Raw genomic sequence first — 112,105 nt, forward strand, 5'->3', positions numbered from 1 at the left:
AAGGCGACCGAGAACGAGTTCTACGCCGCGGGCCGCTCCTTCTCGGGCAGGCAGAACGGCGTCGCCATCGCGGGCGACTACCTCTCGGCCGCGAGCTTCCTCGGCATCTGTGGCGCGATCGCAGTCGCCGGCTACGACGGCTTCCTCTACTCGATCGGCTTCCTCGTCGCATGGCTCGTCGCGCTGCTGCTCGTCGCCGAGCTGCTGCGCAACACCGGCCGCTTCACGATGGCCGACGTGCTGAGCTTCCGGCTCAAGCAGCGCCCCGTGCGCATGGCGGCGGCACTCGCGACCCTCGCGGTGTGCTTCTTCTACCTCGTCGCGCAGATGGCGGGCGCCGGTGGGCTCGTCGCGCTGCTCATGGGCTTCGAGGGCACGCTCGCGACGTCCATCACGATCGCGGTCGTCGGCATCCTCATGATCGTCTACGTGATCGTCGGCGGTATGAAGGGCACGACCTGGGTGCAGATCATCAAGGCCGTGCTGCTCATCGCGGGCGCCGGCATCATGACGCTCATCGTGCTGTTCATGGTGCAGTTCGACTTCAACGAGCTGCTCGCTCGCGCGGTCGAGGCGTCGCCCGACGGCGAGGCGATCCTCGCGCCGGGCCTCAAGTACACGAATCCCGTCGACTTCCTCTCGCTCGGCCTCGCGCTCGTGCTCGGCACCGCGGGGCTCCCGCACGCGCTCATGCGCTTCTACACGGTGCCGTCGGCGAAGGAGGCGCGCCGGAGCGTGGTCTGGGCGATCTGGCTCATCGGCATCTTCTACCTCTTCACGCTCGTGCTGGGCTTCGGCGCCGGCGCGCTCGTGGGGCCGGAGACGATCCGAGACGCGCCCGGCGGCGAGAACGCCGCGGCTCCGCTGCTCGCGCTCGCGCTCGGCGGACCGGTGCTCATGGCGGTCATCTCCGCCATCGCGTTCGCGACGATCCTCGCGGTCGTCGCGGGCCTCGCGATCACGGCAGCGACGTCGTTCGCGCACGACATCTACGCATCCATCATCAAGCGCGGCGACGTGCAGCCGGGCGCGGAGGTCAAGGTCGCGCGCATCACCGTGGTCGTGATCGGCGTCATCGCGATCCTCGGCGGCATCCTGGCGCAGAACCAGAACGTCGCGTTCCTCGTCGCCCTCGCGTTCGCGGTCGCGGCGAGCGCGAACCTGCCGACCATCATCTACTCGCTGTTCTGGCGCCGGTTCAACACCGGCGGGGCGCTGTGGTCGATGTACGGCGGGCTCATCGCGTGCGTGCTGCTCATCGTGCTCTCGCCCGTCGTGTCGGGTCGCGAGACGTCGATCTTCCCCGACGCCGACTTCGCGGTCTTCCCGCTCGCGAACCCCGGCATCGTGTCGATCCCGCTCGCGTTCGTGCTCGGGATCGTCGGCACGCTCGTCTCGAAGCCGTCGGCCGACCACGCGGTGAAGCAGGCCGAGATGGAGGTGCGCTCGTTCACGGGCGCCGGCGCCGAGAAGGCCAGCGAGCACTGACCGACTCCGGTCGAGGGGCCGTCCGGCCGCCGCGCGCGGCACCGGGCGGCCCCGGAGCGTGGCCGGGGACGACCTGACGGTGGCTGCTCGACCAGCAGAGGCCCGCTTCAGCGAGTGGATGCGATGCGCGTACGCCGCCGAGATCGCCGCCGCGACGCGCCGGTGAGGTCGAACCGGTCCCTGGCGCGGTGCTATGATCGTCCGGTTGCCGTCGCACGGCAGCGCCCCGGTAGCTCAGTGGTAGAGCACTTCCATGGTAAGGAAGGGGTCGCGAGTTCAATCCTCGCCCGGGGCTCGCGTTCGCTCGACGCTTCGAGCTCGGGTGGGCGTCCTGGCGGGGTAGCTCAGTTGGTGAGAGCGCACGACTCATAATCGTGAGGTCGCGGGTTCGAACCCCGCCCTCGCTACCGCTGGAGACGCAGGGGATCGGGCTGACGCCCGATCCCCTCCTCCGTTCCCGCACCCCCCCGAATCGGGGCATGGACGCGCGTCCCGGTCGGGAGTAGCGTGCATGCCACGACAGGCCGCGCAGCCTGCCTCGACACCGAGGAGGACGCTTTGTCCACGATCGCGCGACGGACGATGTCGTCCTCGCTCACGGCCAAGCCGTCGAAGCACCGCCACGAGGTGCCGGTCCGCACCCAGGTCTCGTGGCCGACCGCCGCGCGGCCCTTCGTGACCGACGGCGGGCTCGAGACCGACCTCATCCACAACCGCGGCGAGGAGCTGCCCGGGTTCGCCGCCTACCCGCTCGTGCGCACCGAGCGCGGTCGCGCGCTGCTCGAGGAGTACTTCGACGGCTACGCGGCCATCGCGCGCGAGCACGGCACCGGCCTCGTGCTCGAGACGCCCACGTGGCGCCCGAGCGCCGATTGGGGCGCGCGGCTCGGCGACTCGCGCCGAGAGCTCTACGACGTGAACGTGCAGGCCGTGCACCACCTCCTGCGGCTCCGCGAGGAGCGCTACGACGACATCGCCGACGTGCTCATCAGCGGCGCGATGGGGCCGCGCGCAGACGCCTACGCCGACATCCCGCCGATCGATCCCGACGACGCGCAGATGTACCACGAGCGGCAGATCGACGCCTTCGCCGAGGGCGGCGTCGACCTCGTCACCGCCTTCACGCTCTCCGACCCGGGGGAGGCGGTCGGCCTCGCCCGCGCCGCGTTCTACCACGGGCTCCCCGTCGTGATCGGCTTCACCCTCGAGGCCGACGGGCGGCTGCGCGGCGGCATGCCGCTGCGGGAGGCGATCGAGGTCGTCGACGCCGAGACCGACACCGTCCACTACATGCTCAACTGCGCGCATCCGCAGCACATCCTCCGCGGCCTCGACGAGGGCGCGTGGCGGCGGCGCATCGTGAGCGTGCGCTACAACGCCTCGACCCGCACGCACGCCGAGCTCGACCGCGCGACGACGATCGACGCCGGCGACATCGGCGAGCTGCGGCGCGGGCACGACGAGCTGCGCGCGCAGCTGCCGAACCTCGCGATCATCGGCGGCTGCTGCGGCACCGACGCCCGCCACATCGCCGCCCTCTGGGAGGATCGCGCCACTGCCTAGACTGGCTCCGTGCCAGTCAACCCCGAGATCCAGGGCAGGCAGTACCCGCCCACGCCGCCCTACCTCGTCGGCCGCGAGAAGGTGCGCGAGTTCGCGCGCGCCGTGCAGGCCGAGCACCCGCTGCACCACGACGTCGACGCCGCTCGCGCCGCGGGCCACGCCGATGTCATCGCACCGCCGACGTTCCCCATCGTCATCCAGCAGCTCACCTGGAACCAGCTGCTCGACGACCCGGCCGCCGGCATCGTGCTCGAGCGCATCGTGCACGGCGACCAGCGATTCACGGCCACGCGCGCGATCGTCGCCGGCGACGAGCTCACGGGGCAGCTGACCGTCACGCGCGTGCGCTCGCTCGGCGGGAACGACATGGTCACGTGCGAGACGCGCGTGACGGATGCGGCGGGCGAGCACGTGGTCACGGCCACGTCGTCGCTCGTCGTGGCTGGGGAGGCCGCGTGAGCGCGCTCGTCGGCCTCGAGGTGGGCCAGGTCGTCGCCGAGCGCGACGTCGTCCTCTCGCGCGAGTCGCTCGTGCGCTACGCCGGGGCGTCCGGCGACTTCAACCCCATCCACTACCGCGACGACGTCGCCGCGGCGGTCGGCCTGCCGGGAGTGCTCGCGCACGGCATGCTCACGATGGGCGTCTCGGTGCAGCCGGTCGTCGACTGGGCGGGGCCCGACCGCATCCTCGACTACCAGGTGAGGTTCACGCGCCCGGTCGTCGTCGACCCCGAGGCGGGCGCTGCGCTGCACGTGGTCGCGAAGGTCGGCCAGCTCGGCGAGGGCACGGCGCGCATCGACCTCACCGTGACGTCGGCCGAGCAGACCGTGCTTGGCAAGGCGCAGGTCGTCGTGAAGACCGACGGATGAGCGGCCCGCACCGGCTCGCCGACGCGACGACCATGCGGGTCGGCGGGGAAGCCGCGCGCTGGATCGAGGCCACGACGCGCGAGGAGGTCGCGGCCGCCTACGCCGAGGCCATCGCCGACGACCACGAGCCGCTGCTGCTGCTCGGCGGCGGCTCGAACACGGTCGCGTCGTCCGAGCCCTTCGAGGGCACCGTGCTCCGGATCGCGACCCGAGGCATCCGCACCCTGCCCGCCGCACCGCCGCCGCACCGCCCCGCTGGGGAGGAGCCGCCGCCGGACGACTCGGTCGTGCTGCGCGTCGAGGCGGGCGAGCCGTGGGACGCGCTCGTCGAGCGCACCGTCGAGGAGGGGCTCGCGGGCATCGAGGCGCTGAGCGGCGTGCCTGGCTCGACCGGCGCCGCGCCCATCCAGAACATCGGCGCCTACGGCCAGGAGCTCTCGTCGACGCTCGTCGGTCTCGAGCTGCTCTGTGTGAGTGAAGACAGCGCCGAGTCGCTCGAGACCCGGTTCGTGCCCGCGGCCGAGCTGCGGCTCGGCTACCGCGACTCTGCGATCAAGCAAGGCGTGCTGCAGGGCGTCGTGCTCTCGGTCGACCTGCGCCTGCGGCGCTCGGCCGACGGTCGCAGCCAGCCGATCGCCTACCAGCAGCTCGCGTCGGCGCTCGGTGTCGAGCTCGGCACGCGGGTGCCGCTCGTCGACGTGCGCGCCTCGGTGCTCGCGCTCCGCTCCTCGAAGGGCATGGTGCTCTCGGACGACCCCGATTCGACGAGCGCCGGGTCGTTCTTCACGAACCCGATCGTGTCGGCGCGCTTCGCCGCGGGGCTGCCCGACGACGCGCCGCGCTGGTCGGTCGCCCCCGAGCCGCAGCCGGTCGTGCTGCCGCTCGGCGCCGACGACGCGGTGCCGCCGCTCGAGCGGCCCGTGCCGCGCGTGAAGCTCTCGGCCGCGTGGCTCATCGAGCACTCGGGCATCGGCCGCGGCTTCTCGCTCCCTGGCTCGCGCGCCGCCATCTCGACGAAGCACACCCTCGCGCTGACGAACCGCGGCGGCGCGACGGGCGAGGAGATCGCCGAGCTCGCGCGCTTCGTGCAGGCGCGCGTCGAGAACCAGTGGGGCGTGCACCTCGTGCCGGAGCCCGTGCTCGTCGGCCTGCAGCTCTAGCGCGGGAATGGCCGCGCCGCGAGCGCGGTTGCCGCTCGCATGACCGCACCCGTGCAGCTGCGCCTCGTCGTCGAGGCGGAGGACTTCGAGGCCGCGCTCGCGTTCTACCGCGATGCGCTCGGCCTGCCCGAGATCGCGGCGTTCGAGGGCGACGGCGAGGCGCGCGTCGCGATCCTCGACGCCGGCCGCGCGACGCTCGAGCTCGCGAACCCCGCGCAGAAGCGCATGATCGATGGCATCGAGGCAGGCGGGCGACAGAGCCCGCGCATCCGCGTCGCCTTCGAGGTCGACGACGCCGAAGGCGCGACGCGCCGGCTCGAGACGGCCGGCGCGACGGTGATCGCCGAGCCCGTCGAGACGCCGTGGCGCTCGCGGAACTCGCGGCTCGAGGGCCCCGCCGATCTCACGCTCACGCTCTTCGAGGAGCAGGGCGGCGAGGAGCACTTCGTCCCGCTGGGCTGACGCCGGCCGCAGCGTCAGAGCAAGCCGCGCTCGAGCGCGACCGCGACCGCCGAGGTGCGATCGCGCACGCCGAGCTTCGCGAAGATCGACTGCACGTGCGTCTTCACGGTCGCCTCGCCGATGAACAGGGCCCGGCCGATCGCCGCGTTCGTCGCGCCCGCCTTCATGCGCTCGAGCACCTCCCGCTCGCGCGCCGAGAGGGCGATCGCCAGGCCGCGCTGGCGATCGGCGATCGCTCGAGCGACGGTCGGCGCCATCGCCCGCTCGCCGCGCGCGACGGCGCGCACGGCGGCGAAGATCTCGAGCGGCGGCGCCGCCTTGAGCAGGTAGCCGGTCGCGCCCGCCTCCGTCGCGGCGAGGATGTCGGCGTCGGAGTCGTAGGTCGTGAGCACGAGCACCCGCGTCTCCGGGAACTCGGCAAGGATCCGCCGGGTCGCCTCGGCGCCGCCGACCCCCGGCATGCGGAGGTCCGTGAGCACGACGTCCGGGCGCTCCTGCCGCGCGAGCGCGATGAGCGCCTCGCCGTCGGCCGCTTGCCCGACGACCTCGATGTCGGGCGCCTCGGCGAGCAGCGCCGCGAGCCCGCCACGCACGACGGGGTGGTCGTCGGCGACCGCGACGCGGATCACGGCGCCCCCGCCCCGAGCCGGGCGACCACGCGCGTGCCCGCGGGGGAGGTGTCGATCTCGAGGCTGCCGCCCGCGAGCGACATCCGCTCGTCGAGTCCCTGCAGCCCGAGCCCCCGCCGCACCGCCGCGCGGTCGAACCCGCGCCCGTCGTCGGCGACCTCGAGCCGCACGCCCGACGCATCCGCCGTGAGGGTCACGCCGACGCTCGCCGCGCGGGCGTGCTTGCGCACGTTCGCAAGCGACTCCTGCGCGGTGCGCAGCAGCGCCGCCTGCGCGTCGACCGGCAGCTCGACCGCGACGGCCTCGACCCGCACCGCGATGCCGGTCTCGGCCGCGAAGCGCTCGCCGAGCCGCTCGAGTGCGACCGGCAGCCCGTCGTCGAGCCCGACGGGCGCGTTCGCCGCGACGAGTCCGCGCACCTCGGCGAGCGCCCCCTGCGCGAGCTCCTCGACCGCGGCGAGCGTCGCCGCGTCGGCACCGCGGCGCTGCGCGAGCATCGCGATGGCGGCGAGGTCCTGCGCGATCGTGTCGTGCAGGTCGCGGGCGATGCGCGCGCGCTCGGCGGCCGTCGCGTGCTCCCCGCTCAAGCGAGCGATCGAGGCCTGTGCGGCCTCGAGCTCGGCGATGAGCCGGTCGCGCTCCTCGGTCGCGCGAGCGAGCCCCGAGATCCATAGGCCGATGACCATGCTGAACGCGAAGCTGAGCGACTGCGTCGTCGCGAGCAGCAGCGTGTCGCCCCCGCGGAGCCAGAACGCGGCGAGCACGGCGCCGAAGAGCCCGACGTTCGCGATCACGGCGCGGCGGATGCTGTCGCACGACGAGACCCACAGCAGCGGCGCGGCAAGCGCTTGCGCGCCGCCGAGCGGCGGATACGCGAAGGCCGCGACCGCGGTGCCGACGATCGCGGCGACCTGGAAGGCCGTGCTCGGCCGCTCCGCGAGCAGCGCCCTCCGCGCGACGGGATAGGCAGCACCGATCGTCAGCACGCCCGCGGCGCCGAGCGCGATCGACGGCAGGTCGCCCGCGAAGCCCGCGACCACGAGCAGCACGGCGACCCCGATGCCGGCGAACGCATCCCACATCCGTGGGTCCTCGATCGCCGTCGCGCGCACGCGAGCGGCGCCGGGAGCGCTCTCGCCCCCGGCGCGCACCGGCTCGCTCGCCGTCATGTCATCCTCCGGTCAGCCCCGCTTGATCCAGCGGAACGTCAGCGCCGCCACCACGGTACCGACCACGGCCCAGATCCCGAGCGCCATCGCGACGCCCTGCAGGTTCCACGCCTCGCCGACCTCGAGGTGGTGGGCGATCTCGGGCAGCAGCGCGAAGCGCATCCCCTGCCCGACCCACGCGAGCGGGAAGAGGTTCGCGATCGTCTGCAGCCACTCCGGCAGCATCGGGAAGGCGAGGTAGATGCCCGAGATGAACTGCAGGATGAGCGCGAGCGGGATGACGACGGCGGATGCGCTGCTCACGGTGCGGGGGATCTGCGCGACCGCGACGCCCAGCACCGCGAAGCACACGAGCGCGCCGAAGAAGACACACGCGAGCGTCGACCATCGCTCGGGCTCGGTCGGGAGCTCGATGCCGAACGCGCCGACCGCGACGGCGAGCAGGAGCGCCGCTTGCGCGAGCGAGGTGACGAGCAGCTGGCCGAGCTTGCCGAGGAAGTACGAGAGCACCGGCAGTGGCGTCGCGGCGAGCCGCTGCAGCGTGCCGTCGTTGCGCTCGACCGCGATCTCGATGCCGAGGTTCTGCACGCCCGAGAGGAACACGCCCGCGGCGAGCATCGCGGGCAGGTAGTAGTGCGCCTGCGTCACCTGCTGCCCGTCGAGCTCGAGCAGCGGGGGCAGCGAGCCGAACGCGCTCGCGAAGATCACGAACAGCAGCACGGGGAACAGGAACGTGAAGACGAGCGCGTCGCTGCGCCGGACGTACTGGAGCAGCTCGATGCGCACGCGGTCGGCGGCGCACCGCAGCGTGTGGCCGGGGCGGAGGCCGGTGCGCGCGGGCGCGACGCCGGCGGCGAGCGGGGTGATGGCGGTCATGCTGCAGCCTCCTCGGGCTGGTCGTCGGCGTCGTCGCCGATGAGGGAGAGGTAGACGTCCTCGAGCGAGGGGCGCACGACTTCGAGGTCGCTCGGCTCCCCTCGCAGCTGCCGCACGACGGACGCGGGCTCGTGGGTGCGCACCTCGTGGTGACCCGACGCATCCGACCACCGCACGATCGGCGTGCGCGCCTCGGCGCCGCCGATGCGATCGGTGCGATCGATCGCGAGCAGCCGCCCGCGCGCGATGATGCCCGCGCGGTCGGCGAGCTGCTCCGCCTCGTCGAGGTAGTGGGTCGTGAGCAGGATGGTCGTGCCGTCGGCCGCGACGTCGCGGATGAGCTCCCAGAAGGCGCGCCGCGCCTGCGGGTCGAACCCGGTGGTCGGCTCGTCGAGGAAGAGCACCTCCGGGCGGCCGATGATGCCGAGGGCGACGTCGACGCGGCGCTGCTGGCCGCCCGAGAGCTTGCCGACCCGACGCTTCGCGTGCTCGGCGAGCCCGACGGCGGCGATCGTCTCGTCGACGTCGCGGGCGGAGGGGAAGAGGCGCGCGAAGTGCGTGAGGATCTCGCGCACCGTGAGCGCGTCGGCCTGGCCGGTCGACTGCAGCACGACGCCGATGCGGCTGCGCCACGCGCGGTCGGCGTGCCTCGGGTCGACCCCGAGCACGCTCGCGGAGCCGCTCGTCGGCGTGCGGAAGCCCTCGAGCATCTCGACCGTCGTCGACTTGCCAGCGCCGTTGGGGCCGAGGAGCGCGAAGGTCTCGCCCGGCTCGATGCGGAAGGAGACGTCGTCGACGACGGTGCGCGCGCCGTAGCGCTTCGTGAGGCCGTCGGCGAGGACGGCGGGTGCGGTGGTCATGGCACCAGGTTCGCGCGGGCCGCGGCCGGTTGCATCCACCGATCGGTGGGGCGGGGCGCCTCAGCCCAGCGTGCGAGCCAGCCAGTCGATCGCGGAGCGCCGGTGCTCGGCCGCGAGCCGCGAGCCGCCCGCGATCGCGTCGAGCCCGTGCGGCGCGCCCGGCACGACATCGAGCTGCACGTCGACGCCAGCGGCGCGCAGCCGCTCGGCATAGTCGACGTCCTCCTCGTGGAAGAGGTCGAGGTCGCCGACACCGATCCACGCGTGCGGCAGCCCCCGCAGGTCGTCCCGGCGTGCGGGCACGGCGTGCTGGGGCACCGCCTCGGCGCCGGGCTCCCGCGCGAGGAGCGCGCGCCAGCCCAGCCGGTTCGAGCGGTTGTCCCACACGAAGTGCCGCTCGACGTCGAGCTCGGTGCGCGCGGCGGTGCGGTCGTCGAGCATCGGGCAGAAGAGCAGCTGCGCGACGGGCTGCGCGCCGCCGTCGTCGAGCAGGCGCTGCGCGAGCGAGGCGGCGATGCCCGCACCCGCGCTCTGCCCGCCGACGGCGAGGCGCTCGCGGCCCTGCGCCGCGAGCGCCGCGAAGACGCGCGCGCAGTCGTCGAGCGGCGCGGGGAAGGGATGCTCGGGCGCGAGCCGGTAGTCGACGCTCACGACCGCGATCCCGACGCGCGCGGCGATCTCAGAGCACACGCGATCGTCCATGTGCGGCGCGCCGATGATCATGCCGCCGCCGTGCACCCACAGCAGCACCGCGTCCGAGCGGATGCCCGGCGGCGCGTAGGTGCGCACGCGCACGCCCCCGAGGCGATCGCGACGGATGCGCACGCCCGGCTCGCGCGGCCAGCGCATGAGCCGCGGCGCGACGCGGCCGAGCCGGCGGCCGATGGGGCGGCGCAGGTCGATGCCGGGGAGCGCCGTGACGGCCTCGCGCAGCTCGGGGTCGACGCGCTCGAGGTCCACGGGGCTACACCACTGCGCTACGCGGCGAAGAGGCGCTGCAGCCGCTGGACGCCCTCGAGCAGGGCGTCGTCGCCGAGCGCGTAGGAGAAGCGCAGGTAGCCGGAGGGGCCGAACGCCTCGCCCGGCACCGCGGCGACCTCGGCCTGCTCGAGCATGAGGTCGGCGAGCTCGAGCGAGGTCTCGGCGCGCACGCCGCCCCATTCCCTGCCCAGGAGCGCCGACACATCCGCGTAGACGTAGAACGCGCCCTTCGGCGTCGGCACCGAGAACCCCGGGATGCGCGAGAGCTCCTCGACGATCGTGCGGCGGCGCCGGTCGAAGGCGGTGAGCATGTCGGCGACCGCGTCCTGCGGGCCGGTGAGCGCCTCGAGGGCGCCGCGCTGCGCGACGTTGTTGACGTTGCTCGTCAGGTGCGACTGCAGGTTGCCGGCCGCCTTGATGACGTCGGCGGGCCCGACCATCCAGCCCACGCGCCAGCCGGTCATGGCGTAGGTCTTCGCGACGCCGTTGACGAGGATCGTGCGGTCGGCGAGCGCCGGCACCGCCTCGACGACCGACACGGCGCGCTCGCCGTCGTAGACGAGGTTCTGGTAGATCTCGTCGCTCACGACCCACAGGCCGTTGCGCTCGGACCACTCGGCGATCTCGCGGATGCGCTCGGCCGGGTAGACGGCGCCGGTCGGGTTCGAGGGGCTCACCATGAGCAGCGCCTTCGTGCGCTCGGTGCGCGCGGCCTCGAGCTGGTCGACCGTGACGAGGTAGCCCTGCTCCGCGCCCGCGAAGACGTCGACCTGGCGGGCGCCGGTGAGCGCGATCGCCTCGGGGTAGGTGGTCCAGTAGGGCGTCGGTACGAGCACCTCGTCGCCCGGGTCGAGGATCGTCTGGAACGCCTGGTAGACCGACTGCTTGCCGCCGTTCGTGACGAGCGTCTGGCTCGGCTCGACCTCGAGGCCCGAGTCGCGCTTCGTCTTCGCCGCGATCGCCTCCCGCAGCTCCGGCAGGCCCGGCGCCGGGGTGTAGCGGTAGTTCTTCGGATCGGCGAGCGCGCGCTGGGCCGCCTCGACGATGTTGGGCGGCGTGGCGAAGTCGGGCTCGCCCGCGGCGTAGCTGATGACGTCGCGGCCGGCGGCCTTGAGCGCCTTGGCCTTCGCGTCGACCTTGAGGGTCGCGGACTCGTTGATGGCGGCGATGCGCGCGGCGATGCGGTTCACGGCTCCAGCCTACGAGGACGGGCATCCGCGAGGGGTGCCATCGTGGGCCGTCGCCGCGCGACACTCGGTGAAGTGGACAGCGGGTGCCAGGCCCACGTATGCTGTTCCCTCGGTGGTTGACAACCGCCATGATGTCGCACGCCCAGGCCGGTGCTGACAGCGTGGCTCTCCACCCGCCCAGGGCGGTGGCGCAATTGGTAGCGCAGCGGTCTCCAAAACCGCAGGTTGCAGGTTCGAGTCCTGTCCGCCCTGCAGAAGGCGCCCGAACGGCGCTTGACTGGCCTCGGCAGCAGCCGGGCCGAACGAATCGAAGGGTCACCGTGGCTGAGAACGCGATCGAGGAGGCACCCCGCACGCGCGAGGGCGGCTCTCGCAACCCGTTCCTGCGCCTGTGGACCTTCCTCAAGGAAGTCCTGGTCGAGCTCCGCAAGGTCGTCACGCCGACGCGCAAGGAGCTGATCCGCTACACGCTCGTCGTGCTGGTGTTCGTGGTGTTCATGATGCTCCTGGTGTCGGGTCTCGACCTGCTGTTCGGCTCGCTCGTGGGCTGGGTCTTCGGCGACATCCCGCTGTTCGGCCTCGCTTGAGCCCGACGCGGAACGTGAAGGAGAAGGTGGACTGTGTCTGACGTCAACGACCTCGACATCGAGCTGAACAAGGCGCTCGACGACCTCGTCCCGGACGAGGGCAAGCCCGAGGAGCCCGCGACCGATCCCTACGAGGACTTCAAGCGCGAGATGCGCCTCAAGCCCGGCAAGTGGTACGTCATCCACTCGTACGCCGGCTACGAGAGGAAGGTCAAGGCCAACATCGCCTCGCGCGCCGAGAACATGCAGGTCGACGGCATCTACGAGATCCAGGTGCCGACCGAGGACGTGCTCGAGACGAAGAACGGCCAGGCCAAGCGCGTCAACCGCGTGCGCGTGCCCGGCTACGTGCTCGTCCGCATGGACCTGAACGAGGACACCTGGTCGGTCGTGCGCCACACGCCCGGCGTCACGGGCTTCGTGGGCAACGCCCACAACCCGGCCCCGCTGCGCTTCGACGAGGCGTTCACGATGCTCAAGCCGATCGCCGACGAGCAGCTCGCCGAGCAGCAGAAGACGGCGCCCTCGCAGCAGCCCAACCAGGTCACGGTCGAGGTCGACTTCGAGGTCGGCGAGACCATCACGATCACCGAGGGCTCGTTCGCGGGCTTCCCCGGCACCATCAGCGAGATCCAGCCGGCGAGCCGCAAGCTCACCGTGCTCGTCAGCCTGTTCGAGCGCGAGACTCCGGTCGAGCTCGGCTTCGGCCAGGTCAGCAAGCTCTAGTCCCTCTCAAGAGGGCTGGATGCGGTCCCGGGCTCCGAGCGTGCCCGCACGACCGCGACACACCAAGAAGGAAGAGACATGGCACCCAAGAAGAAGGTCACGGGTCTGATCAAGCTGCAGATCCAGGCCGGCGCCGCCAACCCCGCACCGCCGGTCGGTCCGGCGCTCGGTCAGCACGGCGTCAACATCATGGAGTTCTGCAAGGCGTACAACGCCGCGACGGAGAACCAGCGCGGCAACGTCATCCCGGTCGAGATCACCGTCTACGAGGACCGCTCGTTCGACTTCGTGCTCAAGACCCCGCCGGCCGCAGAGCTCATCAAGAAGGCCGCTGGCGTCAAGAAGGGCTCCGGCGTCCCGCACACCACGAAGGTGGGCAAGCTGACGATGGCGCAGGTCGAGGAGATCGCGCAGCAGAAGCTCGCCGACCTCAACGCGAACGACATCGAGGGCGCGAAGAAGATCGTCGCCGGCACCGCCCGCTCCATGGGCATCACCGTCGAGGGCTGACCTCGACGCTGCGATCACGCAGACCAGAGCCGCTCCGGCTCACCAGTGGGAGCGCCGGCCAGGCGCGCACCGCGAACCCTGATCTAGGAGATCCACATGGCACAGAAGTCCAAGGCCTACAGGGCCGCAGCCGCGAAGATCGAGGCTGACAAGCACTACACGCCGGCCGAGGCTGTCGCGCTCGCTCGCGAGACCGGCTCGACCAAGACCGACTCGACCGTCGAGGTCGCGCTCAAGCTCGGCGTCGACCCCCGCAAGGCTGACCAGATGGTCCGCGGTACCGTTTCTCTTCCTCACGGCACCGGCAAGACCGCTCGCGTCATCGTCTTCGCGCAGGGCCCGGCCGCCGAGGCCGCCATCGCCGCAGGCGCCGACGAGGTGGGCTCGGACGAGCTCATCGAGAAGGTCGCCGCCGGCTGGACGAACTTCGACGCCGCCGTCGCGAGCCCCGAGCTCATGGGCAAGGTCGGCCGACTCGGCAAGGTGCTCGGCCCCCGCGGCCTCATGCCGAACCCGAAGACCGGCACGGTCACCCCGAACGTCGCGCAGGCCGTGACCGACATCAAGGGCGGCCGCATCGAGTTCCGCGTCGACAAGCACGCCAACGTGCACTTCATCGTCGGCAAGGCCTCGTTCTCGGAGGAGCAGCTGAACGACAACATCAGCGCCGCGCTCGAGGAGGTCGTCCGCCTCAAGCCGTCGTCCTCCAAGGGCCGCTACATCCAGAAGGCCACGGTCTCGACGACCTTCGGCCCCGGCATCCCGGTGGACGTCACGTCCATCTGAGATCCGTCTCGCTCGAGAGCCCTGCTTCGGCGGGGCTCTCGTCGTCTCCCGGCACTTCCTCCCGCTCACGGCCAGGCGTAGGGTGCGGGCGGATGCGGGAGGCGGCATGGCAGCGCACGGATCGATCGCGATCCACGAGAGCCGCGGCGCGAGCGACCTGCAGGGCCTCGCGCTCGGCGCAGCCGCGGGCTTCGCCTGGATCGGTGCGCTCCGCGCCTGGATGGCGCTGCTCGCTGGCTCCGAATCGAAGGTGACCTGGCGCACCGGCCCCTTCGTGCTGCTGCCCGGCACGGTCGTCGGCGCGGCGCACGGCCTCGCGGCGAGCCGGCGCTCGCGCGGCGAGCCCGTGCCGCTCGCCGCTCGCTGGAGCCCGCTCGCGTTCGCCGCGCCGCTGCTGCTTCCGGGCGCGGTGCGCGAGCTCGTCACGACCGGCATCGGCAGCGGCGCGCTCGTCCCGCCGATCGTCATGGCGGTGTCGGGCTCGGCGCTGCGGCCCTCGCTCGTCGCGGGCCGACCGCGGGCTCGGCGGGCGGCGGCCGCGGTCGGAGCGCTCGCAGTGGTCGGCGGCGCGGTCGGCGGGGCGATGACGCGAACGCTCGGCCGCGCTCGCCGCGGCGCTCTGATCGGCTTCCTCGGCACCGGCCTCATCGTGCTCGCGGGTGCGGCAGCGCCGCTCGCCTACGACGGGGATGCGAGCGGCGGCCTCACACCTCGACGAGGTGGTGCTCGTAGGCGAGAGCGATGAGCTGCACCCGGCTCGGGACGCCGAGCTTGGCGAGGATCGCGCGCATGTGCGTCTTCACCGTCGTCTCGGCGACCCAGAGCCGCTGCGCGATCTCGGCGTTCGACAGCCCTCGCGCTGCGAGCGCGAACAGCTCGCGCTCGCGCTCGGTGAGCCCGTCGAGCACGCTCGTGTCGGGTGCGGGCCGCACGGGTGCGAACGCGCGCAGCAGGTCGAAGGTCTCGGCCGGCGCGATGACCTGCTGCCCGTCGACGACCGCGCGGACCGACTGGACGAGGAACTCGGGGCGGGCATCCTTGAGCAGGAACCCGCTCGCCCCCGCGCGCAGCGCATCCACCACTGCCCGATCGTGCCGGACAGTCGTGAGCACGATGACGTGCGGCGGCGGCTCCGGCGACTCGCGCCTGATCGCGGCGGTCGCCGCGACGCCGTCGAGCACGGGCATCCGGATGTCCATGAGCGCGACGTCCGGCCGCAGCTCGCGCGTGAGCTCGATCGCCTGCCGGCCGTCGCGAGCGGCGCCCACGACCTCGATGCCGTCCTGGCTCTCGAGGATCATCGAGAGCCCTTCCAGGAACAGCTCCTGGTCGTCGACGAGCAGCAGTCGGATCACCGGGGCGCCATGGGGTTGCGGATGCTTCCGTCAGCCTCACGCGCCGGCGTCAGGTCTACCGTGGTCGCCTGCGACCAGCCGGTCGGCGGACTCGCTCTGTCTGCCGCGGAGCTCCACCGTGCGATCCAGGGTGCGACGGCATCCTCGGGCCCGGCGGGCGGGGGCTGCTGCGGCACCGGGAGCGTCGCGAGCTGATCCTCCGTGAGCGGCAGCGTCGGCGCGTCGCTGACCGGCTCGTACGGCAGGTGCGCGCTCACCACGAAGCGCTCGCCCTCGGCGTCGATCTCGAGCGTGCCGCCGGCGAGCCGGACGCGCTCGCGCATGCCGGCGATGCCGCGGCCGGTGGGGCGCAGCGACTCGCGGTCGCGGATCGGGGACGAGACGGCGAGCGTCAGCCCGGGACCGGTCCAGGTGAGCGCCACGACGATGTCGACGTCTGCGCCACCGTGTCGCAGCGCGTTCGTCAGGCTCTCCTGGACGACGCGGTAGGCCGCGATGTCGGCGACGCGGCTCAAGTGCCCGCGCGTGCCGACGTCGAGCAGCTGCACGTCGGGCCCAGCCGAGCGGGTCTGCGCCACGAGGCCCGGGATGTCGGCGCTCGTCGGCTGGGGCCGACGCGCGTCGTCGTCGACGCGCTCGAGCAGCTGCCGCACCTCCACGAGCGCGAGCCGCGCGGTGTCGCTGATCGTCGTCAGGACCGGCTCGATGCGCTCCGGATGCGCCTGGTGCGTCAAGCGGAGTCCCTCCGCCTGCGCGGCGAGCACGGCGAGCGAGTGCGCCATCACGTCGTGGAAGTCGTGGGTGAGGTCGGCTCGGAGCCGCTCGTCCCGCAGCTCGCTCTCGACGACGGTCGTGCGGGCGACGGCCTGCTCCTTCGTCTGCTCGGCCCGCACATGGTCCCTCAGCGCGCGAGCGCCGACAGCGGCGCCCCAGACCAGCATCGCCGTGAACCAGTTGCCGAAGCCGTTCGCCGTCCACGACCCGTTCGAGGAGACCGAGACCGCGGTCTCGTGCATCGACAGGCTGACGCCGCCGATGACGGCGACCGGCAAGCCGCTCAGCAGTCGCGCGCGGAGCGGGTCGATGCTGAACGTCGCGACCGCGACGGTCAGGAGGGCAACGACCAGCATGGACCCGGAGTAGTTCGGATCGGTCGGAGAGATGAGCAGCCCTCCGACGAGCGCGGTTCCGAGCGCGACCCGAGGGAACTTCACGGAGCTCGCGAGCGCCGCGAGCACGAACAGCGTCGCGACGACTCCCTGCACGCCGTCCATCTGACGGCTGATCGTCACGGACAGCAGCACACTCACGGCGATGACGACCGGCAGCAGCCGGATGCCTTGCGCGAGCGCTTGTCGGATGGTCATGCGCTCACGCTACGTCTCCTCGCGGCGCGTGCGCGCCGCATCCGTGCCGATCTCGTCCCGGAGGACGAGACGCGCGCAGGCGAGGTCGTCGCGCAATCGTGACCGCGCCGTGACATCGTTCGCGCTGTCCAGCGGCTAGGTTGGCCCTACGCATGCTCGTGGCCGAGCCGCGCGCGATGCGATCAGTCCCTCCCACGAAAGGTCCAAGATCGTGAATCGATCCGCTAAGCGGCGCCTCCTCGCAGGCCTCGCGGGTGGCGCGGCGATGACGCTCGCGCTCACCGGCTGCGTGCAGTCGCAGCGCGACGCCGGCACCGACGACAGCGCTGCCCCCGAGAGCGACGTCAACTCGACGTTCATCTTCGGCGCCTCGTCCGACCCGTCAGGCCTCGACCCGGCCTTCGCCTCCGACGGCGAGACGTTCCGCATCTCCCGCAACATCTTCGAGGGCCTCGTCGGGGTCGAGCCCGGCACCGCCGACCCGGCGCCGCTGCTCGCGACCGAGTGGGAGTCCGACGAGTCGGGCACCTCCTACACGTTCCAGCTGCAGGAGGGCGTGACCTTCCACGACGGCACCGAGTTCAACGCCGAGGCCGTCTGCGCCAACTTCGACCGCTGGTACAACTGGACCGGCCTCACGGCGACCGAGAGCCTCTCGTACTACTACGGCTCGCTCTACGGCGGGTTCGCCGGCGACGAGAACGCGCTCTACGAGTCGTGCTCGGCCGACGACGACATGACGGCCACCGTCAACCTCACGCGCCCGTTCTCGGGCTTCATCGCCTCGCTCTCGCTGCCCGCGTTCGCGATGCAGAGCCCGACGGCCCTCGAGGAGTACGGCGCCGACGAGGTCGGCGGCTCCGAGGAGGCGCCCGAGTACAGCGAGTACGGCGAGGCCCACCCGACCGGCACCGGCCCGTTCGTCTTCGACTCCTGGTCGCCCGGCAGCGAGGTCGTCCTGCAGGCGAACCCCGACTACTGGGGTGAGCAGGGACAGGTGCAGGAGATCGTCTTCCGCGTGATCGACGACCCGACCGCTCGCCGCCAGGCGCTCGAGTCGGGCGACATCGACGGCTACGACCTCGTCGCGCCCGCCGACACGGCGGCGCTCGAGGAGGCGGGCTTCAACGTCATGCAGCGCGACCCGTTCACGGTCCTCTACCTCGGCTTCAACCAGCAGATCCCCGAGCTGCAGGACGTCCGGGTGCGCCAGGCGATCGCCCACGCGATCGACCGCGAGGCGCTCGTGACGCAGGTGCTCCCCGAGGGCACCGAGGTCGCGTCGCAGTTCATCCCGCCGGTCGTCAACGGCTACAACGAGGACGTCACCGACTACGAGTACGACCCGGCGCGTGCGCAGGAGCTGCTCGCGGAGGCCGGCTTCGCCGATGGCATGACGCTCCAGTTCAACTACCCGGTCAACGTCTCGCGCCCGTACATGCCCAACCCCGAGCAGATCTTCACGGCGCTGTCGTCGCAGCTCGAGGCGGTCGGCATCACGGTCGAGCCCGTCGCCGACGAGTGGACGGACTACCTCGACCGCATGCGCGGCACGGCCGACCACGGCATCCACCTGCTCGGCTGGACCGGTGACTACAACGACACCGACAACTTCGTCGGCGTCTTCTTCAACGGCTACTCCAACGAGTGGGGCTTCGAGAACGCCGAGCTGTTCGGCGCGCTGACCGAGGCGCGGCAGATCCCGCAGCCGGAGGACGCGACCGAGGCGTACCAGGAGATCAACGAGCAGATCGCGCAGTTCGTGCCGGGCGTCCCGCTCGCGCACCCGGCGCCGTCGCTCGCGTTCGCAGAGCGCGTGACCTCCTACCCGGCCAGCCCCGTCAACGACGAGGTGTTCAACATGATCGAGCTGAGCGAGTAGCCTCGATCGGTCCACCCCGGATGCCGCGGGCCCTCACCGGCCCGCGGCATCCGGCACGAACGGCCCACCCGCGCCGCCCCGCCACGACGGACGACCAGGAGACCTCCACGTGCTGAGAACCATCGGCAAGCGACTGCTGCTGCTGATCCCGACCCTGTTCGGCCTGACCGTGCTGCTGTTCTTCTGGGTGCGAGCGCTGCCCGGCGGCCCCGCGGCCGCGCTGCTCGGCGAGCGCGCGACGCCCGAGGCGATCGAGCGCATCAACGAGGCCTACGGCTTCAACCGGCCGCTGCCCGAGCAGTACATCACCTGGCTCGGGCGACTGCTGCAGGGCGACTTCGGCAACTCGATCGAGACGCGCCGGCCGGTGCTCGAGGAGTTCGCGAACCGGTTCCCCGCCACGGTCGAGCTCGCCATCATGGCGCTCATCATCGCGGTCGGCATCGGCATCCCGCTCGGCTACTGGGCCGCTCGCCACCACGGCCGCCTCATCGACCACGTCTCGGTCGCCGGCAGCCTCGTCGGCATCACGATCCCGGTGTTCTTCCTCGCGTTCATCCTCAAGTGGATCTTCGCCGTCCAGCTCGGCTGGCTGCCCTCGACCGGCCGCCAGGACAGGGGAGTGGATGCGACGCACGTGACGGGCTTCTACGTGCTCGACGGGCTCCTCACGGGTGAGCTCGACGCATCCCTCAACGCGATCGTGCACCTGCTGCTGCCCGCCGTCGCGCTCGCGACGATCCCGCTCGCGATCATCGTGCGCATCACGCGCGCCTCCGTGCTCGAGGTCGTCAACGCCGACTACGTGCGCACGGGCCGCGCGAAGGGCATCGCGCAGTCGACGATCCGCAACCGCTTCGTGCTGCGGAACGCCATGCTCCCCGTCGTCACGACGATCGGCCTGCAGGCGGGCCTGCTCATCTCGGGGGCGGTGCTCACCGAGACGGTGTTCGCCTTCCCGGGCATCGGCGCGTTCCTCGCCGGCGCGATCTTCGCGCGCGACTTCCCGGTGCTGCAGGGCTTCGTGCTCTTCATCGCCTTCTCCTACGCGATCATCAACCTGCTCGTCGACATCTCCTACTCGTTCATCGACCCGAGGGTGAGGATCCAGTGAGCGCCGCAGAAGCCATCCCGACCCTCCCCACGCCGGAGGGCGGCGACCAGACGCACGCACGCCGCAGCGGCAGCTTCTGGGGCGACGTCCTCCGCCGCGTCCGCAAGAACCCCGCCGCGTGGGTCGGCGCGGTCGTCGTTGCGGCGTTCATCCTCGTCGCGGTGCTCGCACCGCTGCTCGCGCCCTACCCGGAACTCGCGACCCCCGGCCGCGAGTACCTGCGGCCGACGTCGCTGCCCGGCATCGGCGAGATCCCGGAGTTCCCGCTCGGCATCGACCGCTTCGGCGGCGATGTCGTCTCGAAGCTCATCTGGGGCGCACAGGCGTCGCTCATCATCGGCGTCGTCTCGACGTTCTTCGGGCTGCTGGGCGGCATGGTGCTCGGCGCGATCGCGGGCGCGTTCGGCGGATGGGTCGACACCATCATCATGCGGTTCGTCGACATCCTGCTCTCGGTGCCGCACCTCCTGCTCGCGGTCTCGATCGCGGCCATCCTCGGCCGCACGCCGCTCGCGGTCATGATCGCCATCGGCGTCGCGCAGATCCCGATCTTCGCGCGCCTGCTGCGCTCGTCGATGCTGCAGCAGCGCGAGTCGGACTACGTGCTCGCGGCGCGCACGCTCGGTCTCGGCACGGGCCGCATCACGATGTCGCACCTGCTGCCGAACTCGGTCGGGCCGGTCATCGTGCAGGCGACGCTCACGCTCGCGACGGCCGTCATCGACGCGGCCGCGCTGTCGTTCCTCGGCCTCGGCGGCGGGCGCCCGGAGACGGCGGAGTGGGGCCGCATGCTCACGTATGCGCAAGCGGAGCTCGCGATCGCCCCGCAGCTCGCGTTCCTCCCGGGCATCTGCATCATGATCACGGCGCTCGGCTTCACGCTGCTCGGCGAGGCGCTGCGCGAGGCGATGGACCCCCGCACGCGCAAGCGCTGAGCGCGCCGCCCGCTCCTCGAACGTCGAACTTCCCCGAACGCTCGGTTCCACGCCCGGATCCCCGCGGTTCGGGGAAGTTCGACGGAGCGGGGGCGGAGCGTCAGCTCGCGATCTTCAGCTCGTTGCCCGGGATCGAGGCGAGCAGCTTCCGCGTGTACGGGTCGCGCGGGTTCGTGAAGATCTCCTCGCTCGTCGCGGCCTCGACGAGCCTGCCGTTCTGCATGACGGCGACGTAGTCGCTGATGAGCCGCACGACGGCGAGGTCGTGCGAGATGAAGAGGTAGCTGAGGCCGAGCTCCCGCTGCAGGTCGCCGAGCAGCCGCAGGATCTGGTCCTGCACGAGCACGTCGAGCGCCGAGACCGGCTCGTCGCAGACGATCACGTCGGGGGAGAGGGCGAGGGCTCGCGCGATCGCGACGCGCTGCCGCTGGCCGCCCGAGAGCTCCGAGGGGTAGCGGCGCGCCATGTCGGTCGGCAGCGACACCTGGTCGAGCAGCTCGCGCACGCGCTGCTCCCGCTCGCGCTTCGAGCCCTTGCCGTAGAACGACAGCGGCTCCTCGATGATCCGCTCGATCGTGAACATCGGGTTGAGCGACGAGTACGGGTCCTGGAAGACCGGCTGCACGCGCTGCCGGAACTGCTTCTGCTCCTCGCGCGAGAGCGCGAAGACGTCCTTGCCCTCGAAGCGGATCGTGCCGCTCGTCGGCTCGAAGGCCTTCAGCAGCATCCGCGCGGTCGTCGTCTTGCCCGAGCCGGACTCGCCGACGATCGAGACGGTCTTGCCGCGCGGCACCGAGAGCGACACGTCGTCGACGGCCTTGAACGGCTCGCGCCGGCCGCGCACGTGGAACTCCTTCGTCACGTTCTCGAACTCGACGATGACGTCGGGCGTGCCCGACGCATCCGCCGCGCCGTGCGCGATGAGGTCCTCGGGGCGCAGGCGCGCCATCGCGACCGACGGCGCCGCCTTGACGAGCGACTGCGTGTAGGGGTGCTGGGGCGACTCGAGGATCTGCCGCGCGGGGCCCTGCTCGACGACGCGTCCGCGGTGCATGACGACGACGCGCTGCGCGCGCTCCGCCGCGAGGCCGAGGTCGTGCGTGATGAGCAGCACGGCGGTGCCGAGCTCCTGCGTCATCTGGCCGATCTGGTCGAGGATCGTGCGCTGCACCGTGACGTCGAGGGCGCTCGTGGGCTCGTCGGCGATGAGCAACGCCGGCCGGCACGCGAGGCCGATCGCGATGAGCGCGCGCTGGCGCATGCCGCCCGAGAATTCGTGCGGGTAGGACTTCGCGCGCTCGGCGGCATCGGGGAGCCCCGCGGCCTCGAGCGTCTCGACGACCTTCCGGTCGACGTCCTTGCGATCGGCGAGGCCGTGCGCGAGCAGCGTCTCGGCGACCTGCGAGCCGATGCGGGCGACCGGGTTGAGGTTCGACATCGGATCCTGCGGCACGAGGCCGATGCGACGGCCGCGGATGCTGCGCATCGTCGACTCGCTCGCGCCCACGAGCTCCTCGCCGTCGAGCTTGATGCTGCCGGCGCTCACGCGGCCGTTGCCCTGCAGCAGGCCGATGATCGCCATCGCGGTCGTCGACTTGCCGGAGCCCGACTCGCCGACGATCGCGAGCGTCTCGCCCGCCGCGAGCGACAGGCTCGCCTCGTGCACGGCCGTGACCGTGCCGTCCTGGGTCGTGAACTCTACCTTGAGGCCCGAGACCTCCAGCAGCGGCTTCTTCGCGTCGCTCATCCGACCATCTTGCACCGTCGAGGGCCGGTTCGGCGGATCAGCGCACCGTGAGCACGAGCTTGCCGCGCACGTGGCCGCCCTGCAGCTCGGCGAACGCCTCGCGCACGCGCTCGAGGGGGTAGGCGTGCTGCACCTCGACGCGCACGTCGCCCGCGTCGATGAGGCGTCCGATGATGCCGAGGTTGGAGCCGTCGGACTCGACCTTGACCGCCGAGGCGCGCAGGCCCCGCTCGGCGGCCGCGGAGGCGTACTCGGGCCACGAGCCGGTGGGCACGTTGAGGTAGAGGCCGCCGTGCTTGAGCACGTCGAGCGAGCGCGTGCCGGTGTCGTCGGCGACGTTGCCGATGAGGTCGACGACGACGTCGACCTTCTGCAGCGCGTCCTCGAACCTGGCCTGCGTGTAGTCGACGACCTCGTCGGCGCCGAGCGAGCGCGCGAAGTCGACGTTGCGCGTCGAGACGGTCGTCGCGACGGTCGCGCCGAAGTACTTCGCGAACTGCACGGCGAAGTGGCCGACGCCGCCCGCGCCGGCGTGGATGAGGATGCGCTGCCCGGCGCGCGCCTTCGCGATGCGCACGACCGCGTCCCACGCGGTGAGCGCCGCGCACGGCACCGCCGCGGCCTCCTCGAAGCTGAGCGACTCGGGCTTCGGCGCGAGCGCGAGGCTCGGCACGACGACCTGCTCGGCGTAGGTGCCGCGCGTGCGCCAGTGGTTCGCGATGCCGTAGACGGCGTCGCCCGGCTGTAGGTCGTGCGCCTCGTAGGGCGCCTCGGCGACGGTGCCGGCGACGTCGCCGCCCGGCACCCACGGCAGCAGCGGCTCGACCGCCTTCGCCGCGCCCTTGCCGAGCACGGTCTTGAAGTCGATCGGGTTCATGCCCGCGGCGTGCACGTCGACGATCACCTCGGTGCCCAGCCCCCGCGGCGCATCCACCTCGCCGATCTCCACGCCGTCGGTCGGGCCGAACTCCCGCACCAGCACTGCTCGCATGACTGCCCCCTCCAGGTCGCCTCGACGGTACTCCACCCGTGTGACGAGCGGATGTCCGGATGACGTCGGGTGACGGCGCTACAGTCGGGACCGTGCCGCCGCACCGCCGCCTGGACGCCGTCGTCGCGATGCTCGCCGTCGCGAGCCTCGTCGCGGGCGCGGTCGTGATCGGCGACGCCCGCGCGATGTACGAGCGGTTCCTCTACATCTCCGAGCTCGGCGCCCAGTACATGCACTCCGCCGGGCAGTTCCAGATCGGCTTCGGGCTCGTCGTGGCCGGCATCCTGCTCGTCGCGGTCGTCGTGCGCGACGTGCGCACGCGGCTCCCGGTGCTGCGCCGCTGGGCGCCCGCCGCCTCCCTCGTCGTGGCGGGGGCGCTGTTCGGCTTCGCGGCCGCCGTGCCGTGCTCGCCGGGCTGCCCGACGCTCCTCGGGCCCGAGGCCGAGCTGCGCGACTGGGCGCACATCGTCGCCGCCGTGCTCGCCTTCGCGGCGGGCTGCACCGCGATGCTGCAGTTCGCGACCGCCGACGATCGCTGGGTCGCGCGGCTCTCGATCGTCGGCGGCCTCGCCGTCGGCATCATCGCCGCGACCGGCGGCCTGCTCTCGCTCACGGGCGGCAACACCGACGTCGGCTCGACGCTCGAGTTCGTCGCCGCGGGCATCGGCGTGCTCTGGCTCATCGCGGTGGCGGTCGTGCACTCCGTGCCCGTGAACAGGGCGGATGCGTCGGCGCCGCCCGTGCGGAGGGCCGGCGGTGCCGTGCCGGCCGGTGCCGCGGCGCTGCGGCTCGGCGGCGAGCTCGCGCGCGACTGAGCCGTCAGCGGATGCCGACGAGGAAGCTCCCGAGCTGCTCGCGGAACCACGCGTGCATCGCGGCCTCGCCGTCGTCGCGCGCGGGAGAGACGAGCATCCGGGTGCCGAGCTCGTCGCGCCACGCCTCGGCGACGTGCAGCGGATGCACGGGGTCGCGCTCGCTCGCGAGCACGACCGTGGGGGCCGGGATGCGCAGCTCACCGGGGCGGTAGGCGGCGTTCCGCGGGATCTCGAGCAGGCGGATCCGTCGCTCGGCGGCGCGCGGCTGGGTGAGCTGCGCCTCGAGCCCCCGCGCGTGCGCGAGCGACTCGAGCGCGATCGCGCGCCACGCACCGGCGCGGTGCAGCTCGGCGAGCGCTCGCCGCGGCCGGTGCGACTCGAGCAGTCGGCCGATGACGGGGAAGATGGCGAGGTTCGCGGGCAGCGGCTCGTGCGTGAACGCAGGCCGCACGAGCGCGACCCGGTCGAGCGGGAAGCGGCCGGAGCGGGCGATCATCGCCGCGAGTGCCGCGCCGAGCGAGACGCCCACGATCGTCACCGGCGAGCCGTCGCCGAAGCGGACGAGCTCGTCGCCCACCTCAGCGGCGAGCGCTTCGAGCGCGAAGTCGGCCGGCTCGCCGATGAGCGGATTCGCGCCGTGCGCCCGCAGGTCGGGTGCCAGCACGCGCACGCCCGGCGGCACGGCGCCCCCGAGGTAGTCGCGCATCGCGCTCGAGTCCGACCCGAGCCCGTGGATGGCGAGGAGCATCAGCGCGCGAGCAGCATCAGCGCGCCAGCAGCTGCAGCAGCTGGTCGGCGCGATCGACGAGCATCGCGATCTCGTCCTCGTCGCGCTCGACCCACTGGTGCCGGGGCGGCCCGACGGGCACGAAGTCGACGTGGTGCTCCCACACGAACAGCGTGCGGTCGGCGCCGAGCACGTACTGCTGCCACCAGATCTGCCGCAAGTAGCTCCTCGGGATCTTCTCGAACGGCCGCGAGGTCGTCTTGATCTCGGCGAGCACCGCGCCGTCGTCGCTCACGCAGTCGGGCGTCGCGAGGTGGCGGCGATCCGGCGCGGCGTGGAAGAGCGCATCCGAGGGCAGCAGCGAGAAGTGGTCGTGCACCCAGCGCGCGATGTGGGGCTCGCGCGCGCGGCCGTGATCGGTGAACGCGTTGCCGCTGAAGCCGCGCAGGCTCGTCTTCTCGCGTGCGACGGCGGTGATCGAGCGCTGCGTGCTGAGCCGCGCCGCGTCGGTCGCGGTCACGCCGCCCGAGCGCGCGCGGAGCCACGCGATGCGGTCGCTCGAGTAGGCGAGGATGCGGCTCGTGTGCGACGCGAGGCGGGCCTCGTCGCCGAAGATGTCGAGCTGCAGATCCACCTCTCCATCGTCCCACGCGCGGACCGCTCCGGATGCCCGGCTCGCTGGCGAGCAGGCGTGGATCGCCGCGATCGCGGCGGAGACCGACGTCTGCGTCCCCGAGCCGGTGCGCGCGCCGGATGGGCGGTGGTGCGTCGAGGTGGACGCGCCCGCGGTCGGACGGTCGCTGCTCGTCACCGCCGCATCCTGGCTCGACGGCCGGGACGCCGAGCCGCTCGAGCCCGCGTCGGCGCGTGCGCTCGGCCGCACCATGGCGACGCTGCACCTGCACGCCGAGACGTGGCAACCGCCGCGCGACGGCGCGCTCCCGCCGCTCACCGAGCCGCTCTTCGGCGATGAGGACGCGCTGGATTCCGCCCCGGACCTGCGGCCGCAGGAGCGTGCCGTGCTCGCTGAGGCCCGCGAGCGGACGGGCGAGGCATTCGCGCGCCTGCACGAGGGCGCGTCGTTGCGAGCCCTCCACGCCGACCTGCACGGCGGCAACCTCAAGTGGCACGACGGCAGCCTCGCGGTGTTCGACTTCGATGACGCGGGCATCGGCCTGCCCGTGCTCGGCCTGGCGATCTCGACCTACTACCTGCGCGGCGAGGACCCTGCGCTGGAGGCGGCGCTCCGCGACAGCTACGCGCAGGTCGCTCCCGTGCCTCCGGTCGCGCATGCCGATCTCGAGGCGCTCGTGGCGGCACGCCAGCTGCTGCTCGCGAACGCGCTGCTCATCACGACGACAGCGGGTTGGCGAGCCGAGGCGGAGCGCTACGCGCACACGGCGGCGGCGCGGCTCGAGCACTGGCTGCGCACCGGCACCTTCACGTGCGCGCTCGCATGAGCGCGCAGACGCTCGGTGGGGAAAGGCGACGCACAGGGACCGCATAGCCTATGAGGCACCGATGCACAGGGGGATGTGGCGCAATGGTTGGCATGACCGACACCGCTCAGCAGAAGCTGCGGGCGCAGCCCCGCCTCACCCGCCAGGACGGCTCGCCCATCCGCATCGTGGTCGTCGACGACGAGCAGAGCCTCGCCGACCTCGTCGCGATGGGCCTCAAGTACGAGGGCTGGGACGTCAAGACCGCCGCCAACGGCCAGCAGGCCCTGCAAGCGGTGCGCGAGTTCCGCCCCGACGCCGTCGTGCTCGACATCATGCTCCCCGACATCGACGGGCTCACCGTGCTCCAGCGCCTGCGCTCGGCGGGCTTCGACGTGCCCGTGCTCTTCCTCACCGCGAAGGACTCGCTCGACGACCGCGTCGCGGGGCTCACCGCCGGCGGCGACGACTACGTGACGAAGCCCTTCGGCCTCGAGGAGGTCGTCGCGCGCCTCCGCGGCCTCATCCGCCGCACCGCGACGGCCGCCGAGGAGTCGAGCGTGCTCTGGGTCGGCGACCTCATGATGGACGAGGACTCCTACGAGGTGCGCCGCGGCGGCAAGCAGATCGACCTCACCGCGACCGAGTTCGAGCTGCTGCGCTACCTCATGCGCAACCCGCGCCGCGTGCTCTCGAAGGCGCAGATCCTCGACCGCGTGTGGTCGTACGACTTCGGCGGCCGCGCGAGCGTCGTCGAGCTCTACATCTCCTACCTCCGCAAGAAGATCGACACCCTCGGCCCGCCCATGATCCACACGGTGCGCGGCGTCGGCTACCAGCTGCGCGCGGCCGAGTGACGGAGGCCTGCTCGAGGTGAGCCAGTCGGCGCCCGCGTCCGTGGCTCAGCTGGGCAGACGCATCCAGAACCCGTCGTCGTGGTCGCTGCGACGGCGGCTGCTGGTCGTGGTCGTCGCGCTCTTCGCGCTGCTCACGGCCGCGGTCGCGATCGCGAGCGTCATGACGATGCGCGTCGTGCTCGAGACGCGCATCGACGAGCAGCTGCGCGAGTTCTCGGAGCGCACGAGCGTGTCCGTCGCCCGCGCGCTCTCGACCGGCGAGCGGCCGACGGTCGACCCGAGCGCGACGCCCACCGGGGCCCTGCTCGCGATCGAGGAGCAGTCTGGCGAGCTCGGCGACAACTTCATCATGAACCGGCTCGGGCAGCGCTTCGCGCTCTCGGAGCGCGATCAGCGCGTGGTGCTCGGGGCGGAGACGGACGTCGTCACGAGCGCGAGCCTGCCGAGCTACGGCTCCTACCGCACGGTCGCGACCCAGGTCGGGCAGGTGCGCGTCATCGTCGGACTGTCGATGGCGGAGGCGAACCAGACCCTCGCGGCGCTCGCGTTCGTCATCGCTGTCGCGGCCGCCGCCGCGCTCGCGATCGTGCTCGTGCTCGCCGACTCGATCATCCGGCGCGCGCTGCGTCCGCTCACGGCCGTCATCTCGACCGCCGAGCGCATCTCGCAGCTGCCGCTCGCCTCGGGCGACGCGCAGCTGACGAACCGCGTGCACATCGACGACCCGGCTTCCGAGGTCGACCGCGTGCAGGAGTCGATGAACCGGATGCTCGCGCACATCCAGGAGGCCTTCGACGCGCGGGCGCTCAGCGAGCGGCGCGTGCGGCAGTTCGTCGCGGATGCGTCGCACGAGCTGCGCACGCCGCTCGCGGCCGTGCGGGGCTACGCCGAGATCACGCGCAAGCACGACGGCGAGCTGCGGCCCGACAGCAAGGAGTCGCTCGAGCGCATCGAGGCGGCCGCGCGCCGCATGCAGGCGCTCGTCGACGACCTGCTGCTGCTCGCGCGGCTCGACGAGGGCCGCGAGCTGCAGCGCGCCGAGGTCGACCTGTCGCTGCTCGTCGTCGAGGCCGTCGCCGATGCGCAGGCGGCCGGCCCCGCGCATCCGATCTCCCTCATGCTCCCCGACGAGCCCGTCGCGGTCACGGGCGATGCGCTGCGGCTGCAGCAAGTGGTGGCGAACCTGCTCGCGAACGCGCGGGTCCACACGCCCGACGGCACCGCGATCGACGTCACGCTGCGCACCGAGCCGGGGGAGGCGGTGATTGAGATCGTCGACGCCGGCCCCGGCATCCCCGAGGAGCAGCAGCGCACGGTCTTCGAGCGCTTCGCGCGCGGCGACCGGTCGCGGTCGCGCGAGACCGGCTCGTCGGGGCTCGGGCTCGCGATCGTGCAAGCCCTCGTCGACGCGCACCAGGGCTCGATCGCGCTCGAGAGCCGGCCGGGCCGCACGGCGTTCACGGTGCGGCTGCCGCTCATGGAGGCGGCTGACGCGGCGGGCTTGCGCGACGCATCCGTCGTGCCGTAGTCTGATCCCATACCAAAGACCGCTGGTCGTTGGCGCGTGCCCGCAAGGGTGTGCGGCAACCGAAGGCTCGCTCGAGGAGCGTCGTCCCGCGCAGGTGTGAAGTCCCGTCGAGGACCGAGCTCCGTGCGCGTGCGCCGGAGCTCACTTTCATGTTCGGGCCAGGGCAGCCAGCAATGACGCAAGGAGCACCATGGCGAACAAGGAAGCTGCGGTCGCCGAGCTCTCGAACCTCTTCGAGACCTCGAACGCCGTTCTGCTGACCGAGTACCGCGGTCTCACCGTCGGCCAGCTGAAGACGCTGCGCCGATCGATCAGTGAGCACGCGACGTACGCCGTGGTGAAGAACACGCTCACCAAGATCGCTGCCAACAAGGCTGGCATCGACGCGTTCGACGACTCGCTCGTCGGCCCGTCGGCGATCGCATTCGTGCACGGCGACCCTGTCGCCGTCGCGAAGGAGCTGCGTGCCTTCGCCAAGGCGAACCCGGCGCTCGTGGTCAAGAACGGTTTCTTCGACGGGAACCCGCTCTCGACCGACGACGTCAACAAGCTCGCCGATCTCGAGTCGCGGGAGGTGCTGCTGGCCAAGCTGGCCGGTGCCTTCAAGGCCTCGCTGTTCGGCGCTGCGTACATGTTCAACGCCCCGCTCGCCCAGGCCGCTCGCGCGGTCGACGCGCTGCGGGTCAAGCAGGAGTCCGCGGCCGAGTAAGGCCCGGTCAGTTCCAGAAACAAGGAGAAGACGATGGCAAAGCTGTCGACTGACGAGCTGCTCGAGCAGTTCAAGGAGCTCACCCTCATCGAGCTCAGCGAGTTCGTGAAGGCCTTCGAGGAGACCTTCGAGGTCACCGCTGCGGCTCCGGTCGCGGTCGCCGCGGCCCCCGCCGCGGGTGGCGCTGGCGCCGAGGAGGAGGCCGAGGAGAAGGATTCCTTCGACGTCGTCCTCGAGGCTGCCGGCTCGGCCAAGATCCAGGTCATCAAGGTCGTCCGTGCGCTCACGTCGCTCGGCCTCGGCGAGGCCAAGGCGCTCGTCGACGGTGCTCCCGCCAACGTGCTCGAGGGCGCGAAGAAGGAGGACGCCGAGAAGGCGAAGGCCGACCTCGAGGAGGCCGGCGCGACGGTGACGCTCAAGTAGCGTTCCCCGCTCCAGCACGAAGGGCCGCATCCGAGAGGGTGCGGCCCTTCGTCGTGCGTGGGGATGCGCTTCGCGAGCGGGCGGGCGTCAGCGCTCGGGTCGTGGCCAGTCCGCGACAGCCCGCCGCACGGCGTCGGTCCATGACTCGGCCACCGCGACGACGTCCTCGTCGCACGCGTCGCAGCCGGAGACGGGCGCCGCCTCGGGCACGTCTCCGCCGAGCTCGGCGGTCACGCCCGGGAAGTCGGTCCATGCAAGCCGGATCGACGCGAGCCGCGGGTCACGCTCGGCGTGCGCACCCGCTCGGAGCGTGATCGCACGCAGCTCCGCGGCATCGCGAAGGGCTCATCGACGCTCACGGCCACCACCTCCTCGTCGTCGCCTGCGAGCATCGCACACCGATGGGCTCGCGGGCGGAGCCGTCAGCGAGCGCCGATAGCGTGGAGGCATGACCATGATGCGGGGCGGCGGGGGTCGCGTGGCGATGCGCGACGAGGCCGCCCAGCGCGCCGCGAACGCGGACGCGCCCCGCGTGCCGAACCTCGGCCGACGCATCCTCGCCCTCTTCGAGCCCCACCGCGCGCAGATCGTGCTGACGATCGTGCTCGTGCTCGTCGTCGCCACGATCGCGGTGTTCCCGCCGCTGCTGACGCAGCGCGTCTTCGACGAGGCGCTCTTCCCCCTCGACGGCTCGGGGCCCGACCTGCGGCTGCTGTGGATCCTCGTCGGCATCATGGTGGCGCTGTGGGTCTCGTCGAGCCTGCTCGGCATCTGGCAGACGCTCATCACCTCGAAGGTCGGCAACCGGGTGATGGGGCAGCTGCGGGTGTCGCTGTTCGACAAGCTGCAGAGCATGGAGCTCGCGTTCTTCACGCGCACGAAGACGGGCGTCATCCAGTCGCGGCTGCAGAACGACGTCGGCGGCGTCGCGAGCGTGCTCTCCAACACCGTCTCGTCGGTCGTCGGCAACACCGTCACCGTCATCGCGAGCCTCGTGACGATGCTCATCCTGTCGTGGCAGCTGACGATCATGGCGGTGCTGCTCACTCCGGTGCTCGTGCTGCTGCAGCGCCGCGTCGGGCAGGTGCGCGCGCGCATCGCGACGCAGACGCAGGAGTCGCTGAGCGAGATGACCGCGATCACGCAGGAGGCGCTGTCGGTCTCGGGCATCCTGCTCGCGAAGGCGTTCGGCCGCCAGCGCGACGAGTCGCGCCGCTACCAGGACGAGAACGACCGGCAGGTCGGGCTGCAGGTGCGCCTGACGATGAGCGGCCAGACGTTCTTCGCACTCGTGTCGATCTTCATCTCGGTGCTGCCCGCGGTCGTCTACGTGCTCGCCGGCTACCTCATCGTCGGGGGCGACACCGGCATCACCGCCGGCACGCTCGTCGCGTTCACGACCGTGCAGGCGCGACTGCTCATGCCGCTCATGGGCCTGCTGCGCGTCGGCCTCGACCTGCAGACCTCTGGCGCGCTCTTCGCCCGCATCTTCGAGTACCTCGACCTGCAGCCGGCGATCACGCCGCCCGCGACGCCCAAGCCGATCGAGCCCGCGCGGCTCGGCGAGGTGCAGTTCGACGACGTGCGCTTCCGCTACCCCGACGCGAAGGCGGATGAGCCGAACACGCTCGACGGCATCTCGTTCACGCTCGAGCCCGGCACGTTCGCCGCGTTCGTCGGGCCATCGGGCGCGGGCAAGACGACGATCGGCTACCTGCTGCCCCGGCTCCACGAAGTCACCGGGGGAGCGGTGCGCTTCGCCGGCACCGACGTGCGCGAGATCGACCCGGCGGTGCTCACCGACAACATCGGCATCGTGAGCCAGGAGCCCTACCTCTTCCACGCATCCATCGCCGAGAACCTCCGCTACGCCAAACCCGACGCGACCGAGGAGGAGCTCGACGCCGCGACGCGCGCGGCGAGCATCTACGACACGATCCACCGCTTCCCCGACGGCTACGACACGATCGTCGGCGAGCGCGGCTACCGGCTCTCGGGCGGCGAGAAGCAGCGCATCGCCATCGCGCGCGTGCTGCTCAAGGACCCGGCGGTGCTCGTGCTCGACGAGGCGACGAGCGCGCTCGACACCGTCTCGGAGCGCGTCGTGCAAGCGGCGCTCGACGAGGCCGCGCGCGGCCGCACGACGCTCGCGATCGCCCACCGGCTCTCGACCATCCGGCACGCCGACGTCATCTTCGTCATCGATCGCGGCCGCATCGTCGAGCGCGGCACGCACGAGGCGCTGCTCGCGGCGGACGGCACCTACGCGACGCTCTTCGCCCAGCAGTCGACGCACGCGTAGGGGACGTCGCGCGCGACAGGTGCGCACCTGCGCGCCGGGTGGCGGCATTCCCGCACCCCCGTGGCGGGAGCGCACCCGCTGATGCGGGGTGGCCGGAGCGCGGCGGCCGGAGCGCGGCGGCGCGGGCGCGTCAGGCGGATGCGTCGAGGTCGACCGCGTCGGGGTCCGGCAGGTCTGCGACCGCCTCCCGCCAGCGCCGCTCGAGCTCGGCCATGTCGGCGGCGTAGTCGGCGTAGCGGCAGCCGAGCCCGTTCGGCTTGAGCTCGATGCCCTCGTCCGTCCAGATCGGGCGCGCCGCATCGTGGTGGTCACCGCCGATGTCGCCCGCGTGGCTCGTGATCCGCCACCACGGGACGCCCGAGCCGTAGTGCCGCATGATCGAGCCGACCTGCCGCGGGCCGATGCCGCAGATCGCCGCGATGGCGCCGTAGGAGGCGACGCGGCCGCGCGGCACGAGCTCGACGCAGCGCAGCACCCGCTCGACGATGAGCTCGCGACGGGCGTCCATGCGGCCATCCTGCCGCACCGCTCCCGGCAGGACTTGTCTTCATTCCTTGACAGCAACCGGGCGGCTGGACACGATGGCCGCATGGCGAAGCGAGCCCGCCCCGGCTCCCAGGGGGCGCCGGTGAGGAGCCGGAGACGACCGCGACGTCGGACAACGGCGCGATCGAGGTGCCGTCGAACCTGCTCGAGCCGGTGATCGTCACGCAGGAGAACGCGGCGGAGGCGTACGCCGACAACCCGGATCTCGCGCCCCTCACCGAGGGCTGAGCGACCGCGGCGGGCGGCTCCCTCGAGGGGCCGCCCGCCGCGCTGCGCTCGGGGCCGCCCGCATGCCGCCGTGGCCGCGCTCGCTAGGCTGGAGCGCCGACCTGGAGGAGCACATGCACTACGCCGAGTCCGTCCTCGAGACGATCGGGAACACCCCGCTCGTGCGCCTCTCGAAGGTCACCGAGGGCATCGCCGCGACCGTGCTCGCGAAGGTCGAGTTCCTGAACCCCGGCGGCTCGGTCAAGGACCGCATCGCGCAGGCGATGATCGAGGACGCCGAGGCGAAGGGCCTGCTGCGCCCCGGCGGCACGATCGTCGAGCCGACGAGCGGCAACACCGGCGTCGGCCTCGCGCTCGTCGCGCAGCAGAAGGGCTACCGCTGCGTCTTCGTGTGCCCCGACAAGGTCGCCGAGGACAAGCGCGCGACGCTGCGCGCCTACGGCGCAAAGGTCGTCGTGACGCCGACCTCGGTCGCGCCAGACAGCCCCGAGTCGTACTACGGCGTCGCGAACCGCCTCACCGACGAGATCGAGGGCGCCTTCCAGCCCAACCAGTTCTTCAACCCCGCCGCGCCGGCCGCGCACGAGGCCTCCACCGGCCCCGAGATCTGGCGCGACACCGACGGCCGCGTCACGCACTTCGTCACCGGCGTCGGCACGGGCGGCACGATCACCGGCACCGCTCGCTTCCTCAAGCGCGCCTCCGACGGCGCCGTCCGCATCATCGGGGCCGACCCCGAGGGCTCGATCTACTCCGGCGGCACCGGCCGCCCCTACCTCGTCGAGGGCGTGGGCGAGGACATGTGGCCCGGCAACTACGACCCGAGCGTCGTCGACGAGGTGATCGCGATCGGCGACGCCGAGTCGTTCGCGATGGCCCGCCGACTGGCCCGCGAGGAGGGCCTCCTCGCCGGCGGCTCGAGCGGCATGGCGGTCGCGGCTGCACTGCGCGTCGCGCGCGGGCTCCCCGCCGATGCGGTCGTCGTCGTGCTGCTGCCCGACTCCGGCCGCGGCTACCTGCAGAAGCTCTACTCCGACTCCTGGATGCGGTCCCACGGCTTCGCAGACGCGGACACCGGGCCGACGGTGCGCGACGTGCTCGCCGGCATGGGCGCCGAGCCGTCCGTCCTCGCGCACGTGCGCCCGAGCGACACCGTGCGCGCCGCGATCGAGCGGATGCGCGAGCTCGGCGTGCACCAGCTGCCCGTGCTCCGCGCGGCGCCGCCCGTCGTGCTCGGCGAGGTCGCGGGCGCCGTCGACGAGCGCGCGCTCCTCGACGCGGTCGTCGCCGAGCGCGCGAGCCTCGCCGACCCCGTGGGGGAGCACCTCGGCCCGCGGATGCCGCAGATCGGCATCACGGAATCGGTGGATGCGCTCCGCGCGGCACTGCGGGACGCCGACGCCCTCCTCGTGCTCGACGCCGCGAAGCCCGCAGGCGTCGTCACCCGCACCGACCTGCTCGCCCACCTCGCGAAGGACGCCTGACATGAACAACGACCACCACGCATCCCACGGCTTCTCGACCCGCGCGATCCACGACGGCCAGCCCTTCGACCCGCGCACGGGCGCCGTCATCCCGCCGATCTTCATGACCTCGACGTTCGTGCAGGACGGCGTGGGCGGGTTCCGCGACGGCTACGAGTACTCGCGCGGCGGCAACCCCTCGCGCGACGCGCTGCAGCAGCAGCTCACGAGCCTCGAGGGCGGCACGCACGCGTTCGCGTTCGGCTCCGGGCTCGCCGCGGAGGACGCGATCCTGCGCGCCGTGCTGCAGCCGGGCGACCACGTGCTCATGGGCAACGACGTGTACGGCGGCACGCACCGGCTCGTCTCGCAGATCCACTCCCGCTGGGGCGTCGAGATCTCCACCGCCGACGCATCCGACCTCGACGCCGTGCGCGCGGGGCTCCGGCGGAACACGAAGATCCTGTGGGTCGAGACGCCCTCGAACCCGCTCATGAAGGTCGCCGACATCGCCGGGCTCGCCGAGCTCGGTCACTCCGCCGGCGCGATCGTCGTCGCCGACAACACCTTCGCGACGCCCTACCTGCAGCAGCCGCTCGGGCTCGGCGCCGACGTCGTCGTGCACTCGACGACGAAGTACATCGGCGGGCACTCCGACCTCGTCGGCGGCGCGGTCGTGACGGCGGATGCGTCGCTCGCCGAGCGCATCGGCTTCCAGCAGTTCGCGGTCGGCGCGGTCAACAGCCCGTTCGACGCGTGGCTCACGAGCCGCTCGCTCAAGACGCTCGCCGTGCGCGTCGAGCGGCACTGCCAGAACGCGCAGCTGGTCGCCGAGTCGCTCGTCGGCCACCCGGCCGTCACTGCGGTGCACTACCCGGGCCTCGCCGATCACCCGCAGCACGAGCTCGCGGCGCGGCAGATGCGCGGCTTCGGCGGCATGGTGTCGCTGCAGCTCGCGGGCGGGAAGGCCGCGGCGCTCGAGCTCGTGCGGCACACCGGGGTCTTCCAGCTCGCCGAGTCGCTCGGCGGCATCGAGTCGCTCGTCTGCTTCCCCTCCGAGATGACCCACGCATCCGTCAAGGGCACCGAGCTCGCCGTGCCGGAGGACCTGCTGCGGCTCTCGGTCGGCCTCGAGGATGCCGGCGACCTCGTCGCCGACCTGCAGCAGGCGCTCGGGAAGCTGGCGTAGCGGGGAGGCGTGCGCTCGTGCGACGGTGACCGGGGCCCGGGACGGGCCCCGGCGCTGGCGTCGCGAGGAGGCCCGAAAGGGCCTCCGCATCAGCTCCAGCGCGCTACTCGAGCGCGGCGCCGCGCCGCTCGGGGAGCGTCCACGCGGCGACCGCCGCGATCGCGAACGCCGCCGCGAACACCGCGAACAGCAGCAGCGGGCCCCCGAGGCCGAGCAGCGGCGGCACGGCGAGCGGCGCGATGATCGAGGCGATGCGGCCGAAGCCCGCCGCGGCGCCCGTGCCGGTGCCTCGCACGTTCGTCGGGTAGAGCTCGGGCCCGATCGCGTAGAGCGCGCCCCATGCGCCGAGGTTGCAGAACGAGAGGGCGCAGCCGGCGGCGATGATCATGCCCTCGGTCGACGCGGTGCCGAACCACGCGGCGGCGAGCGCCGAGCCGGCGAGGAAGGCCGTGAGCGTCGGGCGTCGTCCCCAGCGCTCGATGAGGAACGCTGCCGTCGCGTAGCCGGGCAGCTGCGCGAGCGTGATGATGAGCGTGAACCCGAACGAGCGCACGAGCGGGAAGCCGGCCTCGACGAGCAGCGACGGGATCCAGATGAACGCGCCGTAGTACGAGAAGTTGATGCAGAACCAGACCGCCCACAGCGCGATGGTGCGGCGGCGGAGCGCGGGCGACCAGATCGAGACGCGATCGGCGTCGGCGACGGGGGCCGACGCGACCGAGGCGTGCGCCGACGGCCGCGCCGACGCATCCGTCGTCTCGTCGTCGAGCGGCGCGGCGACCCCCGCCGCCTGCTCGAAGCGCCGCACGGTGCGCTCTGCCTCCGTGATGCGCCGCTTCGACTCGAGGAAGCGCACCGACTCCGGCATGCCCCAGCGCACGACGATCGAGAAGATCGCCGGCGCCATGCCGATCGCGAGCCCCCAGCGCCAGCCGTCGTCGTCGGCGCCGACGACGAAGGTGCCGATGACCGCGGCGGCGATCCAGCCGAGCGCCCAGAACGCCTCGAGCCAGACGACGACGCGACCGCGGATGCGCTTGGGCGCGAACTCGCTGATGAGCGTCGAGGCGACCGGCAGCTCGGCGCCGAGGCCGAGCCCGACGACGAAGCGCAGCACGAGCAGGGCCGCGAGCGAGCCGACGAGCGCCGAGGCGCCCGTCGCGAGCCCGTAGACCAGCAGCGTGAGCGCGAAGACGCTGCGGCGGCCGATCCGGTCGGCGAGCAGGCCGCCGACCGTCGCGCCGATCGCCATGCCGACGAAGCCGATCGAGGCGATCCAGCTCGACTCGGTCGCCGTGAGGCTCCACTGCTGCGCGAGCGCCGCGATGACGAACGAGATGAGGCCGACGTCCATCGCGTCCAGCGCCCAGCCGATGCCGCTCGTACCGAGCAGGCGGCCGTGGGCGCGAGTGAAGGGCAGCCGGTCGAGCCGCTCGGAGCGGCTGAGGCCTTCGGCGGTCGGGAGGGTCACGGCGATCGCTCTCGTCTGCGGCGCACGGTCGCCGGTCGGCACCACGATAGTGCGGGTGCGGGCGGGCGCGGCTAGCGTGGCGGCATGAGCGAGCAGCTGCGGATCCCCGACGACGTCGAGCACGCGGAGGTCATCGGCTTCGTCGAGATGACGACGGATGCGCTGTGGCCGCTGTGGACGACGGCCGAGGGCCTCGAGCGCTGGTGGTGGCCGATGTTCGACGACACCCGCTACGAGATCGACGGCCGGGAGGGCGGCTCGTACCGGATCCAGACGGGCGACGGCGGCTTCGGTGTGCAGGGGCGCTACCTGCAGCTCGACGAGGGCGAGCGCATCGCGCAGTCGTGGATCTGGCTCTCCGGCGACGAGCAGGGCGCGCGCGAGGAGCTCGTGACGGTCGACTTCGCCGAGGTCGAGGGCGGCGTGCGGATCGTCGTGCGGCAGACAGCGCCGATCGATGAGGTCGACGACTTCCAGCAGGGATGGCAGGACTGCTTGACGCGGCTCGAGGAGCTCGTCGACGACTGAGCGCCGCGCCGCGTCGGGACTCGCGGCGGGCTCGCGCCGCCGCGACGGCATGGCTCGCGCGCATCGCGACGAGGGCGAGCGGGAGCAGCGCTCCGAGGGTGGCCATGAGCACAAGTCGTTCGTTCGGCTAATCAGGCGTAGGCTGGGCGACGATCCCGATCTGAAGAGGAACCGCATGCTGCTCGCCATCGTCAACGCCCAGGTCGTGCCCGTCGAGGGCCAGGAGTTCGAGGGCACGGTGCTCGTGCGCGACGGTCGGATCGCCGAGCTCGGTACCGACGTCGCGGTGCCCGAGGGAGCGACCGTCATCGACGCGGCTGGCGCGCAGGTGACGCCCGGTCTCGTCGACGCGCACGTGCACCTCGGCGTGCACCCCGAGGGCGACGGGCCGACGGGGAGCGACACGAACGAGATGACGAACCCGAACACCGCGGGCGTGCGCACGATCGACGCGATCGACCCCTTCGACGAGGGCTTCGACCTCGCGCTCGCGGGCGGTGTGACGACCGTGAACGTCAACCCGGGCTCCGGCAACCCCATCGGCGGCCAGGCCACGACCCTCCACACCCACGGCCGCATCGTCGACCACATGGTGCTGCGCGAGCCGGCGGGCCTCAAGAGCGCGCTCGGCGAGAACCCGAAGCGCGTGTACGGCGACAAGAAGCAGACGCCGTCGACCAGGCTCGGCACCGCGAAGATCATCCGCGACGCCTTCGTCGCCGCGCAGAACTACCAGCGCAAGCACAACGACGTCGACGCCGGCGCGACCGCCGAGGTCGACCTCACGATGGAGGCGCTCGGCAAGGTGCTCCGCCGCGAGATCCCGTGGCGCCAGCACGCCCACCGCGCCGACGACATCGTCACGGCGCTGCGCCTGCAGGCCGAGTTCGGCTACGACCTCATCATCGACCACGGCACCGAGGCGCACGTCGTCGCCGACCTGCTCGCCGAGCGCGGCGTGCCCGTGCTCATCGGCCCGCTCTTCACGACGAAGTCGAAGATGGAGCTGCGGAAGCGATCGATCGCGAACCCCGGCAAGCTCGCGAAGGCCGGCGTCGAGCTCTCGATCATCACCGACCACCCGGTGATCCCCATCTCCTTCCTCGTGCACCAGGCATCCCTCGCCGTGCGTGAGGGGCTCGACCGCGAGACCGCCCTGCGCGCGATCACGATCAACCCCGCGAAGACGCTCGGCGTCGCGCACGAGGTCGGCTCGATCGAGGTCGGCAAGCGCGCCGACCTCGTGGTGTGGGGTGGCGATTGGATGGACCCGATGGCCCGCCCCCGCACCGTCCTGATCGACGGACGAGTCGTCTTCGAGCACGACGCCGCCACGGGCGAGGAGCGCGTCGCGCCGCGCGACGAGGTGCCGCTGGCGCTGCCCGCCGCGTGACGGGGGCGCCCGGCGAGTCGATGTCGCGGGGCCGGCGCTTCCGGGTGCTGCTCGTGCTCGGCCTGCTCGCCGGGCTCGGACCCTTCACGATCGACCTCTACCTCCCGGCGTTCCCGGCCGTGAAGGACACCTTCGCGACGACGGATGCGATGGTGCAGCTGACCCTGTCGGCAACGACCCTGGGCTTCGCGCTCGGCCAGCTCGTCGTCGGTCCGCTCTCTGACCGCGTCGGCCGGCGGGGGCCGCTGCTCGTCGCGACGAGCGTGCACGCGGTCGCGAGCGTCGGTGTCGCGATCGCGCCCGACATCGCGACGCTCCTCGCGCTGCGTGTTGTGCAGGGGTTCGGCGCCGCCGCCGGCACGGCGGTCGCGATCGCGATGGTGCGCGACCTCTTCGGCGGACGGCGGCTCACGACGGCGCTGTCGCGGCTCGCGCTCGTCATCGGCATCGCCCCGATCGCGGCCCCCGTCATCGGCTCGTGGCTCATGGGGGTCATGGAGTGGCGAGGACTGTTCTGGGTGCTCGCCGCCTACGCGGTGGCCGTGATCGGCCTGCAGCTGCTCGTGCTGCGCGAGACGCTGCCCGCGCACCTGCGGCAGCCGGGTACCCGGGTGCCGCTGCGGCAGCAGTACCGCGCGGTGCTGACCGACCGCGTGTTCGTCGGCGTCGCGATCATCGGCGCGAGCATCTTCGGCGGCATGTTCGCGTACCTCTCGACCTCGTCGCTGCTGCTGCAGGAGGTCTACGGCTTCACGCCCGGCCAGTTCGGGCTCGTCTTCGCGATCTGCTCGGTCGCCGTGCTGTGCGGCACGCAGTCGGCGGGTGTGGCCGCGAACCGCTGGGGCGCGCAGTGGGTGCTCGCGGTGTCGACCGCTCTGCTCATCGTGGGCGCGACGCTCATCGTCGTGCTCGACGTCGCAGGGGCGGGAGTGCCGGGCCTCGTGCCGCCGCTCGCGCTGTTCGCCTTCGCGTTCGGGCTCTCGATGCCGTGCGTGCAGACGCTCGCGCTCGCGAACCACAGCCGGGAGGCAGGCACCGCCGCGTCGCTGCTCGGGGCGCTCAACATGTCGATCGCCGGGCTCGTGAGCCCGATCGTCGGCCTCTTCCGCGTCGAGAGCGCCGTGCCGATGGGCGTGATCATGCTCGCGTGCGGCGTGCTCGCAACGCTGTCCCTGTGGCTCGTCGTGCGACCGCGCGAGGTGCCTCCGATCGAGTGAATCGTCTCGCGCCCGAGCGCGGGGAGCGCGGAGGCCTGCGTGCAAGGATGGCTCCATGAGCGACGAGCTGGCGCAGGCGCAGGCGGCACTCGAGGCGGCGCGGAAGGCGCAAGCCGAGGCGGAGGCGCGCATCGCCGCGTTCGAGGCGGAGCGGCAGCGCGCAGCGGCGGCGGCGAGTCCGGAGACCGTCGCGTCGACCGCGGCGCCGCTCGATGAGGTCGCGGTCGACGCCGTGCGCGCGGGCTACGCGTTCGACGGCCCCGCGCTCGAGCTCGGCGCGCTCCTCAACGGCGACCCGGATCCGGAAGCCCGGGTGCGCATCCCGCTCGCGATGCTCAATCGGCACGCACTCATCGCCGGGGCCACCGGCACCGGCAAGACCAAGACGCTGCAGCTGCTCGCCGAGCAGCTCTCCTCGGCGGGCGTGCCCGTCTTCGCCGCCGACATCAAGGGCGACCTCTCGGGCGTCGCGACGCCCGGCGAGCCCGACAGCACCCTGCTCGCGCGCACCGCCGGCATCGGTCAGGCGTGGGAGCCGCGTGCGTTCCCCGTCGAGTGCTTCTCGCTCGGCGGGCGGGGGATCGGTGTGCCGATCCGCGCGACCGTGCTCTCGTTCGGACCGACGCTGCTCGCGAAGGTGCTCGGCCTCAACGCGACCCAGGAGTCGAGCCTCGCGGTCGTCTTCGCGTACGCGGACGAGCAGCAGCTGCCGCTGCTCGACCTCGAGGACCTGCGCGAGCTGCTGCTGTGGCTCACCGGCGACGGCAAGCCGGAGCTGCGGAGGCTCGGCGGCGTCTCGACCCAGACGGCGGGCGTCATCCTGCGGGAGCTCACCGCCTTCAGCGAGCAGGGCGCCGATGTCTTCTTCGGCGAGCCGGAGTTCGACCCGCAGGACCTGCTGCGCACGAGCCCCGACGGCAGCGGAGTGATCAGCCTCCTCGAGCTGCCCGACGTCGCGAGTCAGCCCGCGCTGTTCTCGACCTTCCTCATGTGGCTCCTCGCCGACCTCTTCGAGGACCTCCCCGAGGTCGGCGATCTCGACAAGCCGAAGCTCGTGTTCTTCTTCGACGAGGCGCACCTGCTGTTCCGGGATGCGTCGAAGGACTTCCTGGCTGCCATCGTCCAGACCGTGCGGCTCATCCGCTCGAAGGGCGTGGGCATCGTCTTCGTCACCCAGTCGCCGAAGGACCTGCCCGCCGATGTGCTCGCCCAGCTCGGCTCGCGCATCCAGCATCAGCTGCGCGCGCACACGCCGGACGACGCGAAGGCACTGCGCGCCGCGGTGCGCACCTACCCGACGAGCGGCTACGACCTCGAAGCGGTGCTCACGAGCCTCGGCATCGGCGAGGCCGTCGTGACCGTCATGGGCGAGCGCGGCGCGCCCACGCCCGTCGCCTGGACGCGGATGCGCGCCCCGCAGGGATCGATGGACCCGAGTCCGGAAGCCGCGCTGCGGCGGGCGGTCGAGTCGTCGAGCCTCCTCGGGCGCTACGGCACCGCCGTCGACCGCGAGTCGGCGCGCGAGATCCTCCAGGTGCGGCTGCGCAGCGCCGAGGAGGCTGCGCAGCGTGCGCGCGAGCTCGCCGAGGCAGAGGCGGAGGCCGCGCGACTCGAGCGCGAGGCGGCATCGCAGCGCGGTCGCTCGCGGGGGCGCTCGAGCGACCGCAGCGGCAGCCCGGTCACCGACTTCATCGGCTCGCGCACCGGCCAGACCATCCTCCGCGAGATCGTGCGCGGCGTCTTCGGCAACCGGCGCCGGTGAGCGCGCTGGAGCCGGGAGAGCGCTCCGACGCCGCGCTCTCCCCGCAGACCCGCAAGCTGCAGGTGCCCTACGCCCTGCTCGCCGCGACGGTCCTCCTCGTCATGGGGATCGCCGATCCGAGGGTGTGGTCGAATCCGTGGGCGTGGACGGCCGTCGGCATCCTCGCCGTCGCGACCATCATCGCCCTGATCGCGACGCGGCTGCCCGCCGGGAGCGGACGAGCGAGATCCGTCGTGCCGATGCTCGACCTCGCCGCGATCGCGGTGCTGCTCGTCGCCGCCAGCGCGCCGCGCACGCTCGCGCTCCTCGCCGTGCTGCCCGCCTTCTGGATCGGCATCGTCGCGGGCAGGCGGGGCATCGCGATCGTCGCAGCCGTGAGCGCGGTGATCGCCGCGATCCTCGGGGTGCACCTGGCCGGCGCGACGGGCACGCTGCTCACGGCGAACGCGGTCGGCACCGTGCTCATCCCGGCCTCGCTCATGGCCGCGGCGTGGTCTGCGCACTACTACGCTCGCCTCCTCGAGCGGCAGCAGCGCACGCTGCTCGAGCGAGAGCGCGAGCGCACCGAGGTCGCCCGGAAGGCCGCGGCCGACGCGACGCTCATCGACGCGGTGTTCGAGACCGCGCGCATCGGGCTCATGCTGCTCGACCCCGAGGGTCGCGTCGAGCGCGTCAATCCGACGATGCGCGACCATCCCGCGATGGCGGGAGGATCCGTCACGACGATGCTCGACGGCGCCCGGTTCCTCGAGATCGACACGCGACGACGCATCCGTCACTCGCGCACCCCGCTCGTGCGCGCCGCGCGCGGCGAGGCGTTCGACAACGTCGACTGCTGGATCGACCGGCCCGGCAGCGATCCCGTCGCCGTGCGGATGTCGTCCCGGCCGATCATGCTCGACGGCGAGTTCCGGGGCTCGATCGCCTCGATCGACGACGTCACGAACTACATGCGCATGCTCGAGGACCGCGACGACTTCGTCGCGCTCGTCTCGCACGAGCTGCGCACGCCGCTCACGTCGATCGCGGGCTACCTGGAGATCGCGCTCGACGAGGACCTGCCCGACGACCTCCGCGAGTGGCTCGAGACCGCGCAGCGCAACTCGAACCGATTGCGCGCGCTCGTCGAAGACCTGCTCGTGGTCGGCGAGATGAGCCGCGGCGAGGTGCAGCTGCAGGCGACCGAGGTCGACCTCCGCGCGCTCGCGACCGACGCCGTCGCCCTGCTCGACCACCGCGCGCGGCGCAAGCGCGTCTCGTTGCGGCTCGCCGACGGGGTCGGTGCGATGGTCGAGGGCGACGCTCGCCGGCTCAGCCAGGTCATCGAGAACCTCATCTCCAACGGCATCAAGTACACGCACGACGATGGCGACGTCGAGGTGCGGGTCGAGGTCGACGGGCAGGATGCCGTGCTCTCGGTGCGCGACGACGGTCCCGGCGTGCGGCCGGAGGAGGTGGAGCGGGTCTTCGAGCGCTTCTACCGCTCCGCCTCGGCGCGCGCGTCGCAGCTGCCCGGCGCGGGGCTCGGCCTGTGGATCTGCCGCATGATCGTGCACGCGCACGGCGGCTCGATCGCGTTCTCGAGCGAGCAGGGCGTCGGCTCAGTCGCTTCGTTCCGCTTGCCCCGGCGCGCTTGAGATGCTCGGCGTCGCACCGGCGAAGCCGGTGCGCGTCATCTCGCCCCAGACCTGCTTGCGCCCGGTGAGCGCCGCCCACCAGCCCTGGATGCGCCAGACCGCGGTCAGCTGACGGTAGCCGAGGCTCTCGGCGAGCACCGCCCAGAGGACGGCCGCGAGATCCCGCCAGCGCTCGTAGCGGTGGAAGCTCGCTTCCTCGACGACGACCGCAGCGAGGGTGACGATCGTCCCGTAGCCGTAGGAGACGAGCAGCAGGAGGAGCGCGGCACCCGGGTCGACCGCGCCCACGAGCAGGCCGAGCACGACGATGACGATGCCCACGAGCTCGATGAGCGGAGCGAGCAGCTCGAAGAGCCAGTAGTAGGGGAGCGCGAGCATGCCCACCCGGCCGTAGCGCGGGTTGAGCAGCATGCCGCGGAACTTCCACAGCACCTCCCACAGCCCGCGGTGCCAGCGGCGGCGCTGGCGCGCGAGCACCTTGAGCGTCGAGGGCGCCTCGGTCCAGCTCACCGGCTCGGCGACGAAGCGCACCCGCGCGTCGCGACGGCCGTCGCGGATCCAGCGCTGGATGCGCATGACGAGCTCGAAGTCCTCGCCGATCGAGTCGGGGTCGAGGCCGCCGAGCTCGACGAGCACGTCGCGGCGGAACATGCCGAAGGCGCCGGAGATGAGGATGAGCGCGCCCAGGTCCGACCACGCCGTGCGGCCCAGCAGGAACGCGCGCAAGTACTCGACCACCTGGATGCGCGTGATGAGCTGCTTCGGCATCCGGAGCTCGACGATGCGACCGCCCAGCACGCGCGAGTTGTTGACGATGCGGACGACGCCGCCCGTGGCGACGACGCGGTCCGGGTCGTCGGCGAACGGCTTCGACACCGACAGGAGCGCATCCGGCTCGAGGATCGAGTCGGCGTCGACCATGACCACGAGCTCCTTGCTCGCGAGGTCGAGACCGGCGTTCACGGAGTCTGAGCGGCCCGAGTTCTCCTTGTCGACGACGACGAGCGGCACCGCGCCCTCCGGCGCGCGCCAGACGCCGCGCAGTCGACCTCGCACCGGGATCCGCCCCGGCAGGTCGCGGTCGTCCTCCACGAGGCCGAACTCCTGCCTGAGCAGCTGCATCGTCTCGTCGGCGCTGCCGTCGTTGACGACGATCACCTCGTGATCCGGGTAGCGCAGGTCGAGCATCGAGCGCACGCTCGTGAGGATGACGGCGCCCTCGTTGTAGGCCGGGACGATGACGGTGACGCCGAGGCTCACGGGCGAGCCGGCCATCGCGTCCTCTCCGCGATGCTCGCTGCGACGCAGGTAGCGCGCGAAGTGGCGCGAGGCGACGAGGATGAGCACGAGCATCGAGGTGTTCGCGATGACGAAGTAGACCGCCGACGGCCAGGCGAGCACCGCGAAGATCGCCTCGAGCGCGTCGTGGAGCCAGCTCATGCCGTCGCCTCCCGTCGCCGGAGGCCCGCCGCGCGGCGCACGCCGGGCTCTGCGTCGTCGAGGGCCTCGAGGGCCGGCGCGCTCCAGGCGAGCGGCATCGCGGCGATCGTGCGCGCCGCCGCCTCACCGGTCGTGCCACCCGCGATCGCGATCGCGACGAGCGGCTCGATCGCCTCGCGCACCGGCAGGCGCTCGAGCGAGCGCATCGCGGCGAGCCGCACCGACTCGTGGTCGTCCTGGAGCAGCGCGACGAGCTCGTCGCCCCGCCCCCGGCACCTGCAGCAGGCCGGCGACGCGAGCTGCTCCACGGCGGATGCCGGCATCCGGGTCGCGCAGCGCGAGCCGCACGTGGTCGCTCGCGGCCTGCCCCTGCTGCAGCAGGGCCGTCGCGGCGACGGTCGACGGCACACCGCTGCCCGACGCGAGGGCTTGCACGACGCGCGCGACCGCGGCGGGCTCCTCGAACCCGCCGAGCGCGCGCACGGCGACCGTGCGCACCTCCGGGTCGCGATCCTCCGAGAGCCCGAGCAGCAGCTCGAGCGCACCCTCCGGCGCGAGCCGCCCGAGGGCTTCTGCACCATCGGCACGGGACACCGCGCTCCGGCGGCGCGCGGCCGCCATCGCGATCGGCGCGAGACCCGAGGCGGCTGCGACCTGCCGCAAGCGATCGGCGGCCTCGCCCGTGACGTCCTGCAGCATCATGAAGACGGTCCGACTGATGTGGGCACGCTCGGCACCGCTCAGGGCGCGCACTCGCGCCAGGAGCCGTGGAAGCTCGTCGTCCTCGGCAATCGTGGACTCGAGCACGAGCCGACGGTGGACGGCGTCCAGCTCGGCGCGCCGCCGCTCGCGGCCGCGGCGAGTCGTGCGCTGCACGAGGAGGGTGACGAGCATCGCGAGCGTCGCGAGCGCGGCTGCCAGGAGCAGCATCCGCAGCAGCTCCGGCGGCAGCAGCTCGTTCATCCCAGCGCGGCGGTGACCCGCGCGAGCAGGGCCCGCGGGCTGAAGGGCTTCGTGACGTAGTGGTCGGCACCGGCGGCGAAGCCGGCCTCGATGTCCTTCTCCTGCCCGCGCGCGGTCAGCAGGATCACGGGGGTCTCGACGCCGCGGTCACGCAGCGCGCGGAGCACGTCGATGCCCGACATGCCAGGCATCATGACGTCGAGCACGATGACGTCCCAGCCGCCCTCCATGCCGGCCTCGAGCGCTTGCGCCCCGTCCGCCCTCGTGACGACGTCGTGCCCTGCGGACTCCAGCTTGATCGCGACGAGGTCGCGGATGTCGCGGTCGTCATCGACGACGAGGATGCGGCCGCTCATCGTGCTGCGCTCACGCCGCGCGATCGTGGGCGAGGACTGCTCTGGCGCATGCTGCTCCAACGTGACGAGTCGTACTGGCCGAGCCCTCAATCTACAGGGCCGGGCTGCGCGAAGGAGGATGCACGACGGCGGCCCCGGCGGGCATCGATCGGCGGAGGATAGGGGATTCGAACCCCTGAGGGCTTGCACCCAACACGCTTTCCAAGCGTGCGCCATAGGCCACTAGGCGAATCCTCCAGGAGGCCGCGAGCGGCCAACCCTGCGATCCTACCGGACACGCGAGAGGGGGCGAGGACCTCGGTCCCCGCCCCCTCCGTTCATCCACCCGCTACGGGCAGATGGCGTACTCCGCGACCTCGGCCGAGAGCGTCGCCTCGTCGCCGAGCAGGGTCACCGGCGGCTGACCCAGCCGCAGGCTCTCCGTCACGATCGACGAGTTGATGCAGCTCGACGTGGCCAGGTACAGCGGCGAGCCCTCGGCGGCCGCGAGCGCCGAGGCGCTCAGGGCATCCGGGAACTTCATGCCGCTCGCGATGAACATCCGGGGCACGGGGCCCTGGAAGATCGCCTGGTTCACGAGCACCGCCGTCTGGAAGCGGTCGGAGCCGGCGAAGCGGTGGACGACGAGGCCCTCGTTGTCGAAGTCCAGCTCGATGCCGTTCGACATCGAGGCCTGGTCTCCGAGGAGGTACACGTTCCCCGCACCGAGGCGGTCGAGCTCAGCGAGCGTGCCCGCGTCGGCGTCGTTCGCCTTGCCGTCCACGAGCAGGATCGGAGCGTTCATCGAACCGGCTGCCGCGCCCGCCGACAGTGCGTCGGGGAAGTTGCGGCCGGTGGCGATGAAGGCGCTCTCCGAGCCCTCGAAGGCGTACTGCGCGATGAGACGGCTCGTCTCGAAGCGGTCGACGCCGCCGATGCGGACGACCTCGGTCGCAAGCCCCTCGAGCTCGGCGGCGACCGCCGGGCTCACCGAGGGCTCGCCGCCGACGATCACGACGAGCTCGGGCGACAGGCGCTCGATCTCCTCGGCGATCGATGCAGGCAGCACATCCGGTCGCGTCAGCAGCAGCGGAGCGTCGTCCGACGCTGCCGCGGGAGCCGCCGCGAGACCATCGGGGAACAGCACGCCGCTCGCGACGTAGACCGTGTCCGCGCCCTCCGGGAAGCCCTGCTGCGAGATGGCGACAGCCGTCTCGAAGCGGTCCTCGCCGGCGAGGCGGTCGGGCGTCGGCATGGTCACATCACCGGTCGTCACGCGGACGATCGTGCGCACGTCGGTGCCGCCGTAGCCGACGACGCCGAGGTACTGGGAGTCGACCGCGAGGCCGTTCCACTTGGCGGTGTAGGTCGCCGACTCGCCGCGCTCGCCCGCGATCGCCGCCGGCTCCGTGCGGAACGAGCCCTGCTGCTGTCCCGCGCTGACGCCGACGTGGTCGAGCGAGAACGCAGTCGCGCCCTGCTCACCGGTCGCGTACGCGTCGACGAGTGCCACGTAGTCCCCGGGCGTCGGCGACTCGAGGAGGAGCTCCTCGTCCGCCGAGCCGGTCCCAGCCGTGAACTGCTCGACGAACTGCCCGGCTGCGTTGAGGCGCAGCACGTACAGGTCGAAGTCGGCCGTGTCATCCGCGACGTCGAGCGAGAAGTAGTGCACGAGCTCGCCGGCAGGGATCGAGAAGGGGTAGAACTCCCCGTCGCCCTGCTCGTAGGTGTCGGACGCCAGCTGCGAGAACGGCGCGAGGCCGTTCGCCGCGAGCGGGATCGACCCGTCGATGCCCGAGACGACCGTGATGGGCGTCTCGCCGACCGTGCCGGTGCCCTCGACCCACTCCGGAGCGGCGACTGCGACCGGCTGCACCGCGAGCGGCGAGCGGACGGCGTGCTCTGAGCTGTTCCAGGTGAGGAAGCCCGACGACCAGGTCGACAGCGGCGCCGTGGTGACGTCGAACGTCACCTCGAACGTCGCGGTGTCGCCTGCCTCGGCGAACGACAGCGTGTCCGGCGAGACCGTCACGTCGACGCCCGGGACACCGGAGACCGATGCCGTGTACTCGCCGGGCTCGAGCGCGGTGACCGTGCGGGTCACCGTCTGCGAGCCGGCGAGGGCGCCGATCGCGATCGACGCGATGTTCACGTCGCTCGGGTCGATCGGGCTGCCCACCCACTCGTCGGGGAGCACGTAGCCGAGGCCACGCAGGTACCCGAACCAGTCGGTGGTGCCGTTCTGGTAGATGAGGCCCGGGTCGAGCATCGACTGCGTGTTCACGAAGCCGGCGCCCTGCGCCCACGGGTCGGTCGAGACGGCGCCGTCGGCGGTGACCACGTCGGTCGCCGTCGTCATGAGCGCCGACTTGACCTCGGCGGGCGTCGCCAGCGGCTTCGCGCCGAGGTAGATCGCCGCGAGGCCGGCGACGTGCGGAGCGGCCATCGACGTGCCGGAGAGGAACGAGAAGGTCGGCTCGCCGTCCTCCGGGTTCGCGGTCGCGGCGATGATGCCGACGCCCGGGGCAGCGATGTCCGGCTTCAGGACGTCACCGCCGTCGGCGAGGGCAGGGCCGCGCGACGAGAATCCGGCGACGACAGGAGCGGGCGTCTCGATGCCCGAGCTGTTGCCGTCCTCGAGCGTGATGACCGTGCCGGGCGTGCGCGCTGCAGCGAGCAGCTCGTCGCGGTACTGCGCGTCAGCGTGCACCGTCGGCACCGCGTGATCGTCGAGGTCGATCGAGCCCGGCGTCACGTTCACGAGCACGCTCGCGATGCCACCGGCGTCCGCGACGACCTGCGACTTCTCGGCGCGCGCGTTCTCGCCGCGGTCGCAGAGCACGATCATGCCCGCGGCGCGCTCGGCGTCGAGCGTGCCGGGGAGGCAGAGCGCCGCACGCGCGGCCTGCTGGCCTGCGGCGGGGATGTCGCCCGCGTAGATGAACTCGCCCGTCACCGGGTCGGCGCCGTCACCCATCGGCACGGTGATCGAGGCACCGGGGATGCGCTCGTCGCCGGGCAGGATGATGGTCGCCTCGTAGTTCGGGACGGTCGTGGCCGCCACCGTGGTGTACCAGGGCGAGGCGTGGTCGAGCGTCGATGCGCCGGGGCCGGCGTTGCCCGCGGAGGCCGAGACGAAGACGCCGGCCGCGGCAGCCCCGAGGAACGCGATGTCCGTCGGCGTCGCCACCGACGTGGCAGCGCCGCCGCCGATCGAGTAGTTGATGACGTCGACGCCGTCGATCGTCGCCTGCTCGATCGCCTGGATCGAGTCGCTCGTCGCGCAGCCGTCGTCGGTGGTCACCGAGGGGTCGGGTCCAGTCCAGCAGACCTTGTACGCGGCGATGCGCGCCTCGGGCGCGACACCGCTCATCGTGCCGAGGTCGGCGCCGCCGGCCGAGCTGATCGGCACGTCGGCGTTGCCGGCCGCCGTCGAGGCGGTGTGCGAGCCGTGGCCGTCGCCGTCGCGCGGCGAGACGTACTCGCCGACCGATGCGTCGCCGAGGTCGGCCTGGCCGAAGCCGTCGACGTAGTAGCGCGCGGAGATGATCTTCGTCGAGCAGTCGTCAGCCGAGAACTGCTCGCCCTCCTCGCAGAAGCCGGTGAACGTCGTGCCGTCGCCCTTCTCGAAGACGATGGTGTCGCCGTCGAGATAGGGCTCGGCGCCGGGCGTGGTGCCGAGCGCGTCGCCCGCGAAGAGCGGGTTCTCGGGCGCGATGCCCGTGTCGAGGATGCCGACGACGACACCGGCGCCCGCCTCCTCCTGGCCGCCGACCTCGTTCCAGAGGTTCTCGAGCTCGAGGTACTCGTTCGCGGGGCTCTGCGTGATCTGCAGCAGCTCGTCCGGGAAGATCTGCGAGACGCGGCCGTCGCGCGCGAGCTCGAGCGCCTGCTCGGTGCTGAGGTCAGCGATGAAGCCGTTCATCGTCACCGTCAGGCTCGCGTCGATCTCGGCGCCGATCGAGGTCGCGACCTGCGACTGCGTCGACTCGAGGTGCGCGGCGTACGCGTTGGCGGCCGGGGAATCGACGTCGATGCTCCGGGTGCCGACGGGCGCCGTGCGCGCGAGGCCCTGCAGACCGCCGCGGTACGTGGCCATCGAATCGTCCTTCAGGACGACGATGTAGCGGCCGCTCTCGAAGCCGCTCGTGTCGATCGATGGTGGTTGAGGCGCGGCACCCGCCGCGGCTGCACCAAGCACCGACGCCCCCGCGCTGAGCGCGAGGGCGGTGGTGAGTGCGATGCCGCGACGAAGGCGCACACGCTTCGAGTTGGGTGTGCTCACAGAGTGATCCTTCGTTCAGGACGAAGCCCCCGACATTGGGGACGGATGCGGTCAAACCTAAGCCTGAGCAAAGGTTCGCAACAGGGTCGGGGACAAGCGTTACCGTTTCGTGACCTCCAGCCGCGTGGCGCTAGCCTGGGCCGGTGCCGACCCGCATCGTGATCGCATCCCCCGAGGGCCACGCAGGCAAGTCGATCGTCGCGCTGGGGCTCGTCGAAGCCCTGAGCCGGCGCGTCGAGCGCGTCGGCGTCTTCCGCCCGATCGCGCGGTCCTCCGCGGAGTCGGACGCGGTGCTCGAGCTGCTGCTCGCGCACGACGCGGTCGACCTCGCATACGAGGACGCGATCGGCACGACCTACGCCGCGGTGCACGACGACGCCGACGCGGCGCTCGCCACCATCGTCGACCGTTACCACCGCATCGACGAGCGCTTCGACGCGCTCGTGATCGTCGGCTCCGACTACACCGACGTCGGCAGCCCGACCGAGCTCGGCTTCAACGCGCGGGTCGCGGCGAACCTCGGCGCCTCGGTGCTCCTCGTGCTCGGCGGCCACCACCCCGAGACCGACGCGCCCCGCTCGGCCGACGACCTGCGGCAGCTCGCGGAGGTCACGACGGCAGAGCTCGCCGCCTCCCACGCATCCCTCGCGGGCGTCATCGTCAACCGAGCCGACGCATCCGCGATCGACGGCATCCCCGCCGCGATCGCCGACGCCGTGCCGACGGGCGTGCCCGTGTGGTCGATCCCGGAGGATGCGCTGCTGAGCGCGCCGAGCGTCGGCACGCTCTTCCGCGCGACCGAGGCCGAGCTCGTGCGCGGCGACGCCGCGCTGCTCGCGCGCGAGTCGCTCGGCACCGTCGTGGCCGGCATGTCGATGGAGAACGTGCTCGACCGGCTCATCGAGGGCGGCATCCTCGTCACGCCGGGCGACCGCTCCGACGTGCTCGTCGGCACCCTGCTCGCGCAGCAGTCGGGCACCTTCCCCTCGATCGCCGGCATCGTGCTCAACGGCGGCTTCGACCTGCACCCCGCGGTGCAGCGCCTGCTCGACGGCCTCGACCTCGACGTGCCGATCGGCCGCAGCCCGCACGGCACGTACGAGACCGCGCGGCGCATCGCCGTCACGCGCGGCTCGCTCATCGACGGCACGCAGCGCAAGCGCGACGCTGCGCTCGCGCTCTTCGAGCAGCACGTCGACGCCGAGGCGCTCCTCGAGCGGCTCGAGGTCGCGACGACCGATGTCGTCACGCCGCTCATCTTCGAGCACCGACTCGTCGAGCGAGCGCGGGCAGACGTGCGCCACATCGTGCTCCCCGAGGGCGACGACGACCGCATCCTGCAGGCTGCGTCGACCGTGCTCGCGCGCGGCATCGCGCGGCTCACGATCCTGGGCGACGAGACGTCCATCCGCCAGCGCGCGGCGCGGCTCGGGCTCGACCTCGCCGACGCGCGCATCGTCGCGACCGACGACGCCGAGCTGCGGCCGAAGTACGCGGCGGAGTACCAGCGGCTGCGCGCCCACAAGGGCGTGACGATCGAGCAGGCGATGGAGCGGCTACTCGACGTCAGCTACTTCGGCACCCTCATGGTGCACACGGGCGACGCCGACGGGATGGTGTCGGGTGCGGCGCACACGACCGCACACACCATCAAGCCGTCGTTCGAGACGATCAAGACGAAGCCCGGCGTCTCGGTGGTCTCGAGCGTGTTCCTCATGGCGCTCGCCGATCGCGTGCTCGTCTACGGCGACTGCGCCGTCATCCCCGAGCCGACCGTCGAGGAGCTCGCCGACATCGCCATCTCGTCGGCGCAGACGGCGCGCGACTTCGGCATCGAGCCGCGCGTCGCGATGCTCTCCTACTCGACGGGGGAGTCGGGCACGGGTGCAGAGGTCGATCGCGTGCGGCAGGCCACGGCGCTCGTGCGCGAGCGCGCGCCGGAGCTGCCGGTCGAGGGACCGATCCAGTACGACGCGGCGGCGGATGCGGCGGTCGCGAGCAAGAAGATGCCCGGCAGCGCGGTGGCCGGGCGGGCGACGGTGTTCGTCTTCCCCGACCTCAACACCGGCAACAACACCTACAAGGCGGTGCAGCGCTCCGCGGGCGCGCTCGCCATCGGACCGGTGCTGCAGGGCCTCAACAAGCCCGTGAACGACCTCTCGCGCGGCGCGCTCGTGAGCGACATCGTCAACACCATCGCGATCACCGCGATCCAGGCTCAGGGGGCGGATGCGCGGGGTGCGGATGCGCGGGGTGCGGCTGTGCAGGGCGCGGCCCCGGAGGCGAGCGCATGACCCGCTCGGTGTTCGTCATCAACGCCGGCTCGTCGAGCCTCAAGTACCAGCTCGTCGACGTCGACTCCGGGGCGGCGCTCGCGAGCGGGCTCATCGAGCGCATCGGCGAGACGTCGAGCGACGCGAAGCACGAGGTGCCGGGCCGCGATGCCGTCGTCGAGCGGCGCATGATCCCCGACCACGAGAAGGCGTTCGGATGGGTGCTGCACCAGTTCACGGAGCACGGGCCCGACCTCGATGCCGCGCGGCTGCTCGGCATCGGGCACCGCGTCGTGCAGGGCGGCGCGCGCTTCGACCGCGCGGTGCGCATCGACGACGACGTCGCGCAGCAGATCGATGACCTCGCCCCGCTCGCGCCGCTCCACAACCCGGCCAACCTGCAGGGCATCCGCTCCGCTCGGGCGACCTTCGCCGGCTACCCGCACGTCGCCGTCTTCGACACGGCCTTCCACCTCACGATCCCGCCGGCCGCGCACCGCTACGCGATCGAGCAGCGCATCGCCGCCGAGCACCGCGTGCGGAAGTACGGCTTCCACGGCACGAGCCACCAGTTCGTCTCGCGCCGCCTGGCCGAGCTGCTCGAGCGCCCGCTCGAGGACGTCAACTCGATCGTGCTGCACCTCGGCAACGGCGCGTCGGCGACCGCGGTGCGGGGCGGGCGCAGCGTCGAGACGTCGATGGGCATGACGCCGCTCGCCGGCCTCGTGATGGGCACGCGCTCGGGCGACATCGATCCCGGCGTCATCTTCCACCTGCACCGCGTGGCGGGACTCTCGGTCGATGAGATCGACACCCTGCTCAACAAGCGCTCGGGCCTGCTCGGCCTCACCGGCACGGGCGACATGCGCGACGTGCTGCAGGCGGCCGACGCTGGCATCCCGCGCGCCGTCGAGGCGCTCGAGATCGTCGGCCACCGGTTGCGCGGCACCATCGGCGCCTACCTCGCGCACCTCGGTCGCACCGACGCGATCGCGTTCACCGGCGGCATCGGCGAGAACGCCGCGAAGGTGCGCGAGGTCGCGCTCGCGGGGCTCGAAGGCCTCGGCATCGTGCTCGACCCCGCGCGGAACGCCGGCCGCGGCGAGCGCCGCATCTCGGCCGACGGCTCGCCGATCGAGGTGTGGGTCGTGCCGACGAACGAGGAGCTCGAGATCGCGCGGCAGGTCGCCGCGCTCGTCGACCCGGCCCCGCCGGTCGAGTAGCCGCGGCCCGCCGCCCGCCGCCCCCCCAGCGCAGAGTGTCGGCACTCCGCGGTCCTGGAGCGCGAAGATCGCAGAGTGCCGGCACTCTGCGCGGCGATCAGCGCTCCGCGAGCTCCCCGATCGCGAACTGGCTCAGCTGCTCGGTCGGGAGCGCCTGGCCGGCGTGCTCCTCGCCGAAGTCCTCCGACGCATCCGTGCCGCAGATGGCGAGGATGCGGTCGGGCCCGCCCGGGTGCCGCGCCACCCACGAGGTGACGTCGTAGACGGTGCCCTCGATCGCCACCCAGCACGATGCCGAGTCGTCGTGGCTCGCGACCTCGGCGATCGAGATGTCGTCGTCGCCGTCGCCCTCGTTGTCGGATGCGTCCGGGGACGGCGACGACGGCGTCTGCGCCGGGGGAGCAGCGACGCGGTCGCTCCACACGGAGGTCGCGCCCGAGTGGCCGGTGAGCACCGCGATGATGACCGCGCCGAGCGCGAGCGCGCCGAGCAGCATGCCGGCGAGCACGCCCATGACGCCGGTCGAGCGGCGGGCGCGAGCGCTCCGGCGCTGCCACAGCCACCACGCGAGCGCCGCGACGAAGAGCACCGCCGAGGTCGCGAGCAGCCAGTTGCCGAGCTGCTCGTGCTGGCCGGGGGAGCCGACGCGCTCGGCGAGGGCCTCGCCCGAGAGCTTCGCGACGAGCGCGCCGACCATCGCGACGCCGAGGATGCCGACGACCGGCCAGGCGAGCGGGGCGCGCCAGCGCGGCACGACGATGAGCACGAGCAGGCCCAGCGCGCCGAGCGGCAGCAGCACGACGGGCACGTGCACCGCGAGCGGATGCAGCGGCAGGCCGGCGAACAGGTCGAAGGGTCTGCCCGTTGCGGCGAGCGGATGCATGCGGCACACGCTACAGCCGCCCCGCTCGCTGAACCGCTCCGTCGCCGCAGGCGGCAGAGCGTGTCGAAGCGCCGCCGGTCGATCGCGCTACGATGGATGCGGCTCCCCGCGTGGCGCCATCCAGGCCAACTCCCCCAGGTCGGAGACGAAGCAAGGGCAACCGGGCTCTGGCGGGTGCGCGGGGGGTCCTTCGTGTCCGGGGACGCTGTCGGTCGCCTTGGGCTTGCGCCGCGACGCGGTGCGTCGCGGGTGCGCGGGGAGTCCTTCGTGTCTGCGCACGGATGCCGACTGCCCCGGCTCGGCGAGTCACCGGCGGGAAGTAGCCTGGATCCCATGGTCGCCGCCCTCTACCGCCGCTATCGGCCGGAGTCGTTCTCCGAGCTCATCGGGCAGGCGCACGTGACCGATCCGCTGCGCACCGCGCTGCGCGCCGACCGCGTCAACCACGCCTACCTCTTCTCCGGCCCGCGCGGCTGCGGCAAGACGACGAGCGCCCGCATCCTCGCGCGCTGCCTGAACTGCGCCGAGGGCCCGACCCCCGAGCCGTGCGGGAAGTGCGACTCGTGCGTCGAGCTCGGCCGCGACGGCGGCGGCTCGCTCGACGTCGTCGAGATCGACGCGGCGAGCCACGGCGGCGTCGACGACGCCCGCGATCTGCGCGAGCGCGCGACCTTCGCGCCCAGCCGCGACCGCTTCAAGGTCTTCATCATCGACGAGGCCCACATGGTGACCTCCGGCGGCTTCAACGCGCTGCTGAAGATCGTCGAGGAGCCGCCCGAGCACATCAAGTTCATCTTCGCGACGACCGAGCCCGAGAAGGTCATCGGCACGATCCGCTCGCGCACGCACCACTACCCGTTCCGCCTCATCGCGCCCGCGCCGATGCTCGAGTACGTGCAGCAGCTGTGCGCCGAAGAGGGCGTCGAGGCCGACCCCGGCGTGCTGCCGCTCGTGGTGCGCGCCGGCGGCGGATCCGCGCGCGACACCCTGAGCCTGCTCGACCAGCTCATCGCGGGCTCCGACGGGCCGGTCACCTACGCGCACGCGGTCGCCCTGCTGGGCTTCACGCACGGCGAGCTGCTCGACGAGATCGTCGCGGCGCTCTCGGCGACGGATGCGGCGAGCCTGTTCGCGTCGATCGATCGCGTCGTGCAGTCGGGCCAGGATCCCCGCCGCTTCGTCGAGGACCTCCTCGAGCGGCTCCGCGACCTCATCGTCGCGCGCGCCGCGAAGGACCCGGCGGCGATCCTGCACGGCGTGCCCGCCGAGGAGCTCGAGACGCTCGTCGCGCAAGCGCGCGGCTTCGGCGGGGCGGAGCTCTCGCGCGCGGCCGACATCGTCGCGAAGTCGCTCACCGACATGGCGGGCGCCACGAGCCCCAGGCTCCACCTCGAGCTCATGGCAGCGCGGCTGCTCGTGCCCGAGTCGGGCGACCCCGAGGTCGGCACGATCGCGCGCGTCGAGCGGATCGAGCAGCGGCTCGACGGCGCGGCGCCCGCGCCCCCCTCCGCTGCGTCGGCGACCTCCGCGCCTGCTCCCGCGAAGTCGGCCCCCGCTCCGGTGAAGCGTGCTGCTGCTCCGACGCAGTCCCCTCCCGCCGCGGCGCCTTCCGCCCCAGCAGTGGCGCAGTCCGCCCCGGCTGCATCCGCCGCTTCTGCGCCCGCGCCCGCCCCGCAGCCTGTTCCGCGACCCGAAGCGGACCCGATCGCGGCGAGCGGACCCGAGATCTCGGGTCCCCTTCCCGGAACGGGGTCCGCGAAGGCAGACAAGGCTGCAGCGCCGGCGACGGCGCCCGTGGCGGCACCCGCCGAGCCGATCACGTTCCAGCAGCTGCGCGACTCGTGGGACGAGGTGCTGCAGAAGCTCGCCGACCAGCAGCGCTCCGCGTGGATGGTCGCGACCGCGATCACGCCCAAGGAGCTGCGGCCCGGCGACGTGCTCGTCCTCGGATTCCAGTCCGAGGCCGACATCCAGCACTTCCGCGAGTCGCAGGGCGCGAAGCCGAGCGTCGCCGACCTCCTCCGAGCGGCGATCAAGTCGCTGCTCGGCATCGAGGTGAAGTACATCGCCCGAGCCGAGGCCGCGCCGCGCGGCGCGAAGGAGCAGCCCTCCGACGCGGGCGACGACGTGCACCGAGGCGCCCCGCCCACGACCCCGCCGGCGCGTGCCACCGCGCCCGCGCCGACCACGGCATGCGTCTCGAACCGGCCCGCCGCGACCGCGGCGCCCGGCCCCGTGACGGGCTGGGCCGTCGCGGCGATCCCGAGCGACGCCGAGGCGCCGCCGGAGGACATGCCCGAGCCGCCGCTGCCCGACGAGCCGGAGCCCGACCCGTTCTCGTTCGTGTCGGCGCCTGACGCGCCGGCACCGGCGATGCCCGCGCCGATCGTCGAGGAGCGACCCGCGCCCACCGGGCCGTCGCTCGACGAGCTCGCGCGCTCGGCGCCCGCGCCGGAGCCCGCGCTCAGCGCATCGCAGGTCGCGCGCTACGGAGAGGCCGTGGTGCGGGAGGAGCTCGGAGCCGAGCTCATCGAGGAGCGCCCGCGGGTGCGAGGGGAGCGCTAGCGCGTGTACGACGGCATCGTCCAGGACCTCATCGACGAGCTCGGCCGGCTCCCGGGCGTCGGCCCGAAGTCGGCGCAGCGCATCGCGTTCCACATCATCCAGACCGAGTCGTTCGACGTCGACCGACTCGCGACGATCCTGCAGACCGTGCGGCAGCGGGTGCGCTTCTGCGTCATCTGCGGCAACATCGGCGAGGAGGAGCGCTGCGCGATCTGCCGCGACCCGCGCCGCGTGCCCACCGCGATCTGCGTCGTCGAGGAGGCGAAGGACGTCGTCGCGATCGAGCGCACGCGCGAGTACCGCGGGCTCTACCACGTGCTCGGCGGCGCCCTGAACCCCATGCAGGGCGTCGGTCCCGACCAGCTGCGCGTCGCGTCGCTCATGACCCGGCTGCAGGACGCCTCGGTCGAGGAGGTCATCATCGCCACCGATCCCAACGTCGAGGGCGAGGCCACCGCGACCTACCTCATCCGCACTCTCCTGCCGCTCGGCATGCGGGTGTCGCGACTCGCGAGCGGGCTGCCGGTCGGCGGCGACCTCGAGTTCGCCGACGAGATGACCCTCGGTCGCGCGTTCGAGGGACGCCGCACCGTCGAGCGCTGAGGCAGGAGCCGCCGGCGCATGCCGCCGAAGCCTAGACTTGATCAGTCCGGGACGTGTAAGGAGCGGCGTGAGCCTCATCGTGCAGAAGTTCGGCGGGTCCAGCGTGGGCGACGCCGAGGGGATCAAGCGCGTCGCGAAGCGCATCGTCGAATCGCGCAAGCGCGGCGACGACATCGTCGTGGTCGTCTCGGCGATGGGCGACACGACCGACGAGCTCCTCGACCTCGCGAACGCCGTCGTGCCGAACCTGCCTGCCGGGGGCCGCGAGCTCGACATGCTCCTGACCGCGGGCGAGCGCATCTCGATGGCGCTGCTCGCGATGGCGATCAAGTCGCAGGGCGCGGAGGCCGTCTCGTTCACCGGCAGCCAGGCGGGCATGCTCACCGACGACCGCCACGGCTCCGCGCGCATCATCTCCGTCACGCCCGGCCGCGTGCGCCAGGCGCTCGACCGCGGCCAGATCGCCATCGTGCAGGGCTTCGCGGGCTTCAACAAGGTGACCGGCGACATCACGACCCTCGGTCGCGGCGGCTCCGACACGTCGGCCGTCGCGCTCGCCGCGGCGCTCGGCGCCGACGTGTGCGAGATCTACACCGACGTCGACGGAGTCTTCACCGCCGACCCCCGCGTCGTCCCCCGGGCCCGGCGCATCCCCCGCGTCACGAGCGAGGAGATGCTCGAGCTCGCCGCCGCCGGCGCGAAGGTGCTGCACATCCGCAGCGTCGAGTACGCGCGCCGCCACGGCGTCACCCTCCACGTGCGCTCGTCGTTCACGAACGACGAGGGCACCATCGTCTACGACTCGAAGAGAGCTGGTTCCACCATGGAAGAGCCGATGATCGTCGGGGTCGCCCACGACCTGTCCGAGGCGAAGGTCACCGTCGTCGGCGTGCCCGACGTGCCGGGCACCGCCGCACGCATCTTCACGATCGTCGCCGAGACCGGCGCGAACGTCGACATGATCGTCCAGAACGTCTCGGAGGCGGCGACGGGCCGCACCGACATCTCCTTCACGCTCCCGAAGGCCGAGGCCGGGCCCGCGATGCAGGCGCTCGAGGCCGAGCGGGCAGAGGTCGGCTTCGAGTCGATCCAGCACGACGACCAGATCGGCAAGCTCGCCCTCGTCGGGGCGGGGATGCGCACCAACACGGGCGTCTCCGCGCGCCTGTTCCGCGCCCTCTCGGAGGCAGGCATCAACATCGAGATGATCTCGACCTCCGAGATCCGCATCTCGGTCGTCACGCGCGCCGACCAGGTGGTCGACGCCGTGCGCGTCGTGCACTCGGCGTTCGAGCTCGATGCCGAGCAGGACGCGGTCGTGCACGCGGGGACGGGCCGATGATCCGCCGGCTGGCCGATGAGCCGGGCGAGGCGCGCCCCATCCGTCTCGGCGTGGTCGGCGCGACGGGCCAGGTCGGCGGCGTCGTGCTGCGGCTGCTCGAGCAGGGTTCGCTCGAGCTCGCCGAGCTGCGGCTGTTCGCCTCCGCTCGCTCGGCCGGCACGACGATCGAGTTCCGCGGGCAGCAGATCACGGTCGAGGACGCGGATGCGGCCGACCCGTCGGGCCTCGACGTCGCGATCTTCTCCGCGGGCGGCAGCACCTCGAAGCGGCTCGCGCCCCGGTTCGCCGAGGCGGGCGTCATCGTGGTCGACAACTCGTCCGCCTGGCGGATGGACCCGGAGGTGCCGCTCGTCGTCTCCGAGGTCAACCCGCACGCGATCACCGGCGCGGTCAAGGGCATCATCGCCAACCCCAACTGCACGACCATGGCGGCGATGCCGGTGCTCAAGCCGCTCGACCGCGAGGCCGGCCTCGTGCGCCTCGTCGTCGCGACGTACCAAGCGGTCTCGGGCTCCGGCCTCGCGGGCGTCGACGAGCTGCGCGGCCAGCTGGAGCGCGCGGCGGCGCAGGCACCCGAGCGGCTCACGCACGACGGCGCAGCCCTCGACCTCGGGGAGCCGGGCGTCTACCGCGAGCCGATCGCGCACAACGTCCTGCCCTTCGCGGGCAGCCTCGTCGACGACGGCTCGGCCGAGACCGACGAGGAGCAGAAGCTGCGCAACGAGTCGCGGAAGATCCTCGAGCGGCCGGAGCTGCGCGTCGCGGGCACATGCGTGCGCGTGCCGGTCTTCACGGGCCACTCGCTCGCGATCCACGCGGAGTTCGAGCGCGACCTGTCGCCCGAGCAGGCGGCGGCGCTGCTCGAGGGCGCACCCGGCGTCGAGCTCGTCGAGATCCCGACCCCGCTGCGGGCCGCCGGCGCCGACGTCTCGCTCGTGGGACGCATCCGCGCCGACCAATCGGCCGAGCCCGGCAAGGGCCTCGTGCTGTTCGTCGCGAACGACAACCTGCGCAAGGGCGCCGCGCTCAACGCGGTGCAGCTCGCCGGGCTCGTCGCGCGCCTGCTCGACTGACGAGGCGCGGGCCGGAGCCCGCGCATCGCGCGTCAGAGCGGGTTCTGCGGGCCGTCGACGGGCTCGTCGCCGTCCTCGGCGACCGTCGCGTCGTCGGCCTGCGGCCCGCTCGCGTCGGGATCGGTCGCGACGTCGACCCACTCGTTCGCGAAGACGCCGCCCCCGCCCGAGTGCGACGCGGTCGCCGCGTCGCCGTCATGCGCGGGCTCGTCGCGGTCGGCGTCGCCGGGAGCGGCGCCGATGCCGTCGGCCTCGGCGCCCTTGGCGCCGGCGACCCGGTGCCGAGCCTCGGCCGCCCGCTCGCCGAGCGCGCGACCGGCGCCCTGCGTCGACTCGCCCAGGTGCGATGCCGTGTCCTTGACCCACTCGGCCGCCTCGCCGAGCCGACCCTTCGCCTCATCCAGGATTCCCATGGGGGCTCCTTCCGCCGTCGGATGGCTCAGGCTAGGCCGAGGATGCTGGACGCCAGCACGGCGTGAGGCGTGCTTCATGGGCGAACGTCCTAGAATCTCGGTGTGACCAAGACCATCGACGTCGCCCTCATCGGCGGAGGCATCATGAGCGCCACGCTCGGTGCCCTCCTCCACCGCCTCGAGCCCTCCTGGAGGATCGAGGTGTTCGAGCGGCTGCCGAAGGTCGGCATGGAGTCCTCCGACCCGTGGAACAACGCGGGCACGGGTCACGCGGCGCTCTGCGAGCTCAACTACATGCCCGAGGGCCCCGACGGCTCGATGACCGCCGCGAAGGCGATCGACATCAACGAGCAGTTCCAGCTCTCCCGCCAGCTGTGGGCGTCGTTCGTCGAGGACGGCACGCTGCCCGACCCCAAGGGCTTCATCTCGCCCACGCCGCACATGACCTTCGTGTGGGGCGACGCGAACGTCGACTACCTGCGCCGCCGCTGGGAGCTGCTGAAGGACGAGCCGCTCTTCGCAGGCATCGAGTTCTCCGAGGACCCAGAGGTCATCCGCGAGTGGGCGCCCACGCTCATCCCGGGCCGGAAGAAGTCGCAGCGCATCGCCGCGACCCGCTCGACCGACGGCACCGACGTCGACTTCGGCGCGCTCACGCGGATGCTGCTCGCGAAGCTCGTCGAGGACGGCGCGAAGGTCTACACCGACACGACCGTCACGGGGCTCAAGCGCCGCTCCGATGGGCTGTGGCGCTTGAAGCTGCGCCATGAGGTGGGCCAGAACAGCACCGAGATCCACGCGCGCTTCGTCTTCGTCGGCGGCGGCGGCGGCGCGCTCAAGCTGCTGCAGAAGTCGCGCATCCCCGAGGCCAAGGGCTTCGCCGGGTTCCCGATCACGGGCGCGTTCCTCCGCACCGACAACCCCGAGGTGGTCGCGCGCCACAACGCGAAGGTCTACGGCAAGGCGAGCGTCGGCGCCCCGCCGATGTCGGTGCCGCACCTCGACACGCGCGTCGTCGACGGCGAGGCGAGCCTGCTCTTCGGCCCCTATGCGGGCTGGAGCCCGAAGTACCTCAAGACCGGCTCGTACACCGACATGTTCGAGACGATCAAGGGCCACAACCTCTACCCGATGATCCGGGCCGGCCTCGCGAACCTCGACCTCGTCGGCTACCTGATGGGCGAGGTGTTCGCGACCCGGACGCAGCGGCTCGAGGCCCTCCGCGAGTTCATGCCCAACGCGAAGGACGAGGACTGGCGCCTCATCACGGCCGGGCAGAGGGTGCAGGTCATGAAGAAGGACCCGGAGAAGGGCGGAGTGCTGCAGTTCGGCACCGAGGTGGTCACCGGCGCCGACGGCACGATCGCCGGCCTGCTCGGGGCCTCCCCGGGCGCCTCCACTGCCGTGCACATCATGCTCACGATCTTCGAGCGCTGCTTCCCCGAGCGGCTGCCCGCATGGCGCCCGAAGCTCCAGCAGCTCATCCCGAGCTACGGGAGCAAGCTCAACGACGACCCCGAGGCCGCGCGCGAGACGCTCGAGCGCACCGCGCGCGTGCTGCGGCTCGTCGATGCCCCGAGCGCCGAGCTCGAGGCCGCGGGCGCGTCCCGCGCGATCGCCTGACAGGATCACCATGAGCACCACCGGCGCGCCTCCCCAGCGGCGCAGGGTCAGCGTCGTCGCCCCGCCGACGACCGCTGCCAGTCTGCGGGCTGCGATCGCAGCCGAGCCCCGGCTCGAGCTCGTCGCGGCCGCCGAGCGATTCGTCGACCTGGTGCGGGCGAAGGAGTTCCCCGGCGACGTCGTGCTCCTCGTCGAGCCCGCCGGCGCCCCGCTGCTCGCGCACGCGCGCACCGCGATCACCGCTGGCGCGGCCGTCGTCGTCCACAGCGACGCCGACCGCGCGCTGCGCGAGTCGCTCGAGACCACGGGAGCCATCATCGTGACCGAGGGCGCCTCCCCGGCCGAGGTCGCGCGCTCGTGCGCCGGGGTGGACCGGGCGGCCCGCAGGCGACGACCGCGGGCGATCGACGCTGCCGACCGCCGTCCGCGCCTCTCGCACAGCGAGCGCCGCGCGCTCGCGCACTACGTGCAGGGGCACTCGACCGTGCAGGTCGCGGCCGAGATGGGTGTCGGCTACGAGACCGCGAAGACGTTCCTCCGCCGGGTGCGCGCGAAGTACGCCGCGCTGGACCGCCCGGCCGGCAAGCGCGCCGAGCTCATCTCGCGCGCCGAAGAGGACGGCATCCTGTAGGGGTGGCGAAGCTCTACTTCCGGTACGGGGCGATGAACTCCGGCAAGTCCACCGGCCTCCTGCAGGCGGCGTTCAACTACGAGGAGCGCGGCCAGCGCGTGCTGCTCGCGAAGCCCGCGACCGACACGAAGGGCGCGCGCGAGATCGTCTCGCGGCTCGGGGTGACGCGCGAGGTCGACTTCCTCGTCGCGCACGACGAGTCGGTGATGGATGCGTTCGACGCCGCGGCCGCGCGGGACGACGCCCGCGTCGCGTGCCTGCTCGTCGACGAGGCCCAGTTCTTCCGCCCCGAGCAGGTCGACGAGCTGCTCCGCATCGCGGTCGAGCGAGGCGTGCCGGTGCTCGCCTACGGCATCCGCACCGACTTCCTCACGCGCGCGTTCCCCGGCTCGGCGCGGCTGCTCGAGCTCGCGCACTCGCTCGAGGAGCTCAAGACCATCTGCCGCTGCGGACGCAAGGCGCTCTTCAACGGCCGCAAGGTGGGGGAGCGGTTCGTCTTCGACGGCGACCAGGTCGCGATCGACGGCGAGACGGTCACCTACGAGTCGCTGTGTGCGTCGTGCTACCTCGAGGAGTCGGGCGGGCGGTTGGGGGGGCTCCGCTCGTTGAGCCGCGATTCCGCTCGTTGAGCCCCTCCGGGCGCGAAGCGCTCTGAGGGAGTCGAAACGGGTGTGCGCGGATGCGGTGGTCGGGGCCGGCGGAGCGGTGCTCCGCCGGGAGGCAGGGGACCGGTGACAGCGGAATCCGCGCGGCTCGCGACCGCTTCGCGGTCGCTCGAACCGGCGGATTCCGTATGAACCTACGGTTCAAATCCTGCCAGGACAGCACCGGCACATGACGAAGGCCCCCGCCTTTGGCGGGGGCCTTCGTCATGTGTCGGGGTGACAGGATTTGAACCTGCGACCTCGTCGTCCCGAACGACGCGCGCTACCAAGCTGCGCCACACCCCGGTGCTACCGACTCGAGCCTAGGCTCGCGCGTGCAACCGCACCAGTCTACCCGACGTCGCGGGGCACGAGCGACATCACGACCGCCTCCGGCGGAGTGCCGAGCCGGAACGGCGCGAAGATCGACGCACCGATGCCCTGCGAGACGCCGAGCGGCACCGAGCGACCCTCGTGGCTCCACGTGCTGAGCCCCGACGCCTGCTCGCGCGGGATGTCGCAGTTCGTGACGATCGCGTGCCCGCCCGGCACCCGCACCTGGCCGCCGTGCGTGTGCCCCGCGAGGATCGCATCAGCCCCGAGGTCGACGAAGGCGTCGAGGATGCGGCGGTAGGGCGCGTGCGTGATGCCGAGCGTCGTGCGCGGCGCGTCGCCGAGCGCCTTCCGCATGCGCGAGATCGCAGCCTCCGTCTCGTCGAGCCGATCCCACGAGCGGTGCGGGTCGGCGACGCCGAAGGCCGCGATCGTCGTGCCCTTGACCTCGATCGCGCGCGCCGAGTTGTTGACGTCGAGCCAGCCGAGGCCCTCGTAGGCGCGCTCGAGCGCCGCGAGGTCGAGACGCTCGGGGCCGCTGCCCGCGGGCTCCTTCGACGGCCCGGCGAAGTAGCGCAACGGGTTCTTCAGCTGCGGCCCGAACACGTCGTTCGAGCCGTGCACGAAGAATCCGGGCACGCCCTGGAAGACGCGCAGCGCATCCGCCAGCACCGGCACGGCCGCGCTGTGGCCGAGGCTGTCGCCGGTGTTGACGACGAGGTCGGGCTCGACCGAGCTCAGCCCCTCGAGCCACTCGAGCTTCGCCCGCTGCCACGGCGCGAGGTGGATGTCGGCGAGGTGGAGGAGCGTGAGGGGGCGGGCACCCGTCGGCAGGATCCGGAGCTCTTCACGACGGATGCGGAAGGCTCGCGGCTCGATCGCGGTCGCGTAGGCGCCCACGGCGGCGCCGGCGGCGAGCACGCCGCCGACGACCGCGCCGAGGGCCCGCGGGCTAGCAGCCAGGGTCGCCTCCGGAGGCATTCGAGCCCACGACGAGCGAGACCGGGTCGGTCGGCTCGCCTGGGGTGTCCGCGAGGGGGTTCTGCGCCAGCACGGTGCAGAGGTTGCCCTCGCCGTGGTCCTGCCACGTCACCTGCACGAGTGCGGGATCGAACCCCGCGTCGGCGAGCGTCGCCCTCGCGTCGGCGAGCGACTGCGCGACCACGTTCGGCCACGTCTGCGCTCCCTCCGGCGCCTGCGACGGGTCGGATGCCGGGGCCCCGCTCGAGGGGTAGATGATGATGGGCGTCGAAGTTGTCACGAGCGCGCCGGCGCCCGGGGCGGTGTACTCCACGCTGCCCTCGGCCTGCGAGCCCGCGACCGGGTCGGCGACCTGCACCGTGAAGCCCGCGGCCTCGAGCGCAGCCTGCGCGTCGGCCACCGGCCGGCCGCTCACGTCGGGCAGCTCGCTCGCGTTGCCGCGCAGCGTGTCGGCGTCGGGCGCGAGGAACTGCCCGCCGGGGTAGCGGGCGATCGCCTCGCCCATGGCGGCGCGGAAGATCGTCGATCGCACGTTCCAGCGCGGCTGGAGCGAGTAGTTGCCCACGATGTTGCCGACCCAGACCGCCGTCGCGACGGTCGGGCTCGCGCCGTTGACCCAGGTCTGCACCACCCCGTTCGTCGTTCCCGTCTTCGAGATCACCGGCGTCGAGCCGGGCGGGTTGTTGATGGGGTTGCGCTCGGTGACGGTCGTCAGGACTGACTGCAGGACCGACGCGACCTGGGGCGAGATGGCCTCCTCGCACTCCTGGACCGGCGGCTGCACCTCGGTGCCGTCGCGCGCGACGATGCGGTCGATCGCGAGCGGCTTGCAGTAGATGCCGCCGTTCGCGATCGTCGCGAATGCCGACGCCATGCCCATCGGTGTGACATTGGATCCCGAGCCGATGACGGCCGGGGCGAAGATGTTCCACTCCCCGTCGGCCTCGGCGGGGTACGCACCCATGCGCTCGGCGGTCTCGTGGATGTCGCACAGGTCGAGCTCGCTCGCCATCCGCGCGATGCCGGTGTTGACGGAGTTCACCATGATCTCCGTCGGCGTCATGCGCGTGTACTCGTTGCCCTCGTTGTTCTGCGGGTTCCACGCCTCGGAGCGCAGACCCGTGCACTCCGCGCGGAACGAGCCCGCCGGCCACTCGGAGCGCGTCGCATCGAGCTGCTGGTTGACCGAGTGCCCGTCGATGACCCACTGCGCGAGCGTGAAGACCTTGAACCCCGACCCGGGCTGGAAGCCGCTCGAGCGCCCGTGCTCGAAGTCGGCGTTGAAGTTGACCGCCGTGCCGGTGGGCGCGTGCTCGGTGCGGTTGTCGAAGTCCTTGTTCTGCACCATCGTCAGGATGCGGCCCGTGCCGACCTCGAGCTGCGTGACGGCGGCGCCCGACTGCCAGCGGGTCTCGTCGTTCGGCACCTGCGCATCGACGACCTGCTGCACCGAGTCGTTGAGGTCGAGGTCGATCGACGTGAAGATCTGGTAGCCGCCCTGCGCGAGCGCGCGCGCGTTGTCCTCCGGGGTCGCGCCGAGGATGTGCTGGCCGTCGACCTGGTCGACCGCGAGCACGCGCTGCACGTAGTCGCAGAAGAAGCGCGCGGAGTCGTAGCCGGCGATGCAACCGTTGTTCGGGGGCTGGATGTTGACGAACGCCTCGTCGACCGGGATCGCGAGCGCGGCGTCGCGCTCCTCGGCCGTGATGAACCCCTCGGACGCCATCTGGCGGATGATGAAGTCGCGCCGCTCCTGATTGCGGGCGAAGTTGTCGGCGTTGAAGAGGTTGCGGATCGAGGGGTTCTGCACCGTCGCGATGAGCGCCGCAGACTCCGCGACCGAGAGCTCCGCGGCGGGCTTGCCGAAGATGCGCTGCGCACCCGACTCGATGCCGTAGACGTTGCCGCCGAAGTTCGCGATGTTGAGGTAGGCCAGCAGGATCTCGTTCTTCGTGTAGCGCTGCTCGAGGCTGATCGAGAGCCGCATCTCGGCGAGCTTGCGCTGGTACGACTCGGTGTACTGCTGGTCGCACACCGCTTGCGCGGCCTCGTCGTCCGAGAGGCACGCGTCGATCGCGATCTGCTGGCGCACGAGCTGCATCGTGAGCGTCGATGCGCCCGAATCGCCGCCGAAGCCGAGCTGCGAGAGGCCCGCGCGCACGACCGAGGGGGCGTCGACACCGCTGTGCGAGTAGTAGCGACGGTCCTCCCCGGCGACGAGCGCGTCGACCGCGGTGCGCGGCACCTGCTGCCACTGCAAGACCTGCCGGTCCTGGCTGTAGAACTGGGCGATCTCCACGGGCTGCCCGTCGCGGAGCCCATAGATGCGGTTGCGCTCGGCCTGCTGGGTGATCTGCGAGTACGTCGGCAGGCTCTCGAAGAGGTCGAGGCCGCTGTTCGCGGTGCTCGACGCGACCGCCAGGGCCGGGGTCAGCGTTGCCGAGACGAGGATGCCGGCGATCGCGCTGAACCCGATGAGACCCAGGAGGGAACCGAGCAGGCTTCCTGGCTTGTGACGTGAAGCGGCCATAGCCTACGAGGGTACGGCACCGACCTATGAGAGCTGAGGGCTGCAGAACGATGGCGACCACGACTTGGGAGTACGCGACGACGCCGCTGCTCATCCACCGCGAGACGGCGATCCTCAACACGTGGGGAGCCGACGGATGGGAGCTCGTGCACGTCGCGAACGGTCCCGAGGGCGGGCTCGTCGCGTTCCTGAAGCGCCCGATCGAGGCCGGCGCGTGAGCATCGCGCAGCGGCTCGAGGAGCTCGGGTTCGAGCTGCCCGCGGTCGTCCCGCCGGTCGCCTCGTACGTTCCGGCGGTGTCTGCGAACGGCTTCGTCTACACCTCCGGCCAGCTGCCGATGGTCGACGGGCAGCTGCCCCGCACCGGCAAGGTCGGCGCCGAGGTCTCGGCCGACGAGGCGATGCTCGACGCGAAGCAGTGCGCGCTCAACGCGCTCGCGGCGATCGCCGCCGAGATCGGCTCGCTCGACCGCATCACGCGCATCGTGAAGGTCGTCGGCTTCGTCGCGTCGGCGGATGGGTTCCACGGCCAGCCGGGCGTCGTCAACGGCGCGAGCAACGTGCTCGGCGAGATCTTCGGCGATGCCGGCAAGCACGCGCGGAGCGCCGTCGGCGTCGCGGAGCTGCCGCTCGGCGCGCCCGTCGAGGTCGAGGTCATCGCCGCCTTCGCCTAACCCTCCCACCATCGAACTTCCCCGAACTCCGGGATTCCGTCGAAGAAATCCGCGATTCGGGGAAGTTCGACGTCATCGCGGTGGCGGGCGCGGATGCGTTCCACGATGGGGGCGAGGTCGTGCGCGGTTCTGGTCGGGGTTGAGACGGTGAGCCGGTACTGCTCCAGGCCGAGCCGCTGCGTCACGTTGTACCGGTCGAGGTCGATGAGCCACTGCCTCCGGTCGGTGCGGTGCTGGTCGCCCTCGACCTCGATGAGCACGCCGGAGCGCCAGAACGCGATGTCGGGCGCCATCGTGACGCCGCCGAGCACCACGGGCACGTTGCACCAGGGCTCCGCGACGCCGAAGGTCTCGAGCGCGAGCCGCACGACGGTCTCGGGGCGCGACCACGCCCGCGGGTGCAGCGCGTGCGCAGCGGCGAGCAGGCGCCGATGCCCTCGCTGCCCGGCGTGAGCGGTGACCGCGGCGCGGAGCTCGTCGCGCTCCGCGAGCGGCTCGCGCAGCTTGACGATCGAATCCCCGAGCGCGACGAGATCCTCGAAGCCGAGGTAGTCCGCGCCGTCGACGAAGGCTTGCGCGGGGCTCGAGACGCGCAGTCCGGCGTGCACGCGGATGGCTGCCGGATCAAGCGAGCGCTGGCGCCCGCGCAGGCCTTCGCCACGCGGCGCGTGCTGAGGGCTCGGCACCGTGACGTCGATGCGATCGAGCTCACGCAGCCGGGGCGGCAGCGCGAGCCGGTAGAGCGAGGCCGCCGTGGCGTGGCTGAGCCAGGCGTTCCCGTCTACCGAGCGCAGCGCCGCCGCCGCTCGCAGCTCGAGATCGATCGGCTGCTTCGCGTCGACGTACGCGTCTCGCGCGAGCCGCACCGCGCGGCCACTGCGAAGTCGAGCTGCGCCGACTCCCGCATCCCGCGCCTCCGCACTCGAGAAGAGCCCGCTTCGAAGCGGATCCGGCAGCGCCCCCACGCGTCGTCCATGCGCCGCATCCTGCACGCGTCGAGCCGCGCTCGCCCCGCCGAAGTGGACGCCCTGTGGATGCGCGCCGGTCCCAAGCCCGTACGCCGCGCGGCGAACTTCCCTCGAGCGCGAGGATCCGGGGCGGAGACCCGCCGTTCGGGGAAGTTCGACGCTGAGGAGGAGGCGGCTACCGCAGCTGCGAGCGGATCGCCTCGACCACGCCCTGGTCGGCGAGCGTCGTCGTGTCGCCGAGGTCGCGGCCCTCGGCGAGGTCGCGCAGCAGCCGCCGCATGATCTTGCCCGAGCGGGTCTTCGGCAGGTCCGGCACGATGAACACCTGCCGCGGCCGCGCGATTGCGCCGATGTCGCTCGCGACATGCTGGCGCAGGATCTGCTCCGCCTCCTCGATGGAGTGCTCGCGCGACGCCGACTGCTTCAGGATCACGAATGCCACGACCGCCTGGCCCGTGGTCGCATCCGTCGCCCCCACCACGGCCGCCTCGGCGACGCCGTCGTGCGCGACGAGCGACGACTCGATCTCGGCCGTCGAGAGCCGGTGGCCCGAGACGTTCATGACGTCGTCGACGCGGCCAAGCAGCCAGATCTCGCCGTCCTCGTCCTTGCGGGCGCCGTCGCCGGCGAAGTACTTGTCGCCGAACTTCTCCCAGTACGTCTCGCGGTAGCGCTCGTCGTCGCCGTGGATCGTGCGCAGCATCGACGGCCACGGGCTCGTCACGACGAGCAGCCCGCCCTCGCCGTCGCCGACCGAGGCGCCCGACTCGTCGAGCACGTCGATCTCGATGCCCGGGATCGGCACCTGCGCGCTGCCCGGCTTGAGGGTCGTCACCGCGGCGAGCGCCGAGATCATGATCGCGCCCGTCTCGGTCTGCCACCACGTGTCGACGACCGGCGTCGTGCCGCCGCCCACGACGTCGCGGTACCACATCCACGCCTCGGGGTTGATGGGCTCGCCCACCGTGCCGAGCACGCGCAGGCTCGACAGGTCGCTCGACTGCGTGTGCTGGCGGCCGAGCTTCATGAAGGTGCGGATGGCCGTGGGTGCCGTGTAGAAGATCGTCACGCCGTAGCGCTCGATGATCTGCCACGGGCGCTCGGGCGTCGGGGTGTCGAACGTGCCCTCGTGCATCACCTGCGTCGTGCCGTTCGCCATCGGGCCGTAGACGACGTAGCTGTGCCCGGTCACCCAGCCGATGTCGGCCGTGCACCAGTAGACATCGGTCTCGGGCTTGAGGTCGAAGACGTGGCGGTGGGTGAACGCCGTCTGCGTCAGGTAGCCGCCGCTCGTGTGCAGGATGCCCTTCGGCTTCCCGGTCGTGCCGGAGGTGTAGAGGATGAAGAGCGGGTGCTCGGCGGGGAAGCCTTGCGCGTCGTGCTCGTCCGACGCATCCGCCATCGCGTCGTGGTACCAGACGTCGCGGCCCTCCACCCAGTCGATCTCGTTCTCGCCGCGCTGGACGACGAGCACGTTCGTGACGCCGTGGCCCGGCTCGCGCAGCGCCTCGTCGACGGTCGGCTTGAGCGGGAAGACCTTGCCCTTGCGCCACGCGCCGTCGGTCGTGATGACGAGCGTCGCGCCCGCATCGTCGATGCGGCTGCGGAGGTTGGAGGGGCTGAAGCCGCCGAAGACGGCGGTGTGGACGGCGCCGATGCGGGCGCACGCGAGCATCGCGGCGACGGCCTCGGGCAGCATCGGCAGGTAGATCGCGACGCGGTCGCCGGCCTTGACGCCGAGCGACGTCAGCACGTTCGCGAGCCGCTTGACCTCGGCGGTCATCTCGGCGTAGGTGATGGTGCGGCGGTCGCCGGGCTCGCCCTCCCAGTGCAGCGCGACGCGGTCGCCGTTGCCTGCCTCGACGTGGCGGTCGAGGCAGTTGACGGCCACGTTGAGCGTCCCGTCGTGGAACCAGCGCGCGTGCGGCGGCTGCCAGTCGAGCACCTCGGTGAAGGGCGTCTCCCACTGCAGCTCGCGCGCCTGCTCCGCCCAGAACCCGAGGCGATCCTCGGCCGCGCGCTCGTAGAGCTCCGCAGTGGTCGTCGACTCGCTCGCGAGCGCCTCCGGCGGCGCGAATCGGCGGGTCTCGGTGAGCAGGTGATCGATGCGGTCCGACACTGGCGTTCTCCTGACTTCTTCGTCCGCGGTCGAGTCTATGCACGCGCCGATGCGCGCGCCGCCGTGTTGCTCCCGGTTGCGCATGATTGCGTGCCTAGCATTGCGTCGTCGGCCCTGCCGACGCGAGCAGGTGACCGACGAAGCCCCCATTCGTCCCCCTGCGGCGGCGCCCTCCTCCCCCCGGTGGGCGCCGCCTCGCTCGTCCTCCACAGGCGGATGCGTCGGGCCGGCGGGGTCGCGGTCGCGCGGCTACCGTGCGCTCTCGTGCAGGCTCGATCGCGGGGCGTCCCCTTCGTCGCCGGTGCTCAGCGCGCGGGCGACGTGGGGCCGGCGCGGACGAGCGCGGCCGGCGCGCCGCTGCGCGAGTTCGCCGAGCTCGCACCGCTCGTGGCGGAGGCGGCGGTGACGGATGTGTTCGTCACCGGCGGGCAGGTGTGGGTCGACCGCGGCGCGGGCGCTGAGCGCGCGCCGCTGCGGCTCGCGCCGGAGCGGGCACGGGCACTCGCGGTCGCCCTCGTCGCGGCGGGCGGCCGGCACGTCGACGAGGCGACGCCGTGCGTCGACGTGCGACTGCACGACGGCATCCGCGTGCACGCCGTGCTGCCGCCGATCGCGGTGGCCGGCGCGCAGCTCTCGATCCGGCTGCCGAGAGTGCAGCCGCTCTCGCTCGACGAGCTCGATGCGAGCGGCTGCTTCGCGGCCGTGCCGCTCGATCGGGTGCGCGAGCTCGTCGAGCGCCGCGCGAACGTGCTCGTGACGGGTGCGGCGGGCTCGGGCAAGACGACGCTGCTCGGCGCGATGCTCTCGAGCGCCTCGCCGGCCGAGCGCATCGTGACGATCGAGGACGTCGCCGAGCTGCGCATCCGCCACCCGCACGTCGTCGCGCTCGAGGCACGGCAGGCGAACGCCGAGGGCGCCGGCGCGATCGGCCTCGAGCAGCTCGTGCGCGAGGCGCTGCGGATGCGGCCCGATCGGCTCGTGCTGGGCGAGTGCCGCGGCGCGGAGGTGCGCGAGCTGCTCTCGGCGCTCAACACCGGGCACGACGGCGGCGCGGGCACCCTGCACGCCAACTCGCTCGACGACGTCCCCGCGCGGCTCGAGGCGCTCGGCGCGCTCGCGGGGCTCTCGCCGCCGGCGCTCGCACGACAGGCGGTGAGCGCGCTCGACGCGGTGCTGCACGTCGCGCGCGACGCGCGGGGGCGCCGCGGGGTCGACGCGATCGGGGAGCTCGCGCTCGACGGTGAGCGGCTCGTGGTGCGCGAGCGATGAGCGGCGAGGCCGCCGGGCTCGACGAGACCGCCACGACCGTGCACCGGCTCGCCGCGCTCGTGGCGGGCGGCTTGCCGCTCGCGCGTGCGTGGACGGAGCTCGGCACGGATGCGTCGGCGCTCGATGCGCGGTCCGGCGCGCTCGTGCGCGCGGTGCTCGCCGTCGCCGGCGAGTCGGGCGCACCGATGGCACCGACGCTCGAGCGGCTCGCTGGACTGCTGCGCGAGCAGGCGGCGCAGCGTCGCGCGCTCGAGGCGGCGCTCGCGGGGCCGCGCGCGACCGCGCGGCTCGTCATGCTGCTGCCGGTCGTCGGGCTCGGCTTCGGGCTCGCGCTCGGGCTCGACGTGCTGGGCGCCGCGACCGGTGGCGGGGTCGGTTCTTGGTCGGTCGCCGCCGGCGGGCTGCTCATGGTCGGAGCGTGGGGATGGTCGCGGGCGATCGTGCGTCGCGCCGCGCACGGCGATCCAGCGCCCGGGCTCGCGCTCGACCTCGTCGCGGTGGCGCTCGCGGGCGGTGGCGCCTCCGATCGCGCTCGGTCGAGCGCCGCTCGAGCGCTGCGGGACGCGCGGCTCGAGGCGAGCGGCTGGGACGACGTCGACGCGACGCTCGCGCTCGCCGAGCGCGCCGGGGTGCCGGTGCGCGGACTGCTGCTCGCCGAGGCGACCGCGGCCCGCACGCGGGCGCGGCTCGACGGCGAGGCGCGTGCGCAGCGCGCGGCGGTGCAGCTCGCGCTGCCGCTCGGCGCGTGCGTGCTGCCCGCCTTCACGCTGCTCGTCATCGTGCCGCTCGTGGTCTCGATGCTCGACGGGGCGCTCGCGCCGCTCGGGTGAGCGCCGGCCGCGTCGGCTACGTTCGGGTCGTGCGCAACGCCTGGAACGCCGTCGTCAACTGGATCGCTGCGCTCTTCGCGAGCTCCGCCGGTGCTCCGCACCCCATGGTCGCGACGGACGACATCGGTCCCTCGGACGAGCGCTCGCTCGAGCGCTGAGCACTTCGGCTCGGCGCTCTCCACAGGCGCGCCCGCGCGCCGCTCGCGCTCACCGGCTCCTGCCGCACCCTTGGCCTCCTGAGGGAAGGAGGCGAGCATGCGGATGCTCGAGAGGCTCGTGCACGAGGAGGACGGCGCGGCGACCGCCGAGTACGTCATCGCCACGATGGCCGCGGTCGGGTTCGCGGGGCTGCTGGTGGTGATCCTGCGCTCCGACGAGGTGCGAGCGGTGCTGACCGACATGGTCCAGCGTGCGCTCACCGTGCAGTAGCGCGCGGCGCGGCGAGCTCGGCGCGGTCACGGCCGAGCTCGCCGCGGCGCTCCCGGCGGCAGTGCTGGCCATCGGACTCGCGGTCGCTGCCGTCGCCGCGGCGGCGACGCAGGTCGGGCTCGAGCAGTCGGCGGGTGCCGCGGCGAGGGCGGCGGGACGAGGCGACGATCCTGCGGCCTACGCCGGCGGGGCAGCGCTGCAGCTCGAGGGGGAGGGCGAACTCGTATGCGCCGTGCTCCAGCAGCCTGCGCTCGGGGGAGCCCTGACGCTCGTCGCGCGGAGCTGCGCGCACGGTGCAGGGCGGTAGCGGTGGCGTCTCGACATGGCCCTTCGGGCCTGCTCGACGAACGGGCGCGGGGACGACTCGACCACCGGGAGGGGGAGTGGGGCGACGAGCGGGGGAGCGGCGCCGTGCTCGCGCTGGCGATCGCGATGGTGGCGCTGCTGCTCGGGATGCTCGTCGTGGGCGCGGGCACCGCATCCATCGCGCAAGCGCGGGCGGCCGCGGCGGCCGACGCCGGCGCGCTCGCGGCCGCGGATGCGCTCTCCGGCTACGCCGACGGCGCGCCGTGCGGGCTCGCGCAAGCGGTCGTGGGAACGAGCGGCGCACGGCTCGAGCGATGCTCGCTGCGCGGTCTCGAGGCGAGCGTGACGGCCGTGATCCCGGTCGGTCCGTGGCACGCATCCGCCACAGCTCGGGCCGGTCCGCCGCCGTGAGAGCGCAATGACTCCATGTGTATTGTGTCGAGGTGATCCTCTCGGATCGATCCCCCTACCTATAGAGCAGTGAGCGTGAGCATGGGCAAGAAGCTCGTCATCGTCGAGTCCCCGGCGAAGGGAAAGACGATCGAGCGGTACCTCGGCGAGGGCTACCAGGTGCTGGCCTCCGTCGGCCACATCCGCGACCTCGTGAGCCCCCGAGACCTGCCCGCCGACCTCAAGAAGGGCGCCTTCGGCAAGTTCGCCGTCGACGTCGACAACGGCTTCGCGCCCTACTACGTCGTGAGCGACGAGAAGAAGAAGACCGTCTCCGAGCTCAAGAAGGCGCTCAAGGACGCCGACGAGCTCATCCTCGCGACGGATGAGGACCGCGAGGGCGAGGCCATCGCGTGGCATCTGCTCGAGGTGCTCAAGCCCAAGGTGCCGGTGAAGCGAATGGTGTTCCACGAGATCACCAAGGACGCGATCGAGCAGGCCAAGGACCAGATGCGCGAGCTCAACATGCCGCTCGTCGACGCGCAGGAGACGCGCCGCATCCTCGACCGGCTCTACGGCTACGAGGTGAGCCCCGTGCTGTGGCGCAAGGTGCGGCAGGGCCTGTCGGCCGGTCGCGTGCAGTCGCCGACCGCGCGCCTCATCGTCGATCGCGAGCGCGAGCGCATGGCGTTCGTGCCCGCCGCCTACTGGAGCCTCGCGGCGCAGTTCGAAGCCCCTCAGTCGACGACGCAGGGATCGCGCTTCGGCGCCCGGCTCGTACGGCTCGACGGCGCGCGCGTCGCGACCGGCAGCGACTTCGACGACCGCGGCCAGATCAAGGGCGTCCGCACGATCCTCGACCAGGAGGCCGCCGAGTCGCTCGCGAGCGAGCTCGAGCGGGCCGCCTTCCAGGTCGCGAGCGTCGAGTCGAAGCCCTACCGCCGTCGCCCCTCGGCGCCCTTCACGACCTCGACCCTCCAGCAGGAGGCCGGCCGCAAGCTCAAGCTCTCGGCGAAGCAGACGATGTCGGTCGCGCAGTCGCTGTACGAGCAGGGCTACATCACCTACATGCGCACCGACTCGCCCTCGCTCTCGGCGCAGGCGATCAAGGCGGCGCGCGAGCAGGCGACGGCGCTCTACGGCAAGGGATCGATCCCGCAGGCCGCGCGCCACTACTCGGGCAAGTCGAAGTCGGCGCAGGAGGCGCACGAGGCGATCCGCCCCTCGGGCGACGCCTTCCGCACCCCGGCCGAGGTCAAGGCATCCCTCACCCCGAACGAGCACCGCCTCTACGAGCTCATCTGGAAGCGCACCGTCGCGAGCCAGATGATCGATGCGACGGGTCAGACCGCGACCATCACGATCGCCTCGGAGAAGACGAGCCGCGGGGTCGCCGAGTTCACCGCGTCCGGCACCGTCATCACCGAGCCCGGCTTCCTGCACGCCTACGAGGAGGGCAAGGACGCCTCGCGCTACGCAGAGGACGCCGAGGGCGACGGGAACCTGCCGGACGTCAAGCAGTCCGACCCCGTCTCGCTCGTCGAGCTCGAGCGCAAGGACCACGTCACGACGCCCCCGCCGCGCTACACCGAGGCGAGCCTCGTCAAGGCGCTCGAGGAGCTCGAGATCGGCCGCCCGTCGACCTACGCCTCGATCATCGACACCATCGTGCGGCGCGGCTTCGTCACGCAGCGCGGCGGCGCGCTCGTGCCGAACTGGATCGCGTTCTCGACCATCAAGCTGCTCGAGGACAACCTCGGCGACTACGTCGACTACGACTTCACGGCCGAGATGCTCGCCGACCTCGACCGCATCGCCGACGGTGACCTCGACCGGCAGGAGTGGCTGCGCCGCTTCTACTTCGGCAGCGAGGAGCGGCCGGGCCTCAAGAGCACGGTCGAGAACCTCGGCGACATCGACGCGCGCGCCGTCAACTCGATCCCGGTGGCCGAGGGCGTCACGCTGCGCGTCGGCCAGTACGGGCCCTACCTCGAGGGCACAGGGCCCGACGGCGAGGTCAAGCGCGCCAACATCCCCGAGGACCTCACGCCCGACCAGCTCACGCCCGAGAAGGCGGCGGAGCTCTTCGCGGCCGAGCCCGCGGAGGACCGCGTGCTCGGGCAGCACCCCGAGACGGGGCTCGACGTCGTCGTCAAGAACGGCCGCTTCGGCCCGTACATCGAGGAGGCGCTGCCGGTCGAGCTCGACGACGAGGGCAAGCCCGTCGCGCCCAAGAAGGGCAAGGCCGCGCCGAAGCCGCGCCGCGCCTCGCTCTTCAAGTCGATGGAGCCCGAGTCGGTCGACCTGCCGACGGCGCTCAAGTTGCTCTCGCTCCCGCGCGTCGTGGGCGTCGACCCCGAGTCGGGCGAGGAGATCTCGGCCCGCCCGGGTCGCTACGGCCCGTTCCTCTCGAAGGGCACCGACACCCGCTCGCTCGAGGACGAGGACCAGATCTTCTCGATCACGCTCGAGCAGGCGCTCGAGCGCTTCGCGCAGCCGAAGTACGGGGCGCGGAAGGCCGCGAGCGCGCTCAAGGAGTTCGACGCCGACCCGGTCTCGGGCAAGCCCGTGAAGGTGCGCGACGGCCGCTTCGGGCCCTACGTCACCGACGGCGAGACGAACGCGACCATCCCGCGCGGCGAGGACGTCGAGGGCATCACCTTCGAGCGCGCGATCGAGCTGCTGCAGCTCAAGCGCGAGAAGGGCCCGGCGAAGAAGCCCGCGCGCAAGCCCGCCGCGAAGAAGCCGGCCGCCAAGAAGCCGGCCGCGAAGAAGGCGCCCGCGAAGAAGCCCGCGGCGAAGAAGCCCACCGAGTCGTGACCGGCGCGTTCATCACCCTCGAGGGCGGCGACGGCTCCGGCAAGTCGACGCAAGCGGGGATGCTCGTGGCGGCGCTCGAGGCGGAGGGCCGCTCGGTCGTGCGCACGCGCGAGCCCGGCGGCACCGAGCTCGGCGTCGAGATCCGCCGGCTCGTGCAGCACACCGACGGTCACGTCGCCCCGCGCGCGGAGGCGCTGCTCTACGCCGCCGACCGCGCGCAGCACGTCGCGACGCTCGTGCGCCCCGCGCTCGAGCGCGGCGACGTCGTCGTGCAGGACCGCTACCTCGATTCGTCCGTCGCCTACCAGGGCGCCGGCCGTGAGCTCGACGGGCGGCAGATCCGCGACCTCTCGCTCTGGGCGGTCGACGGGCTGCTGCCGCACCTGACGGTCCTGCTCGACCTCGATCCCGCCGTCGGGCGCGAGCGGATGGCCGCTCGCGAGGACGCGCCGTTCGACCGGCTCGAGCAGACGGGCCTCGACTTCGCGCAGCGCGTCCGAGCCGCCTACCTCGCCCTCGCCGATGCCGAGCCGGCGCGCTTCGCCGTCGTCGACGCATCCGGGAGCCCCGACGCCGTGCACGAGCGCGTCATGTCGCACGTGCGTGGGATGCTCGCTGCCGGGCGCTGAGCGAGAGCCAGGGGGAGCGATGGGGGGCTGGAGCGAGATCGTCGGCCAGGCCGACGCGGTCGCGCAGCTGCGCCGCGCCGCCGCGGCCGATGCGGAGGGCGACGAGCACGGCGCGATGACGCACGCGTGGCTGCTCACCGGTCCGCCCGGATCGGGTCGCTCGAACCTCGCGTACGCCTTCGCCGCGGCGCTCCTCTCGGACCCCGACGGCATCGAGCCGGAGGTCGAGACGCTCGTCGAGGCTCGCACGCACCCCGACCTCGTCACGCTCTCGACCGAGGGCGTGCTCATCACGATCGCGCAAGCGAGGGCGGTCGTGCAGCGCGCTTCCCTCGCGCCCTCGAGCGCCCGCTACCGGGTGGTCGTGGTCGAGGACGCCGACCGGATGGCCGAGCGCACCTCGAACGCGCTGCTGAAGGCGCTCGAGGAGCCGCCGCCCGAGACGGTGTGGATCCTCTGCGCACCGAGCGAGGCCGACCTGCTGCCGACGATCCGCTCGCGCGTGCGCACGGTCAACCTGCAGGTGCCCGACCCGGTCGAGGTCGCGCGGCTGCTCGTCGAGCGCGACCGCGTCGACCCGGGCGTCGCCGAGCGCGCCGCGCGCGAGGCGCAGAGCCACATCGGCATGGCCCGCCGGCTCGCGACGAGCGAGGAGGCGCGCGCCCGGCGTGCCGAGACCCTGCAGATCGCGATGCGCGTCTCGACCGCCTCGTCGGCGGTGCTCGCCGCCGCGCGCTACGTCGAGATCGCGACCGCCGACGCCGACGCGCTCTCGGCCGAGCGCGACGAGGCCGAGCGAGCCGGGGCGCTCCGCCAGCTCGGCGTCGAGCCGGGCGGCACCGTGCCGCCGCAGCTGCGACGGCAGCTCAAGGAGCTGGAGGACGCGCAGAAGCAGCGCGCGAAGCGCGGCATGCGCGACGGCGTCGACCGCATCCTCGTCGACCTGCTCTCGCTCTACCGCGACATCCTCATCACCCAGCTCGGCGTCGGCCGCGAGCTCGTGAACGAAGCGATGCGGCCGACCGTGGAGGCCGCGGCCGACTACCTCGCGCGCGCGTCGGTCATCGACGTGCTCGACCAGATCCGCGTCGCGCGCGAGCGGATCGAGGCGAACGTGCCGCCGCTGCTCGCGCTCGAGGCGATGCTCGTGAGCGCCGCGCGCGCCGCGCAGCGCCGCTGAGCGAGACGCGACCGCGCGTCCCTCAGCGCAGGTCGATGGTCAGCAGCATGTCGTCCTCAACACCGCGCAGAAGGCGTTCGTCGACGTCGGTCAGCTGCACGCCGCGCGAGCGACTCGGCGCCACGGTGAGCTCCGACGGGCTCCAAGCGCGCAGCACGGAGATCCGGCGGAGCTCGGCCGCTGATCCCGGCAGAGCGTGGAGCCAGTCGAGGAGGGCCGCGGCCGGCGTCTCGCCGTCCACCTGCTCGCGGCCACGGAGCCCGACGACGCCGTCGCAGTCGCACATGCGGCGCGTCAGCGTGAACGTCTCCGCATCCGCGCCGACGCGCTTGGATGCGACGGTGAACGGTGTCGGCTGCGGCTCGACCCCGAGGCGCTCGAGCGTCATGGCGCGGAACGCGTCGTCGAGCATCTCGGCGCGGAGCGCCCAGATCACGGTCGCGCACATCGTTGGTCCTTCCGAGCCGGTCGGGACCCTCGGAATCGCCTCGGCAGCGGAGCCGGCTCCGCGGTCATCGAGACGATCGTATGCCAGCCTCGAGCCTTCCACGCGACTCGGCCGCGCGCCGCAGCACCGCTGTTGCGGCTCGCATAGCCGCGCCGCATACCGTGGGAGCATGCATCGCTCCCGCGGCCCGGCCGCCCTCGCCGTCGCGGCCGTCGCGCTCCTCGCGCTCACCGGCTGCCTCGTCCTGCCGGCCCCGCCCGCGGCTGCGCCGCCGACCGGCCCGAGCAGCGTCGCGGCGCCGCAGTGGACGCCGACCGGCGAGGACGTCGCGCCCGGTCTCGAGCAGTACTACGGGCAGGACGTCGACTGGTCCTCGTGCGGCGGCAGCTGGTGCGGCACTATCTCGGCCCCGATGGACTGGTTCGGCTCCGTCGACGGCAACATCGAGCTCTCGGTCGTCGTCGCCCCCGCGACCGGTGAGCGCAAGGGCGCGATCCTCTACAACCCCGGCGGCCCCGGCGCATCCGGTGTCGACTACGTCTCGCAGTACGCCGACTTCCTCCTCCCGCCGCAGGTGCGGGAGCACTACGACCTCGTCGGCTTCGACCCCCGCGGGGTCGGCGGCTCGACGCCCATCTCCTGCTACGACGACCCGCAGGAGTTCTACGACTGGATGTGGGGGCTCCCCGACGGCCCCGCGCCTGAGCCGCTGAGCGACGAGGACCTGCAGCTGCAGCTCGAGTCGGCGCAGTGGTTCGCCGACGCGTGCCTCGAGCACACCGGCCCCTACCTCGAGTTCGTCGGCACCGAGCAGGTCGCGAGCGACATGGACCTCATTCGGGCGCTGCTCGGCGAGGAGCGGCTCAACTACCTCGGCGTCTCCTACGGCACGCTCATCGGCTCGACCTACGCCGACCTCTTCCCCGAGAACGTCGGGCGCATGGTGCTCGACGCCGCGGTCGCGCCCGACCGCTCCGAGTTCGAAGGCACGCTCTTCCAGGCCGCGGGCTTCGAGCTCGCGTACGGCAACTTCGTCGCCGACTGCCTGCAGCAGCGCGACTGCCCCTTCGCCGGCACCCAGGAGGAGGCGCTCGAGCAGACGCGCGCGCTCATCGACGGGCTCGACGCCGACCCGATCGAGGTGGCCGACGGCCGGCAGCTCGGCTCCGGCGCGTTCTTCATCGCCATCGCTGCCAACCTCTACAGCGACCTGCAGTGGCAGGTGCTGCGCGGCGTGATCGCCGACGTGATGGCGGGCAGCGGTGAGAGCGCGTACGCCGAAGCGGATGCGTACTACGGCGTGCGCCCGGACGGCACGTTCGAGGACAACTCCTACGAGGCGCTCGTGTCGGTCAACTGCCTCGACGCGCCGGCCGTGACGGACTTCGACGAGGTGCGCGCGAACGGCGCCGAGGTCATGGCGGCCGCGCCGACGCTCGGGCCCGGCTTCGTCGGCCTCAGCAGCTGCGCCGCGTGGCCGTTCGAGGCGACGCGCGAGCCGCACGCGATCACCGCGCCCGGCGCCGACCCGATCATCGTGATCGGCGGTCGCAACGACCCGGCGACGCCCTACGAGCAAGCCGTGGCGCTCGCGGACATGCTCGAGTCGGGCGTGCTCATCTCGGTCGACGCCGAGGGCCACGGGCAGTACTACGCGCCGATGCCGAACGCGTGCGTCGATCGGCCTGTGAACGAGTACTTCCTGACCGGGGTCGCGCCGACCGCCGATCTCGACTGCTGAGCGCTCGCTCCGCGGTCGACCGTGACGGGCGCTGCCCCGTCGTAGCTCGTGCGGCGGGGCATATGGGCGGTCACCCCTAGTCTGCTCGCGAGCGAGGTCGGGAGTGGATGTGGGAGGCCCCATCTACCCTCCTCGCAAGGGAGGCAGCGATGTCGAGCACCGAGCAGGCCAGAGCGGCGGTCGAGGCCGCTCGCGCGCTGCTCGCGGATGCCGACTCGTTCGCTCGAGCATCCAACGGTGAGACGGTCGAGATCCTCGGCTGCGTCGCCGAGCTGACCCGCGTCGCTGAGGCTCTGCAGGTGCGGCTCGCGCACGAGGTCGAGGAGCGCTCGCAGGGCGCGACCGACGAGCCGCTGTGCCTGCTGCTGGGCGCCCGGCACGCGAAGGAAGCGATCGGGCGGGCGTTCGGCATGCGCCCGGGCCGCGCGCTCGACCTGTTGGTCATGGCTCGCGCGACGTCCCCGTCGATCGGGCTCACCGGCGCCACCATCCCCGCGAAGTACCCCGCGGTCGCGCGCGCGCTCGCCGAGGGCGAGATCTCGTTCGCGCAAGCGCAGGCGATCGTCACGGGCCTGGAGCCCGCGGCGCCGCGCGCGGACGTCGAGCAACTCGCCGCCGCGGAGCAGTCGCTCGTCGGCCACGCGACCGACCCGAACATGCCGAGGCCACCCGAGCAGCTGACCGTGCTCGCCCGCCGCTGCGTGGCGCTGCTGGATCCGGACGGGGTGCTGCCCAACGATGAGCGGCAGCGGGCGATGCGGTACTTGCGCATCCGGCAGCAGCCCGACGGGTCGTGGCTGACGACCATGCGCTCGCCCGCCGAGGAGGGTTCGAAGCTCAAGGCGCTGGCGGATGCGTGGGGCGGCCCGCGCGTGAAGGTCGTCTTCCACGACGACAAGTGCGCCAGCGGCGGCTGCGACGGCAAGGCCTGCGACGGCGAGGCCTCGCTCGACGACCGCACGCCCGAGCAGAAGATGCACGACGCGTTCATCGCCATGGTCACCGCGCACGCCGGCTCCGGCGACGCGCCGCTCGCCGGCGGCGAGCCGCCCGTGCTCACCTTCGTCGGCACCATCGACGCGTACGACGCCCACGTGCGGGGCCTGTCCCACCCCGAGCGGACCCTCACGATCGAGCACACCCGCTGCCTGGTGCCGATCGAGGGTGTCGACCAGCTCCTGTGCCACGCCGCCATCGAGCAGCTGATCGTCGACAAGCACGGCCACCCGCTGTGGCTCGGCCGCACCAAGCGCATCTTCAACCGCGCGCAGCGGCGCGCGCTCGCCAAGCGCGACAAGGGCTGCCGCGTGCGCGGCTGCGGCATGCCGGCCGCCTGGTGCGAAGCGCACCACATCGTGCCCTGGCAGCTCGGCGGCAAGACCGACATCGACAACGGCATCCTCGTCTGCAGCTTTCACCACCACGAGATCCACGCCGGCCGGTTGCGCGTCGAGAAGGCCGGACCGGGGCCGGGCCAATGGCGCATCGTCGCCGAGCTCCAGCCCGCCCGCACCCGCACCGCCGTCCTCGGGATGACGGGTACCGTCGAGCCGGAGCCTGGGATCGGCACCGATGGTCCGTGGCTCCTCGCGGCGACCGCGCCGCCCTCGCTCGCCGTGCGGCTCCCCGAGATGCACGAGCACGGCGTGGAGCTCCGCCGCGCGGTCACCGCCGCATCCGACGAGCCGGCCCCCGTCGGAGTGGTCGAGCCGTCCGTTCGCCGACCCCGGCGACACCGGCAGCCGAGCATCGTGACCGAGCGGCGGCTCCGCGCACTGCTCGAGCGGCACGGCCGTGCTCGCCAGCATCCCGCACGCGCCGATCTGCTGCCGAGGCCGAGGATCGTGCTGCGGCGCTGAGCAGCGGGCGGCCCGGCGGCCCTACTCAGCCGGCCCGCCGCCCTGCCACAGCCAGTCGGCGACCTCGGGGATGTCGACGCCGTGCTCGCGCGTGTATGCACGGGCGCGAGCGCGCGCATCCGCCCACTCCTCGAGCACGTCCGCGCACGACTCTGCCAGGCCCGGCACGCGCTCGACGACGTCCATCGCGAGCCGGTAGCGGTCGAGGTCGTTGAGCATCACCATGTCGAACGGCGTCGTGGTCGTGCCGCGCTCGACGTAGCCGCGCACGTGCAGGTCGTCGTGCACCGCGCGCTTGTAGGTCAGCCGGTGGATGAGCCACGGGTAGCCGTGGTACGCGAAGACCACCGGCCGGTCGCGCGTGAAGATCGCGTCGAAGTCGGCGTCGGGCAATCCGTGCGGATGCTGCCCCTCGCTCTGCAGGCGGGTGAGGTCGACGACGTTCACGACCCGCAGCGACAGCTCGGGCACGCGCTCGCGCAGCAGCGACGCGGCGGCGAGCACCTCGAGCGTCGGGACGTCGCCCGCGGCCGCGAGCACGGCATCCGGGGCCCGATCCGCCATCTCGGTGCCCGCCCACGGCAGCACGCCGAGCCCGCGCTCGCAGTGCGCGGTCGCCTCAGCCATCGAGAGCCACTGCGGCGCCGGCTGCTTGCCCGCGACGACGACGTTGACGTAGCCGGTCGAGCGCAAGCAGTGGTCGGCAGTCGAGAGCAGGGTGTTCGCGTCGAACGGCAGGTAGACGCGCACGACCTCCGGGCTCTTGTTGAGCGCGACGTCGATGAAGCCCGGGTCCTGGTGGCTGAAGCCGTTGTGGTCCTGCCGCCACACGTGGCTCGAGAGCAAGGTGTTGAGGCTCGCGATCGGCTCGCGCCACGGCACCCGCGCGGCCGACTCGAGCCACTTCGCGTGCTGGCCGACCATCGAGTCGACGATGTGCGCGAACGCCTCGTAGGTATTGAACAGCCCGTGGCGGCCGGTGAGCAGGTAGCCCTCGAGCCAGCCCTGGCAGAGGTGCTCGCTCAGCACCTCCATCACCCGACCGGTCGGCGCGAGGTGCTCGTCGCCGGGCAGCGTCTCGGCGTTCCACTGCCGGTCGGTCGAGGCGTAGACGTTCGGCGCGAGGCGATTGGATGCGGTCTCGTCCGGCCCGAAGATGCGGAACGTCTCGGGGTTGTCGCGGATGACCTCGGCGAGCCAGGCGCCGAGGATCGCGGTCGCCTCGGCGTCCTCCGCGCCGCGCGCGTCTGCGCGCACCTCGACGGCGTGGTCGCGGAAGTCGGTGAGCCGCAGCGGCTCGCGCACCTCGCCGCCGTTCGCGACCGGGATCGCGCCCATCCGCAGCTCGCCCTCCGGGGCGTGGCTCGCCACGAGCGGCACGGGCGCGCCGCGGTCGTCGAACAGCTCGTCCGGGCGGTAGGAGCGCAGCCACTCGGCGAGCAGCTCCCGGTGCGCGTCATCGTCGCGCACGCCGGAGAGTGGCACCTGATGGGCGCGCCACGTGCCCTCGACCCGGGTGCCGTCGACCTCGCGCGGCCCGGTCCATCCCTTGGGGCTGCGCAGCACGATCATCGGCCAGGCCGGGCGAGCGGCGAGGCGGCCCGCCGCCGCATCCGCCTTGATCGTCGCGATCCGGTCGAGCGCGTCGTCGAGCACCGCGGCGAAGCGCGCGTGCGCCTCGCGGGGCGGCTCACCGTCGGCGCCGACCTCGACGACGAGCGGCTCGTGCCCGTAGCCGCGCATGAGCGCGACGAGCTCATCCTCGGGGATGCGGGCGAGCAGCGTCGGGTTCGCGATCTTGTAGCCGTTGAGGTGCAGGATCGGCAGCACGGCGCCGTCGGCGGCGGGGTTCAGCAGCTTGTTGCTGTGCCACGACGCGGCGAGCGGCCCCGTCTCGGCCTCGCCGTCGCCGATGACGCACGCGACGAGCAGGTCAGGATCGTCGAACGCCGCGCCGTAGGCGTGCGCGAGCGAGTAGCCGAGCTCTCCACCCTCGTTGATCGAGCCAGGGGTCTCGGGCGCCGCGTGGCTCGGGATGCCTCCGGGGAACGAGAACTGCCGGAAGAGCCGCTGCATGCCGCCTGCGTCGAGGCTCACGTCGGGGTAGCGCTCGCTGTAGACGCCCTCCAGGTAGGTGGCTGCGACGACCCCCGGGCCGCCGTGACCGGGGCCGGTGACGAAGAGCGTGCGCTGGCGGCGCTCGCGGATGACGCGGTTGAGGTGCGCCTGCACGAACGTGAGGCCCGGCGTCGTGCCCCAGTGGCCGAGCAGCCGCGGCTTGAGGTGCTCGCGCTCGAGCGGCTCGCGCAGCAGCGGATTCGCGAGCAGGTAGATCTGCCCGACGCTCAGGTAGTTCGCCGCGCGCCACCACGCGTCGACCTGCTCGAGGTCGGATGCGGTGGGCTCGGCCCGTCGGAGCTGCCACGCGGTCGCCGTCATGCGTCGAGCCTGGGGGAGCGAGCGCGGGCCGGTCAAGCGTTCGCCGGGGGCTCTGGGCATGCGGTAGTATCGTTGATCGTGCCTCGGCACGCCGCCTTAGCTCAGTCGGCAGAGCGATTCACTCGTAATGAATAGGTCCGGAGTTCGATTCTCCGAGGCGGCACCAGCACGAAGGCCCCGCGACAGCGGGGCCTTCGCCGTCTCTGCCCATCGGCTAGGCGCGCGCGATGCCTGCCTCCTCGGCGGGCGTCCCGAGCACGCGGAACTCGTTCCGCTCCGGGTCGGCCGGCACGACCCATCCGCCGTCCTCGAGTCTGCGCCGGTCGTCGACGATGCTCGCGCCGAGCCCGACGATGCGCTCGACCTCCGCGTCGCACGTCGTGCCGACGGGGCGCAGGCACATGTGCATGCGGTGCTTCACGACCGGTCACGATCGTGGCGGCGATCGCCGGGCGGAACGACGCGTCAGGACGGGGCGACCACTGCGAGACCGATGGACCGCGCGGCGTCTGCGAGCCGATCGTCGTACGTCGCCATCGCGTCGACGCCGAGCCGCAGCGCGCCGGCCAGGTGCAGAGCACCGAGCGAGCGCAGCGTCGCTCCCGGCAGGATGCCTGCCTCGCGGTAGAGGCTGGCGGACGGCTCGTAGAGCGATACCCCGTCCAGGATCGACGAGACGGCCAGTTGAGGCAGGTCGCGCCGGACCGCGAGCCGACGCAGCTCGGTCTCGAGCAGGAGCGTGGCGACGAGCTCGACCGACGCGTCGTCCGCCCATTCCGCGAGCGCGGCCGACTCGGACTCCTCGATGAGCAGCTTGGCTGCAGCGGAGGTGTCGAGGTACGGGAGTGTCACCGCTCGCCCCGCAGATCCTCGAGGTCGTCGGCGGGGCGCCCAGCGATCAGGTGTCGACGCAGCGCAGCGAAGCCGCCGCGCCGAGAGGCGATCGGCAGATCGGTCGGGACGCGCTCCACAGGGACGAGTCGTGCGACTGCGGTCCCGTGGTTCGTGATGGTGAAGGACTCGCCGGCGGCCACTGCTCGCAGCACTTCGCTGCTGCGGTTGCGCATCTCGCGGTGGCCGATCGATTCCATGCGTGGAGCGCAGTACCGCGTAGCACGAAGGCTTCGTCGTACCCTGGGGCCATGGCCAAGGGCATCCTGATCGTCGACGTGCAGAACGACTTCACCGAGGGGGGCGCGCTCGGCACCGAGGGCGGAGCGGCGGTCGCCGCCGCCATCAGCGAGCACCTGCGCACGCACTCCTACGACCTCGTCGTCGCGAGCCGCGACTGGCACGACGCCGAGGGCGACAACGGCGGGCACTTCGCAACCGGGGAACCCGACTTCGTCGGCACCTGGCCCGTGCACTGCGTCGCAGGCACGCCCGGCGCCGAGTACCACCCGGCGCTCGACGCGCTCGCGATCGACGTGCACATCAAGAAGGGGCAGGGCAAGCCCGCGTACTCCGCCTTCGAGGGCACGACCGACGAGGGGGAGACGCTCGGCGAGGTGCTCGAGGAGCAGGGCATCGACGAGCTGGACGTCGTCGGCATCGCGACCGACTACTGCGTGAAGGCGTCGGCGCTCGACGGCGCGCTCGCCGGCTTGACCGTGACCGTCATCGACGCACTCACGTCGGCCGTGTCGCCCGAGACGCGCGCGACGGCGCTCGACGAGATGCGCGACGGCGGCGTGCAGGTCGCGCGCCGACACTAGCGCAAAGGTGTAGCCGCGCTACATGTAGGCTGTCTTAGATCCGAGAGGCGCTCGAATCGTTCGCGCCCGTGCTTTACATAGAGCGCCTAACAGATAGACTGGCTAAGTGTCCGCGCGATCCACTTCCCGCTCCTCGTCCTCCTCGCGCGTCCCCGTGTGGCTGCGCGTCCTCCTCCCCGCGGTCCTGATCCTCGGCTGGCTCGCTGCCGCCGGCATCGGCGGACCGACCTTCGGCAGCCTCTCGAGCGTCGTGTCGAACGACCAGACGAGCTTCCTGCCGTCGAGCGCGGAGTCGACGCTCGTGCAGGAGCAGCTCGGCGAGTTCCTCGGCGACGACGAGATCCCCGCGATCGTGGTGGCCGCCTCCGACGACGAGCTCAACGCATCCGCGGTGGAGTCGGTCACCGCGCTGCAGGAGGAGATCGCAGGGCTCGAGGGCGTCGTGCAGGCGTCGCCGGTCGTGCCGAGCGAGGACGGGCAGGCGGCGCAGATCGTGGCGCTGCTCGACAGCTCAGGCGAGTCGGGCGAGGTCGGCGACCTCGTCGGCGAGCTGCGAGCGCTCGTCGCGGACGCCGACCTCGGTGCCGGCGTCGAGTCGAAGGTCACCGGCCCGGCCGGCTTCACCGCCGACATCGCCGAGGCCTTCGGCGGCATCGACGGGCTGCTGCTGCTCGTCGCGCTCGCCGCCGTGCTCGTGATCCTCGTGATCGTCTACCGCTCGCCGCTCCTGCCGATCCTCGTGCTCTTCACGTCGGTCGCCGCCCTGTGCCTCGCGATCCTCGTGGTCTTCGAGCTGGCGAAGGCGGATGTGCTCACGCTCAGCGGACAGACGCAGGGCATCCTCTTCATCCTCGTCGTGGGTGCGGCGACCGACTACGGCCTGCTCTACACGGCACGCTTCCGCGAGGCGCTCGGGCAGACGCGGTCGAGGTGGCAGGCGACCGTCGCCGCGCTCAAGGGCTCGTTCGAGCCGATCATCGCCTCGGGCGGCACCGTCATCGCCGGCCTCCTGTGCCTGCTGCTGAGCGACCTCGTCTCGAACCAGCAGCTCGGCCCGGTCGCCGCGATCGGCATCGCCGCCTCGATCCTCGCGGGCCTCACCCTGCTGCCGGCGCTGCTGCTCGCCTTCGGCCGCGTCGCCTTCTGGCCCGTCGCGCCGACGCCCGAGAAGCCGCGCGTCACGGCTGACGGCAAGGGTCCCTGGAGAGCCGTCTCGAACCTCGTCGACCGCCGCGCCCGCACGGTGTGGATCGTCACGGCGCTCGTGCTGGGTGCCGGTGCGCTCGGCGTCACGCAGCTGCGCGCCGAGGGCGTGCCCTCGAGCGACTTCGTCGTCGGTGAGTCGGAGGCTCGCGACGGTCAGGCGCTCCTCTCGCAGCACTTCCCCGGCGGCTCTGGCACGCCCACGCAGATCGTCACTCCCGAGGGGGAGCTCGACGCGGTCGCCGAGGCGGTCGTCGACATCGACGGCGTCGAGAGCCTCGTGATCGCGAGCGAGGACTCGCCCTCGGGCACCCTCCCGTGGCCGGCCGATCCCGCGTCGCCGTTCGCTGCGTTCGAGCCCACGGTCGTCGACGGCAGCGTGCTCCTGCAGGCGACGCTCGTCGACGCCCCCGACTCGACCGAGGCGCAGGAGGTCGTGCGCGCGATCCGCCAGGCGGCGCACGATGTCACCGACGAGGCGCTCGTCGGCGGCACGACCGCGACCGCGATCGACACGAACGACGCATCCTCGAGGGACCGCGCCGTCATCATCCCGATCGTGCTGCTCGTGATCGGGCTCATCCTGATGGTGCTGCTGCGCTCGATCGTCGCCGCGGCGATGCTGCTGGCCACGACCGTGCTCTCGTACTACACGGCGCTCGGCGTCGGTGCGCTCATCCTGCAGGGGCTCGGCATCCCCGACATGGATCCCGCAGTGCCGCTGTTCGCATTCGTCTTCCTGGTCGCGCTCGGTGTCGACTACAACATCTTCCTCATGACGCGCGTGCGCGAAGAGGTGGGCAAGCGCGGTCATCGCGCAGGCGTGCTGCGCGGGCTGCGAGTGACGGGCGGTGTGATCACCTCGGCCGGAGTCGTGCTCGCGGCGACGTTCGCCGCGCTCGGCGTCATCCCGGTGCTCTTCCTGCTGCAGCTCGCGATCATCGTGGCGCTCGGCGTGCTCATCGATACGACGCTCGTGCGCTCGCTGCTCGTGCCGGCGCTCGCCCTCGACATCGGGCCGAAGACGTGGTGGCCGTCGAAGCTCGCGGCGGAGCCGCGCACGGGTGCGAGTGCGGAATCCGAGCCCGAGCGGGAGCGCGTCGAAGCGTAGGCTGATGGGGTGGCGTCGTCGCGATGGCGCGTCAGCCCCGATCGCATGCGATCACTCCCGATACCTCTCGACCAAGGAGTCCCCATGAGCGTGACCCAGACGACATCGAGCCGCGAGGCGGAGGTGCTCGACGCCGTCCACGGCAAGCTGTTCATCGGCGGCGAGTGGATCGACGGCGAGCAGGGCACCATCGAGGTGCGCGACCCCGCCACGGGCGAGGTCATCAAGGAGATCGCGAACGGGTCCGTCGAGGACGGCGTGCGCGCGCTCGACGCGGCGGTCGCGGCCCAGGACGCCTGGGCCCGCACGCCGGCGCGCGTGCGCGGCGAGATCCTGCGGAAGGCGTTCGACCTGCTGCAGGAGCGCAAGGAGGAGTTCGCGCTCCTGATGACGATGGAGATGGGCAAGCCGCTCGCCGAGGCGCGCGGTGAGGTCGCCTACGGCGGCGAGTTCCTGCGCTGGTTCTCGGAGGAGGCCGTGCGCATCGACGGCCGCTACTCGATGACGCCCGAGGGCACCGGCCAGATGATCGTCACGCACCGCCCCGTCGGTCCGTGCTTCCTCATCACGCCCTGGAACTTCCCGCTCGCGATGGCGACGCGCAAGCTCGGCCCGGCGCTCGCGGCCGGCTGCACCGCGGTCGTGAAGCCGGCGACGCTCACGCCGCTCACGACGCTCGCGATCGTCGCGCTGCTCGAGGAGGCGGGACTGCCCAAGGGCGTCGTCAACGTCATCACGACGAAGTCGACCGGCGCGCTCTCCGAGCGGCTGCTCGCCGACCCGCGGCTGCGCAAGGTCTCCTTCACCGGCTCGACGCCCGTCGGCGTGCAGCTGCTGAAGCAGGCGGCGGACAACGTGCTGAAGTCGTCGATGGAGCTCGGCGGCAACGCGCCGTTCGTCGTCTTCGAGGACGCGGACCTGGACAAGGCGGTCGAGGGCGCGCTGCTCGCGAAGTTCCGCAACATCGGCCAGGCCTGCACCGCCGCGAACCGCTTCATCGTGCACGAGTCGGTCGCCGACGAGTTCTCGCGCCGCATCGGCGAGGCGGTCAAGGCCATGAAGATCGGCCGCGGCACCGAGGAGGGTGTGCAGATCGGCCCGCTCGTCGAGGACAAGGCTGTCGACAACGCGGTGCGGCTCGTCGAGTCGGCCGTCGGCGATGGCGCGACGCTCGTCACGGGCGGCAAGGCGATCGACGGCCCCGGCTCGTTCTTCGAGCCGACCGTGCTCGACGGTGTCACCGCGGACATGGCCGTCTCGATCGAGGAGATCTTCGGGCCGGTGGTCGCGATCCAGCGCTTCTCGACCGAGGAGGACGCCGTGCGCCTCGCGAACGCGACCGAGTACGGCCTCGTCGGCTACGTGTTCACCGAGGACACGAAGCGCGGCCAGCGGATGATCGACCTCATCGACACCGGCATGATGGGCCTCAACGTCGGCGTCGTCTCGAACGCTGCCGGTCCCTTCGGCGGCGTCAAGCAATCGGGCCTCGGCCGCGAGGGCGGCGCCGAGGGCATCCACGAGTACCTCGAGACGAAGTACACACTCATGCCGAACCCGTTCGCCTGAGCTGATCCCTGGAAAGCGCCGGTCCGCATCAGCGGGCCGGCGCTCTTCGTCTCGGGACGGCTACTCGGCGACCGCAGCGGGCGCGAGCAGCTGGTGCGCCGCGAGCTCGCGGTAGAGCGGCGACGCGTCGAGCAGCTCCTCGTGGGTGCCGCGAGCGAGCACGCGGCCGCCGTCGAGCACGACGATCTGGTCGGCGTCGACGACCGTCGCGAGCCGGTGCGCGATCACGAGCGTCGTGCGGCCCTCGCTCGCGACGTCGAGCGCCGCCTTGAGCGACGCTTCGTTGCGCGCGTCGAGGTTGGCGGTCGACTCGTCGAGCAGCAGCACGGGCGTCGCCGCGAGCAGCGCCCGCGCGATCGCGAGCCGCTGCCGCTCGCCGCCCGAGAGCAGCACGCCGGCCTCGCCGACCTCGGCGTCGAGGCCCTGCTGCGAGCGGCGCACGAGGTCGCCGAGGTTGACGGCGTCGAGCGCCTCGAGCAGCCGCTCGTCGGTCGCGTCGGGCGCGCCGAGCTGGAGGTTCTCGCGCAGCGAGCCGGCGAGCGCCGGAGCGTCCTGCTCGACGTAGCCGATGAGTGAGCGGAGGCTCTCGCGATCGACGTCGCGCACGTCGCTGCCGCCGACGACGACGCGGCCGGCGGTCGCGTCGTAGAACCGCTCGACGAGCGCGAACGTCGTCGACTTGCCCGCACCCGAGGGGCCGACGAGCGCCGTGCGCGAGCCTGCGGGCACCTCGAACGAGACGTCCTCGAGCACGGTGCGCGGCTCGTCGGCCGAGGGGTAGGCGAAGGTCACGCCCTCGAAGGCGACCATGGGCGCACCCGCGCGAGGCTCGAGCGCGACGCGCGCATCCGCATCCGCCTCGGACGGGAGCCGCACGATCTCCTGGATGCGGCCGAGCGCGCCGAGCGCGACGCTCACCGCCGAGATCGCGCCAGCGAGCTGGCCGAGCGGCATGATCATGAGGAACAGGAACAGCAGGAAGCCGACGAGTTGCGAGATGGCGATCTCGCCCGTCGCGACCCGCAGGCCGCCGACGCCCAGCACGACGAGGAACGCGAGCTGCACGGCGATGCCGAAGATCGGCACGACGAGCGCCGAGATGCGAGCGACCCGCACGCCCGCGCGGAAGGCGTCGCCCGCCCGCTCGCCGATGCCGTCGACCTCGCGCGCGGTCGCACCCGCGGCGCGCACCGTGCGCACGGCGCTGATCGCGCGCTCGAGCGCGCTCGTGAGGTGCCCGACCTGCTCCTGCGCAGCGCCGGAAGCACGCGTGAGGAGCGGCATGACGACGAGCATCGCGCCGATCGCGACCGCGAGCACGAGCACGGTGAGGCCGAGCAGCAGCGGATCGATGATGAGCATCGCGATCACGGCGCCGACGAGCGTGAGCACGCCGCCGATCGACTCGACGAGGCCCTGCGTGAGCACCGCGCGCAGCAGCGTCGTGTCGCTGCCGACGCGGCTCACGAGGTCGCCGACCCGGCGCGCGTCGAACTCGGCGATCGGCAGCCGCAGCATCGAGCCGACGAGCGTGCGGCGCGTGCGCAGCACGACGTGCTCGCCGAGCACCTGCAGCAGGAAGTGCTGGAAGCCGTCGACGACCGCGCCGATGACGACGACCGCGAGCAGCAGCCACGGCAGCCACTCGAGCGGCCGCGACTGCTCGACGCGCGCGATGAGCTCCTGCGCCATGAGCGGCTGGGCGAGGGCGAACGCCGCGCCGAGCACCGAGAGCGCGATCGCACCCGCGAGCAGCCCCTTCTTCGGGAAGAGGTAGGGCAGCAGCTCGCGCACGCTCGCGCGCGGTCCGTCGTCGCCCCGGCGTCGGAGCATCCCGCGTCGCTCGCTCATGTCTCGCTTCCGTCGTCGTGCGCGGCCGTCACCGCTTGCCGTGCTTCTTGTGCACCGCCTGGCGGCTCACGCCGAGCGCGTCGGCGATCGCCTGCCAGGGGAACCCCTCCATTCTCGCGCGTCTCGCGAGCGCCGATTCCTCGCGCTCGAGATCGCGCCGCGTCGCGGCGAGCGCCGCGAGCTCCTCGAGCACCCCGCGGGGCTGCTCACCGGTCGCCGTCGCGTCGTCCATGCGTCAACCGTAGTTGACGCGGGGGGATGCGTCAACCGACGTTGACAACGGGTGCTCGTCCGCGCGTGGGCGGCACGGTCTACTGTGGGGCCTTGTGCCAGCACCCGTGATCGAGGCGACCGGACTCCGCAAGCAGTACGGCGACTTCACCGCCGTCGACGGGATCGACTTCGCGATCGAGCCGGGCGAGGCGTTCGGCTTCCTCGGCCCCAACGGCGCGGGCAAGTCGACCACGATGCGGATGATCGCCGCGACGTCGACGCGCTCGGCGGGCGATCTGCGCGTGCTCGGCTTCGACCCCGAGACGCACGGACCCGAGGTGCGGGCGCAGCTCGGCATCGTGCCCCAGGCCGACCAGCTCGACGAGGAGCTGCGGGTCGTCGACAACCTCATCGTGTACGGCCGCTACTTCGGGCTGCCGCTCGACTACGTCAAGCGCCGCTCGGAGGAGCTGCTCGAGTTCGCACAGCTGACCGAGAAGCGCACCGCTCGCGTCGACGGCCTCTCGGGCGGCATGAAGCGGCGGCTCACCATCGCGCGCGGACTCATCAACGCACCGAAGGCGATGCTGCTCGACGAGCCGACCACGGGCCTCGACCCGCAGGCGCGGCACGTGCTGTGGGACCGGCTGTTCCGGCTCAAGGAGGAGGGCACGACGCTCGTGCTCACGACCCACTACATGGACGAGGCTGAGCAGCTGTGCGACCGGCTCGTCGTCATCGACAAGGGCACGATCGTCGCCGAGGGCAGCCCCGCCGCACTCATCCGCGAGTACTCGACGCGCGAGGTGCTCGAGGTGCGCTTCGGCTCGGCCCGCAACGCCCGGGCCGCCGAGACGATGGCCGGGATCGGCGAGCGCATCGAGGTGCTGCCCGATCGCGTGCTCGTCTACGACCACGACGGCGAGGCGGCGATGTCGGCCGTGCACGAGCGCGGCCTCAGCCCCATCACGAGCCTCGTGCGGCGCTCGAGCCTCGAGGACGTCTTCCTCCGCCTCACCGGAAGGTCGCTGATCGAATGAGCGAGTCGGCCCCCACGCGCACGCTCGCCGATGCCGGCGGCGTCGACCACGGCGCGGTCGCCCGCCGCTCGCGCACGTGGGGCTGGTGGTTCGTCGCCGAACACCGCATCCGCGCCATGCGCTCGTACGTCTTCTCGTGGGTCGGGCTCGGCATCGGCGAGCCCTTCCTCTACATCGTCGGCCTCGGCTTCGGCCTCGGCATGCTCGTCGACGCGAACCAAGGGGACCAGGGCGTCGACGGCGTGCCCTACATCGTCTTCGTCGCGCCCGCGCTCGCGCTCGCGGCGGCGATGCAGACCGCCGCGCAGGAGAACACCTACGGCGTCTTCGGCGGCTTCAAGTGGTTCCCGATGTTCCTCTCGATGGGCGGCACTCCCATCTCGGCTGCCCACATCGTGCTCGGCTTCCAGCTCTCGGTGCTCGTGCGCGTGCTGCTGCCGCTCACGGCGTTCGCGATCGTCATGATCGTGCTGCAGCTCGGCACGGTCGCCGGCGCGCTCCTGCTGATCGGCATCGGGCTGCTGCTCGCGACGGCGTTCGGCTTCGCGGTCATGTCGTGGGTGTCGACGCAGACGGATGACCGGGGCCAGCTCTCCTTCATCGAGCGGTTCGTCGTCGTGCCGCTCACGCTCTTCTCGGGCACCTACTTCCCGCTCGAGACGCTGCCGCTGCTGCTGCAGTGGATCGGCTGGATCTCGCCGCTCTGGCACGCGGTCGAGCTCGGCCGCACCGCGCTGTACGGCGCCCCGATCGAGCCGGTCATGCTGCTCGTGCACCTCGGCTACCTCGTCGCGATCGCGGTCGTCTGCTGCCTGCTCTCCATCCGCACCTTCGCGAAGCGGCTCGACAAGTGAGCGAGCTGCTGCTCGAGGCGCCGGCGCCCACCGTGCGCGGACCGCTCCGCGGCATCTACGCGGGCAACACGCGCTCGGTCGTCGCCCGCGGGCTGCGCGTGATCGCGCGGAACAACTGGCTCATCGTCGTGACGGGCTTCTTCGAGCCGGTCTTCTACTTGCTCTCGATGGGCATCGGCCTCGGCGCGCTCATCGGCGGCGTCGAGTTCTACGGCACCGAGGTGCCGTACGCCGCCTACATCGCGCCCGCGCTCATGGCCGTGAGCGCGATGAACGGCGCCGTCTACGACTCGACGATGAACGTGTTCTTCAAGATGAACTACGCGAAGCTCTACCAGCAGATGCTCTCGACGTCGCTCGGGCCGCTCGACGTCGCGCTCGGCGAGATCCTGCTCGCGCTCTTCCGCGGGCTGCTCTACGCGAGCGGCTTCATGCTCGTCACGACGCTCATGGGCCTCAACCTCGCCTGGACGGCCGTGCTCGCGATCCCCGCCGCGCTCGTCATCGCGTTCGCGTTCGCGTCGTTCGGCATGGCGATCACGAGCTACATGAAGACGTTCCAGCACCTCGACTACGTGTGGGTCGTGATGATGCCGATGTTCCTGCTCTCGGCGACGTTCTTCCCGATCGAGGTCTACCCGCAGGGCGTGCAGTGGGTCATCCAGGCGCTGCCGCTGTGGCATGGCGTCGACATGATCCGCCAGCTCACCACCGGGCTCGTGCAGCCGTCGATCCTGCTGCACCTCACCTACTTCGCGGTGATGATCCTCGTCGGGCTCGTCTTCACGACGACGAGGCTGCGGGCGCTCTTCCTCCGCTGACGCCCAGCGACGGCCCCTACGCTGTGTCGCCATGGCACGCGTGCTCATCTTCGCCCCCGCACCCCTGCTCACCGTCACGGTCGAGGAGTTCCGCGGCGAGCCGGACGTGCACGTGCACGTCGGCGGCCAGGGCGTGTGGCAGGGACGGATGCTGCGGTCGCTCGGCGTCGACGTGGCCCTCGTGTGCTCGGTCGCGGGGGAGACGGGGCTCGTCGTGCGGCAGCTGCTCGAGCACGAGGGCTTCGACGTCGTCGCGATCGAGCGCGACGCGATCGGGCCGGCGTACGTGCACGACCGCCGCGACGACGACCGCGAGCCGATCGTCGAGGCGAACGGCGAGCCGCTCGCCCGGCACGAGCTCGACGCGCTCTACTCCGCGGCGCTCAGCGAGGCGCCGAAGGCCGACCTCGTCATCCTCTCGGGCCCCGAGGGCGAGTCGATGCTCGAACCCGACGCCTATCGGCGGCTCGCGAGCGACGTGCGCCAGCTCGGCGTGCCGGTGCTCGTCGATCTCGCCGGACCGCGGCTCGAGGCCGCGCTCGAGGGCGGGGTCGACGTGCTCAAGGTGAGCCACGAGGAGCTCGAGCAGGACGGACGGGTCGAGGACGGCAGCGACGAGCAGCAGCTGCTGCGGGCCGCGCGGCAGCTCGCCGACGAAGGCATCGGCCTCATCGCGATCACACGCGCCGACGCGGGCTCGCTCGTCGTCGGCGAGGAGGGCGCGTGGCGGGTGGTCGCGCCCCAGCTCGAGCCGGTCGAGACGCGCGGCGCCGGCGACTCCTACACCGCCGCGGTCGCCGCGGTGCTCGCGGAGGGCGGTCGCCACGCCGACGCGATCCGGTTGGGCGCCGCCGCTGGGGCGGTCAACGCGACCCGCCGTGGACTCGGGACGGGCGACGCCGACGCCATCCGCGCGATCGCGGCGCGCGTCGAGCTGCAGCCGATCGAGCCGCAGCAGGAGGAGGACTGATGCGAGCACTGATCACGAACGACGACGGCATCGACGCCCCGGGCCTCGCGGCCCTCGCGCGCGTCGCCGCCGAGGCGGGGCTCGACGTGGTCGTCGCCGCGCCCGCCGAAGAGCACTCGGGAGCCAGCGCATCCATCATCGCCACCGAGGGCACCGCCGTCACCGCGGCCGGCGGCAAGGGCACCGTGCACACCGAGCGGCGCGAGCTGCCGGGCGTCGCCGAGGCGCACGCGGTGCACGCGGCCCCCGCGCTCATCGTGCTGCTCGCGCTGCACGGCGCGTTCGGGCCCGTGCCCGACGTCGTGCTGAGCGGCATCAACCGCGGCGCGAACGTCGGGAGCGCCATCCTGCACTCCGGCACCGTCGGTGCGGCGCTCACGGCCGGCCAGGGCGGGGTGCGGGCACTCGCCGTCTCGCTCGACGTCGGGCTGCGCGAGGGCGGCGGCGAGCACTGGGAGACCGCGGGCGCGGTCGTCGCGCGCGTGCTGCCCGACCTCCTCGCCGCACCGGCCGGTACCGTGCTCAACCTCAACGCGCCCGACGTCGCGGCGCGGGACGGGGTCGAGCTCGTCGAGGCGCCGCTCGCGCCCTTCGGGATCGTGCAGACGACGATGACCGAGGTCGACGGCGACGACATGCGGCTCGCCATCCGGCAGCACCGCGCCGACGAGGCGCCCGGCTCTGACATGGAGCGCCTCGCGGCGGGCGTCGCGACCGTCACCGCCGTGCCGACCCTCGCCGCGCCGATCCACTAGGGCCGCTGCGGGATCGGGGCGCCGATCCTCGCGGATGGCCTGCTCGTCCGCCGAGGCACGGCCGGATCGCCGGGCCGGCTCACCGCGCGCAGCGCCCAGAGGATGGTCACGAGATCGACGACCTCCTGGGTCAGCGCGCCCGCGGTGGCGGGGATGACCCCGAACGCGGCGACGAGCATGAGCGCGACGCTGATCACGATGCCGAGCCAGATGCTCTGGAGGGCGATGCGCTTCGTGTCGCGGCCGATGCGCACCGCGAGGGCGGTGCGCGAGAGGTCGTCGAGAGTGATGACGACGTCGGCCGACTCGCTCGCCGCGGTCGCGCCTCGCGCGCCCATCGCGACGCCGACGTCCGCTGCCGCGAGTACGGGCGCGTCGTTGACCCCGTCGCCGACCATGAGCACCGGCCGCCGCTCGATCGCGTGCACGGCCTCGACCTTGTCAGCCGGCAGGCACTCGGCGCGCACGTCGGTGATGCCGAGCTCATCGGCCACGTGCCGGGCGGTCGGCCACGCATCGCCGGTGAGCATGACCGTCTCCCGGATGCCGATGGCGTCGAGCGCGGCGATCGTGGCGGCGGCCTCCGGGCGCACCGGATCGCGCGCGATGATCGCGCCGGCGAACCGATCGCCGACCGCGACGTAGATGCCGAGCTCGCCGCTCGCGAGGTTCGTCTCCTGCGCATCCGCGGCGTGCTGGCGCACGAAGGCGAGCTTGCCCACGACCACCCGACGCCCGTCGATCTCGGCGACGACCCCGAAGGTCGCCTCCTCCGACGCGCTCCGCGCCTCCCGCAGCTCGAGGCCCCGCTCGCGAGCGGCGAGCATGACCGAGCTCGCGAGCACGTGCGACGAGTACTGCTCGGCGGACGCGGCGAGGGCGAGGAGCTCCTCGGCAGCGACGCCGTCCGCGGGGAGCACCCGCTCGACCGTGGGCGCACCGCCGGTGAGGGTGCCCGTCTTGTCGAACACCGCGGTCCGGGCGGCGGCGAGCTGCTCGAGCACGCCGGCGCCCTTGACGATGATGCCGTGGCGCGCTGCGCGGCTCATGCCGCCCATGAACGCGACGGGCGCGGCGATGAGCAGCGGGCACGGCGTCGCGACGACGAGCACCTCGGCGAACCGCACCGGATCGCCCGACACGGCCCACGCGATGCCCGCGATGAGCAGGGCGACCGCGGTGAACGGCACCGCGTAGCGGTCGGCGAGGCGCACGACGGGAGCACGGCTCTCGGCGGCTTCCTCGACGAGCCGCACGATGCTCTGGTACTGGCTCTCGGCTGCCGTCGCCGTCGCCCGGATGCGCACCGCGAGCTGGGCGTTGACCGATCCGCTCAGCAACCGGTCGCCCGCGGCGAGCTCGACGGGCAGGCTCTCGCCCGTGAGTGAGGACTCGTCGACGACCGCGTGCTCGCTCAGCAGCTCGGCGTCGACGGGCACGATCTCGGCGGGGCGCAGCAGCAGCACGTCACCCGCGCGCACGTCGTCGGCGCCGATGTCCTCGAGCCCGCCGCCCGGCAGCTCGCGGTGCGCCTGCTGCGGCGCCCGCTCGAGCAGCGCCGTCAGCTCGCGCTTCGCACGCCCGGCCGCGTAGTCCTCGAGCGCCTCGCCGCCGGTGAGCATGAGCACGATGATGATCGCCGCGACGTACTCGTCGACGAGCAGCGTCGCGACGATCGCGGTGATCGCGAGGATGTCGAGTCCCCAGTGGCCGCGCAGCACGTCGCGCACCATGCCGAGGCCCTGGATGACGACCACGACCGCAGCCCACGCGATGCACAGCCAGCGCGCAGCGTCACCCGCTCCCAGCGCGGCGACGAGGGTCGCCGCAGCGCCGACGAGCACGGTGATGGCGACCAGGGGATAGCGTCGCGCCGCACGACCGAGCCACAGCATGCCCTCAGTGTGGACCGCGAGCGGGGGCGCCGCCAGCGAGGTGAGGCTTCCCTGCCGCGGGGAGCGGAGCGGCCCGCCACCCTCCCGGGCAGCGGGCCCCACGCATCCGTCGCGCGTCAGCGCTCGATGTCGACGTCCTTCGTCTCCTTCGAGATGACGAGGGCGATGAGCGTCAGCAGGCCTGCGCCCGAGAGGTAGATGCCGACCCAGAAGGGGCTGCCGCCGCCGAGCGTCCACAGCGCCACGGCGATGAACGGTGCGACGGCCGCGCCGAGGATCGACGAGACGTTGTACGAGATGCCCGAGCCCGTGTAGCGCACGTTGGTCGGGAACAGCTCCGGCAGGAGGGCGCCCATCGGGCCGAACGTGAAGCCCATGAGCGACATGCCGATGATGAGCCATGCCATGACGCCGAAGAGCCCGCCGCCCGTGAGCGGCACCCACAGCAGGCCGAAGACGATGATGGCTGCGGTGACCCAGATGAGCGTCTTGCGGCGGCCGAAGCGGTCGGCGAGCGGGCCCGAGACGAGCGTGAAGATGCCGAAGAAGACGACGCCCACGATGAGCATGAGCACGAAGGTGTTGTACGAGTAGCCGAGACCCGGAACCGCCGCATCCACCGGCGCGCGGCCGTAGGTGAGCGAGAACGCCGTCATCAGGTAGAAGAGCACGTACGTCGCGAGCATGAAGAAGGTGCCGAGGATGAGCTCCTTCCAGTGGTCGCGGAACACGGTCGCGAGCGGCAGGCGCTGCACCGTGCCGCTCGACTTCGCCTTCGAGAACGCGGTCGACTCGACGAGCTTGAGGCGCACGTAGAGGCCGACGATCACCATCAGGGCGGAGAACAGGAACGGGATGCGCCAGCCCCACTCGAGGAACGCCTCGGACGGCATCGAGGGGTCGTCGCTCGGCAGCGCCGCGGCGATGATGAGGAAGAGGCCGTTCGCGATGATGAAGCCGATCGGTGCCCCGAGCTGCGGGAACGTGCCGTACCAGGCGCGCTTGCCCACCGGGGCGTTCTCCGTCGCGACGAGCGCCGCGCCCGACCACTCACCGCCGAGCGCGAAGCCCTGCGCGAGGCGCATGAGCACGAGCAGCGCCGCCGCGATCCAGCCGACCTGCTCGTAGGTCGGCAGCACGCCGATGAGGAACGTCGCGACGCCCATCGTGAGCAGCGCGCCGACGAGCGTCACCTTGCGGCCGTGCTTGTCGCCGAGGTGGCCGAAGACGATCGAGCCGACCGGGCGCGCGACCATCGCGGCGCCGAAGACCGCGAACGACGACAGCAGCGCCGTCGTCTCGTCGCCGGCCGGGAAGAAGAGGTGCGGGAACACGAGCACGGCGGCGGTCGCGTAGACGTAGAAGTCGTAGAACTCGATCGTCGTGCCGACGAGGCTCGCGAAGATGACGCGGCCGCGGGAGTTGGCCGGCTTGGACGGCGCGGAGGACGCCTGGGTTGCGGAGATGGACATGCTGCTTCCTGGTAAGCGTCGCGCGCGCGGTGGTCGCGGGTGTGCTGGCGCGCGTTGGAGCGGTCCGCTCGTGACGGTCCGGCCGCGTGGGAGCCACCTTCGGCTCCGGGGGACGACCTGCCCAGTGTAACGAGTGTCTGATACCTCGGTCCCTGCCGGCTACGGCCGCATGGACGACAGCGACCGGAGCGCGAGCGCGGTCTCGACGACAGCCTCGGCCGCCTCGCGGCCCTTGTCCTCCTTCGAGCCGGGCAGGCCCGCGCGATCGATGCCCTGCTGCTCGTCCTCGAGGGTGAGCACCCCGAAGCCGACGGGCTTGCCCGTGCGCACGGCGACCTCCGTCAGCCCTATGGTGGCGGCGTGCGAGACGTACTCGAAGTGCGGGGTGCCCCCGCGGATGATCACGCCGAGGGCGACCGCGCCGTCGAAGCCGGCCTCGAGCGCGCCCTGCGCGACGACCGGCAGCTCGAACGCGCCCGGTACGGGCAGCTCGACGACCTCCGCGCCGGTCTCCGCGAGCGCGCGGCGCGCGCCCTCCAGCAGGCCGTCAGCGATGCGCTCGTGCCAGCGGCCGTGCACGATCGCGATGCGCAGCCCGTGCGCGTCGAGGCGGTGGGTCTCGGGGCGTCCGTCTCCGGCCATCAGTGCTCTCCTTGCTCGTCGTTCTGGGTGATGACCGCAGGCAGCTGGTGCCCCATGCGGTCGCGCTTCGCCTGCAGGTACTGCTCGTTGAAGTCGCCGACGCCGACGAGCAGCGGCACGAGCTCGGAGACCTCGACGCCGTGCTTCTCGAGCTCCGCCTGCTTGAGCGGGTTGTTCGAGAGCAGCCGGATCGAGCCGAGCCCCTGCTGCTTGAGGATCGCGGCGGCCGCGCCGTACTCCCGCGCATCGGCGGGCAGCCCGAGGGCGAGGTTCGCGTCGAGCGTGTCGAGGCCGTCCTCCTGCAGGCGGTAGGCCTTGAGCTTGTTGATGAGACCGATCCCGCGGCCCTCCTGCCCGCGCAGGTAGACGACCATGCCGTTGCCCGACTCCTGCACCTGCTGCAGCGCGGCGTCGAGCTGCGGCCCGCACTCGCACTTGAGCGAGTGGAGCGCCTCGCCCGTCAGGCACTCGGAGTGCACGCGCACGAGCGCGCCGTCCGAAGGCCGGCCGGCGATGATGGCGACGTGGTCGGCGCCGGTCTGCCGGTCGCGGTAGGCGGCCATCCGGAACGTGCCCCAGCGCGTCGGCACGTTCGTCTCGACCTCGAACGACACGCGCGCCGATTCCTCGTTCGCGCCCTTGCACGCGGTCGGCAGGCCAACCGCGTCGAGGTAGTCGATGAGGTCGGCGATCGTGATGACGGGCAGGCCGTGCTCGTCGCCGAAGGCGATGAGCGACGGGAGTCGGCGCATCTCGCCCGTGTCCTCGACGAGCTCGCCGATCGCGGCGACCGGTTCGAGGCCCGCGAGCTGCATGAGCTCGACGGCCGCCTCGGTGTGCCCGGCGCGCTGCCGCACGCCGCCCTCGACGGCGCGCAGCGGCACGATGTGGCCGGGCCGGCGGAGGTCGGCGGGCGTCGCCGCGGGGTTCGCGAGCACGCGCAGCGTGTGCGCGCGGTCGTCGGCGGAGATGCCGGTGCTGTCGCGATCGGCGGCGTCGACGGTGATCGTGTACGCCGTCTGCCGCGAGTCCTCGTTCTCGAGCACCATGAGCGGCAGGCCGAGCTCGTCCGCGCGCTCGCCCGTGAGCGGCGCGCACAGGTAGCCGGAGGTGTGGCGCACCATGAAGGCGATCCACTCGGCGGTCGCGAGCTGCGCCGAGATGATGAGGTCGCCCTCGTTCTCGCGGCCCTCGTCGTCGACGACGATGATGGGCTTCCGCTGCCGCAGCGCCTCGAGCGCCGCGTCGATCGTGGTGATGCTCATCGTGCGTCCTCCCGCTGGAGCATGCGCTCGACATGGCGAGCGACGATGTCGGTCTCGATGTTGACCCGGTCGCCGACGCCGCGGAAGCCGAGCGTCGTCGACTCGAGCGTCTCGGGGATGAGCGAGACCTCGAACCACTGCTCGGGCTCGCCCGGCTCGCTCACGGCGGAGACGGTGAGGCTGATGCCATCGACGGCGATCGAGCCCTTCCGCACCACGAGGTGCGCGAGCTCCGGCGCGAGCGAGAAGCGCACGGTGCGCTGCCCGTCGCCGTCGGTGACGGCGAGCACCGTCGCGGTGCCGTCGATGTGCCCCTGCACGATGTGGCCGCCGAGGCGGTCCCCGACGGCGGCGGCGCGCTCGAGGTTCACGCGGTCGCCCGCGCGGCGGTCGCTCAGTGTGGACATGTCGACCGAGATCTGCATGACGTCGGCCGTGAACGCATCCGTCGCCTGCTCGACGACCGTGAGGCACAGGCCGTTGACGGCGATCGAGTCGCCGTGCGACGCGTCGCTCACGGCGAGGGGGCCGCGCACGGTGAGGCGCCACGCCTCGCCCTGCTCGGATCGGTGCGGCTCGAACGAGACGATCTCGCCGAGCTCTTCGATGATGCCGGTGAACATCACTGCTCGCTCTCTGTCGTGGCCTCGACCAGGAGGTCGCGGCCGAGCTGCTCGAGTCGCGTGACCGCGAGGCGGCGCTGCTCGTCGATGGTGCCGACGCCGATGGCGTCGAGCGCGGTGCGCGGACCTCCGAGGAGGGTCGGCGCGAGGTAGATCGTGAAGCGGTCGGCGAGGTCCGCGCGGATGAACGCGCTCGCGAGCGTCGGGCCGCCCTCGACGTAGAGGGACTGGATGCCGTCGGCGGCGAGGGCGCGGAGCTCGGCCTCGAGGTCGCGACCGGCGGTGCGGAGGCCGCGCGGGTGCTCTCGGAGCGCGGCGCTCGCGGGGATCTCGCGCTCGCCGAAGACGACGGGGAGCGGCTGCGGGGCGTCGTCGACGCCGGGGATGCGCGCGGTGAGCCGGGGGTCGTCGGCGAGCACCGTGCCGGTGCCGACCGCGATCGCGTCATGGGCGCTGCGCTCGCGGTGCACGTGGGCGCGCGCCTCGGCGCCGGTGATCCACTGGCTCGAGCCGTCGGCGGCGGCGGCGCGCCCGTCGAGCGACTGCGCCCACTTGACGGTCACGCGCGGGCGGCCGGTGCGCTGCACGAAGAGCCAGTCGGCGATGAGCGCCTCGCCCTCGGCCTCGTCGAGCCGATCGACCTCGACGCCCGCTGCCGCGAGGCGCGCGGCGCCGCCGGAGGAGGCCTCGCCGGGATCGGCCGCGCCGTGCACGACGCGGGCGACGCCGGCCTCGAGCAGCGCGACCGCGCAAGGGCCGGTGCGGCCGGTGTGGTTGCAGGGCTCGAGCGTGACGATGGCCGTCGCGCCGCGCGCCTCGCCGGGTGCGAGCTTCGAGAGCGCGTCGACCTCGGCGTGCGGGGTGCCGGCGCCGCGGTGCCAGCCCTCGGCGAGCACGCGGCCGTCGGGGGAGAGGATGACGGCGCCGACCTGCGGGTTGACGCCGCGCGGACCGAGCAGCGCGAGCTCGCGCGCGCGAGCCATCGCGCCGCGCTCCGCCGCACTGCTGCCCGCGGTGCCGTTCCCTGCCATGCCGTTCCCTTCCGAACGCGCGCGGGCAACGGGGGGTCGCGAGCGACCCCACGTGCGCCTCCCCTCCGGACTCTCACCGTCGGTGCTGGAATTCCACCAGCTCAGCCGATCGGCCGCTCGGATTCGAGCGGGCCTCTCGGGTCGCGGACTCTCACCGCCGGTTCAGACTTGCACTGACCCCGGGCACGTTGCACTTGCCACCCTACAACTCGCCTCTCGCGCTCCCCATTCCCGCTCGCGCATCCGCTGTTCCACCCGCTGAGCGCAGAGTGTCGGCACTCTGCCGCGGACGGGGCCGCTGAGCGCAGAGTGTCGGCACTCTGCGGGGAAGTGGGCGGGGCGGAAGAGCGAGGCGGTCAGTCGAGGGGCGGCCAGGGGCGCGCGGTCGCGGGCATGCCCGACGCGACCCGCACGGCGTGGTGCTGCAGCACCGGCTCGCCGCGCTGCGTGCCCGGGACGGTGCCGAGGTAGGCGAAGCCTGCCGCCTTCGCGACGCGCATCGAGCCGAGGTTGCCGTCGTGGCAGCGCCAGTGCACCTCCGGCCACGTCAAGCAGCCCTCCGCGTGCCCGACCACGGTGCGCAGCGCATCCGCCATGTGGCCCTTGCCCTGGGCGTCGGGGTGCAGCCAGAAGCCCACCTCGCCGCGCTCGGTGCGGAGGCCGATGACGCCAGCGAGCGGCCCGCGGATCGACTCGCGGATCGCCCATACGCGCTCGTCGTGCTCGCCGCGCCAGCCGGCGGGCGCGAACTCCCGCACGAAGCCCTCCGCGTCGGCGCGCGAGTAGGGCCACGGGGTGTCGAGGAAGCGCCGCGCCTGCTCCGTCGAGCACGCCTCGACGACCCGGTCGACGTCGTCCTCGCGGAGCGCCGTCAGCAGCACCGTGCGGCCGAGCACCGGCAGCGAGGGGCCCGCGAGCGGCGCGGCGCTCATCGCAGCCCCATCGCCCCCAGCGCGCGGGCGAGCGTCGCATCGGCCACCTCGGCAGCGCGCTCGGCGTTCGCGGCGAGCAGCCGGTCGAGCTCAGCGGGGTCGTCGAGCAGCTCGAGCGTGCGCTCCCGCACGGGCGCGAGCTCGGCGACGACGGCGTCGGCGACCGCGGTCTTGAAGACGCCGTAGCCCTCGCCCGCGAACTCCGCCTCGAGCGCGGCGACGGGGGTGCCGGTCATGGCCGAGAGGATGTCGAGCAGGTTCGTGACGCCGGGCTTCTCGGCCCGGTCGGCCCGGATCGAGCCGTCGGTGTCGGTGACGGCCGAGCGGATCTTCTTCGCCGTCTTCGAGGGCTCGTCGAGCAGCCAGATGACGCCCTTGTCGTTGTCGGCCGACTTCGACATCTTCGACTCCGGCGACTGCAGGTCGTAGATGCGCGCGCCGCCGGCGAGGATCACGGGCTTCGGCACCGTGAACGTCTTCCCGAAGCGCTTGTTGAAGCGCTCGGCGAGGTCTCGCGTGAGCTCGACGTGCTGCTTCTGGTCGTCGCCGACAGGCACGACCTCCGTGTCGTAGAGCAGGATGTCGGCGGCCATCAGGATCGGGTAGGTGAACAGGCCGACGGAGGCCGACTCCTGCCCGCCCTTGACCGTCTTGTCCTTGAACTGCGTCATCCGGCTCGCCTCGCCGAAGCCCGTGATGGTCGCGAGCAGCCACTGCAGCTGCGCGTGCGCGGCGACGTGCGACTGCACGTACAGGCACGAGCGGTCGGGGTCGATGCCGCCCGCGATGTACTGCGCGGCGAGCGTCCGCACCTGCTCGCGCAGCACATCCGGGGCCTGGGGCACCGTGATCGCGTGCAGGTCGACGATCGAGAAGAAGGCGTCGTTCTCGCCCTGCATCGCGCGCCACTGCTGCAGCGCGCCGATGTAGTTGCCGAGGTGGAGCGAGCCCGAGGAGGGCTGCATGCCTGAGTAGAGGCGGGGGTTGGTCATGGATGCGTTCCTCGAGTGAGCGGTCACAGGTCGTAGTCGACGATCACGGGCGCGTGGTCGGACCAGCGCGTGTCCCACGCGCTCGCCCGGTCGATGCGGTAGTCGCGGGCGACCTGCGCGAGCGCGGGGGAGGCCATGTGGTAGTCGATGCGCCAGCCGGTGTCGGTGTCGAACGCCTTCCCGCGCTGCGACCACCACGTGTAGGGGCCGTCCCGGTCGGGATGCGCCGCGCGGCCGACGTCGACCCAGCCGTGCCCGCGGCCGCGCTTGCCGTCGACGCCCGTCACCATGCCGGTGCCGAAGAAGCGGTCGAGGTAGCTGCGCTCCTCGGGCAGGAAGCCGGCGTTCTTCTGGTTGCCCTTCCAGTTCTTGATGTCGAGGGGCGTGTGGCCGACGTTGAAGTCGCCCATCACGACGGCGTGCTCGGTGCGCTGCCGCAGCTGCGGGAGGCGCTTGGCCATCGACTCGAGGAAGCGGTACTTGTCGTCCTGCTTCTGGCTGCCGACCTCGCCGCCCGAGTGCACGTAGGCCGAGACGACCGTGAGCAACGTCTCGCCGACGAGGAAGTCGGCCTCGAGCCAGCGGCCCTTCGTGTCGAAGGTCTTCAGCCCGATGTCGGTGCGGTGCTCGATCGACGGCTCGCGCGAGAGCACGGCGACGCCCGCACGGCCCTTCGCTGTCGCCGGGTCGTGCAGCACGTGCCAGCCCGGCACGAGCGGCAGCAGGTCCTCGTCGAGCGCGCGCACCTCCTGCAGCGCGACGACGTCGAAGCCGCCGGCCTCGAGCCACTCGCCCATGCCCTTGCGGAAGGCGGCGCGCACGCCGTTGACGTTGACGGAGGCGATGCGGACCATGCGATCGAGCCTACCGAGGCGCGCCGACGGGCGGCGCCGCGGCGGGCGCGCCCGCGCTGCTCAGCGGAGCCGCTTCGCGAGCCGGCGGTGCACCTTCGCGGCGTCGTCGCCGTCGCGGCGAGCGGCCCGCACCTCCTCGAGCAGCTCCGCCGTCCGCTCGGGCGTGAGCGTCGCGTCGAGCCCGCCGATCTCGACGAGCCGCGTGTAGGCGCGGCCCGTGTCGGTGACCGCGACGAGCGCGAGCACGATGAGCAGCACCTGCATGATGAAGCCGAGCCAGATGAGGATGATGACGGGCGCGGCGATGCCCGCGAGCAGCGGATTGTTCTCGACCCCGCGGAACAGCAGGGTCGCGAGCTGCTTGAGCACGAAGAACGCGACGCCGCACGCGAGAGCAGCGGGCACGATCTGCTTCGCGGGAAGCCGCAGCCGCCCGCCGAAGCGGTAGAGCAGCAGCACGACCGTCGAGTCGAGCACGAGCTGCACCGCGTAGCCGATGAGCTGCGCCGTCCACCCGAGGCCGAGCGCGTCGGCGAGGCTCTGCGTCACCACGAGCACGGCGGAGGAGACCACGACGAGCAGCCCGATGCCGATCGCGACGCCGAGGTCGCCGAGCTTCAGCAGGAAGAAGTTCGAGGGCGCCGGGCCCAGGTCGAACATCGCCCGGAAGCCCTCGCGGCTCACCGCGATCCACGCGATCGCGGTGATGAGGATCGTGACCGAGGCGATGGGGCCGGTGTAGCCGACGATGCTCGAGCCCGTGAGCTGCTCGACGTCGAGCGCACCCTCTGGCCCGAGCAGGCCGGGGATCGCGGCGCCGATCGACTCGATGACGGCTTCCCGCAGCACGACGTTGTCGCCGAGCACCGCCATGAAGATGGAGAAGGCGAGGAAGAGGGCGGCGAAGAGCGAGAGGAACGCCTGCAGGGTCATGCCCTGCGCGAGCACGGGGCCGCGCAGCTCGAGGAAGCGCTGCCACGCCCGCACCGGCCACGACCGCATCACGCGGTCGACCAGCTGCTTCATGGGCCCCCCTCGCACGCTCGTGGCAACGCTCGGCGAGCCCAGCGTAGTGTTGCAGCATGAGTGCGCTCGCAGGAGTCGGGGTCGGGCGCGGCATCGCTGCCGCGAAGGTGCTGAGGATGCCGGAGCCGCTCGCGCCGCCGAGCGACGAGCCGCTCGCCGCCGACGTCGATGCAGAGCATGCCCGCGTGCAGCAGGCGCTCGCGCACGTCGCCGACGAGCTCAACGCGCGCGCCGCCGCCGCGGGCGGCGAGGCGCAGCAGGTGCTCGAGGCAGCGGCGCTCATGGCGCAGGATCCGGCGATCCTCGACGACGTGCGCTCGCGGCTCGACGGCGGGGCGAACGCCGAGCGGGCGACGTGGGATGCGTATGCCCAGTTCCGCGAGATGCTCACCGCGATGGGCGGCTACATGGCCGAGCGCGCCACCGACCTCGACGACGTCGCGCAGCGTGTCGTCGCGCGGCTGCGCGGCGTCGCGGCACCCGGCGTGCCCGTCTCCGACGAGCCGTTCATCCTCGTCGCGCGCGACCTCGCGCCCGCCGACACCGCGACCCTCGACCTCGAGAGGACGCTCGCGCTCGTGACCCAGGAGGGCGGGCCGACGTCCCACACCGCGATCCTCGCCCGCTCGAAGTCGCTCCCGGCGGTCGTGGGCGTCGTCGGGCTGCTCGACGCGGCGGCTGACGGGCAGCGCGCGATCGTGGACGCGCGGGCCGGCACCGTCGAGCTCGACCCCGACGACGCAGCCGTCGACGCCGCGCTCGCCGAGCGCGAGGCGCGCCTCGCCGCAGCCTCGGCGCCCATCACGGCGGGGGCGCTCGCCGACGGCACGGAGGTGCCGCTGCTCGCCAACGTCGGCTCGCCCAAGGACGCGGCGGCCGCCGTCGCCGCCGGCGCCGAGGGCGTCGGGCTCTTCCGCACCGAGTTCCTCTTCCTCGACGCGTCGAGCGCCCCGAGCGTCGAGCAGCAGACGGCGTCGTACACCGAGCTGCTCGAGGCCTTCCCCGGCAAGAAGGTCGTCGCGCGCGTGCTCGACGCGGGCGCCGACAAGCCGCTCGCGTTCCTGAACGACGCGCACGAGGAGAACCCGGCGCTCGGGCTGCGCGGCATCCGCGCGCTGCGCGCGAACGAGGCGATCCTGCGCGACCAGCTCACGGCGCTCGCGAACGCCGACGCGGCGACCGACGCCGAGCTGTGGGTGATGGCGCCGATGATCGCCGACGTGGAGGAGGCGGAGTACTTCGTCGCGCTCGGGCGCGAGCTCGGGCTCAAGGTCGTCGGCGCGATGGCCGAGGTGCCCTCGATCGCCGTCGTCGCCGACCAGGTGGTCGAGGCGTGCGACTTCGTCTCGATCGGCACGAACGACCTCACGCAGTACACGCTCGCCGCCGATCGGCAGCTCGGCTCCGTCGCGGCGCTGCAGGACCCGTGGCACCCCGCGGTGCTGCGGCTCGTGAAGATGCTGGGGGATGCGGGGGCTCGCGCTGGCAAGCCGGTGGGCGTCTGCGGCGAGGCGGCTGCCGACCCGGCGCTCGCGGTCGTGCTCGTCGGGCTCGGCGTCACGACGCTCTCGATGAGCGCGTCGGCGATCGCCGACGTGCGCGCCGAGCTGCTGACCGTGACGCTCGGTCAGGCGCGGGCGCGGGCCGAGCGCGTGCTCGGCGCCCGCTCGGCCGCCGACGCGCGGCAGCTCGCCGCCGCCGTTGCCGCGGGCTGAGGCTCAGCCCGCCCCGGGGGTTCGCTTCCGCGAGCCCTGCGCTCGCGCGATCGCGACCGCGAACTCGCGCGCCCGCTCGCGCTCGCCCTCGATCGGCAGCACGACGACCTCCCGTGCGACCGCGCTGACCTGCTTGCGCAGCCGCCGCCTCGCGCGCGCCCGCCGCGCCGCGCCGACGGCGCCGCCGATGATCGCGCCGACGATGCCGAGCACGACGCCGAGCAGCAGTCCGCCGATGAGCAGGGCGAGCGGGATGGGCCAGCCGTCGAGCCACGTCGCCGTGCCCTCGACCTGCGGGATGACCGGTGCGACCATGCCCCACAGCGGCAGCAGCACCGGCAGCAGCAGCCACACGCCGCCGAGCACGGCGGCGATGAGCGCGAGCCACTGGATCGCCCCGAGCAGCGGCCACCACCACGAGGCGCGGGCGCCGAGGTCGGTGCGCGCGACCGCCCGGTCGAGCTCCGGCGGCAGCGACTCGAGCGCATCCGCCGCGTGCTCGTGGATCGCGGCCGACCAGCCGTCGCCGAGCCCCGCCGCGGCTGTGTCGGCGTAGGCGCGCACCGCGGTGCCGGCCTGCGCGCGCTGCGCGGCGCTCATCGGCGGCAGGCTCGTGCGGTGCACCTCGGCGTCGCGCCGCTCGCTCGGCCCGGGCGCCAGGTGGAGGCGGCGCAGCGGGTCGGGCGCGAGCCGCAGCACCCACGACGTGAGCGGCCAGCCCGTCGCCTGCCCGGCGCGCTTGCGATAGGAGCCGGCGACCGCGCCCGCGACCGCGTCGACGTTCGCGGCCGCGGCGAGCCCGCGCTCGAGCGACTGCGTGTCGGCGGAGCGCACCTTGCCCGGCACGCCCGCGGCCTCGAGCCGGCCCGCGACCGAGCGGATGTCGGCCGCGAGGCGCTGCGACGCGGCCTTCCGCTCGGCCGCGAAGCGCGCGATCACGCGCCGCAGGTCGTCGACGCCCGCGCCGGTCGTCGCCGAGACCGGCAGCACGAGCACGTCGCCGAGCCCATCGCGGCGCAGCAGCCCGCGCAGCGACTCGACGACGCGGCCCACCTCGGCCTCGGGCAGCCGGTCGACCTGGTTGAGCACCGCGGTCGTGACCGCCGCGTGGCTCGCAAGCGGCGCGATGAAGTCGCGGTGGATGACGGCGTCGGCGTACTTCTGCGGGTCGACGACCCACACGAGCACGTCGACCTGGCCAGCGAGCCGCTCGGCGATCGCCCGGTGCTCGAGCGCGACCGAGTCGAAGTCGGGCAGGTCGAGCACGATGAGCGAGAGCTCCTGCCCAGGGGCGGGATCGGTGGCGAAGGGCCGCTCCATGATCCGCCGGTCGCTCACCTGCAGCCAGTCGAGCAAGGCGGATGCGCCACGCGGGTTCCAGACCGCGGCGAGCGGCACCGAGGTGGTCGGGCGGCGCACGTGCGTCGTCGCGATCTGCTCACCCGCGAGGGCGTTCATGAGCGACGACTTGCCGGAGCCCGTCGCGCCGAAGAAGCCGACGACGGTGTGCTCCGACGAGAGCGCGCGGCGCTCGGCGGCGCTCGCGACGATGCGTCGCACCGCCTCGAGGTCGTCCTCCGGCACGCGGCCCGCGCCGAGCTCAGCGGCCTCCGAGAGCGCGCCGAGCAGCGCGTCGACGGTCGGCTCGCTCACCGTGCCGCCTCGTCGGCATCGCCGGGGCGCGCGCGAGGCAGCACCGGGGGCGGTGCCCAGCCCGAGCGCGGCTCGAGCTCGCGCACCTCGTCCGCCTCGCCCTCGAGCGGCGGCTCGACGTCGTCGTCGAGCACCTCCGCCTCGACGAGGTCGCTGCGCTGCACCTCGCGGGACGGCGCACT

103 protein-coding genes, 6 tRNA genes, 1 other RNA gene, 1 pseudogene and 1 riboswitch (2 of these 112 cut by a window edge) are annotated in these 112,105 nt (G+C 72.5%); of the genes and pseudogenes, 63 read left to right on the forward strand and 48 right to left on the reverse strand.

Going from position 1 to position 112,105, the window contains the following annotated elements:
* From JSQ78_RS11510 to JSQ78_RS11545, 8 genes are all read left to right on the forward strand, one after another.
* Positions 1–1,488, forward strand: partial view of a monocarboxylic acid transporter gene (locus JSQ78_RS11510; RefSeq protein ID WP_211447722.1) — the 3' portion only. The gene continues 90 nt to the left of window position 1, outside the view; only the last 1,488 of its 1,578 coding nucleotides appear in the window; the start codon falls outside the window, past its left edge; its stop codon occupies positions 1,486–1,488.
* Between the two features lie 223 nt (positions 1,489–1,711).
* Positions 1,712–1,783: transfer RNA gene (locus JSQ78_RS11515), tRNA-Thr, on the forward strand.
* 38 nt (positions 1,784–1,821) lie between these two features.
* Positions 1,822–1,895: transfer RNA gene (locus tag JSQ78_RS11520), tRNA-Met, on the forward strand.
* A gap of 151 nt (positions 1,896–2,046) precedes the next feature.
* Positions 2,047–3,051, forward strand: coding sequence for a homocysteine S-methyltransferase family protein (locus tag JSQ78_RS11525; protein WP_249295667.1), 1,005 nt, complete (start codon positions 2,047–2,049; stop codon positions 3,049–3,051).
* Between the two features lie 9 nt (positions 3,052–3,060).
* Positions 3,061–3,510: an FAS1-like dehydratase domain-containing protein gene (locus JSQ78_RS11530; RefSeq protein ID WP_211447724.1), complete on the forward strand. Its 450-nt coding sequence runs from the start codon at positions 3,061–3,063 to the stop codon at positions 3,508–3,510.
* On the forward strand, positions 3,507–3,920 hold the full coding sequence (locus JSQ78_RS11535; protein WP_211447725.1) for a MaoC/PaaZ C-terminal domain-containing protein: 414 nt from the start codon (positions 3,507–3,509) through the stop codon (positions 3,918–3,920). The genes JSQ78_RS11530 and JSQ78_RS11535 overlap by 4 nt, the downstream gene beginning before the upstream one ends.
* Positions 3,917–5,080 (forward strand): UDP-N-acetylmuramate dehydrogenase, encoded by a 1,164-nt coding sequence (locus JSQ78_RS11540; protein WP_211447727.1) that lies wholly within the window; start codon positions 3,917–3,919, stop codon positions 5,078–5,080. Before JSQ78_RS11535 ends, JSQ78_RS11540 begins: the two co-directional genes overlap by 4 nt.
* Before the next feature lie 39 nt (positions 5,081–5,119).
* Positions 5,120–5,542 carry a VOC family protein gene (locus JSQ78_RS11545; protein WP_211447729.1) on the forward strand — a complete coding sequence of 141 codons (423 nt, stop codon included), beginning with the start codon at positions 5,120–5,122 and terminating at the stop codon, positions 5,540–5,542.
* 14 nt (positions 5,543–5,556) lie between these two features.
* Here JSQ78_RS11545 and JSQ78_RS11550 read toward each other — a convergent pair whose 3' ends face one another.
* Genes JSQ78_RS11550 through JSQ78_RS11575 form a run of 6 tightly spaced genes read right to left on the reverse strand, consistent with a single transcriptional unit; the run spans position 5,557 to position 11,247 of the window.
* Positions 5,557–6,171, reverse strand: coding sequence for a response regulator transcription factor (locus tag JSQ78_RS11550; protein ID WP_211447731.1), 615 nt, complete (start codon positions 6,169–6,171; stop codon positions 5,557–5,559).
* Positions 6,168–7,340 carry a sensor histidine kinase gene (locus JSQ78_RS11555; protein WP_211447732.1) on the reverse strand — a complete coding sequence of 391 codons (1,173 nt, stop codon included), beginning with the start codon at positions 7,338–7,340 and terminating at the stop codon, positions 6,168–6,170. The genes JSQ78_RS11550 and JSQ78_RS11555 overlap by 4 nt, the downstream gene beginning before the upstream one ends.
* Before the next feature lie 12 nt (positions 7,341–7,352).
* Positions 7,353–8,216, reverse strand: a complete 864-nt coding sequence (locus tag JSQ78_RS11560) for an ABC transporter permease (RefSeq protein WP_211447734.1) — start codon at positions 8,214–8,216, stop codon at positions 7,353–7,355.
* Positions 8,213–9,076 (reverse strand): ABC transporter ATP-binding protein, encoded by an 864-nt coding sequence (locus tag JSQ78_RS11565; protein ID WP_211447736.1) that lies wholly within the window; start codon positions 9,074–9,076, stop codon positions 8,213–8,215. Before JSQ78_RS11565 ends, JSQ78_RS11560 begins: the two co-directional genes overlap by 4 nt.
* Positions 9,077–9,136: 60 nt before the next feature.
* Positions 9,137–10,036 (reverse strand): alpha/beta hydrolase, encoded by a 900-nt coding sequence (locus JSQ78_RS11570; protein WP_211447738.1) that lies wholly within the window; start codon positions 10,034–10,036, stop codon positions 9,137–9,139.
* A 17-nt stretch (positions 10,037–10,053) separates the two neighbouring features.
* Positions 10,054–11,247 (reverse strand): pyridoxal phosphate-dependent aminotransferase, encoded by a 1,194-nt coding sequence (locus JSQ78_RS11575; protein ID WP_211447740.1) that lies wholly within the window; start codon positions 11,245–11,247, stop codon positions 10,054–10,056.
* Between the two features lie 179 nt (positions 11,248–11,426).
* On the opposite strand from JSQ78_RS11575, the gene JSQ78_RS11580 reads away from it, so the two are divergent.
* From JSQ78_RS11580 to JSQ78_RS11605, 6 genes and pseudogenes are all read left to right on the forward strand, one after another.
* Positions 11,427–11,499, forward strand: a tRNA-Trp gene (locus JSQ78_RS11580).
* Between the two features lie 68 nt (positions 11,500–11,567).
* A complete protein-coding gene (gene secE, locus JSQ78_RS11585; protein ID WP_021064900.1) occupies positions 11,568–11,834 on the forward strand; it encodes a preprotein translocase subunit SecE in 267 nt (88 codons plus the stop codon).
* Positions 11,835–11,954: 120 nt separating this feature from the next.
* Positions 11,955–12,560: pseudogene (gene nusG / locus JSQ78_RS11590) on the forward strand (transcription termination/antitermination protein NusG); the annotation flags it as partial.
* Positions 12,561–12,638: 78 nt separating this feature from the next.
* Positions 12,639–13,070 carry a 50S ribosomal protein L11 gene (gene rplK, locus JSQ78_RS11595; protein ID WP_211447743.1) on the forward strand — a complete coding sequence of 144 codons (432 nt, stop codon included), beginning with the start codon at positions 12,639–12,641 and terminating at the stop codon, positions 13,068–13,070.
* A gap of 96 nt (positions 13,071–13,166) precedes the next feature.
* Positions 13,167–13,856, forward strand: a complete 690-nt coding sequence (rplA, locus tag JSQ78_RS11600) for a 50S ribosomal protein L1 (protein WP_211447745.1) — start codon at positions 13,167–13,169, stop codon at positions 13,854–13,856.
* Between the two features lie 106 nt (positions 13,857–13,962).
* Positions 13,963–14,601, forward strand: a complete 639-nt coding sequence (locus JSQ78_RS11605) for a hypothetical protein (RefSeq protein ID WP_211447746.1) — start codon at positions 13,963–13,965, stop codon at positions 14,599–14,601.
* Here the strand turns inward: JSQ78_RS11605 and JSQ78_RS11610 are convergent.
* Positions 14,561–15,211 (reverse strand): response regulator, encoded by a 651-nt coding sequence (locus tag JSQ78_RS11610; protein WP_211447748.1) that lies wholly within the window; start codon positions 15,209–15,211, stop codon positions 14,561–14,563. The genes JSQ78_RS11605 and JSQ78_RS11610 overlap by 41 nt on opposite strands.
* Entirely contained in the window at positions 15,208–16,578 is a 1,371-nt protein-coding gene (locus JSQ78_RS11615) for a sensor histidine kinase (RefSeq protein ID WP_211447750.1), read from the reverse strand. The genes JSQ78_RS11610 and JSQ78_RS11615 overlap by 4 nt, the downstream gene beginning before the upstream one ends.
* 265 nt (positions 16,579–16,843) lie before the next feature.
* Between JSQ78_RS11615 and JSQ78_RS11620 the strand changes: the two genes are divergently transcribed.
* The 3 genes from JSQ78_RS11620 to JSQ78_RS11630 all read left to right on the forward strand — a co-directional run bounded on the left by JSQ78_RS11620 (position 16,844) and on the right by JSQ78_RS11630 (position 20,509).
* The gene (locus tag JSQ78_RS11620; RefSeq protein WP_211450625.1) at positions 16,844–18,460 is read left to right on the forward strand and encodes an ABC transporter substrate-binding protein; all 1,617 of its coding nucleotides are present in this window, start codon (positions 16,844–16,846) and stop codon (positions 18,458–18,460) included.
* 109 nt (positions 18,461–18,569) lie between these two features.
* Positions 18,570–19,574 carry an ABC transporter permease gene (locus JSQ78_RS11625; RefSeq protein ID WP_211447752.1) on the forward strand — a complete coding sequence of 335 codons (1,005 nt, stop codon included), beginning with the start codon at positions 18,570–18,572 and terminating at the stop codon, positions 19,572–19,574.
* A 14-nt stretch (positions 19,575–19,588) separates the two neighbouring features.
* The gene (locus JSQ78_RS11630; RefSeq protein ID WP_249296062.1) at positions 19,589–20,509 is read left to right on the forward strand and encodes an ABC transporter permease; all 921 of its coding nucleotides are present in this window, start codon (positions 19,589–19,591) and stop codon (positions 20,507–20,509) included.
* 100 nt (positions 20,510–20,609) lie between these two features.
* On the opposite strand, the gene JSQ78_RS11635 is transcribed toward JSQ78_RS11630, so the two are convergent.
* Complete coding sequence (locus JSQ78_RS11635) at positions 20,610–22,256, reverse strand: ABC transporter ATP-binding protein (protein WP_211447756.1); 1,647 nt, start codon at positions 22,254–22,256, stop codon at positions 20,610–20,612.
* A gap of 37 nt (positions 22,257–22,293) precedes the next feature.
* Entirely contained in the window at positions 22,294–23,247 is a 954-nt protein-coding gene (locus JSQ78_RS11640; protein WP_211447758.1) for an NADP-dependent oxidoreductase, read from the reverse strand.
* A gap of 92 nt (positions 23,248–23,339) precedes the next feature.
* On the opposite strand from JSQ78_RS11640, the gene JSQ78_RS11645 reads away from it, so the two are divergent.
* Positions 23,340–24,062 (forward strand): DUF998 domain-containing protein, encoded by a 723-nt coding sequence (locus JSQ78_RS11645; protein WP_211447760.1) that lies wholly within the window; start codon positions 23,340–23,342, stop codon positions 24,060–24,062.
* A gap of 4 nt (positions 24,063–24,066) precedes the next feature.
* Here JSQ78_RS11645 and JSQ78_RS11650 read toward each other — a convergent pair whose 3' ends face one another.
* Positions 24,067–24,810: an alpha/beta fold hydrolase gene (locus tag JSQ78_RS11650; RefSeq protein WP_211447762.1), complete on the reverse strand. Its 744-nt coding sequence runs from the start codon at positions 24,808–24,810 to the stop codon at positions 24,067–24,069.
* 16 nt (positions 24,811–24,826) lie between these two features.
* Positions 24,827–25,423: a YqaJ viral recombinase family protein gene (locus JSQ78_RS11655; protein ID WP_249295669.1), complete on the reverse strand. Its 597-nt coding sequence runs from the start codon at positions 25,421–25,423 to the stop codon at positions 24,827–24,829.
* On the opposite strand from JSQ78_RS11655, the gene JSQ78_RS11660 reads away from it, so the two are divergent.
* The 5 genes from JSQ78_RS11660 to rplL all read left to right on the forward strand — a co-directional run bounded on the left by JSQ78_RS11660 (position 25,404) and on the right by rplL (position 29,745).
* Positions 25,404–26,249 (forward strand): phosphotransferase enzyme family protein, encoded by an 846-nt coding sequence (locus JSQ78_RS11660; RefSeq protein ID WP_211447764.1) that lies wholly within the window; start codon positions 25,404–25,406, stop codon positions 26,247–26,249. The two genes, JSQ78_RS11655 and JSQ78_RS11660, sit on opposite strands and share 20 nt — an antisense overlap.
* A 92-nt stretch (positions 26,250–26,341) precedes the next feature.
* The gene (locus tag JSQ78_RS11665; RefSeq protein ID WP_026372621.1) at positions 26,342–27,085 is read left to right on the forward strand and encodes a response regulator transcription factor; all 744 of its coding nucleotides are present in this window, start codon (positions 26,342–26,344) and stop codon (positions 27,083–27,085) included.
* A gap of 40 nt (positions 27,086–27,125) precedes the next feature.
* Positions 27,126–28,613 (forward strand): sensor histidine kinase, encoded by a 1,488-nt coding sequence (locus JSQ78_RS11670; protein ID WP_211447765.1) that lies wholly within the window; start codon positions 27,126–27,128, stop codon positions 28,611–28,613.
* A 190-nt stretch (positions 28,614–28,803) separates the two neighbouring features.
* A complete protein-coding gene (gene rplJ / locus JSQ78_RS11675) occupies positions 28,804–29,322 on the forward strand; it encodes a 50S ribosomal protein L10 (RefSeq protein WP_021009793.1) in 519 nt (172 codons plus the stop codon).
* A 33-nt stretch (positions 29,323–29,355) separates the two neighbouring features.
* Positions 29,356–29,745, forward strand: coding sequence for a 50S ribosomal protein L7/L12 (rplL, locus tag JSQ78_RS11680; protein ID WP_211447767.1), 390 nt, complete (start codon positions 29,356–29,358; stop codon positions 29,743–29,745).
* 87 nt (positions 29,746–29,832) lie between these two features.
* Here the strand turns inward: rplL and JSQ78_RS11685 are convergent, their stop codons facing one another.
* Complete coding sequence (locus JSQ78_RS11685; RefSeq protein ID WP_211447769.1) at positions 29,833–29,979, reverse strand: hypothetical protein; 147 nt, start codon at positions 29,977–29,979, stop codon at positions 29,833–29,835.
* Between the two features lie 214 nt (positions 29,980–30,193).
* Here JSQ78_RS11685 and JSQ78_RS11690 point away from each other — a divergent pair, with 214 nt between their 5' ends.
* Entirely contained in the window at positions 30,194–32,047 is a 1,854-nt protein-coding gene (locus tag JSQ78_RS11690; protein ID WP_211447771.1) for an ABC transporter ATP-binding protein, read from the forward strand.
* 130 nt (positions 32,048–32,177) lie between these two features.
* Here JSQ78_RS11690 and JSQ78_RS11695 read toward each other — a convergent pair whose 3' ends face one another.
* Positions 32,178–32,555: an MGMT family protein gene (locus JSQ78_RS11695; RefSeq protein WP_211447773.1), complete on the reverse strand. Its 378-nt coding sequence runs from the start codon at positions 32,553–32,555 to the stop codon at positions 32,178–32,180.
* A gap of 379 nt (positions 32,556–32,934) precedes the next feature.
* Between JSQ78_RS11695 and JSQ78_RS11700 the strand changes: the two genes are divergently transcribed.
* On the forward strand, positions 32,935–34,305 hold the full coding sequence (locus JSQ78_RS11700; RefSeq protein ID WP_211447775.1) for a cystathionine beta-synthase: 1,371 nt from the start codon (positions 32,935–32,937) through the stop codon (positions 34,303–34,305).
* A 1-nt stretch (position 34,306) separates the two neighbouring features.
* A complete protein-coding gene (locus tag JSQ78_RS11705) occupies positions 34,307–35,473 on the forward strand; it encodes a cystathionine gamma-synthase (protein WP_211447777.1) in 1,167 nt (388 codons plus the stop codon).
* 103 nt (positions 35,474–35,576) lie between these two features.
* On the opposite strand, the gene JSQ78_RS11710 is transcribed toward JSQ78_RS11705, so the two are convergent.
* Positions 35,577–36,944: an MFS transporter gene (locus JSQ78_RS11710; RefSeq protein ID WP_249295671.1), complete on the reverse strand. Its 1,368-nt coding sequence runs from the start codon at positions 36,942–36,944 to the stop codon at positions 35,577–35,579.
* Positions 36,945–37,028: 84 nt separating this feature from the next.
* Here JSQ78_RS11710 and JSQ78_RS11715 point away from each other — a divergent pair, with 84 nt between their 5' ends.
* The 5 genes from JSQ78_RS11715 (at position 37,029) to JSQ78_RS11735 (ending at position 43,481) form a co-directional block, all read left to right on the forward strand.
* The gene (locus JSQ78_RS11715; protein WP_211447778.1) at positions 37,029–37,472 is read left to right on the forward strand and encodes an SRPBCC family protein; all 444 of its coding nucleotides are present in this window, start codon (positions 37,029–37,031) and stop codon (positions 37,470–37,472) included.
* A gap of 175 nt (positions 37,473–37,647) precedes the next feature.
* Positions 37,648–38,865, forward strand: coding sequence for an amidohydrolase (locus tag JSQ78_RS11720; RefSeq protein ID WP_211447780.1), 1,218 nt, complete (start codon positions 37,648–37,650; stop codon positions 38,863–38,865).
* Positions 38,862–40,082 carry a multidrug effflux MFS transporter gene (locus tag JSQ78_RS11725; RefSeq protein WP_249295673.1) on the forward strand — a complete coding sequence of 407 codons (1,221 nt, stop codon included), beginning with the start codon at positions 38,862–38,864 and terminating at the stop codon, positions 40,080–40,082. Before JSQ78_RS11720 ends, JSQ78_RS11725 begins: the two co-directional genes overlap by 4 nt.
* Before the next feature lie 55 nt (positions 40,083–40,137).
* On the forward strand, positions 40,138–41,844 hold the full coding sequence (locus JSQ78_RS11730; protein ID WP_211447782.1) for a helicase HerA-like domain-containing protein: 1,707 nt from the start codon (positions 40,138–40,140) through the stop codon (positions 41,842–41,844).
* Positions 41,841–43,481, forward strand: a complete 1,641-nt coding sequence (locus JSQ78_RS11735; RefSeq protein WP_211447784.1) for a sensor histidine kinase — start codon at positions 41,841–41,843, stop codon at positions 43,479–43,481. The genes JSQ78_RS11730 and JSQ78_RS11735 overlap by 4 nt, the downstream gene beginning before the upstream one ends.
* Here JSQ78_RS11735 and JSQ78_RS11740 read toward each other — a convergent pair.
* From JSQ78_RS11740 to JSQ78_RS11765, 6 genes are all read right to left on the reverse strand, one after another.
* Positions 43,446–44,921: a glycosyltransferase family 2 protein gene (locus tag JSQ78_RS11740; protein ID WP_211447786.1), complete on the reverse strand. Its 1,476-nt coding sequence runs from the start codon at positions 44,919–44,921 to the stop codon at positions 43,446–43,448. The genes JSQ78_RS11735 and JSQ78_RS11740 overlap by 36 nt on opposite strands.
* Positions 44,918–45,103, reverse strand: coding sequence for a hypothetical protein (locus tag JSQ78_RS11745; RefSeq protein WP_211447788.1), 186 nt, complete (start codon positions 45,101–45,103; stop codon positions 44,918–44,920). Before JSQ78_RS11745 ends, JSQ78_RS11740 begins: the two co-directional genes overlap by 4 nt.
* Complete coding sequence (locus tag JSQ78_RS11750) at positions 45,045–45,884, reverse strand: HEAT repeat domain-containing protein (protein WP_211447790.1); 840 nt, start codon at positions 45,882–45,884, stop codon at positions 45,045–45,047. Before JSQ78_RS11750 ends, JSQ78_RS11745 begins: the two co-directional genes overlap by 59 nt.
* Positions 45,881–46,240 (reverse strand): response regulator transcription factor, encoded by a 360-nt coding sequence (locus JSQ78_RS11755; protein WP_021009813.1) that lies wholly within the window; start codon positions 46,238–46,240, stop codon positions 45,881–45,883. The genes JSQ78_RS11750 and JSQ78_RS11755 overlap by 4 nt, the downstream gene beginning before the upstream one ends.
* 152 nt (positions 46,241–46,392) lie before the next feature.
* A tRNA-Ser gene (locus JSQ78_RS11760) sits at positions 46,393–46,477 on the reverse strand.
* Positions 46,478–46,568: 91 nt separating this feature from the next.
* Positions 46,569–50,504 carry a cell wall-binding repeat-containing protein gene (locus JSQ78_RS11765; RefSeq protein WP_211447791.1) on the reverse strand — a complete coding sequence of 1,312 codons (3,936 nt, stop codon included), beginning with the start codon at positions 50,502–50,504 and terminating at the stop codon, positions 46,569–46,571.
* 143 nt (positions 50,505–50,647) lie between these two features.
* Between JSQ78_RS11765 and pta the strand changes: the two genes are divergently transcribed.
* Positions 50,648–52,798, forward strand: a complete 2,151-nt coding sequence (gene pta / locus JSQ78_RS11770; RefSeq protein ID WP_211447793.1) for a phosphate acetyltransferase — start codon at positions 50,648–50,650, stop codon at positions 52,796–52,798.
* On the forward strand, positions 52,795–54,000 hold the full coding sequence (locus tag JSQ78_RS11775) for an acetate/propionate family kinase (protein WP_211447795.1): 1,206 nt from the start codon (positions 52,795–52,797) through the stop codon (positions 53,998–54,000). The genes pta and JSQ78_RS11775 overlap by 4 nt, the downstream gene beginning before the upstream one ends.
* Before the next feature lie 97 nt (positions 54,001–54,097).
* Here the strand turns inward: JSQ78_RS11775 and JSQ78_RS11780 are convergent, their stop codons facing one another.
* Entirely contained in the window at positions 54,098–54,883 is a 786-nt protein-coding gene (locus JSQ78_RS11780; RefSeq protein WP_211447797.1) for a cytochrome b5-like heme/steroid binding domain-containing protein, read from the reverse strand.
* A gap of 97 nt (positions 54,884–54,980) precedes the next feature.
* Here JSQ78_RS11780 and ffs point away from each other — a divergent pair.
* The 5 genes from ffs (at position 54,981) to JSQ78_RS11805 (ending at position 60,466) form a co-directional block, all read left to right on the forward strand.
* Positions 54,981–55,077: signal recognition particle sRNA small type (ffs, locus tag JSQ78_RS11785), an RNA gene on the forward strand.
* 139 nt (positions 55,078–55,216) lie between these two features.
* A complete protein-coding gene (locus JSQ78_RS11790) occupies positions 55,217–57,448 on the forward strand; it encodes a DNA polymerase III subunit gamma and tau (RefSeq protein ID WP_211447799.1) in 2,232 nt (743 codons plus the stop codon).
* Between the two features lie 3 nt (positions 57,449–57,451).
* The gene (recR, locus tag JSQ78_RS11795) at positions 57,452–58,051 is read left to right on the forward strand and encodes a recombination mediator RecR (RefSeq protein WP_211447801.1); all 600 of its coding nucleotides are present in this window, start codon (positions 57,452–57,454) and stop codon (positions 58,049–58,051) included.
* A 67-nt stretch (positions 58,052–58,118) separates the two neighbouring features.
* Entirely contained in the window at positions 58,119–59,393 is a 1,275-nt protein-coding gene (locus tag JSQ78_RS11800; protein WP_211447803.1) for an aspartate kinase, read from the forward strand.
* Complete coding sequence (locus tag JSQ78_RS11805) at positions 59,390–60,466, forward strand: aspartate-semialdehyde dehydrogenase (RefSeq protein ID WP_211447804.1); 1,077 nt, start codon at positions 59,390–59,392, stop codon at positions 60,464–60,466. Before JSQ78_RS11800 ends, JSQ78_RS11805 begins: the two co-directional genes overlap by 4 nt.
* Before the next feature lie 32 nt (positions 60,467–60,498).
* Here JSQ78_RS11805 and JSQ78_RS11810 read toward each other — a convergent pair whose 3' ends face one another.
* The gene (locus tag JSQ78_RS11810) at positions 60,499–60,879 is read right to left on the reverse strand and encodes a hypothetical protein (protein WP_211447805.1); all 381 of its coding nucleotides are present in this window, start codon (positions 60,877–60,879) and stop codon (positions 60,499–60,501) included.
* A gap of 144 nt (positions 60,880–61,023) precedes the next feature.
* Here JSQ78_RS11810 and JSQ78_RS11815 point away from each other — a divergent pair, with 144 nt between their 5' ends.
* From JSQ78_RS11815 to JSQ78_RS11825, 3 genes are read left to right on the forward strand one after another with little or no spacing between them, the layout of a single operon-like run.
* On the forward strand, positions 61,024–62,502 hold the full coding sequence (locus tag JSQ78_RS11815) for a malate:quinone oxidoreductase (protein ID WP_249296064.1): 1,479 nt from the start codon (positions 61,024–61,026) through the stop codon (positions 62,500–62,502).
* A 10-nt stretch (positions 62,503–62,512) separates the two neighbouring features.
* A complete protein-coding gene (locus JSQ78_RS11820) occupies positions 62,513–63,133 on the forward strand; it encodes a helix-turn-helix transcriptional regulator (RefSeq protein WP_211447807.1) in 621 nt (206 codons plus the stop codon).
* A gap of 2 nt (positions 63,134–63,135) precedes the next feature.
* The gene (locus JSQ78_RS11825; RefSeq protein WP_211447808.1) at positions 63,136–63,762 is read left to right on the forward strand and encodes a thymidine kinase; all 627 of its coding nucleotides are present in this window, start codon (positions 63,136–63,138) and stop codon (positions 63,760–63,762) included.
* Between the two features lie 247 nt (positions 63,763–64,009).
* On the opposite strand, the gene JSQ78_RS11830 is transcribed toward JSQ78_RS11825, so the two are convergent.
* The 3 genes from JSQ78_RS11830 to JSQ78_RS11840 all read right to left on the reverse strand — a co-directional run bounded on the left by JSQ78_RS11830 (position 64,010) and on the right by JSQ78_RS11840 (position 67,621).
* Positions 64,010–64,083 (reverse strand) — tRNA-Pro (locus JSQ78_RS11830).
* Positions 64,084–64,128: 45 nt separating this feature from the next.
* The gene (locus JSQ78_RS11835) at positions 64,129–65,091 is read right to left on the reverse strand and encodes a metallophosphoesterase (protein ID WP_211447809.1); all 963 of its coding nucleotides are present in this window, start codon (positions 65,089–65,091) and stop codon (positions 64,129–64,131) included.
* Entirely contained in the window at positions 65,063–67,621 is a 2,559-nt protein-coding gene (locus tag JSQ78_RS11840) for a transglycosylase domain-containing protein (protein WP_211447810.1), read from the reverse strand. Before JSQ78_RS11840 ends, JSQ78_RS11835 begins: the two co-directional genes overlap by 29 nt.
* Before the next feature lie 50 nt (positions 67,622–67,671).
* Here JSQ78_RS11840 and sp36 point away from each other — a divergent pair, with 50 nt between their 5' ends.
* Positions 67,672–67,839: a Sp36 family protein gene (gene sp36 / locus JSQ78_RS11845; RefSeq protein ID WP_021064908.1), complete on the forward strand. Its 168-nt coding sequence runs from the start codon at positions 67,672–67,674 to the stop codon at positions 67,837–67,839.
* Positions 67,836–68,294 carry a RidA family protein gene (locus JSQ78_RS11850; RefSeq protein ID WP_249295675.1) on the forward strand — a complete coding sequence of 153 codons (459 nt, stop codon included), beginning with the start codon at positions 67,836–67,838 and terminating at the stop codon, positions 68,292–68,294. The genes sp36 and JSQ78_RS11850 overlap by 4 nt, the downstream gene beginning before the upstream one ends.
* Here JSQ78_RS11850 and JSQ78_RS11855 read toward each other — a convergent pair.
* Positions 68,291–69,160 carry a hypothetical protein gene (locus JSQ78_RS11855; protein ID WP_211447814.1) on the reverse strand — a complete coding sequence of 290 codons (870 nt, stop codon included), beginning with the start codon at positions 69,158–69,160 and terminating at the stop codon, positions 68,291–68,293. The two genes, JSQ78_RS11850 and JSQ78_RS11855, sit on opposite strands and share 4 nt — an antisense overlap.
* A gap of 277 nt (positions 69,161–69,437) precedes the next feature.
* Complete coding sequence (acs, locus tag JSQ78_RS11860; RefSeq protein ID WP_211447816.1) at positions 69,438–71,381, reverse strand: acetate--CoA ligase; 1,944 nt, start codon at positions 71,379–71,381, stop codon at positions 69,438–69,440.
* Between the two features lie 264 nt (positions 71,382–71,645).
* On the opposite strand from acs, the gene JSQ78_RS11865 reads away from it, so the two are divergent.
* The 4 genes from JSQ78_RS11865 to JSQ78_RS11875 all read left to right on the forward strand — a co-directional run bounded on the left by JSQ78_RS11865 (position 71,646) and on the right by JSQ78_RS11875 (position 73,909).
* Positions 71,646–72,650 (forward strand): TadA family conjugal transfer-associated ATPase, encoded by a 1,005-nt coding sequence (locus JSQ78_RS11865; protein ID WP_502756125.1) that lies wholly within the window; start codon positions 71,646–71,648, stop codon positions 72,648–72,650.
* Complete coding sequence (locus JSQ78_RS11870; RefSeq protein ID WP_211447819.1) at positions 72,647–73,480, forward strand: type II secretion system F family protein; 834 nt, start codon at positions 72,647–72,649, stop codon at positions 73,478–73,480. The genes JSQ78_RS11865 and JSQ78_RS11870 overlap by 4 nt, the downstream gene beginning before the upstream one ends.
* Before the next feature lie 29 nt (positions 73,481–73,509).
* A complete protein-coding gene (locus JSQ78_RS14035; RefSeq protein ID WP_283245022.1) occupies positions 73,510–73,638 on the forward strand; it encodes a hypothetical protein in 129 nt (42 codons plus the stop codon).
* 97 nt (positions 73,639–73,735) lie between these two features.
* The gene (locus tag JSQ78_RS11875) at positions 73,736–73,909 is read left to right on the forward strand and encodes a DUF4244 domain-containing protein (protein WP_084154863.1); all 174 of its coding nucleotides are present in this window, start codon (positions 73,736–73,738) and stop codon (positions 73,907–73,909) included.
* Here JSQ78_RS11875 and JSQ78_RS11880 read toward each other — a convergent pair.
* Complete coding sequence (locus JSQ78_RS11880) at positions 73,896–74,201, reverse strand: hypothetical protein (RefSeq protein WP_211450666.1); 306 nt, start codon at positions 74,199–74,201, stop codon at positions 73,896–73,898. The two genes, JSQ78_RS11875 and JSQ78_RS11880, sit on opposite strands and share 14 nt — an antisense overlap.
* A 17-nt stretch (positions 74,202–74,218) precedes the next feature.
* Here JSQ78_RS11880 and JSQ78_RS11885 point away from each other — a divergent pair, with 17 nt between their 5' ends.
* From JSQ78_RS11885 to JSQ78_RS11900, 4 genes are all read left to right on the forward strand, one after another.
* A complete protein-coding gene (locus JSQ78_RS11885; RefSeq protein WP_249295676.1) occupies positions 74,219–74,626 on the forward strand; it encodes an Rv3654c family TadE-like protein in 408 nt (135 codons plus the stop codon).
* Positions 74,627–74,707: 81 nt separating this feature from the next.
* Positions 74,708–77,425 (forward strand): type I DNA topoisomerase, encoded by a 2,718-nt coding sequence (gene topA, locus JSQ78_RS11890; RefSeq protein ID WP_502756152.1) that lies wholly within the window; start codon positions 74,708–74,710, stop codon positions 77,423–77,425.
* Positions 77,422–78,054 (forward strand): dTMP kinase, encoded by a 633-nt coding sequence (gene tmk, locus JSQ78_RS11895; protein ID WP_211447824.1) that lies wholly within the window; start codon positions 77,422–77,424, stop codon positions 78,052–78,054. Before topA ends, tmk begins: the two co-directional genes overlap by 4 nt.
* A 19-nt stretch (positions 78,055–78,073) precedes the next feature.
* Entirely contained in the window at positions 78,074–79,234 is a 1,161-nt protein-coding gene (locus tag JSQ78_RS11900) for a DNA polymerase III subunit delta' (protein ID WP_211447826.1), read from the forward strand.
* A gap of 22 nt (positions 79,235–79,256) precedes the next feature.
* On the opposite strand, the gene JSQ78_RS11905 is transcribed toward JSQ78_RS11900, so the two are convergent.
* Entirely contained in the window at positions 79,257–79,646 is a 390-nt protein-coding gene (locus tag JSQ78_RS11905) for a hypothetical protein (protein ID WP_211447828.1), read from the reverse strand.
* A gap of 205 nt (positions 79,647–79,851) precedes the next feature.
* Between JSQ78_RS11905 and JSQ78_RS11910 the strand changes: the two genes are divergently transcribed.
* Positions 79,852–81,423: an alpha/beta hydrolase gene (locus JSQ78_RS11910; RefSeq protein WP_211447830.1), complete on the forward strand. Its 1,572-nt coding sequence runs from the start codon at positions 79,852–79,854 to the stop codon at positions 81,421–81,423.
* A gap of 149 nt (positions 81,424–81,572) precedes the next feature.
* The gene (locus tag JSQ78_RS11915) at positions 81,573–83,282 is read left to right on the forward strand and encodes an HNH endonuclease signature motif containing protein (protein WP_211447832.1); all 1,710 of its coding nucleotides are present in this window, start codon (positions 81,573–81,575) and stop codon (positions 83,280–83,282) included.
* 21 nt (positions 83,283–83,303) lie between these two features.
* Here the strand turns inward: JSQ78_RS11915 and JSQ78_RS11920 are convergent, their stop codons facing one another.
* Complete coding sequence (locus JSQ78_RS11920) at positions 83,304–85,721, reverse strand: phosphoketolase family protein (protein ID WP_211447834.1); 2,418 nt, start codon at positions 85,719–85,721, stop codon at positions 83,304–83,306.
* 90 nt (positions 85,722–85,811) lie between these two features.
* Between JSQ78_RS11920 and JSQ78_RS11925 the strand changes: the two genes are divergently transcribed.
* Positions 85,812–85,887 (forward strand) — tRNA-Thr (locus JSQ78_RS11925).
* Positions 85,888–85,935: 48 nt separating this feature from the next.
* On the opposite strand, the gene JSQ78_RS11930 is transcribed toward JSQ78_RS11925, so the two are convergent.
* Genes JSQ78_RS11930 through JSQ78_RS11940 form a run of 3 tightly spaced genes read right to left on the reverse strand, consistent with a single transcriptional unit; the run spans position 85,936 to position 86,812 of the window.
* Complete coding sequence (locus JSQ78_RS11930; protein WP_249295677.1) at positions 85,936–86,142, reverse strand: VOC family protein; 207 nt, start codon at positions 86,140–86,142, stop codon at positions 85,936–85,938.
* Positions 86,143–86,186: 44 nt separating this feature from the next.
* Positions 86,187–86,573 carry a type II toxin-antitoxin system VapC family toxin gene (locus tag JSQ78_RS11935; RefSeq protein ID WP_211447835.1) on the reverse strand — a complete coding sequence of 129 codons (387 nt, stop codon included), beginning with the start codon at positions 86,571–86,573 and terminating at the stop codon, positions 86,187–86,189.
* Positions 86,570–86,812 carry a type II toxin-antitoxin system Phd/YefM family antitoxin gene (locus JSQ78_RS11940; protein WP_211447837.1) on the reverse strand — a complete coding sequence of 81 codons (243 nt, stop codon included), beginning with the start codon at positions 86,810–86,812 and terminating at the stop codon, positions 86,570–86,572. The genes JSQ78_RS11935 and JSQ78_RS11940 overlap by 4 nt, the downstream gene beginning before the upstream one ends.
* Positions 86,813–86,863: 51 nt before the next feature.
* Here JSQ78_RS11940 and JSQ78_RS11945 point away from each other — a divergent pair, with 51 nt between their 5' ends.
* The 3 genes from JSQ78_RS11945 to JSQ78_RS11955 all read left to right on the forward strand — a co-directional run bounded on the left by JSQ78_RS11945 (position 86,864) and on the right by JSQ78_RS11955 (position 91,319).
* On the forward strand, positions 86,864–87,436 hold the full coding sequence (locus tag JSQ78_RS11945) for a nicotinamidase (RefSeq protein ID WP_211447839.1): 573 nt from the start codon (positions 86,864–86,866) through the stop codon (positions 87,434–87,436).
* Between the two features lie 106 nt (positions 87,437–87,542).
* Positions 87,543–89,750 carry an MMPL family transporter gene (locus JSQ78_RS11950; protein WP_211447841.1) on the forward strand — a complete coding sequence of 736 codons (2,208 nt, stop codon included), beginning with the start codon at positions 87,543–87,545 and terminating at the stop codon, positions 89,748–89,750.
* A gap of 84 nt (positions 89,751–89,834) precedes the next feature.
* On the forward strand, positions 89,835–91,319 hold the full coding sequence (locus tag JSQ78_RS11955; protein WP_211447843.1) for an NAD-dependent succinate-semialdehyde dehydrogenase: 1,485 nt from the start codon (positions 89,835–89,837) through the stop codon (positions 91,317–91,319).
* Positions 91,320–91,379: 60 nt separating this feature from the next.
* Here JSQ78_RS11955 and JSQ78_RS11960 read toward each other — a convergent pair whose 3' ends face one another.
* Together JSQ78_RS11960 and JSQ78_RS11965 are read right to left on the reverse strand one after the other, a co-directional pair.
* Positions 91,380–93,170 (reverse strand): ABC transporter ATP-binding protein, encoded by a 1,791-nt coding sequence (locus JSQ78_RS11960; RefSeq protein WP_211447844.1) that lies wholly within the window; start codon positions 93,168–93,170, stop codon positions 91,380–91,382.
* A gap of 28 nt (positions 93,171–93,198) precedes the next feature.
* Positions 93,199–93,402, reverse strand: a complete 204-nt coding sequence (locus tag JSQ78_RS11965; RefSeq protein ID WP_211447846.1) for a helix-turn-helix domain-containing protein — start codon at positions 93,400–93,402, stop codon at positions 93,199–93,201.
* 94 nt (positions 93,403–93,496) lie between these two features.
* Between JSQ78_RS11965 and JSQ78_RS11970 the strand changes: the two genes are divergently transcribed.
* The 5 genes from JSQ78_RS11970 to surE are packed head-to-tail and all read left to right on the forward strand — an operon-like array spanning position 93,497 to position 97,823.
* Positions 93,497–94,423, forward strand: coding sequence for an ABC transporter ATP-binding protein (locus tag JSQ78_RS11970; protein WP_211447848.1), 927 nt, complete (start codon positions 93,497–93,499; stop codon positions 94,421–94,423).
* Positions 94,420–95,277 (forward strand): ABC transporter permease, encoded by an 858-nt coding sequence (locus JSQ78_RS11975; protein ID WP_211447850.1) that lies wholly within the window; start codon positions 94,420–94,422, stop codon positions 95,275–95,277. The genes JSQ78_RS11970 and JSQ78_RS11975 overlap by 4 nt, the downstream gene beginning before the upstream one ends.
* The gene (locus tag JSQ78_RS11980) at positions 95,274–96,098 is read left to right on the forward strand and encodes an ABC transporter permease (RefSeq protein WP_249295678.1); all 825 of its coding nucleotides are present in this window, start codon (positions 95,274–95,276) and stop codon (positions 96,096–96,098) included. Before JSQ78_RS11975 ends, JSQ78_RS11980 begins: the two co-directional genes overlap by 4 nt.
* A 31-nt stretch (positions 96,099–96,129) precedes the next feature.
* Positions 96,130–97,068 (forward strand): 1-phosphofructokinase family hexose kinase, encoded by a 939-nt coding sequence (locus JSQ78_RS11985; RefSeq protein ID WP_211447852.1) that lies wholly within the window; start codon positions 96,130–96,132, stop codon positions 97,066–97,068.
* Entirely contained in the window at positions 97,068–97,823 is a 756-nt protein-coding gene (gene surE, locus JSQ78_RS11990) for a 5'/3'-nucleotidase SurE (protein ID WP_249295679.1), read from the forward strand. The genes JSQ78_RS11985 and surE overlap by 1 nt, the downstream gene beginning before the upstream one ends.
* Here the strand turns inward: surE and JSQ78_RS11995 are convergent.
* The 10 genes from JSQ78_RS11995 to JSQ78_RS12040 form a co-directional block, all read right to left on the reverse strand.
* Entirely contained in the window at positions 97,820–99,718 is a 1,899-nt protein-coding gene (locus JSQ78_RS11995) for a heavy metal translocating P-type ATPase (protein ID WP_211447854.1), read from the reverse strand. The genes surE and JSQ78_RS11995 overlap by 4 nt on opposite strands.
* Positions 99,719–99,834: 116 nt before the next feature.
* Positions 99,835–101,190, reverse strand: coding sequence for an MFS transporter (locus JSQ78_RS12000; RefSeq protein WP_211447856.1), 1,356 nt, complete (start codon positions 101,188–101,190; stop codon positions 99,835–99,837).
* Positions 101,191–101,349: 159 nt separating this feature from the next.
* On the reverse strand, positions 101,350–101,832 hold the full coding sequence (ribH, locus tag JSQ78_RS12005) for a 6,7-dimethyl-8-ribityllumazine synthase (RefSeq protein WP_211447858.1): 483 nt from the start codon (positions 101,830–101,832) through the stop codon (positions 101,350–101,352).
* On the reverse strand, positions 101,832–103,097 hold the full coding sequence (gene ribB, locus JSQ78_RS12010; RefSeq protein ID WP_211447859.1) for a 3,4-dihydroxy-2-butanone-4-phosphate synthase: 1,266 nt from the start codon (positions 103,095–103,097) through the stop codon (positions 101,832–101,834). Before ribB ends, ribH begins: the two co-directional genes overlap by 1 nt.
* Positions 103,094–103,720 carry a riboflavin synthase gene (locus JSQ78_RS12015; protein ID WP_211447861.1) on the reverse strand — a complete coding sequence of 209 codons (627 nt, stop codon included), beginning with the start codon at positions 103,718–103,720 and terminating at the stop codon, positions 103,094–103,096. The genes ribB and JSQ78_RS12015 overlap by 4 nt, the downstream gene beginning before the upstream one ends.
* Complete coding sequence (gene ribD / locus JSQ78_RS12020; RefSeq protein ID WP_249295680.1) at positions 103,720–104,751, reverse strand: bifunctional diaminohydroxyphosphoribosylaminopyrimidine deaminase/5-amino-6-(5-phosphoribosylamino)uracil reductase RibD; 1,032 nt, start codon at positions 104,749–104,751, stop codon at positions 103,720–103,722. Before ribD ends, JSQ78_RS12015 begins: the two co-directional genes overlap by 1 nt.
* Before the next feature lie 48 nt (positions 104,752–104,799).
* A riboswitch (FMN riboswitch) is annotated at positions 104,800–104,942 on the reverse strand.
* A 165-nt stretch (positions 104,943–105,107) separates the two neighbouring features.
* The gene (locus JSQ78_RS12025; protein ID WP_211447863.1) at positions 105,108–105,683 is read right to left on the reverse strand and encodes a GNAT family N-acetyltransferase; all 576 of its coding nucleotides are present in this window, start codon (positions 105,681–105,683) and stop codon (positions 105,108–105,110) included.
* The gene (trpS, locus tag JSQ78_RS12030) at positions 105,680–106,675 is read right to left on the reverse strand and encodes a tryptophan--tRNA ligase (protein WP_211447865.1); all 996 of its coding nucleotides are present in this window, start codon (positions 106,673–106,675) and stop codon (positions 105,680–105,682) included. The genes JSQ78_RS12025 and trpS overlap by 4 nt, the downstream gene beginning before the upstream one ends.
* Before the next feature lie 23 nt (positions 106,676–106,698).
* Positions 106,699–107,529: an exodeoxyribonuclease III gene (locus tag JSQ78_RS12035; RefSeq protein WP_211447867.1), complete on the reverse strand. Its 831-nt coding sequence runs from the start codon at positions 107,527–107,529 to the stop codon at positions 106,699–106,701.
* Positions 107,530–107,589: 60 nt separating this feature from the next.
* Positions 107,590–108,555, reverse strand: a complete 966-nt coding sequence (locus tag JSQ78_RS12040) for a YihY/virulence factor BrkB family protein (protein ID WP_211447869.1) — start codon at positions 108,553–108,555, stop codon at positions 107,590–107,592.
* A gap of 56 nt (positions 108,556–108,611) precedes the next feature.
* On the opposite strand from JSQ78_RS12040, the gene ptsP reads away from it, so the two are divergent.
* Positions 108,612–110,270, forward strand: coding sequence for a phosphoenolpyruvate--protein phosphotransferase (gene ptsP, locus JSQ78_RS12045; RefSeq protein ID WP_211447871.1), 1,659 nt, complete (start codon positions 108,612–108,614; stop codon positions 110,268–110,270).
* Positions 110,271–110,273: 3 nt separating this feature from the next.
* Here ptsP and JSQ78_RS12050 read toward each other — a convergent pair whose 3' ends face one another.
* Positions 110,274–111,923 carry a GTPase gene (locus JSQ78_RS12050; protein WP_211450667.1) on the reverse strand — a complete coding sequence of 550 codons (1,650 nt, stop codon included), beginning with the start codon at positions 111,921–111,923 and terminating at the stop codon, positions 110,274–110,276.
* Positions 111,920–112,105: the end of a dynamin family protein gene (locus JSQ78_RS12055; protein ID WP_249295682.1), read on the reverse strand. 1,743 nt of this gene lie beyond the right edge of the window; only the last 186 of its 1,929 coding nucleotides appear in the window; its start codon lies beyond the right edge, outside the window; the stop codon is at positions 111,920–111,922. Before JSQ78_RS12055 ends, JSQ78_RS12050 begins: the two co-directional genes overlap by 4 nt.

Origin of the sequence: Agrococcus sp. Marseille-Q4369 (assembly GCF_018308945.1) — a bacterium.
Classification (GTDB): Bacteria; Actinomycetota; Actinomycetes; order Actinomycetales; family Microbacteriaceae; genus Agrococcus.

What these genes read in the sequence shown, in the direction of transcription:
- JSQ78_RS11540 (WP_211447727.1), top strand. Translation starts at nt 3,917, where the DNA reads ATGAGCGGCCCGCACCGGCTCGCCGACGCGACGACCATGCGGGTCGGC.
- JSQ78_RS11545 (WP_211447729.1), top strand. Translation starts at nt 5,120, where the DNA reads ATGACCGCACCCGTGCAGCTGCGCCTCGTCGTCGAGGCGGAGGACTTC.
- JSQ78_RS11555 (WP_211447732.1), bottom strand. Translation starts at nt 7,340, where the DNA reads ATGACGGCGAGCGAGCCGGTGCGCGCCGGGGGCGAGAGCGCTCCCGGC.
- JSQ78_RS11560 (WP_211447734.1), bottom strand. Translation starts at nt 8,216, where the DNA reads ATGACCGCCATCACCCCGCTCGCCGCCGGCGTCGCGCCCGCGCGCACC.
- JSQ78_RS11565 (WP_211447736.1), bottom strand. Translation starts at nt 9,076, where the DNA reads ATGACCACCGCACCCGCCGTCCTCGCCGACGGCCTCACGAAGCGCTAC.
- rplK (WP_211447743.1), top strand. Translation starts at nt 12,639, where the DNA reads ATGGCACCCAAGAAGAAGGTCACGGGTCTGATCAAGCTGCAGATCCAG.
- rplA (WP_211447745.1), top strand. Translation starts at nt 13,167, where the DNA reads ATGGCACAGAAGTCCAAGGCCTACAGGGCCGCAGCCGCGAAGATCGAG.
- JSQ78_RS11605 (WP_211447746.1), top strand. Translation starts at nt 13,963, where the DNA reads ATGGCAGCGCACGGATCGATCGCGATCCACGAGAGCCGCGGCGCGAGC.
- JSQ78_RS11615 (WP_211447750.1), bottom strand. Translation starts at nt 16,578, where the DNA reads ATGACCATCCGACAAGCGCTCGCGCAAGGCATCCGGCTGCTGCCGGTC.
- JSQ78_RS11620 (WP_211450625.1), top strand. Translation starts at nt 16,844, where the DNA reads ATGACGCTCGCGCTCACCGGCTGCGTGCAGTCGCAGCGCGACGCCGGC.
- JSQ78_RS11635 (WP_211447756.1), bottom strand. Translation starts at nt 22,256, where the DNA reads ATGAGCGACGCGAAGAAGCCGCTGCTGGAGGTCTCGGGCCTCAAGGTA.
- JSQ78_RS11640 (WP_211447758.1), bottom strand. Translation starts at nt 23,247, where the DNA reads ATGCGAGCAGTGCTGGTGCGGGAGTTCGGCCCGACCGACGGCGTGGAG.
- JSQ78_RS11650 (WP_211447762.1), bottom strand. Translation starts at nt 24,810, where the DNA reads ATGCTCCTCGCCATCCACGGGCTCGGGTCGGACTCGAGCGCGATGCGC.
- JSQ78_RS11660 (WP_211447764.1), top strand. Translation starts at nt 25,404, where the DNA reads ATGTCGAGCTGCAGATCCACCTCTCCATCGTCCCACGCGCGGACCGCT.
- JSQ78_RS11665 (WP_026372621.1), top strand. Translation starts at nt 26,342, where the DNA reads ATGACCGACACCGCTCAGCAGAAGCTGCGGGCGCAGCCCCGCCTCACC.
- rplJ (WP_021009793.1), top strand. Translation starts at nt 28,804, where the DNA reads ATGGCGAACAAGGAAGCTGCGGTCGCCGAGCTCTCGAACCTCTTCGAG.
- rplL (WP_211447767.1), top strand. Translation starts at nt 29,356, where the DNA reads ATGGCAAAGCTGTCGACTGACGAGCTGCTCGAGCAGTTCAAGGAGCTC.
- JSQ78_RS11690 (WP_211447771.1), top strand. Translation starts at nt 30,194, where the DNA reads ATGACCATGATGCGGGGCGGCGGGGGTCGCGTGGCGATGCGCGACGAG.
- JSQ78_RS11695 (WP_211447773.1), bottom strand. Translation starts at nt 32,555, where the DNA reads ATGGACGCCCGTCGCGAGCTCATCGTCGAGCGGGTGCTGCGCTGCGTC.
- JSQ78_RS11700 (WP_211447775.1), top strand. Translation starts at nt 32,935, where the DNA reads ATGCACTACGCCGAGTCCGTCCTCGAGACGATCGGGAACACCCCGCTC.
- JSQ78_RS11705 (WP_211447777.1), top strand. Translation starts at nt 34,307, where the DNA reads ATGAACAACGACCACCACGCATCCCACGGCTTCTCGACCCGCGCGATC.
- JSQ78_RS11715 (WP_211447778.1), top strand. Translation starts at nt 37,029, where the DNA reads ATGAGCGAGCAGCTGCGGATCCCCGACGACGTCGAGCACGCGGAGGTC.
- JSQ78_RS11720 (WP_211447780.1), top strand. Translation starts at nt 37,648, where the DNA reads ATGCTGCTCGCCATCGTCAACGCCCAGGTCGTGCCCGTCGAGGGCCAG.
- JSQ78_RS11730 (WP_211447782.1), top strand. Translation starts at nt 40,138, where the DNA reads ATGAGCGACGAGCTGGCGCAGGCGCAGGCGGCACTCGAGGCGGCGCGG.
- JSQ78_RS11740 (WP_211447786.1), bottom strand. Translation starts at nt 44,921, where the DNA reads ATGAGCTGGCTCCACGACGCGCTCGAGGCGATCTTCGCGGTGCTCGCC.
- JSQ78_RS11750 (WP_211447790.1), bottom strand. Translation starts at nt 45,884, where the DNA reads ATGAACGAGCTGCTGCCGCCGGAGCTGCTGCGGATGCTGCTCCTGGCA.
- JSQ78_RS11755 (WP_021009813.1), bottom strand. Translation starts at nt 46,240, where the DNA reads ATGAGCGGCCGCATCCTCGTCGTCGATGACGACCGCGACATCCGCGAC.
- JSQ78_RS11775 (WP_211447795.1), top strand. Translation starts at nt 52,795, where the DNA reads ATGACCCGCTCGGTGTTCGTCATCAACGCCGGCTCGTCGAGCCTCAAG.
- JSQ78_RS11780 (WP_211447797.1), bottom strand. Translation starts at nt 54,883, where the DNA reads ATGCATCCGCTCGCCGCAACGGGCAGACCCTTCGACCTGTTCGCCGGC.
- JSQ78_RS11790 (WP_211447799.1), top strand. Translation starts at nt 55,217, where the DNA reads ATGGTCGCCGCCCTCTACCGCCGCTATCGGCCGGAGTCGTTCTCCGAG.
- JSQ78_RS11805 (WP_211447804.1), top strand. Translation starts at nt 59,390, where the DNA reads ATGATCCGCCGGCTGGCCGATGAGCCGGGCGAGGCGCGCCCCATCCGT.
- JSQ78_RS11810 (WP_211447805.1), bottom strand. Translation starts at nt 60,879, where the DNA reads ATGGGAATCCTGGATGAGGCGAAGGGTCGGCTCGGCGAGGCGGCCGAG.
- JSQ78_RS11815 (WP_249296064.1), top strand. Translation starts at nt 61,024, where the DNA reads ATGAGCGCCACGCTCGGTGCCCTCCTCCACCGCCTCGAGCCCTCCTGG.
- JSQ78_RS11820 (WP_211447807.1), top strand. Translation starts at nt 62,513, where the DNA reads ATGAGCACCACCGGCGCGCCTCCCCAGCGGCGCAGGGTCAGCGTCGTC.
- JSQ78_RS11835 (WP_211447809.1), bottom strand. Translation starts at nt 65,091, where the DNA reads ATGCCTCCGGAGGCGACCCTGGCTGCTAGCCCGCGGGCCCTCGGCGCG.
- JSQ78_RS11840 (WP_211447810.1), bottom strand. Translation starts at nt 67,621, where the DNA reads ATGGCCGCTTCACGTCACAAGCCAGGAAGCCTGCTCGGTTCCCTCCTG.
- sp36 (WP_021064908.1), top strand. Translation starts at nt 67,672, where the DNA reads ATGGCGACCACGACTTGGGAGTACGCGACGACGCCGCTGCTCATCCAC.
- JSQ78_RS11870 (WP_211447819.1), top strand. Translation starts at nt 72,647, where the DNA reads ATGAGCGGCGAGGCCGCCGGGCTCGACGAGACCGCCACGACCGTGCAC.
- JSQ78_RS11875 (WP_084154863.1), top strand. Translation starts at nt 73,736, where the DNA reads ATGCGGATGCTCGAGAGGCTCGTGCACGAGGAGGACGGCGCGGCGACC.
- topA (WP_502756152.1), top strand. Translation starts at nt 74,708, where the DNA reads ATGGGCAAGAAGCTCGTCATCGTCGAGTCCCCGGCGAAGGGAAAGACG.
- JSQ78_RS11900 (WP_211447826.1), top strand. Translation starts at nt 78,074, where the DNA reads ATGGGGGGCTGGAGCGAGATCGTCGGCCAGGCCGACGCGGTCGCGCAG.
- JSQ78_RS11905 (WP_211447828.1), bottom strand. Translation starts at nt 79,646, where the DNA reads ATGCTCGACGACGCGTTCCGCGCCATGACGCTCGAGCGCCTCGGGGTC.
- JSQ78_RS11910 (WP_211447830.1), top strand. Translation starts at nt 79,852, where the DNA reads ATGCATCGCTCCCGCGGCCCGGCCGCCCTCGCCGTCGCGGCCGTCGCG.
- JSQ78_RS11915 (WP_211447832.1), top strand. Translation starts at nt 81,573, where the DNA reads ATGTCGAGCACCGAGCAGGCCAGAGCGGCGGTCGAGGCCGCTCGCGCG.
- JSQ78_RS11920 (WP_211447834.1), bottom strand. Translation starts at nt 85,721, where the DNA reads ATGACGGCGACCGCGTGGCAGCTCCGACGGGCCGAGCCCACCGCATCC.
- JSQ78_RS11940 (WP_211447837.1), bottom strand. Translation starts at nt 86,812, where the DNA reads ATGGAATCGATCGGCCACCGCGAGATGCGCAACCGCAGCAGCGAAGTG.
- JSQ78_RS11945 (WP_211447839.1), top strand. Translation starts at nt 86,864, where the DNA reads ATGGCCAAGGGCATCCTGATCGTCGACGTGCAGAACGACTTCACCGAG.
- JSQ78_RS11955 (WP_211447843.1), top strand. Translation starts at nt 89,835, where the DNA reads ATGAGCGTGACCCAGACGACATCGAGCCGCGAGGCGGAGGTGCTCGAC.
- JSQ78_RS11960 (WP_211447844.1), bottom strand. Translation starts at nt 93,170, where the DNA reads ATGAGCGAGCGACGCGGGATGCTCCGACGCCGGGGCGACGACGGACCG.
- JSQ78_RS11965 (WP_211447846.1), bottom strand. Translation starts at nt 93,402, where the DNA reads ATGGACGACGCGACGGCGACCGGTGAGCAGCCCCGCGGGGTGCTCGAG.
- JSQ78_RS11975 (WP_211447850.1), top strand. Translation starts at nt 94,420, where the DNA reads ATGAGCGAGTCGGCCCCCACGCGCACGCTCGCCGATGCCGGCGGCGTC.
- JSQ78_RS11985 (WP_211447852.1), top strand. Translation starts at nt 96,130, where the DNA reads ATGGCACGCGTGCTCATCTTCGCCCCCGCACCCCTGCTCACCGTCACG.
- surE (WP_249295679.1), top strand. Translation starts at nt 97,068, where the DNA reads ATGCGAGCACTGATCACGAACGACGACGGCATCGACGCCCCGGGCCTC.
- JSQ78_RS11995 (WP_211447854.1), bottom strand. Translation starts at nt 99,718, where the DNA reads ATGCTGTGGCTCGGTCGTGCGGCGCGACGCTATCCCCTGGTCGCCATC.
- JSQ78_RS12000 (WP_211447856.1), bottom strand. Translation starts at nt 101,190, where the DNA reads ATGTCCATCTCCGCAACCCAGGCGTCCTCCGCGCCGTCCAAGCCGGCC.
- ribH (WP_211447858.1), bottom strand. Translation starts at nt 101,832, where the DNA reads ATGGCCGGAGACGGACGCCCCGAGACCCACCGCCTCGACGCGCACGGG.
- ribB (WP_211447859.1), bottom strand. Translation starts at nt 103,097, where the DNA reads ATGAGCATCACCACGATCGACGCGGCGCTCGAGGCGCTGCGGCAGCGG.
- JSQ78_RS12015 (WP_211447861.1), bottom strand. Translation starts at nt 103,720, where the DNA reads ATGTTCACCGGCATCATCGAAGAGCTCGGCGAGATCGTCTCGTTCGAG.
- ribD (WP_249295680.1), bottom strand. Translation starts at nt 104,751, where the DNA reads ATGGCAGGGAACGGCACCGCGGGCAGCAGTGCGGCGGAGCGCGGCGCG.
- JSQ78_RS12025 (WP_211447863.1), bottom strand. Translation starts at nt 105,683, where the DNA reads ATGAGCGCCGCGCCGCTCGCGGGCCCCTCGCTGCCGGTGCTCGGCCGC.
- trpS (WP_211447865.1), bottom strand. Translation starts at nt 106,675, where the DNA reads ATGACCAACCCCCGCCTCTACTCAGGCATGCAGCCCTCCTCGGGCTCG.
- JSQ78_RS12035 (WP_211447867.1), bottom strand. Translation starts at nt 107,529, where the DNA reads ATGGTCCGCATCGCCTCCGTCAACGTCAACGGCGTGCGCGCCGCCTTC.
- JSQ78_RS12040 (WP_211447869.1), bottom strand. Translation starts at nt 108,555, where the DNA reads ATGAAGCAGCTGGTCGACCGCGTGATGCGGTCGTGGCCGGTGCGGGCG.
- ptsP (WP_211447871.1), top strand. Translation starts at nt 108,612, where the DNA reads ATGAGTGCGCTCGCAGGAGTCGGGGTCGGGCGCGGCATCGCTGCCGCG.